At 52.4% G+C, this 115,343-nt stretch carries 100 protein-coding genes and 1 riboswitch (1 of these 101 only partly in view); of the genes, 76 read left to right on the top strand and 24 right to left on the bottom strand.

Annotation, left to right across the window (positions count from 1 at the left end; translation table 11 throughout):
* The 7 genes in view from DPRO_RS17575 to DPRO_RS20775 are tightly spaced (at most 17 nt apart) and all read left to right on the top strand, a layout consistent with a single transcriptional unit that may run on beyond the window.
* On the top strand, positions 1 to 215 hold the end of the coding sequence (locus tag DPRO_RS17575) for a phage protein (protein ID WP_097013242.1). 241 nt of this gene lie to the left of the window's left edge; 215 of the gene's 456 nt are visible here — the last part of the coding sequence; its start codon lies beyond the left edge, outside the window; it ends in the stop codon at positions 213 to 215.
* Positions 216 to 225: 10 nt separating this feature from the next.
* Positions 226 to 429: a TraR/DksA C4-type zinc finger protein gene (locus DPRO_RS17570; protein WP_097013241.1), complete on the top strand. Its 204-nt coding sequence runs from the start codon at positions 226 to 228 to the stop codon at positions 427 to 429.
* A complete protein-coding gene (locus DPRO_RS17565) occupies positions 426 to 839 on the top strand; it encodes a DUF5675 family protein (protein ID WP_197706485.1) in 414 nt (137 codons plus the stop codon). The genes DPRO_RS17570 and DPRO_RS17565 overlap by 4 nt, the downstream gene beginning before the upstream one ends.
* On the top strand, positions 839 to 1,339 hold the full coding sequence (locus DPRO_RS17560; protein ID WP_097013240.1) for a hypothetical protein: 501 nt from the start codon (positions 839 to 841) through the stop codon (positions 1,337 to 1,339). Before DPRO_RS17565 ends, DPRO_RS17560 begins: the two co-directional genes overlap by 1 nt.
* 5 nt (positions 1,340 to 1,344) lie before the next feature.
* Positions 1,345 to 1,554 carry a hypothetical protein gene (locus tag DPRO_RS17555; protein WP_322788595.1) on the top strand — a complete coding sequence of 70 codons (210 nt, stop codon included), beginning with the start codon at positions 1,345 to 1,347 and terminating at the stop codon, positions 1,552 to 1,554.
* Between the two features lie 17 nt (positions 1,555 to 1,571).
* Positions 1,572 to 1,868 carry a putative phage tail assembly chaperone gene (locus tag DPRO_RS17550; RefSeq protein ID WP_097013238.1) on the top strand — a complete coding sequence of 99 codons (297 nt, stop codon included), beginning with the start codon at positions 1,572 to 1,574 and terminating at the stop codon, positions 1,866 to 1,868.
* Positions 1,865 to 2,014: a DUF6890 family protein gene (locus tag DPRO_RS20775; RefSeq protein WP_407681415.1), complete on the top strand. Its 150-nt coding sequence runs from the start codon at positions 1,865 to 1,867 to the stop codon at positions 2,012 to 2,014. The genes DPRO_RS17550 and DPRO_RS20775 overlap by 4 nt, the downstream gene beginning before the upstream one ends.
* A 56-nt stretch (positions 2,015 to 2,070) precedes the next feature.
* Here DPRO_RS20775 and DPRO_RS17545 read toward each other — a convergent pair whose 3' ends face one another.
* On the bottom strand, positions 2,071 to 2,286 hold the full coding sequence (locus DPRO_RS17545; RefSeq protein ID WP_097013237.1) for a hypothetical protein: 216 nt from the start codon (positions 2,284 to 2,286) through the stop codon (positions 2,071 to 2,073).
* A 200-nt stretch (positions 2,287 to 2,486) separates the two neighbouring features.
* On the opposite strand from DPRO_RS17545, the gene DPRO_RS17540 reads away from it, so the two are divergent.
* The 11 genes from DPRO_RS17540 to DPRO_RS17490 all read left to right on the top strand — a co-directional run bounded on the left by DPRO_RS17540 (position 2,487) and on the right by DPRO_RS17490 (position 12,626).
* Positions 2,487 to 4,247, top strand: coding sequence for a phage tail tape measure protein (locus DPRO_RS17540; RefSeq protein ID WP_097013236.1), 1,761 nt, complete (start codon positions 2,487 to 2,489; stop codon positions 4,245 to 4,247).
* A 3-nt stretch (positions 4,248 to 4,250) separates the two neighbouring features.
* The gene (locus DPRO_RS17535) at positions 4,251 to 4,583 is read left to right on the top strand and encodes a DUF2590 family protein (RefSeq protein WP_097013235.1); all 333 of its coding nucleotides are present in this window, start codon (positions 4,251 to 4,253) and stop codon (positions 4,581 to 4,583) included.
* Positions 4,580 to 5,746, top strand: coding sequence for a baseplate J/gp47 family protein (locus DPRO_RS17530; protein WP_097013234.1), 1,167 nt, complete (start codon positions 4,580 to 4,582; stop codon positions 5,744 to 5,746). Before DPRO_RS17535 ends, DPRO_RS17530 begins: the two co-directional genes overlap by 4 nt.
* A gap of 12 nt (positions 5,747 to 5,758) precedes the next feature.
* The gene (locus tag DPRO_RS17525) at positions 5,759 to 6,361 is read left to right on the top strand and encodes a phage tail protein (RefSeq protein WP_197706484.1); all 603 of its coding nucleotides are present in this window, start codon (positions 5,759 to 5,761) and stop codon (positions 6,359 to 6,361) included.
* A gap of 9 nt (positions 6,362 to 6,370) precedes the next feature.
* Complete coding sequence (locus tag DPRO_RS17520; RefSeq protein WP_097013233.1) at positions 6,371 to 7,789, top strand: phage tail protein; 1,419 nt, start codon at positions 6,371 to 6,373, stop codon at positions 7,787 to 7,789.
* A gap of 3 nt (positions 7,790 to 7,792) precedes the next feature.
* A complete protein-coding gene (locus DPRO_RS20560) occupies positions 7,793 to 8,302 on the top strand; it encodes a tail fiber assembly protein (protein ID WP_232005641.1) in 510 nt (169 codons plus the stop codon).
* A gap of 2 nt (positions 8,303 to 8,304) precedes the next feature.
* A complete protein-coding gene (locus tag DPRO_RS17510; RefSeq protein ID WP_097013232.1) occupies positions 8,305 to 9,210 on the top strand; it encodes a hypothetical protein in 906 nt (301 codons plus the stop codon).
* Positions 9,207 to 9,746, top strand: a complete 540-nt coding sequence (locus tag DPRO_RS17505) for a baseplate complex protein (RefSeq protein ID WP_097013231.1) — start codon at positions 9,207 to 9,209, stop codon at positions 9,744 to 9,746. The genes DPRO_RS17510 and DPRO_RS17505 overlap by 4 nt, the downstream gene beginning before the upstream one ends.
* Positions 9,743 to 10,435, top strand: a complete 693-nt coding sequence (locus DPRO_RS17500; RefSeq protein WP_097013230.1) for a hypothetical protein — start codon at positions 9,743 to 9,745, stop codon at positions 10,433 to 10,435. Before DPRO_RS17505 ends, DPRO_RS17500 begins: the two co-directional genes overlap by 4 nt.
* Positions 10,417 to 11,418: a bacteriophage T4 gp5 trimerisation domain-containing protein gene (locus tag DPRO_RS17495; protein WP_097013229.1), complete on the top strand. Its 1,002-nt coding sequence runs from the start codon at positions 10,417 to 10,419 to the stop codon at positions 11,416 to 11,418. Before DPRO_RS17500 ends, DPRO_RS17495 begins: the two co-directional genes overlap by 19 nt.
* 66 nt (positions 11,419 to 11,484) lie before the next feature.
* Positions 11,485 to 12,626 (top strand): IS3 family transposase gene (locus DPRO_RS17490; protein WP_097010305.1). Its coding sequence is split into 2 segments (ribosomal slippage): positions 11,485 to 11,746 and positions 11,746 to 12,626, totalling 1,143 coding nucleotides; the frame shifts between segments, so codons are not numbered across the junction.
* A 177-nt stretch (positions 12,627 to 12,803) separates the two neighbouring features.
* Here DPRO_RS17490 and DPRO_RS17485 read toward each other — a convergent pair.
* Complete coding sequence (locus DPRO_RS17485; RefSeq protein WP_097013228.1) at positions 12,804 to 14,219, bottom strand: LA2681 family HEPN domain-containing protein; 1,416 nt, start codon at positions 14,217 to 14,219, stop codon at positions 12,804 to 12,806.
* A 945-nt stretch (positions 14,220 to 15,164) separates the two neighbouring features.
* On the opposite strand from DPRO_RS17485, the gene DPRO_RS17480 reads away from it, so the two are divergent.
* On the top strand, positions 15,165 to 19,559 hold the full coding sequence (locus DPRO_RS17480) for a hypothetical protein (RefSeq protein ID WP_097013227.1): 4,395 nt from the start codon (positions 15,165 to 15,167) through the stop codon (positions 19,557 to 19,559).
* Between the two features lie 191 nt (positions 19,560 to 19,750).
* Here DPRO_RS17480 and DPRO_RS20555 read toward each other — a convergent pair whose 3' ends face one another.
* The 3 genes from DPRO_RS20555 to DPRO_RS17465 all read right to left on the bottom strand — a co-directional run bounded on the left by DPRO_RS20555 (position 19,751) and on the right by DPRO_RS17465 (position 20,870).
* Positions 19,751 to 19,939, bottom strand: a complete 189-nt coding sequence (locus tag DPRO_RS20555; protein ID WP_232005640.1) for a hypothetical protein — start codon at positions 19,937 to 19,939, stop codon at positions 19,751 to 19,753.
* 25 nt (positions 19,940 to 19,964) lie between these two features.
* Positions 19,965 to 20,291, bottom strand: coding sequence for a DUF2958 domain-containing protein (locus DPRO_RS17470; protein ID WP_097013226.1), 327 nt, complete (start codon positions 20,289 to 20,291; stop codon positions 19,965 to 19,967).
* Between the two features lie 135 nt (positions 20,292 to 20,426).
* Positions 20,427 to 20,870: a MucR family transcriptional regulator gene (locus DPRO_RS17465; protein WP_097013225.1), complete on the bottom strand. Its 444-nt coding sequence runs from the start codon at positions 20,868 to 20,870 to the stop codon at positions 20,427 to 20,429.
* A 212-nt stretch (positions 20,871 to 21,082) separates the two neighbouring features.
* Here DPRO_RS17465 and DPRO_RS17460 point away from each other — a divergent pair, with 212 nt between their 5' ends.
* Together DPRO_RS17460 and DPRO_RS17455 are read left to right on the top strand one after the other, a co-directional pair.
* Positions 21,083 to 21,871: a hypothetical protein gene (locus DPRO_RS17460; RefSeq protein ID WP_097013224.1), complete on the top strand. Its 789-nt coding sequence runs from the start codon at positions 21,083 to 21,085 to the stop codon at positions 21,869 to 21,871.
* Positions 21,872 to 22,415: 544 nt separating this feature from the next.
* A complete protein-coding gene (locus DPRO_RS17455) occupies positions 22,416 to 23,312 on the top strand; it encodes a hypothetical protein (RefSeq protein WP_097013223.1) in 897 nt (298 codons plus the stop codon).
* A 283-nt stretch (positions 23,313 to 23,595) separates the two neighbouring features.
* Here the strand turns inward: DPRO_RS17455 and DPRO_RS17450 are convergent.
* Positions 23,596 to 24,758 (bottom strand): IS3 family transposase gene (locus DPRO_RS17450; protein ID WP_097010279.1). Its coding sequence is split into 2 segments (ribosomal slippage): positions 23,596 to 24,483 and positions 24,486 to 24,758, totalling 1,161 coding nucleotides; the frame shifts between segments, so codons are not numbered across the junction.
* 39 nt (positions 24,759 to 24,797) lie between these two features.
* On the opposite strand from DPRO_RS17450, the gene DPRO_RS17445 reads away from it, so the two are divergent.
* Together DPRO_RS17445 and DPRO_RS17440 are read left to right on the top strand one after the other, a co-directional pair.
* Complete coding sequence (locus DPRO_RS17445) at positions 24,798 to 25,736, top strand: hypothetical protein (RefSeq protein WP_097013222.1); 939 nt, start codon at positions 24,798 to 24,800, stop codon at positions 25,734 to 25,736.
* A 392-nt stretch (positions 25,737 to 26,128) separates the two neighbouring features.
* Positions 26,129 to 28,771, top strand: a complete 2,643-nt coding sequence (locus tag DPRO_RS17440) for a primase-helicase family protein (RefSeq protein WP_097013221.1) — start codon at positions 26,129 to 26,131, stop codon at positions 28,769 to 28,771.
* Positions 28,772 to 28,831: 60 nt separating this feature from the next.
* On the opposite strand, the gene DPRO_RS17435 is transcribed toward DPRO_RS17440, so the two are convergent.
* Complete coding sequence (locus DPRO_RS17435) at positions 28,832 to 29,641, bottom strand: hypothetical protein (RefSeq protein ID WP_097013220.1); 810 nt, start codon at positions 29,639 to 29,641, stop codon at positions 28,832 to 28,834.
* A 110-nt stretch (positions 29,642 to 29,751) separates the two neighbouring features.
* Positions 29,752 to 30,054 (bottom strand): TM2 domain-containing protein, encoded by a 303-nt coding sequence (locus tag DPRO_RS17430; RefSeq protein ID WP_097013219.1) that lies wholly within the window; start codon positions 30,052 to 30,054, stop codon positions 29,752 to 29,754.
* Positions 30,055 to 30,194: 140 nt separating this feature from the next.
* Here DPRO_RS17430 and DPRO_RS17425 point away from each other — a divergent pair, with 140 nt between their 5' ends.
* The 18 genes from DPRO_RS17425 to DPRO_RS17340 all read left to right on the top strand — a co-directional run bounded on the left by DPRO_RS17425 (position 30,195) and on the right by DPRO_RS17340 (position 51,257).
* The gene (locus DPRO_RS17425) at positions 30,195 to 30,521 is read left to right on the top strand and encodes a helix-turn-helix domain-containing protein (protein WP_097013218.1); all 327 of its coding nucleotides are present in this window, start codon (positions 30,195 to 30,197) and stop codon (positions 30,519 to 30,521) included.
* Positions 30,522 to 30,619: 98 nt separating this feature from the next.
* Complete coding sequence (locus DPRO_RS17420; RefSeq protein ID WP_097013217.1) at positions 30,620 to 31,204, top strand: hypothetical protein; 585 nt, start codon at positions 30,620 to 30,622, stop codon at positions 31,202 to 31,204.
* A 583-nt stretch (positions 31,205 to 31,787) separates the two neighbouring features.
* On the top strand, positions 31,788 to 32,387 hold the full coding sequence (locus DPRO_RS17415; protein WP_097013216.1) for a tyrosine-type recombinase/integrase: 600 nt from the start codon (positions 31,788 to 31,790) through the stop codon (positions 32,385 to 32,387).
* Between the two features lie 146 nt (positions 32,388 to 32,533).
* Positions 32,534 to 32,770, top strand: coding sequence for a MerR family transcriptional regulator (locus DPRO_RS17410; protein WP_097013215.1), 237 nt, complete (start codon positions 32,534 to 32,536; stop codon positions 32,768 to 32,770).
* Position 32,771: 1 nt separating this feature from the next.
* Positions 32,772 to 33,794, top strand: a complete 1,023-nt coding sequence (locus DPRO_RS17405) for a tyrosine-type recombinase/integrase (RefSeq protein WP_097013214.1) — start codon at positions 32,772 to 32,774, stop codon at positions 33,792 to 33,794.
* Positions 33,795 to 33,860: 66 nt separating this feature from the next.
* On the top strand, positions 33,861 to 35,072 hold the full coding sequence (locus DPRO_RS17400; protein WP_097013213.1) for a hypothetical protein: 1,212 nt from the start codon (positions 33,861 to 33,863) through the stop codon (positions 35,070 to 35,072).
* Between the two features lie 327 nt (positions 35,073 to 35,399).
* A complete protein-coding gene (locus DPRO_RS17395) occupies positions 35,400 to 35,627 on the top strand; it encodes a DUF2188 domain-containing protein (protein ID WP_097013212.1) in 228 nt (75 codons plus the stop codon).
* 189 nt (positions 35,628 to 35,816) lie between these two features.
* Entirely contained in the window at positions 35,817 to 36,845 is a 1,029-nt protein-coding gene (locus tag DPRO_RS17390; protein ID WP_097013211.1) for a DUF4917 family protein, read from the top strand.
* A gap of 57 nt (positions 36,846 to 36,902) precedes the next feature.
* Positions 36,903 to 37,487, top strand: coding sequence for a restriction endonuclease subunit S (locus DPRO_RS17385; protein WP_162291193.1), 585 nt, complete (start codon positions 36,903 to 36,905; stop codon positions 37,485 to 37,487).
* Positions 37,487 to 38,998 (top strand): type I restriction-modification system subunit M, encoded by a 1,512-nt coding sequence (locus tag DPRO_RS17380; protein ID WP_097013209.1) that lies wholly within the window; start codon positions 37,487 to 37,489, stop codon positions 38,996 to 38,998. The genes DPRO_RS17385 and DPRO_RS17380 overlap by 1 nt, the downstream gene beginning before the upstream one ends.
* Positions 38,988 to 40,181: a restriction endonuclease subunit S gene (locus tag DPRO_RS20420; protein ID WP_097013208.1), complete on the top strand. Its 1,194-nt coding sequence runs from the start codon at positions 38,988 to 38,990 to the stop codon at positions 40,179 to 40,181. The genes DPRO_RS17380 and DPRO_RS20420 overlap by 11 nt, the downstream gene beginning before the upstream one ends.
* 8 nt (positions 40,182 to 40,189) lie before the next feature.
* On the top strand, positions 40,190 to 41,407 hold the full coding sequence (locus DPRO_RS17370; RefSeq protein WP_097013207.1) for a DUF3800 domain-containing protein: 1,218 nt from the start codon (positions 40,190 to 40,192) through the stop codon (positions 41,405 to 41,407).
* A 9-nt stretch (positions 41,408 to 41,416) separates the two neighbouring features.
* Positions 41,417 to 44,710 (top strand): type I restriction endonuclease subunit R, encoded by a 3,294-nt coding sequence (locus DPRO_RS17365; RefSeq protein WP_097013206.1) that lies wholly within the window; start codon positions 41,417 to 41,419, stop codon positions 44,708 to 44,710.
* 7 nt (positions 44,711 to 44,717) lie between these two features.
* Complete coding sequence (locus DPRO_RS17360; protein WP_232005639.1) at positions 44,718 to 45,440, top strand: M48 family metallopeptidase; 723 nt, start codon at positions 44,718 to 44,720, stop codon at positions 45,438 to 45,440.
* A gap of 156 nt (positions 45,441 to 45,596) precedes the next feature.
* A complete protein-coding gene (locus tag DPRO_RS17355; RefSeq protein ID WP_097013204.1) occupies positions 45,597 to 46,823 on the top strand; it encodes an ATP-binding protein in 1,227 nt (408 codons plus the stop codon).
* A 554-nt stretch (positions 46,824 to 47,377) separates the two neighbouring features.
* Positions 47,378 to 48,205 carry a TnsA endonuclease C-terminal domain-containing protein gene (locus DPRO_RS17350; protein ID WP_097013203.1) on the top strand — a complete coding sequence of 276 codons (828 nt, stop codon included), beginning with the start codon at positions 47,378 to 47,380 and terminating at the stop codon, positions 48,203 to 48,205.
* On the top strand, positions 48,189 to 50,276 hold the full coding sequence (locus tag DPRO_RS17345) for a DDE-type integrase/transposase/recombinase (RefSeq protein WP_097013202.1): 2,088 nt from the start codon (positions 48,189 to 48,191) through the stop codon (positions 50,274 to 50,276). The genes DPRO_RS17350 and DPRO_RS17345 overlap by 17 nt, the downstream gene beginning before the upstream one ends.
* A gap of 48 nt (positions 50,277 to 50,324) precedes the next feature.
* Positions 50,325 to 51,257 (top strand): ATP-binding protein, encoded by a 933-nt coding sequence (locus tag DPRO_RS17340; protein ID WP_232005638.1) that lies wholly within the window; start codon positions 50,325 to 50,327, stop codon positions 51,255 to 51,257.
* 143 nt (positions 51,258 to 51,400) lie between these two features.
* Here the strand turns inward: DPRO_RS17340 and DPRO_RS17335 are convergent.
* The 6 genes from DPRO_RS17335 to DPRO_RS17310 form a co-directional block, all read right to left on the bottom strand.
* Positions 51,401 to 52,521, bottom strand: a protein-coding gene (locus DPRO_RS17335; protein ID WP_097010299.1) for an IS3 family transposase whose coding sequence is annotated in 2 segments (ribosomal slippage) — positions 51,401 to 52,245 and positions 52,245 to 52,521 — 1,122 coding nt in all. Because the reading frame shifts where the segments join, the coding sequence is not laid out codon by codon here.
* A gap of 18 nt (positions 52,522 to 52,539) precedes the next feature.
* A complete protein-coding gene (locus DPRO_RS17330) occupies positions 52,540 to 53,586 on the bottom strand; it encodes a P-loop NTPase family protein (RefSeq protein WP_097013201.1) in 1,047 nt (348 codons plus the stop codon).
* Positions 53,587 to 53,609: 23 nt separating this feature from the next.
* On the bottom strand, positions 53,610 to 54,167 hold the full coding sequence (locus DPRO_RS17325) for an AAA family ATPase (RefSeq protein WP_097013200.1): 558 nt from the start codon (positions 54,165 to 54,167) through the stop codon (positions 53,610 to 53,612).
* A 955-nt stretch (positions 54,168 to 55,122) separates the two neighbouring features.
* Complete coding sequence (locus DPRO_RS17320; RefSeq protein WP_097013199.1) at positions 55,123 to 55,305, bottom strand: PLD nuclease N-terminal domain-containing protein; 183 nt, start codon at positions 55,303 to 55,305, stop codon at positions 55,123 to 55,125.
* Positions 55,306 to 55,666: 361 nt separating this feature from the next.
* A protein-coding gene (locus DPRO_RS17315; protein ID WP_407681385.1) for an IS3 family transposase occupies positions 55,667 to 56,787 on the bottom strand; the annotation gives its coding sequence in 2 pieces (ribosomal slippage) (positions 55,667 to 56,509 and positions 56,512 to 56,787; 1,119 coding nt in all).
* Between the two features lie 615 nt (positions 56,788 to 57,402).
* On the bottom strand, positions 57,403 to 59,520 hold the full coding sequence (locus DPRO_RS17310) for a heavy metal translocating P-type ATPase (RefSeq protein WP_097013198.1): 2,118 nt from the start codon (positions 59,518 to 59,520) through the stop codon (positions 57,403 to 57,405).
* 565 nt (positions 59,521 to 60,085) lie between these two features.
* On the opposite strand from DPRO_RS17310, the gene DPRO_RS17305 reads away from it, so the two are divergent.
* From DPRO_RS17305 to glgP, 4 genes are read left to right on the top strand one after another with little or no spacing between them, the layout of a single operon-like run.
* Positions 60,086 to 62,041 (top strand): amylo-alpha-1,6-glucosidase, encoded by a 1,956-nt coding sequence (locus tag DPRO_RS17305; RefSeq protein ID WP_097013197.1) that lies wholly within the window; start codon positions 60,086 to 60,088, stop codon positions 62,039 to 62,041.
* Between the two features lie 2 nt (positions 62,042 to 62,043).
* Positions 62,044 to 63,330, top strand: coding sequence for a glycosyltransferase family 4 protein (locus DPRO_RS17300; protein WP_097013196.1), 1,287 nt, complete (start codon positions 62,044 to 62,046; stop codon positions 63,328 to 63,330).
* Positions 63,327 to 64,526 (top strand): glycoside hydrolase family 57 protein, encoded by a 1,200-nt coding sequence (locus tag DPRO_RS17295; protein WP_097013195.1) that lies wholly within the window; start codon positions 63,327 to 63,329, stop codon positions 64,524 to 64,526. The genes DPRO_RS17300 and DPRO_RS17295 overlap by 4 nt, the downstream gene beginning before the upstream one ends.
* Positions 64,527 to 64,540: 14 nt before the next feature.
* Positions 64,541 to 68,779, top strand: a complete 4,239-nt coding sequence (glgP, locus tag DPRO_RS17290; protein WP_097013194.1) for an alpha-glucan family phosphorylase — start codon at positions 64,541 to 64,543, stop codon at positions 68,777 to 68,779.
* A gap of 179 nt (positions 68,780 to 68,958) precedes the next feature.
* Here glgP and DPRO_RS17285 read toward each other — a convergent pair whose 3' ends face one another.
* Positions 68,959 to 69,561: a nucleoside deaminase gene (locus DPRO_RS17285; RefSeq protein ID WP_197706483.1), complete on the bottom strand. Its 603-nt coding sequence runs from the start codon at positions 69,559 to 69,561 to the stop codon at positions 68,959 to 68,961.
* 273 nt (positions 69,562 to 69,834) lie between these two features.
* Entirely contained in the window at positions 69,835 to 70,998 is a 1,164-nt protein-coding gene (locus DPRO_RS17280; RefSeq protein ID WP_097013193.1) for a hypothetical protein, read from the bottom strand.
* 154 nt (positions 70,999 to 71,152) lie between these two features.
* A riboswitch (cyclic di-GMP riboswitch) is annotated at positions 71,153 to 71,227 on the bottom strand.
* A 533-nt stretch (positions 71,228 to 71,760) separates the two neighbouring features.
* Between DPRO_RS17280 and DPRO_RS17275 the strand changes: the two genes are divergently transcribed.
* From DPRO_RS17275 to DPRO_RS17240, 8 genes are all read left to right on the top strand, one after another.
* Positions 71,761 to 72,858, top strand: a complete 1,098-nt coding sequence (locus DPRO_RS17275) for a sulfurtransferase (RefSeq protein ID WP_097013192.1) — start codon at positions 71,761 to 71,763, stop codon at positions 72,856 to 72,858.
* Between the two features lie 2 nt (positions 72,859 to 72,860).
* Complete coding sequence (locus tag DPRO_RS17270; protein ID WP_097013191.1) at positions 72,861 to 73,388, top strand: YeeE/YedE thiosulfate transporter family protein; 528 nt, start codon at positions 72,861 to 72,863, stop codon at positions 73,386 to 73,388.
* Positions 73,388 to 73,930 (top strand): YeeE/YedE thiosulfate transporter family protein, encoded by a 543-nt coding sequence (locus tag DPRO_RS17265; protein WP_097013190.1) that lies wholly within the window; start codon positions 73,388 to 73,390, stop codon positions 73,928 to 73,930. The genes DPRO_RS17270 and DPRO_RS17265 overlap by 1 nt, the downstream gene beginning before the upstream one ends.
* Before the next feature lie 4 nt (positions 73,931 to 73,934).
* Positions 73,935 to 74,564, top strand: a complete 630-nt coding sequence (locus DPRO_RS17260) for a hypothetical protein (RefSeq protein WP_097013797.1) — start codon at positions 73,935 to 73,937, stop codon at positions 74,562 to 74,564.
* 157 nt (positions 74,565 to 74,721) lie between these two features.
* A complete protein-coding gene (locus DPRO_RS17255) occupies positions 74,722 to 76,524 on the top strand; it encodes a copper resistance system multicopper oxidase (protein ID WP_097013189.1) in 1,803 nt (600 codons plus the stop codon).
* A gap of 9 nt (positions 76,525 to 76,533) precedes the next feature.
* Complete coding sequence (locus DPRO_RS17250; protein ID WP_097013188.1) at positions 76,534 to 77,247, top strand: copper resistance protein B; 714 nt, start codon at positions 76,534 to 76,536, stop codon at positions 77,245 to 77,247.
* 78 nt (positions 77,248 to 77,325) lie between these two features.
* On the top strand, positions 77,326 to 77,631 hold the full coding sequence (locus DPRO_RS17245; protein WP_157917541.1) for an SHOCT domain-containing protein: 306 nt from the start codon (positions 77,326 to 77,328) through the stop codon (positions 77,629 to 77,631).
* A 55-nt stretch (positions 77,632 to 77,686) separates the two neighbouring features.
* Positions 77,687 to 78,214: a c-type cytochrome gene (locus tag DPRO_RS17240; protein ID WP_097013186.1), complete on the top strand. Its 528-nt coding sequence runs from the start codon at positions 77,687 to 77,689 to the stop codon at positions 78,212 to 78,214.
* Positions 78,215 to 78,331: 117 nt separating this feature from the next.
* On the opposite strand, the gene hpsH is transcribed toward DPRO_RS17240, so the two are convergent.
* From hpsH to DPRO_RS17220, 4 genes are all read right to left on the bottom strand, one after another.
* Positions 78,332 to 79,261 (bottom strand): (2S)-3-sulfopropanediol dehydratase activating enzyme, encoded by a 930-nt coding sequence (hpsH, locus tag DPRO_RS17235; RefSeq protein ID WP_097013185.1) that lies wholly within the window; start codon positions 79,259 to 79,261, stop codon positions 78,332 to 78,334.
* A gap of 94 nt (positions 79,262 to 79,355) precedes the next feature.
* Positions 79,356 to 81,851 carry a (2S)-3-sulfopropanediol dehydratase gene (hpsG, locus tag DPRO_RS17230; protein WP_097013184.1) on the bottom strand — a complete coding sequence of 832 codons (2,496 nt, stop codon included), beginning with the start codon at positions 81,849 to 81,851 and terminating at the stop codon, positions 79,356 to 79,358.
* Positions 81,852 to 82,255: 404 nt separating this feature from the next.
* The gene (locus tag DPRO_RS17225; RefSeq protein WP_097013183.1) at positions 82,256 to 83,701 is read right to left on the bottom strand and encodes a sigma-54 interaction domain-containing protein; all 1,446 of its coding nucleotides are present in this window, start codon (positions 83,699 to 83,701) and stop codon (positions 82,256 to 82,258) included.
* 37 nt (positions 83,702 to 83,738) lie between these two features.
* Complete coding sequence (locus tag DPRO_RS17220; RefSeq protein WP_097013182.1) at positions 83,739 to 84,467, bottom strand: sulfite exporter TauE/SafE family protein; 729 nt, start codon at positions 84,465 to 84,467, stop codon at positions 83,739 to 83,741.
* 147 nt (positions 84,468 to 84,614) lie between these two features.
* On the opposite strand from DPRO_RS17220, the gene DPRO_RS17215 reads away from it, so the two are divergent.
* The 3 genes from DPRO_RS17215 to DPRO_RS17205 all read left to right on the top strand — a co-directional run bounded on the left by DPRO_RS17215 (position 84,615) and on the right by DPRO_RS17205 (position 88,939).
* On the top strand, positions 84,615 to 85,451 hold the full coding sequence (locus DPRO_RS17215) for an amidohydrolase family protein (RefSeq protein WP_097013181.1): 837 nt from the start codon (positions 84,615 to 84,617) through the stop codon (positions 85,449 to 85,451).
* Positions 85,452 to 85,965: 514 nt separating this feature from the next.
* Positions 85,966 to 87,021, top strand: coding sequence for a TRAP transporter substrate-binding protein (locus tag DPRO_RS17210; RefSeq protein WP_232005637.1), 1,056 nt, complete (start codon positions 85,966 to 85,968; stop codon positions 87,019 to 87,021).
* A 34-nt stretch (positions 87,022 to 87,055) separates the two neighbouring features.
* Positions 87,056 to 88,939: a TRAP transporter large permease gene (locus DPRO_RS17205; RefSeq protein ID WP_097013179.1), complete on the top strand. Its 1,884-nt coding sequence runs from the start codon at positions 87,056 to 87,058 to the stop codon at positions 88,937 to 88,939.
* An 80-nt stretch (positions 88,940 to 89,019) separates the two neighbouring features.
* On the opposite strand, the gene DPRO_RS17200 is transcribed toward DPRO_RS17205, so the two are convergent.
* The gene (locus DPRO_RS17200) at positions 89,020 to 89,676 is read right to left on the bottom strand and encodes a nitrite/sulfite reductase domain-containing protein (RefSeq protein ID WP_097013178.1); all 657 of its coding nucleotides are present in this window, start codon (positions 89,674 to 89,676) and stop codon (positions 89,020 to 89,022) included.
* Positions 89,677 to 90,307: 631 nt separating this feature from the next.
* Here DPRO_RS17200 and fdnG point away from each other — a divergent pair.
* The 3 genes from fdnG to DPRO_RS17180 are packed head-to-tail and all read left to right on the top strand — an operon-like array spanning position 90,308 to position 94,548.
* The gene (gene fdnG, locus DPRO_RS17190) at positions 90,308 to 93,355 is read left to right on the top strand and encodes a formate dehydrogenase-N subunit alpha (RefSeq protein WP_097013176.1); all 3,048 of its coding nucleotides are present in this window, start codon (positions 90,308 to 90,310) and stop codon (positions 93,353 to 93,355) included.
* Positions 93,355 to 94,107, top strand: a complete 753-nt coding sequence (locus DPRO_RS17185) for a 4Fe-4S dicluster domain-containing protein (protein WP_097013175.1) — start codon at positions 93,355 to 93,357, stop codon at positions 94,105 to 94,107. Before fdnG ends, DPRO_RS17185 begins: the two co-directional genes overlap by 1 nt.
* Positions 94,108 to 94,131: 24 nt before the next feature.
* Positions 94,132 to 94,548 carry a cytochrome c3 family protein gene (locus DPRO_RS17180; protein ID WP_097013174.1) on the top strand — a complete coding sequence of 139 codons (417 nt, stop codon included), beginning with the start codon at positions 94,132 to 94,134 and terminating at the stop codon, positions 94,546 to 94,548.
* Between the two features lie 507 nt (positions 94,549 to 95,055).
* Here DPRO_RS17180 and DPRO_RS17175 read toward each other — a convergent pair.
* Together DPRO_RS17175 and DPRO_RS17170 are read right to left on the bottom strand one after the other, a co-directional pair.
* Entirely contained in the window at positions 95,056 to 95,901 is an 846-nt protein-coding gene (locus DPRO_RS17175; protein ID WP_232005636.1) for a YitT family protein, read from the bottom strand.
* A 309-nt stretch (positions 95,902 to 96,210) separates the two neighbouring features.
* Positions 96,211 to 97,797, bottom strand: coding sequence for a sigma-54-dependent Fis family transcriptional regulator (locus tag DPRO_RS17170; protein WP_097013172.1), 1,587 nt, complete (start codon positions 97,795 to 97,797; stop codon positions 96,211 to 96,213).
* Positions 97,798 to 98,387: 590 nt separating this feature from the next.
* Between DPRO_RS17170 and DPRO_RS17165 the strand changes: the two genes are divergently transcribed.
* Entirely contained in the window at positions 98,388 to 99,161 is a 774-nt protein-coding gene (locus DPRO_RS17165) for a DUF169 domain-containing protein (RefSeq protein WP_173806813.1), read from the top strand.
* Positions 99,162 to 99,313: 152 nt separating this feature from the next.
* Here DPRO_RS17165 and DPRO_RS17160 read toward each other — a convergent pair whose 3' ends face one another.
* Complete coding sequence (locus tag DPRO_RS17160) at positions 99,314 to 101,161, bottom strand: anaerobic carbon-monoxide dehydrogenase catalytic subunit (protein WP_157917540.1); 1,848 nt, start codon at positions 101,159 to 101,161, stop codon at positions 99,314 to 99,316.
* 438 nt (positions 101,162 to 101,599) lie between these two features.
* Here DPRO_RS17160 and DPRO_RS17155 point away from each other — a divergent pair, with 438 nt between their 5' ends.
* The 16 genes from DPRO_RS17155 (at position 101,600) to DPRO_RS17080 (ending at position 115,272) form a co-directional block, all read left to right on the top strand.
* The gene (locus DPRO_RS17155; RefSeq protein WP_097013170.1) at positions 101,600 to 102,556 is read left to right on the top strand and encodes an ABC transporter substrate-binding protein; all 957 of its coding nucleotides are present in this window, start codon (positions 101,600 to 101,602) and stop codon (positions 102,554 to 102,556) included.
* A gap of 13 nt (positions 102,557 to 102,569) precedes the next feature.
* Positions 102,570 to 103,328: an ABC transporter permease gene (locus tag DPRO_RS17150; protein ID WP_232005635.1), complete on the top strand. Its 759-nt coding sequence runs from the start codon at positions 102,570 to 102,572 to the stop codon at positions 103,326 to 103,328.
* The gene (locus tag DPRO_RS17145; RefSeq protein WP_097013168.1) at positions 103,328 to 104,095 is read left to right on the top strand and encodes an ABC transporter ATP-binding protein; all 768 of its coding nucleotides are present in this window, start codon (positions 103,328 to 103,330) and stop codon (positions 104,093 to 104,095) included. Before DPRO_RS17150 ends, DPRO_RS17145 begins: the two co-directional genes overlap by 1 nt.
* A gap of 206 nt (positions 104,096 to 104,301) precedes the next feature.
* A complete protein-coding gene (locus DPRO_RS17140; protein ID WP_097013167.1) occupies positions 104,302 to 105,699 on the top strand; it encodes a sigma-54 dependent transcriptional regulator in 1,398 nt (465 codons plus the stop codon).
* Between the two features lie 268 nt (positions 105,700 to 105,967).
* Entirely contained in the window at positions 105,968 to 106,237 is a 270-nt protein-coding gene (locus DPRO_RS17135; RefSeq protein ID WP_097013166.1) for a hypothetical protein, read from the top strand.
* A gap of 6 nt (positions 106,238 to 106,243) precedes the next feature.
* Positions 106,244 to 106,621, top strand: a complete 378-nt coding sequence (locus DPRO_RS17130) for a hypothetical protein (RefSeq protein ID WP_097013165.1) — start codon at positions 106,244 to 106,246, stop codon at positions 106,619 to 106,621.
* Between the two features lie 57 nt (positions 106,622 to 106,678).
* Positions 106,679 to 107,242 carry a GNAT family N-acetyltransferase gene (locus DPRO_RS17125; protein WP_097013164.1) on the top strand — a complete coding sequence of 188 codons (564 nt, stop codon included), beginning with the start codon at positions 106,679 to 106,681 and terminating at the stop codon, positions 107,240 to 107,242.
* Between the two features lie 14 nt (positions 107,243 to 107,256).
* Entirely contained in the window at positions 107,257 to 107,529 is a 273-nt protein-coding gene (locus tag DPRO_RS17120) for a hypothetical protein (protein WP_097013163.1), read from the top strand.
* Between the two features lie 135 nt (positions 107,530 to 107,664).
* Positions 107,665 to 108,120 carry an ATP-dependent zinc protease family protein gene (locus DPRO_RS17115; protein ID WP_097013795.1) on the top strand — a complete coding sequence of 152 codons (456 nt, stop codon included), beginning with the start codon at positions 107,665 to 107,667 and terminating at the stop codon, positions 108,118 to 108,120.
* Complete coding sequence (gene rimK, locus DPRO_RS17110; RefSeq protein ID WP_097013162.1) at positions 108,117 to 109,022, top strand: 30S ribosomal protein S6--L-glutamate ligase; 906 nt, start codon at positions 108,117 to 108,119, stop codon at positions 109,020 to 109,022. Before DPRO_RS17115 ends, rimK begins: the two co-directional genes overlap by 4 nt.
* 2 nt (positions 109,023 to 109,024) lie before the next feature.
* Entirely contained in the window at positions 109,025 to 110,104 is a 1,080-nt protein-coding gene (locus DPRO_RS17105; protein WP_097013161.1) for an acyltransferase family protein, read from the top strand.
* Between the two features lie 17 nt (positions 110,105 to 110,121).
* Positions 110,122 to 111,237: a spermidine/putrescine ABC transporter ATP-binding protein PotA gene (gene potA, locus DPRO_RS17100; RefSeq protein WP_162291192.1), complete on the top strand. Its 1,116-nt coding sequence runs from the start codon at positions 110,122 to 110,124 to the stop codon at positions 111,235 to 111,237.
* Positions 111,227 to 112,081 carry a spermidine/putrescine ABC transporter permease PotB gene (potB, locus tag DPRO_RS17095; protein WP_097013159.1) on the top strand — a complete coding sequence of 285 codons (855 nt, stop codon included), beginning with the start codon at positions 111,227 to 111,229 and terminating at the stop codon, positions 112,079 to 112,081. The genes potA and potB overlap by 11 nt, the downstream gene beginning before the upstream one ends.
* Positions 112,078 to 112,842 carry a spermidine/putrescine ABC transporter permease PotC gene (gene potC, locus DPRO_RS17090; RefSeq protein WP_097013158.1) on the top strand — a complete coding sequence of 255 codons (765 nt, stop codon included), beginning with the start codon at positions 112,078 to 112,080 and terminating at the stop codon, positions 112,840 to 112,842. Before potB ends, potC begins: the two co-directional genes overlap by 4 nt.
* Before the next feature lie 2 nt (positions 112,843 to 112,844).
* Positions 112,845 to 113,873 carry an extracellular solute-binding protein gene (locus tag DPRO_RS17085; RefSeq protein ID WP_097013157.1) on the top strand — a complete coding sequence of 343 codons (1,029 nt, stop codon included), beginning with the start codon at positions 112,845 to 112,847 and terminating at the stop codon, positions 113,871 to 113,873.
* A gap of 331 nt (positions 113,874 to 114,204) precedes the next feature.
* Positions 114,205 to 115,272, top strand: a complete 1,068-nt coding sequence (locus DPRO_RS17080) for an IS5 family transposase (protein WP_097010253.1) — start codon at positions 114,205 to 114,207, stop codon at positions 115,270 to 115,272.
* Positions 115,273 to 115,343 lie beyond the last annotated feature (71 nt).

Genomic DNA, 115,343 nt, shown 5'->3' with positions numbered 1-115,343 from the left:
CGTTTGACTGCGTGTTCCACGCCGAGACCAAGCGGGAGAAAAAGAAGGTTGAAGCCTTTGGCTGTGTGTTCAAGATCGAGTCGCTGCTCGATGCCGACAGCAACGGCGGCGACAAGGACATCACCAAGCTGGCCTTTGACGTCACCAGCCCGGATTTCATCCGCATCAACGGTGTCCCCTATCTGTCCGAATCTTCCACCAGGGACCTGATCTAGGAGCAACGGCATGGCTGATTTCTGTGACGATGCAAGCAACCTTGAATGTCTCGCCCGGGAAGCGGCTCTTGCCAATGCCGGACTGAAAAAGACCAACAAGCCCAGCCGGGAGACGTGCGCCGATTGCGGCGACGTCATCCCGGCCCCCCGCAGAGCGGCGATCCCCGGCGTGGAACTCTGCATCACCTGTCAGACCCAACAGGAGGAACAATGATCAATACAGCTGAACTCATCCGTTTGGAAAAATCGCTGGACGGCACCTTTGGCGTCCTGAAACTGGACGGCAAAGTGTTCTGTGTCACCCTGGAACCGGAAGACAAGGACAACGCCCGAAACATTTCCTGCATCCCGGAAGGCGTGTACCGCTGCAAGCGCGTGAACTCGCCCAGGTACGGCAACACCTTTGAGATCACCGGAGTCCCCGACCGGACGCATATCCTGATTCACCCCGGCAATGTCGAAGATGATTCCATGGGCTGTGTCCTGCTGGGCAAGCATTTCGGGTTTCTGCGTCACAAGCGTGCCGTGCTCAACTCCGGCCAGACGTTCAGAACCTTCCTGCTCGGCGTCGCTGACCAGGATGCGTTTGAACTCCGCATCACCGATGCATCGGGAGGTGCCTGATGGGCTTCTTTGCAAAGGTCACCGACTTTTTAACGGGCGGGACGGTCTCGACCATCGTGGACACCGTGAAAGATTATTTTCCCCCGTCCATGAGCGACAAGGAAAAAGCCGAATTGTCGGCAAAGATCCGCGAAGCTGAATACCAACGGGAAAAGGGGCTGCTCGAGCTGGCCGTGGAAGCTGACAAGGAAGTGACCCGACGCGCCGCCGAACTGGAAGGGACGGCCAAGGACCTTAAGACGGTTCCGCTCATCGGTCCGCTGGTCATCTTCCTGCGCGGCTGCATGCGTCCGACCTTCGGCTATTTCACCCTGTTTGTGGACTGGCAGATCTTCTCCAATGCCTGGAAGGTCAAACTCACCCTGGACACCGGCGATTTCACCGCCGAAGGCATCCTGATCATCGCCCTGAATATCCTGGTGCTGGGCTTCCTGTTCGGCGAACGGACCGTCAAGAATCTCATGCCGCTGTTCACCAAGTTCATGGAGGCCCGAAAGTGACCGCTATGGAGCGAATAGACCTGCAGGAGCTGCTCGTGCGGATTGATGAGCGGGTGAAGTCTATTCAGGACGACATACGCGAGATCAATCTCGCCCGAAGCTGTGCGAGTCACACGGAAAAAATAAAGACCCTCGAGCGCCTTGTGTGGGGGTGTCTGACCGTATCGACCGGTCTGGCCGCCCGTCTCGTTTATCTGGCGATCGCAACATCATAACCTTTTGGAGGAGCATCATGAAAAAGACCATCACTTTGGACATCAACGACAAGCCGATCACCTTTCACATCGAACCGGACGATTACAACCGTTTCCTCAATGAAATGCAGCCGAACAACAAGGTTTCCCCGGCGCACAACTTTCTGATGCGGACGGTGGACGAGGGCTGCAAGGAGGAACTGAAAGAACTACTGCTCATCCCCGGCGCACCGCTGACTATCGTGGGCGACCTGGTTGAGGAGTACACCCCAGATCTGCGGATCACCGTGGGAAAGTCGAAGCGGTCGCCGAACAGCTCCGACGCGACCCCATAGGGCAGTTTTACACGTTTCACCGCAAGTGGTTCGGGGAGCGGCCCGTCACCGAACAATCACTGGGCGAAGCGCTGTTTCTCGAGAACGACTATTGGGAACGGATGAAAGTGGCCGTGAATAACGGGATACTGACCGCCCTGAAATAAGAAAGCCCCGGAACGGGGAACCGAACCGGGGCTTGCAGAAGGATTTATGGATGCAGTCAAGAGCTGGACGAATCAGGAACAGACGGATGCAGCGGATACAAGGCCGAGGCGCAATCCTCAAGGTTGCGATACAGCAGCATGAGCGTGGATGCCAGCCCCTCTTCTCCCTCGTGGAGTCTGGACTGTTGCAGCGAGAGTTCGTCCAGCGTGTGGGCTATTTCCCAGAGTCTGGCCGCTGCGGCTTCAGGAGTCATTCTTACGGGGTGGGTCATTGCGTTTCCTCCAAAAAAAGATGCCGGAGTGATCCTAGCCTAACCAGGCTTGGGGACCTCGCGGTTACCCCACACTCCGGCAAATTCCTTGATGGATTGCCTAAAACAAAAACCGACGTTTTTCGCCTGTCGATTAAGGGCGGGTTAGTTAGGAACTCCATCAAGCATGAAAACGGGCGCGTTGTCAATGGAGGCCTGGCGTGAGCAACAAACTGCAGAAGCTGATGTTTTCCATCAATCTCATCGATAGGGTTTCAGCGCCTGTTGCCAAGGTGCAGAAACACCTGTCCGGCATGGCTGCGGCTTCCGAACGAGCGTTTACCCAGGTGGGAACGGGCGCTGCCGGGATAGCCGGTGCCGGGTTGTCGTTCATGGGACTGATCAACCCTGCCGAGCAATTGCGCCAGGCCATGGGCGAGGTGGCAAGTCTCGGCGTTGAAGATTCCACCCTGAAAGGGCTGTCTGACCAGGCGCTGCAGTATTCCATCAAGTATGGCCGCGCTGCGGACGGGTTTGTCCGGTCGGCGTATGACATCCAGTCGGCCATTAGTGGGCTTCAAGGCAATGAACTGGCCGTGTTTACCAACGCAGGCAACGTGCTGGCGACCGCTACCAAGTCGGATGCAGGGACCATCACCAATTACATGGGTACCATGTACGGCATCTTTCAGAAGGAAGCCGACAAGATGGGCAAAGGCGCCTGGGTCGAACAATTGGCCGGTCAAACGGCGACGGCGGTCAAAATGTTCAAGACCACCGGTTCCGAAATGTCAGCGGCATTTACATCTGTTGGGGCCAACGCCACGGCGGTTGGCATCAACGCCGTGGAACAGATGGCCGTGCTTGGCAAGCTGCAGGCCACCATGTCAGGCAGCGAGGCCGGTACGAAATACAAATCATTCCTGGCCGGGGTCGGACAGGCACAGGAGAAGCTCGGTCTGTCTTTTGTCGACAGCCAGGGCCACATGCTGCCCATTCTGGACATTCTGGAGAAAATTCAGGGCAAGTTCGGCAACGCGAAGAAACTGGCCGATTCAGACCTGTTGAAACAAGCGTTCGGGTCCGAGGAAGCCTCGTCCCTGCTGAAACTGCTTATGCAGGACACCAACGGGCTGAAAGCAAGCATGGACTCAATCGGACAGGTCAAGGGCATGGAGGCGGCATCCGAGATGGCGTCACACATGGTCACGCCGCTGCAACGCATCTGGCAGGGGGTGCTCGGCATTACCACGGCCCTTGGGCTGGGATTGAACCCGGCACTGGATCCGCTCATCAACGGGATGGCCAATGCGGCCGCAACCATGACCGCATGGATGGGGAAATATCAAAACATCACGCGATGGATCGGCTACGGCGTACTCGCCGTATTCAGCATGACGGCCGCTCTCGGCACACTCAGTGTCGTCATGGGGCTATCAAAGCTCGGGATGATTGGGCTGGCTCCGGCCATCAGCGCGGCCAGGTGGGCTTTGGCGCTGTTTACCAAGCAGGGACTCATCGCCAAGGGCGTCATGTGGCTGCTGAACACCGCTTTTTGGGCCAACCCCGCTGTCTGGCTGGTTGCCGCCCTTGTTGGCCTGGTGGCTGCGGTTGGCGCCGTCATCTACTGGTGGGACGACCTCAAGGCCGCATTCCTGGATACCAGCTGGGGCAAGGGGATCATGCAGATCATTGACTGGCTGTTGAAAGGGTTCGGGATGCTGTCCGACAATATCGGATGGGTTGTGGACAAGGTCGGCGGTTTCTTCGGCTTCGGCGAAGATGAGACCATTTCTTCTCCCTCGCTGGATTCAGGCAGAAAGATGGACGCTGTCCCCGGTGGGATGACCACCCATATCGCCAATACCGTTGCCAAGAACCGCAGCGACAGCCGGACCATCGGCAAGCAGGAAAACCACTTCCATACCAACATGAGCAACCAGGAGCTTGAAGAGCGCGTGTGGTTGTTGGGAGGGAGGTAGGCAGTGGCTGAAGCAAAGTATTTTGACCTCCTCATTACCGACAACGACCTGACACTGGATGTCGGCGGCATACCGGAACGGTGCCAGGACCGGGACTCAATAGCCCAGGACCTTCAGCACATGATTCGGAAATCTGGATTGCTGGTGGAGCTGGTTGCCAACCGGGACGAAGGCAAGAAGGCCGAGAACCTGGTCAAGCTCACTCTGGAAGTGGACAACGACGAACGCATCGTCCCCGGATCATGCGTGATCACCGAAGTGGAGCTGGGGCGTTTCTTCCTGCAGGCCGACACAGTGGAGTTCGGAAAAATCAATATGACAATGGAGACAACATGAGCCGGGAACTGTTTGAAGGCATGCTGAAGGAAGCGGATATCCCCATTTCCGAAGCTGACATGGAAACGCGCTGGAAGCAGATCAACGAGGCCCAGGGCAGTCTCATCACCAACGATTCCAAGTGGAGCCCGTTCTGGCGGCTCATTCTGGCAATAGTCACCACACCGTGTAAATGGCTGGTCGACCTGCTGGTCATAACGGCCCTGCCCAACCTGTTCATGAAATACGCATCCGGCCAGTGGCTGGACGTGCTGGTGTGGGCTGTGAACATCAAGCGCAAGCCTGAGACCAAGGCCGTTGGCTCCATCCCGTTTACCCGCGAAACGTCAGCCGGGGAAATAACGGTTCCTGCCGGGACTGTCATCGAAAGCCCGAAGCTGGACGGGTATATTTACCGTGTCATCGTTACGGCTGACACGACGATCCCGGACGGAATGCTGGTTGCTTCCGTGCCGGTCGAGGCTGAAAAGCCCGGATCGGCCTACAATCTCGGCCCCGGGTATTATTCGATTCTGCCTGCGCCTATTCCCGGCATTGTGGCAGTCAGCAACACAGCTGACTGGCTGGAGACGCCTGGAGCGGATGAGGAAAAAGACGAGGAGCTGCGCCTGCGTGGCCGCAACCAGTTCAGCGCCGTGGGCCAGTATCACCATGACGCCGCATACAAGGCTGTCATATCGGAATATGCCGGGATTCGGACCGACTATCTCTTCTTTGAACACAACGCCCCGCGTGGTCCAGGGACAGCGAATTGTTTCATCATGCAGGAAACGGGAGCGCCGCCCCAGGAATGGGTTGACGACATCAATCAGCACATTCGGGACAAGGGCAACCATGGTCACGGCGACGACATGGTTTGCTATCCCATGCCGGAAACGCCGCACGACCTGACTGTCACGGTGTTCCCCAAGCCCAACCTCTCGGAAGACAGGATAGCGGCGCTGAAAAAAGATGTGGAAGACAGGGTCCGCTGCGCTTTCCGCGAAAACACCATTTTTACCATGACCAAAACCATGCCGCACAGCCGTTTTTCCTTGTCGCAACTGGACAAGGACCTGCATGCCATGCCGGACCTGTTGTCTGTTGAATTCAACCGGACGACGGACATCGTATCAACCATGGACCTGCCGGTACTCGGCACCCTGCTTGTACAGCTCGGATAACAAGGAGACCTGATGAAGGACATTCGAGCATTCCAATTACCCTTTTGGATGTCAGGCGCGGAGCTGACCAAATTATCCAAAGCTGCCGCCATCTGGTTCGACCAGATTATGGAGTGGGCGTCCTGGCCTGCCCAGCAGATGGATCCCGAGACCTGTGTCGAGCCGGTCCTGAACCTGATTGCCTGGCAGCGCGATATCGACCGTTTCAACGGCGAACCGCTGGAACTGTTCCGCAAGCGCGTCAAGTACGCATACGTCAACGCCAGGGATGCTGGATCGGTTGAAGGATTCAAGCGAATATTTCAACGACTGGGGGTTGGCTACATCGAGATAGAGGAACGCATGCCTGGCCGCGATTGGGATGTGCTGGCTATTCTCCTCTCCGACTCTCAACTGGCAGACAACCAGGATCTGCTGCAGGTCCTCATCCAGCACTACGGCAGGACGTGCCGCCGGTACGAGTGGACCATCATTACCCCGTTGCCCACCTCCATCCGTGTGGAGACTTTTGACAACGACTACCAGACCATTAATGCAACAGTGCCTCCCCTGGGTGTTGGCCCTTGTTTGCATGAGATCAACAACGATCAAGCGGTTGTATTCGCTAAACTATAAGGAGCCTTCATGAGCAGTGCCATTACCAACGCGGGCGAGGCCCTTCTCGCCCTGCACCAGAATCTGGAAACGCCTCTGGTCATCGACAAGTTCATTGTCGCCAATGTACCGGGGCTGGACCCAACGGTGCCTGTGGACCGTACCGAGGGAAAGCCCGGTGCCGAGTACGTTGTCCATGAGTACACCATCCCCGCCGAGAACAAGGGGTATATAAACCCTAACCAGGTCGTCTATTCCATGTTGTTGGGTTCCGACATCGGCGATTTCGATTTCAACTGGATCGGGCTGTATTCCTCTGCCGACGACGCTGTCATCGCCATCACCTACTGCCCCACGCTGAACAAGAAAAAGACGGCACACCCTGTCATGGGCAACGCCATCACCCGCAATTTTATGCTGGAATACTCCGGTGTTCAGGATGTGACCAACATCACGGTGGAAGCAGCCACATGGCAGATCGACTTCACTGCACGGCTCAAGGGCATAGACGAGCGCGAACGGCTGTCCAACCGCGACATCTACGGCCCTGCCTGTTTCTTCGGCGACGGCTATCTGGTCATTGATGACGCCGGAGCCTTCAAGCTCCAGCCGGGGCTGGCCTATGTGGAGGGCATCCGCATCAAGTTGGATGCCGCACAGGAGATTACCCCGCCTGCCCTGCCTGCCGAGGTATTCCTGGATGTAGCCCTGCAGTCCCAAGGTTCCGATCGCGTGGCCGTGGCCTCTGTGGTGTACGCCGATCCCGGCGATTACATGGACGGGACAAACGGCAACCACTTCGGCCAGAAGATTGCCGCGATCGCCGCAGACCGCACGGCGACAGACCTTCGGCCCATGGGGGGGGAACCCGCGAGGCAGGACCATGCCCATCCAGAAAAATCGGATGTGGGACATACCCATACACAGGAAGAAATCGCAGGTCTGGTCATGGCTGAAATCGGTGAGTTGCGGTTGATGCCATTTCGTGCAGAGCATCTGCCTCCCGGGTGGTATGTGGGAAATGGCGATCAGTATGCCGATGACAGTGCACAGGGGGGAGCGTTGCTGAGTCTGTCTGCAGAATATCGGGCAGATTGGGGCATCTCTTTGGCGGGAGGATTAATCAATGTCCCAAATCTGTTTGATGTAGACGGCAATGGATATTTTTTGCGTCCCGTAGACGGTGTTGCTAGGCAGATTGGGAGTATTCAGGGGGATGCTATTCGAGAGATAAAAGGCAGTATTACAACGAACTTTTCAGACCTTCTCTTCAATTCCTCGTCAGGTGCGTTAAGTGTTGAACCTTTGGGAACCGGTGGTAACGGACTAGCAACTGGCAACGGCCATGATTCGACTGTCAACTTCAAGGCTTCTGACGCAGTTCCAACGGCCAGTGAGAACCGACCTATTAACATCGGCCTGACTCCGGCCATCTACCTTGGGGTATAATTTATGCTAATAAACTACTATTTCGATGACAACGGCTACTTTATTCGTAAGGGCTTTGCTAATCCCGGCAGCCAGCCGCCCCGGGATGCAACCCGGCAGTGTATACCAGATTGCCCAGCTGGTTACATACCCAAAAGGGTAAACGGGGCATGGACACTTGAAGAGACCAACCATGGGAAACAGGCATGGAAGACAGATACAGCCATGCCTGTGACAATCAAACAACATGGACAAATCCCCGCAGGGCTGACCTTGTTAGCTCCTCCGGAGTATCCTGTCTGGAACCCTGCTACGAATGAGTGGGACATTGACCTGATCGCAAAGGAGCAAGACATACGTGCAAAACGCGACTCACTACTCAAAGATACTGACTGGACCCAATTGGCCGACTGCCCGTTGAGTTCCGAGGATATTGTTGTCTGGCAGGATTACCGGCAGGCGCTTCGGGATATTCCGCAGCAGGCCGGATTCCCGGCATCCATAATCTGGCCTGAACCGCCAGCAGCTTGGTAGATATGACCTGGAACCCCATCACGCTGGCCCCGCCGCCATCCCTGCAGGCAGTCCATGACGAATTGCAGGGATGCCGGGGGGCTGCTCCTAATGAGCTGGACGCAAGCCAGAACCGTCTGGCTGCGGTTAATGGGGCGATACCCATTGCATCCAATCCGGTGGCCGCTGCCGCTGCCGGTGTGGAGGCACTGCGAATCGCCACGATTGGGCTGCTGCAGGCCGGGGGGCATTTCCTGTGCCTGCACCCGTACATTCACCCCCTGGGAGACCGGCGCGGCGAATATGCCTACCTGACCCCGCAACAGACGGTAACAGGGATGGCCGACAAGCTGGCCGACCCCCAGGACGTATTGTCTAAAAATAGTCTAGAAAGCGTCTTTCTCCTGTTGCGAGGCGTCGACCATGACCATTTTGCCGCTGTTCTGGATGCGTTTTGCACGCTCTTTCCCGTAACGGAATTGATGCTGGCAAAGCGTCGGGCCAAGTGGTTGGCGACGTTGGAAAAGGACAAGCTGATCCGTGCGGTCGGCCCTGTGCATCCTTCATGGCATAGCCATGAGACGCGACGGCACCCTCGAACTGTACAGCTGGATCAGGAGATGGGCGGTTTGCTGGGGATGGCCGAGGGATATGAGCAGGAAAACACGCGCCCTGAAGCGGAACTGAACGCGCTCATCGAGAAAAAGCGCACCCATCTGCAGGAGCTGGACGCGGCATGGACTTTAGTGACCGACGCGCTGCGCGGTGATTCCGGCGTGGGGCTGGCTTTGAACGGCAACATGGGCAGCATCCGCAGACAACTGAAAGAGAACACACCGCCGGTGGAAGGCTATAAACTGAGCGCGTTGTGCTGCTGGATCGGCAGCATCGATGACGTTGCATTCATTCGGGAGATGGTAAGCCTATGAGTTTGTTGCGATTGGACAATTACAACATGCCCGGCCATGAATTGAAAATCGGGGCGAGCATGGACATCCGCACGACGGATGCGTCCGGGGATACGAGCGGTACCGATGAAGTCGAAAATGGATTCAAGCCCAAGAAAATCACGGTGTCGCTTGTTATCAAGGCGATCGATGCCAGCGACCTGACAGAGCTGACCCGCGTGGCTGAAGCAAAAACAAATGGCGAACGAAAAATTTATACTATCGTCAACAAGACTGCCAATGCCATGGGCATTCGACAGGTCCGGTTTGCCGAGAATTTCAGTGTCAGGGAAAAAGACGGGCTGCGAGCCTGGGATATTTCCTTCACCCTCAAAGAATACCAATCCAATCCTGAACGTGTTGAGCAACGTGAACCGAAGCCGGAGCCGGTTGCCCAGGTCAGCGAGGGAACATCAACTGTTACGGATACCGCAGCGCTCAAAAAAGCAGAACAGGAAATCCAAGAAATGGGCTTGGTTGAACATGCTCTCTACTATCTGGATAAGGTGCTGGCATGAAGTTACGCAAGACCCTGTACGTCAATAATCAGCCTGTTCAACTCGACAAGGCGGAGGTCCGGCTGTCGCTCCGCTCACCGGGACGGGCAATCTTTCAGGTACAGAGCGAAACCGTGCTGTCCGGGCATGTACGGTTTGAGATTGGGTACACCGCCCAGGAGCGGGACCTGGTGTATTTCACCGGGCTGATTCGGACCAGTGAGACGGTGAATGCCAAGCAGCAACGATTGCGGTGCCGTGAGCTGACATCGGTTCTGTATGCACCGATGCCGGTGGCGCTTCGGCACCCGACGCTGCTCGAGGTGGTGCAGTGGTACACCAAACGGACCGGGCTGCGCTTTGTTGTGCCGGATCGGGAGTATGCCCATCGGATCGTCCCGGCCTTTTATGCACTCGGAGACGGATTTCATGGGCTTAACTCAATAGGCGCGGTGTTCGGCATCGAGGACTATATCTGGCAACAGCAGGGGGACGGCCAGGTCTTTGTCGGATCGTGGAAGGATTCGCGGTGGGCGACCAGGCCAGCTGCTCTTTCCGAAGGGTTATTCGACAAGGTGACGGCCACCGGCGGCAGGCAATCCGTGATTCTGCCCCAGCTGCGCCCCGGCGTGGTTCTGAACGGCAAATATGTCGCAAGTACACAAATTGAGGAACAGAAGATGGTGACGACATGCTCCGACAGACTGTAAAGCAGATCATTCTCAAGCTCTTTCCGGAATTGTCGGCGGGGCTGCACCTCCCCCGTTTTGCGCGGGTACTGAATGTTCATGATGCTCCGGCTGATGGCGGGACATCCGAGCGTTTCCGGCCACGGTATGCCGTTGATCTGGAAGTCCTGACACCGGACGGAGAACGCGACGAGGATTTCCCCGTTTATGAGGCCGTGCAGCTGCCGGTTCCGGTTGGCTGTGGGCAGGAGGCCGGGCTGTACGGTTTCCCGGAGCCGGGAGTTATTGTCGAGATCGGTTTCGCCTATGGGCGGCCAGATCATCCGCTGGTACGGCACATCTATCCGCAAGGCATGAGCCTGCCCGAGATATCCATGGGACAACAGCGCTGGCAGCAGTCGGCGGCGGTTTTCCAGACTGTGGACAAGGACGGTAACTGGAGACGCGAAACGGACATGGCCATAATCGACAAATCGCTCAAGCGGGAGGTCGAGGCCGTGGAAAACAGGGAAGACTTTTCGCGTGAACAGCGCAAGATCCGAGAGAACAGCATCGAGGAGATCGGCGGCGTCAAGACGCTCGAGGCCCTGGGAGCGCTCCGGCTTCGGTCTGGTGGATCCGCTGGGTTAATATCCGTGGATAATATCAATCTGACGACCGGGCGGGACATGAACGTCATCATCGCCCAGGACCGGAAGGAAGTCGTCGGCAGGCATCACGCCTCAACGGTCAAAGGCAACCGGGATGAGATCGTTGTCGGGAGCAAGGCCGAAGACATAGGCGGCGATCACACGGAATCTGTCGGGGGCAAGCGGACCACGGATATCGGTGGTGATGCAACCGCAACCATCGGTGGAAAATCAACAGAGAAGGTGACGGGGAACAAGACCATCGAGGCGCCCTTCATCAACCTGCAGGCGACCACCATTCGCATGGGCCAGAGCGGTACCGGAATAAGTCTGTTGCCCACCATCACTGCATTCATGGAGGAGGTACGCTTGTAAAGTCCCCGTAAAGTAGGTCCATTGCCAAGTAGAGACTTCTGGCCCAAAATGGGACAGGAGTTTTGCATGCGTAAATCGAAGTTCAGCGAGTACCAGATCGTCAAGATCCTGAAGGCAGTGGAAGGCGGACGAACTGTCGTCGATGTCTGCCGCGAGCACGGCGTGAGCAGCGCCACGTACTACAAGTGGAAGTCAAAGTATGGCGGCATGGAGGCATCCGATATCCAACGGATGAAGGATCTCGAAACGGAGAACCGTAAGCTCAAGCAGATGTTCGCCGACCTCAGCCTGGAAAACATGGCGCTCAAGGATGTGATCGAAAAAAAACTCTGAGGCCAGTTCAACGCAAGGAATTTGTCATGCACATGGTCAACGCGTTTGAGTTGAGCTTGCGCAAGGCATGCGCGGCCATGGGCATCAGTAGGAGCTACTACGCCTACAAGCCGCATCCGCGGGACGACAGCGATGTCATCGCAGCCTTGACTGAACTGGCCGAGAAAAAGCCTACATGGGGCTTCAGTAAGCTTTTCAACGTCCTTCGACAGCAGGACAAGCCCTGGAACCACAAGAAGGTCTGGAGGGTTTACTGCCTCTTGAAAATGAACCTGAAGCGCAAGGCCAAGAAGCGGCTTCCGCAAGCCTCTCGGACGGCAGTGGCCCAACCGCTTGCGCCAAACTATTGCTGGTCGATAGATTTCATGCGGGACACGCTTTACAGCGGTCGCGTCTTCAGGACTTTCAACGCTGTAGATGATTACAACCGTGAGGCCTTGGCCGTGGAGATCGATACCAATATGCCAGCAGGACGAGTGGTAAGGGTGCTGGATCGGGTAGCCGAAGAGCGTGGCGGCTATCCCGAGAGGTTGCGAATGGACAATGGTCCAGAGTTCTCGGGGACTGTCATGGCGGCCTGGGCCGAATCGCATGGCGTGAATCTGGAGTTCATTCAGCCTGGCAAACCCACCCAGAACTCATACATCGAGCGGTTCAACCGAACCTACAGAGAAGAAGTGCTTGATTTGTACGTGTTCAACAGCCTGAGCGAAGTTCGGGCCATTACGGAGGACTTTATCCGTGAGTACAACGAGGAACGTCCTCATGAATCCCTGGGGAATATGTCGCCGATAAATTTTGCTGCCCAAAGGGCAGGGGGTACCCCCTACCCTCTGGGCAACCCCCCGAAAACTGCCGGGAGTCTCTACCGTTAACTGGCCCTATGAAAGGGGACTTTACACGCTGCGCCCTGCACGACCTGGCCGTCCATACGCATCCGGCTTTGAACACTACGCCGAACAACCAAGGCGAGGTTGACGCGCACTCCACCGAAGTGGAGGTATTGAAGGGGAAGCTGGATAGTATTAGTGGTTAGGAGGAATTGACGTCATTTATACATAAGGAACGGGATTTGGGAGGTAATACCCAGATTTTTCTACTTGCTCTTCCTGCGACTTAACAAAAAAGGTTAGGTAGAAAAGTGCAGATCTAGCTGTAGACAAAGATAAAAAGGTAAAATCAATGAGTTCTTCTCTCGTCACAGTCCTTGCGTAATCTGAAGAAGAATCCCAGGGGGAGCTGCCACCTTCGCAAACTCTGACATAATTATGCTCAAGGTCATTACGGAATGAATACAGTTCTGAAAGAAAACCAGTGTCATATTTTTCATCTGTACCAAATTCAGAACTCAACCAAAATAAAGCCTCTAACGCAGGATGGGCCTGCTGATTCTTCATGATCTTTTTTATCTCACGAGGTCTAAAATAGACCTTTTTTTTCTCCCCAGAAACGTAAAAAACTAAAAGAGTCAACAGTTTATCGCAAACACTATAGGCCAATCTGCAAGCAACTTTAAGCTTCTCAATATCACCACCATAAGAAGGTTCATCTCCAGTATTTGTGAAAAACAGCCAATTCTCTTCATAGCCAGGATGATGACCAAACAAGCCATCATAACATAAGAATCTCGCAAAGCAGTACTCTCTTTTTATAGAAGAGAAGGAAGCGGCCAAATAAGGACCTTCATTTAATTCTACCATATATGATGGGAATTGTAGGATATCTCGATCTGCAATCCAAAGGTCAGAAATTATATTAAGGGGATTTAAAAAAAGTCTATTCTCAAGACACCATTCCCGATAACTCATTTCATCGGGAGAATAGGATGGTTTTTCAGATAGGGCCTCTATCCTTTTAGTATCTTTAAAAAAAAAGGTAAGCTTTTCGTTATATTTAACGTTTTCTTCTGCACTGATATATCTCAACACTCCAGGATGCTGAATTTCTTTTCTCTCATCATACATCCGATTGAATAAATCTAACCGTCTCATTGCAAACTGTTCAGCGTGCCCATCGTCATCTAGCATTGGCTCAATTTGATCTAATAAGAAAATCTGCCTGCATAGGCCAACATATTTGCTTTCATTATTTTCAAAACTATATCCATCTAATAACTCGAGAGATTCTACATATCTGCACATAGAGAAATATGAATTAGACAGATTAACTTGGCAAAGTTCGTGTAAAACATCTTCTTTTTCACGGGAGAGATTAAAGGATTTACGTCTATGCTCTAGTGCCTTCATCAAGTTCACTGGCCGTGGGCCATTCATCAAATGAGTTCTTTCATTTGATAAATCAGACTTAGCATTAAACAAATTTCCTAAATAGTAGCTCAATTGAGCCTTCGCCAGACTCCCTTTATTAGATTCAGCTAATAGCTGTATTTCTTCGATGCATAGATCAATTTTTTCCTGAGAACGAGACTCTATAGCCGCATCACATCTTTCTGATAAATCGCACATCATCAACCTACTTTTTAGGATTCAACTTACCTATCACCACTGACCATCTTTATAGATATATCTTTTGAGTACAAGCCAGAGCAGGCATTTAGCTAAGGATTCAAAACCCTCCCCTCAAAAAAACACTCCTCCGCTCCCGCCTTCGCGCTTTTTCGTCCCTTTTTTGTGCAAGTTTGAGGGTACGCAAATTATCTTCGAGAATGTGGCGGCTGTAGGATGTTAAGCCTATTACTCTTTTTGCGCTCTTTGCAATAGGCTGCAGCTCTGTGCCAGTTTTACAGGACCTTGACCTACTGACTGAAAATCAGTTCGTTGCAATGCCCAGGCGGGTTTCCCAGCTTTTTCAAAACTTTTCAATTTCAGAAACAGGGGGGAAAGCCATCCTGCAGGACGGCTATTTGATTGGCGTTTTACCCTATGAGCCGTGGTCATTTAGAGGCTTTCAGAGGGGTAAAATTGGCATTGCACAAAATCGACCTTTACCGACTCCCGAGGTCCCTATCGGGTCCCTGCCGCCCGAAAACCCTTTATTTAAGCCATCTGCCGACCTATTCGTAATCAGTAGGTCGTCGGTTCAACTCCGATTTCTGGCTCCAACGAAATCAAGCACTTATGGGCAACCATAAGTGCTTTTTTTGTGCCTTGGTATACAGGCTGGTATACAATTGAGTGCAAGGGGATGTCCTGGGGTGGCAGGGGCGTATACCCTTGGGTAGGAGATTGCAGTTTTCGACCTCTTCCACTCTTCTCATTTACTCTGAATCATACCATCTAGCATGAACACCCAACACGTTATTGCCTGCACATTCAACTATGATCATCAAAACGCCAAACGAAGAACAACATAATCCTATACACAGAAAAGGGCATCTCGTCGCATTAGCCCATTTACTTGTTATATAAAATAATCTATTGGAAATGTGTCTAATATTGGAACAGGAGACACAAATGGCCCCAACACCAGACACGCCCAGCGAACTCACCGGCATTATTAACGCTTTCCAAAAGGAAAGAAATATAGCTCTCAATATTCGAGAGTTTTTTTGGGAAGGTAAATCTGGAGCCTATGTTGGACTCGTAGATTGCGACGGAGACCGCAACGGATTGTATGTCCTTAAAGTCGACAACATCCCCCATGGCTATGAAGGAGAAGAGGCATTACATCGGCAAGCCCAAGATGAGGGAGCCTTTGGTGGCAACATTCCTGAGTTAGTTGAAACATATGAATTTGAAGACCAGTATCTGCTGCTTATGCAGCTTGCTGGAAGATCTCGCATTCAATGGCGTCCACTTGTAACTTCCATGACGCTATTCAAATCGGCATACATTAAACTCGGGGACATTCTTTGGTCTGACTCATCGGTATCACACCATGCCCTTGCAGATTATCCAAAACTCCTAAAACAAGCTCTCGATTATCGCCTAGAGGCTACTAAAGGACGGATCAGAAGTAACATGGAAGAGCAATTTGGCCTTTCTATTGTTGATTCAAACCAATTCATACATTGCGATGAAGTCTTGCCCAACCCATATACATATGCGCTAAGTTCAGAAAATGAGACTCCCATGATTCGCCCTCTTATGGGGCCGACCCACGGGGATTGTCATGCATCTAACATATTTGTCCGTGCAGGACAGGGAGCTGATGTCCTTGGCATTTACCTCATAGATTTGGCTTTTTACAAACCCTCTGCCTTATTCTTTTTTGACCATGCTTATTTTGAACTAGCAACGTTGCTCAATGAATTGAATGGACTTGGTGAGGTCCGTTGGTTCCAGCTTACGAAGCAGTTGGCCTCTTGTGGTGAGATTGATTTTAACGGACTGGCTCCTGATGAAAGGGGCTGGGCTGATGCAGTCATTGGAGGAAGACTTCCCTCTATCTCTATTGTTGAAAAGACGTTTCCAGATCGCACAGATGACATTTGGCTACAATTTCTCATTGCTCAAGTTGCTGCCGGACTGAGTTTTGTCAACAAGCCATTATGTAAAGACGGAACATCAAATGGCATTTCGCCGTCCCAATATCGACAGGCTTTCGTGTGGGCATCAATTTTTCTCAATGAAGCCCTCAAAGTGACCGATACTGTTGTCTGCGCATCAGACAATGGCATGGTTCCGCTCCTAGAGAAGCAAGAAGAGACAAAATGTGATAAAATCCCCTCCTTGGGGCTGGACAACTTTGTTTGCGAGTCAATTTCAGATGGACTTTGGGATGATATAGGCGGGTTTGATCCGAAAGGATTGAACATTTTAATTCTCTCTCCTAGCGCAAGAGAATTACCTTTAGTAGAAATTGAACAATTACTAGCATTGGAATGGGCTGTTATCTTGGATTTCGCGACCACCCCGATTCCAGATTACAATAAATGGAGCAAGAGACCTTTTAGGCAAGCATGGCCCGGGAATATCCCTCAAGAGACAAAGATCTTGTCGAAAGGGGCATTGTGGATATTTGCTAATGGAAGAATAGATTTATCAGACGCCCCTCCAGCAGAAAGCGTGGCCGAATGGCGTCGAAATTACATTCGAGATCTTAATTCTTTTTTCGAGTCGGTCGCACAGCAAATTGCTCCCTCAAATGTTCGAGTTTTGGTGTGCGGTGATGAGTCATCGACGACATTTACACGATTTGTAACCGAAAGCATTGATACCTATTTCCACACTTCACTTGCGCCAGTGCTCATAAACGGCGTCCAAAGTGACAATCTACCGGATTCAGTTGACTGTGTCCCCATTAAGCTAGACGACTTTTTTTGTAGAATAGAAGCCTATGGAGACCCTGAAACCTTAGCTGCAAACAAGCAGCCATTACTCCCGTGCAGAATTGACAGATCAGTTAAATTACATCCCCTTAAGAAAGGACTCTTCGATAGGGCTCAAAAGGATCTTACATTTGTTCATAGACGGCTTTGTGATGAGTTCCCCTCCGGGCGTGAATTTGGAGTAGATTTCAGACGAGGCTTGCCTATCGAGTGGGCCGAACTGGCCCAGCAGATAGATATTGAAAGAGAATTGACCCCAAGAATAACGAAACAAATTCAAGCGGCTCTATCCGAATCGAGCAACCGAACGATCAACCTCCTCCATGAGCCAAGTGCTGGTGGTTCGACATTAAGTCGCCGGATAGCATGGGAATTAATGGAAGAGAACCCCGTCGTTTTTATAGATCAGATAACAGAAGATACTGCTGGATACCTGAGAGAGATATTCCAATTCACGAGTCTGCCATTATTAGTTGTAATTGAGGCATCAATTGTTAAAGAAAGTTCGCGTGAATCTTTACTGCAACAGCTGTGGGAGGACAACACTAGGGCGGTATTTCTTTGGGTTGCCCGTACGTATGAGGAGCAAGCTAAGTCGAAAGATGTCTTGACTTGTTTATTATCTAAAACGGAAACACAAGATTTCTTGGAAGCATACTTAGAACAAGTAAGTGAGACATCCAGGATTAAGAACATTCGGGAGCTTGCTAGGCGTTCTGAGCTTGTTGACCAGAGGACTCCATTCTTCTTTGGTCTCAATGCATTTGAGGAAGAATATTATGGTCTTGAGCAGTTGGTAGCTTCTACTATCAACAATCTGTCTCTCAGCGGCAAAGACCTTTTGGCTGACTTATGCCTTGCTAGCGCCTTTTCCAGCGAGGGCCTCCCATTACAAGAATTCAAACTTCTATGCGAAAAGGATAACGAGGGAGAATACCCCTTTAGTGACAATTCCCCCTTTGCAATTGAGTATGATACTGGGATTAGGGTTTCTCACCGACTGATTGCACTTAAAACGCTGAAAGCTCTAGCGCGAAACAAAGATACTTGGAAAGCAGACATCGTTGGATGGGCATTGCATTTATTAAAAAGTATTGAACACTTACACAGCAAGGACTCCGAACGGGTTAAAAAATTTATTGAAACGCTCTTCCTTACAAGAGACACAGCTATTGTGCTGGAGGCTGACACCGATTATCAAGCTGGCCGATTTGCGTCCAAACGCTTTTCCCCACTCATCTTACATATTGGAAATTCAGAACAATCAAGGAGCCTGTTGAAAGAACTGACTCGAATTTGGCCTTTCGAGAACCATTATGCAGTCCACTACGCAAGACATTTGCTTTATGAAAGCCCGAAAGAAATCGAAGCGGCGATAACAGTGGCAGAGAGAGCAGAGAATAGCGAAGAAGGCGAATTTGACGATGTTGTCATTCACACTGTGGGCATGTGCTATCGGGGACAAATCGAGGCCCATTTCGAAGAGGCTAAAGAGCTTGGCACCCCCTATGAGGATATCGCCAGTACAGTCAGACAAGACTTTGAAATATCTAAGGAAAAATTTGTAAAAGCAACAGAGTTAAACCCTCGAAGTGAATACGGACATGTCGCCACCATCCAATCGGTCAGTATCCTTGTTAATAGAATCAAAACTCTGACGAAAAAGGATACTCTTGAATCACTTCTTGCCTCCCCCGACCTCCGGTGGCTTGCTGATGCAATGCAAATTGCCGAAGAGAGCATTGCTGTATTGCGTAGCTGGCAACGCCACAAATCTTCGACTCGCGTGGATAGAACTATCGCAGAATGGGACTTGGTTTATGGAAATGTTGACGCAGTCATAGGTCAATTAAGGGTTCTGGTGAATCGAGGCGGTGACAATGAACTACGTAGAGCTCTGTGTTCTGCCATGTTGCGAAAGCGAAAGCGGCAATGGGAGAGATTGCCACAAGCGGATTTGCGAAGCATCGTCAATATGATGGATCAAAACATCCATATGAAGGGAGTGCGTGATTCTGACATTCGGTCATGGCTTTTCGCATATCGCCATCTTGAAACATTCGATATCCAGGTTGCAGTCCAAAGATTGTTAGACTGGCGTAGCTTACGCCCCAAGGAAGTATTACCGGTTTTCTATTTGTCTGTGATGAACTTCTTACGCTGGCTCTCCAACAAAAATATAGGCTATGCAGATGAAATCAACAAATGGCTAGACCATTGCCGGCAAAACCGACAACTGGGTCAAAAGAAGCAATGGGGACATGAGTGGCTGGTTAAGGGGAAAAACGGCCCTCGCGCTATGCACTTTTCTGAACTAACTTTCGACCCAAGTAAGGTTATCAGGGGGAATGAACCAGGAAGGGATAAGAAGTTAAAAACCTTTCATCGTGTTTCAGGGGTGTTGGTGAAATATTCAGGGCCCCAAAACGCAACTGTTGACCTTGGAAATAGAATTCTCGCCCCTATCGTCCCTCTACAAACCATAGTGAAAGACGATCTTGGCAAACGAGTCTCCCTGATCGTAGCCTTCACCTATGACGGGTTAAGGGGATGGGATCCTATGCTTGATGAAGAATAGCTCAATATTTAGAATTATTCAGAGCATTGGCCTGTATTGGCCCAAACAAGGAAAAGATCGTCCCCAATCATCAACACACGAATAGAGCTAGTTCGGCAATATACTTATACGCTTCGCATCTCCCTGAGTACATCCACAAACCGCCTGACCTTGCTCCGGCACAGGACCATCATCCCAGGCACGGCCATCAGCTAGGAGAGGCGGAAGTATCCCCACTCTGCGTTCTGATAGTCGCCACCTAGAACGGCGTAGCCGAAGTACAGCCCCTTTCCGTCTGTCTCTGCCGCCATCCAGTGCGAGTCAGTCCCAAGGACGAAGAAGTGCAGCCATATCTCCTTGTCCTCGAACGGGACGCCCTCTGTCACGCATAGCCTGGGCATCTCAGACTCGTGCTTTTTCCATCCCTCAGCCATGCTGCGCCTCCCCGTGCCGCTCCCGCATGATCTCTCCAAACTCGCGCACCCGCCACCCGTCCTCGACGCTGACCACGAACGGCCCCACCCTGAGCTCGGTCAGCTCCGCCAGCGAGAAGTATCCCCACTCCGAGTTCATCATGTCGCCGTTCAAGACCGCGTAGCCGAAGAACGTGTCCTTGCCGTCAAACTCGGCGGCGTACCAGTGGGAGTCACCGAGAAAAAAGTGCGCCCAGATCAGCTTCTCGTCGGCTGGCGTGTCCTCGGTCTCGTACAGCCTGGGCATCCTCGGCACCAAGCCTTTGCTCTTGCTCGTCATGTAGTGCTCCTTCCGCGCCGCCAGGGCGCGGCTGCTTCGCAAGTTGTTGGATCATGCCGAGCAAGGAGCAAACGCGCCCCTGCTCGGCCCTTAGGAAACGAAAAGGCCCGACGCGATCGCGTCGGGCCTTCCTGCTTAGGCATCTTTGGAAGCATCCTTGGCTTTCCCCTTGGCTGGCTTCTCCTTGTCCTCGGGCTTCTTTCCCGTCCGCGTCCAGAGCTTCATCTCCTTCATGCGCTCGGACCGCGCCTTGGCCGTCTCCCGGCACGAGAGCGGAGCCCGTTTCTTGTATCCCCACTTGGAGCGGTACTCGTCCGGCGTCAGCCCGTGCGACTCAAGGTGCTTCTTCGAAAGGGTCTTGAAGGTCCGACCGCACTCCAGGCACACGATCGACTTGTTCCTGATCGCCCGCTTGGGGTCACAAGGCGGCTCCTGCCTGGGCGGCTCAATATCACCTTGGGCGATCTTCTGAAGCCTGTCGCTTAGGCTCTTGACCATCTCGCAGGCCTCGTCGGCAGTCATCGGCCTGACCCCGGCCTGCGCCTCCACGATCTTGAGAGCGTTCTCCATGTGACTCATACTCATCTCCTTATTTTAGCTTGAGATTCAAGGAGACGTCATTATCTCCCCTTTTAGGTTTCGTACACCCCGAAACAAATCACTTTGTGACCGCAAAACCCTCATTTAGAAGGAAGATCAATTGATTTAACCACCGAAGCCTTATTGCGAATCGACAACGGATGATGATACCAACAGTTTTAAATAGAATGCATTAGCCTTTTGAACACAGCATGCCAAGAATCCCCAAAATCACACTCGCCGAATGGAATTACGTCTATGAGGGAAGAAAAGACGAACAATTTGACGAAAGGACTCGCCCCAAAATAGCAGCAAGGCGAGCCCTAATCGCGAAATCTCGCGCTGAACGATATCTCCAACAAGGCGATATTGCTCTAAGGCAGGCATGGGAAAAAGGAAGCTCTATCGCATTAGCTGCAACCCTTGCCCCCTTCAACAAACGCATCAAAAGGTGCGCTGTCACAAGTATTGTCGAAACCATTGAGCTATGCGCCTTTTTGATTGACCAAGCCGCAGCCAAGCAAATAGTTGATTTGGCCGAAAATCAGCAGAAAGAAGCTATAAAAATCTTTGAACAAAAAGCTAAAAAAAAGCTCGTTAACGACATATATTCCCACAACGCGAAATTGGCAGCGGCTCAAATGGCTAAGACACGAACATACGAGCATGCAAAGCAGGCCTTCACTAACAAGGTTTCTAAGCTCAGGACCGACATCAGTCCTCACTACCTGAGTTATACTCACAAACATATCCTTGAAGTCTTACGCTCGACACAACTTCCTTTTTCAGAACAAAAGTTTGTCGAGCTAAGTAAGACCTGTGATCTCGGCAAAAAAAACTTTCATTGCCTCACCCCAAACGAGAGAGCAAACACCCGGAGAAGGATTGCCAGGTGGATAGACCTGATTCCACCCGGGGAACTAGCGTGTGAAATAGCTGTCTCAATTTCGTTCTTGTGCGAAAAACGCATGCTTCGAAAAATTCGTTTCGACAAGAAGTAAGCACGCGGTCTACAAGCCTACCATAAGCAGTCCCACCTCTATTCCTTGGAATTAGCCCTTACGATCTGTCAACTCATCGCCAGGTACTGTCACCCATTTGATATAGCTATCTGCCACAGCTGCCATAAGCGTCTTCGAGCCACCAGTCGCCACCGCATCTACTCACCTTGAATTACTGACAGAATAGATCAAATAACTGAGATGACAGAGCCTAATCCCTAGCTGAAACTCTTCTTTATTCATGTCCAAGACACTTCACTTTGACATCTGATATAGAAAAACAAATGGCAGATTCGGTACACACGACCCTCACCAATCATTCTTGCCCCTTCCTTATATATGAACCGTCAACACTCATTACAACAGGCCAACCTGCTGTTATTAATCTTTTTTCTGAATTATATACAAAAAAACTCATTTTTTTTTCTCAAGTGCAGATCAGAGCAGGAGCGTAATTGATACAATTTAGGGGCGTCTCTCACCGGGAAAGACGATTTCTTTTAAACAGCGCGAAAGCGCAAGCGAGTTCCAAGGAGGAACCAAAATGTCCGAATTTGAAAACGAAATGCTGTGGACGATTGAAATGCTTACTTCTGACAACGAATCTTATGAAATCGCATCCAGAGACATCTACAGGAAGTTGGACATCCCCAGCCCTGTGATGGACCTCATGTTCTTTGGCCGAAAAGCAGGAGGTGCCGTTGATGCTCTCTCCGACGGTGGCTTTGAATCCATTGAGGAGACATGTCCAACCCTCTCTCAGTTTGCAGCAAGCCTGACCCTCCGCAAGAAATTCCACGACAAAGTTTACGCTCTGATGCGCGAAATCACTGCTCGAACCATCAGCGCACTCGACACGGAGGAGTTAGCTGACCTCTGGGAGGGTGATGCCTCTTACCGGGAGGCCATCGAGACGATTGCCTTTGTTCCGGGGCGGAGCTTTTGCACATCGCTTTTCGTTGATGCAGCTCTTTGCTCCATGGTCAACGCCCTTGAGAACTTCGAGGTGATTTCGCTGGAGGCTGTCAAGTTCGCCTTGAAACACATAGATGAAGTGGCATGCTCCAAATTCGACAATAACTATGTCGTGAACATGATCATGATGAGGAGAGAGGCCATCAACATCATTGAAGCTGGTGAGACGTTTGCCGATGGGTGGAAGGAAAAAGCGATTGAAGCCCTCTTCAGCATCGACTTCGAGTCTGAGGTGCACCTGACGGATGAAAACGAACTGATGACTGAAGAGCTGGTGACGGACATATTGGACGATGCTGATCCGCGCAACATAGCCATCACCGTTGCATGGCTGTCTGCCATTTACCTCTACACCGAGTATGGCGATCGGATCGTAGATTTCTTCGATATCGACATCAACGACGTCGAAGCAGAAGACCACCAGGAGATCGCTGATGACGAAACCCCTGATGGTCTGGCTGCGTAAACGCTAACACGGAGGGATCATATCGAAGCCAGGGGACAGCTGGTACCTGCCCCCTGGCAAATGAAACTACAACATGATGTACGCAGATTACTCTATACAGCAGAAACAAGTGATTGTGAATACAAGCCCCCTAACAGAATTAAGCCGCGATTACAGCGGAATAAGGAATACACAATGACCAAGAAATCCAAGAAAAACTCCAAGCGCTTGAAAGCCAAAGCAAGAAGTGGCCTCGGTTCTTCGGACCACTGAGCGACGATTTTAAGGTGGACACGTTTACGAGCTACGCCGCTCTTTCGTTCCAGGCCAGAGGGGGTACCCCCTCTGGCCTGGAACGGTTCTGATATATCTCCATCGGCTTCTTGCCGTCAAAAGCAAAATGCGGACGTCGATTGTTGTAGAAATCGAACCACCAAGCCAAGGCTTGCCGCAGTTCGCTTCCGGTTCCCATCTCACGCAGGTAAGCACATTCATATTTCAACGAACGCCACAGACGCTCGATCATCACATTATCCATCCATCGGCCTCGACCGTCCATGGAGATACGAATTCCAGCCTCTCTGAGCGTCCGTGTGAACTCGTAGCTGGTGAACTGTGATCCCTGGTCGGTGTTGAAGATTTCCGGCACCCCATAACGATTCAGGGCTTCTTCCAAGGCAGACACGCAGAAATCAGCATCCATCGTGTTTGAGAGCCTCCACGACAGGACGGCCCGACTGTGCCAGTCCATGACCGCCACAAGGTATAAGAAGCCGCGTGTCATGGGGATATACGTGATGTCGGCACACCAAACCTGATTGGGCTTCGTAATCGCCTTGTGCCGCAGCAAATACGGATACGTCTTATGTTGCGGATGCGGATGGCTTGTCTTTGGCTTTTGGTAAATCGCCATCAGGCCCATTTTACGCATCAGACGTCGTACCCGTTCACGACCGACCCTTTGCCCTTCGTCTCGTAGGGTATTACGCATCTGTCTGGAACCGAAAAACGGCAGCTCCATAAACAACTCATCGATTCGGCGCATAAGGGCCAGGTTGGCCGGAGATTCGCCGATCGGTTCGTAGTAGTACGTCGATCGGTACAGCTTGAGAATTCGGCATTGCCGCCGGATACTGAGCTCGGGGTGAGTCTTGTCGACCACCTCTCGCCTTCGCTCACAGCTCAAATTTTGGCGAAGGCTTGTTGCAAAAAATCCTTCTCCACCGTGAGCTGGCCAATCTTGGCGTGAAGCTCCTTGATCTGGGCCCCGTTATCCTGACGGCCGACGGCCTTGCCTGAAAAGGACGCCACGATCCCTTCCTTGGCCTGCTTCTTCCACTGGGAAACCTGATTGGGGTGTACGCCGTACTTGCTGGCGAGTTCCGACAGGGTGTGTTCCCCGGACAGGGCATCCAGGGCGACTCGGGCTTTGAATTCCGCGCTGAAACGTTTTCTCGTCTTGGACATGAATTGCCTCCTTCGGGCAGTTTATGTCCACCTTATCGAGTGGTCCAGTTTTCCGAGGCCACTTCTGCAAAACGAACCGCAGCCAAAAATCTTGCCCGTAACAAGAAACGTGACGCCCAGAGGAAAAGCGACATTGAGCAGGCATTGCGCCGACAGCAGCAGTCCGCAGCCCTTTTGACTGACATAGAACGAGAACTGAACGACTCTGGTCGATTCTACATAGAGCTTGACAGGATCAACAGAGAGGGATTAGCGCAGACGCCTTTCGCTCTGGCTGCAGCAGAGGCAGCCGATCTCATCCCCCATGACGAGTTGAGAGCGTATCAGAAAGCATGGGAAAAAGGGGACGTCATCGCACTGGCGGCCACCGTTGCTGCCAATAGCCCTGACTTGCTCACGTACACAAAAGAAGCGATCCGCTATGTAACCGAGCCGATTGCGCACCTGATTGGGCTTACAGCCACAGACAGGCACTGGAAAGGTTCTGAAGAAGAACTCTATGCATTTATCGCCGAGATGCTCAAACCCACCACAGACCAGATTGTGAGTGACATTTTGATCAGGGGAGCCAGAGCCGCCATGCAGGCTTGGATCGGCACAGAAGAAGATTCTTTTAATGGAATTCTCAACATCACCACCCAGTACATACTCGATAGGGTGCAAACTCAGGCTGCCCGTAACAGAGGCTACTACGAACAGCTCGCTTTGGATAACGCTCTCAGCGTTCTTAAAAACGCAGATCACATCTCCACAAAGTGGAGAGCCGGAGTGAGAATCCTCTTGTCATTCTTCGATGAGACATACTTTGAAAGCAGCATCGTTCGCGACGATTTCGTTTCTGACATAGTTACCATGGTCCAGGAAAAAGCTATACCCTTCCCTACGCGAGAGTTCACGGCTTTCATTGCCTGGGATGGAGCTATCGATGCTTTTGAACGCATGGACTCGGAAGGCAATCTGTTCGGCAGAGCCGCCTAACCAATAAGCCCCCGAGCAGGCACCTCCGCTATCTCGGTCCCACTGAGAGGCGCACAACCGTGTCCCCTCTTGTATACAGCGCCGCCCCGAAGAGGAAGCAGAGCCTCTTCGGGGCCCGCACAACGCAAACGCCCCCCCAACCACAAACATGGGCAATACGTCATCCACACCATCAAGCCATCCGACACAGACAACAACGCGACAAGAGCACATCAAAAGACTATAAAAAATAAAAAAAACAATAGGATAAACACTTCTAACACATGTAACACTTATAATATTCAAATTGTTCCAAACACGCCCCCTGACGCCTTGGTCTTCTCAAGACCAAGGCTAAAATCCACCAGTTACATGTGTTCTTGAATCACCGCAGCCATCCAGGAGAATATACCATGCACACCAACGCTCCCTACACAAAAGATGAAGCCCTCGTCGTCCTCGTGTGCGAGGACGTCGAGGGACTTGAGGCCGTGAACAGCTTGCCTAGCAGCTACGCCGAATACGCGACCGGCACCAACCTCCCGATCACGTACTTCATGATATCCGACACGGACAATCCTACCAAGAAGACCTGGAAGAAGCCCCTCACAGAAGCCGAGCGCACCGAATGGGCACACGGCGTGCTTAGTCACGGCACTTCCGTGCTCAACAGCCTATCGCTTCCTCCGATCCTAAAGCTCCTGCCTAAAGGGGTCGCTAAAATGCATGCCGATGGCCGCCCTCGCGCTGGCGCGTCCAGGCCGGTTCTCAGGGATGTGCCTGTGGCATCCATCCCGCTCAGCGAATTGACTCGCAAGCTGGAAGGCGTCGGCACGACCGAAGAAGAACAGCGCAAATCCATCGTGGAAACGGCCAAGGATATCTCCCCGGCCTTCAAGGAAAACATCGAGAACGAGGAATCGGCATCGGGAGAGGAGGCTCCGTGGGAGACTCCCCTGTGGAAGAAGGTCGTCGAAGCCGTCCCGGTCTCTGAGGTCTACTCGACCTACAATGAACACATATACCCCTCGGAGACCGAACGCTTCAAATGCCTTCTCGGCCACGACAGCATCGACGGCAAGGACGTCATCTGCAAGGATGATCGCCACTGGGAGTGCCTCACCTGCGGGGCAAGCGGCAACTCGTTCCAGCTCTTCCACAAACGCAAGGGGGCTCGGGACAAGGACGGGAAGAGCCTGTGGGTTAATAATAGCAGGGAGTTCTCTAAGCTGGCGGGCCGAGAGCTTTCCGAAAAGTGGTGCAAGTTCATCAAGGAGCACGAGCAGACACGCAACAGTCAGCGATCTGAGGACAAAGAGAATGCGATCATGCGCGGGCAGACAAGGCTTCACGAAATGAACGAAACGTTCTTCGTCGCGCCGTATAACGGCAAGACCTATATCATAGAAGAAATCACTGACCTGCATGGCAATTGTGAACTCGTCCCGCATGCCGCACAACACTTCAGGACACTTTATGACAACGAAAAAATCGCTTACCTCAACTCTAAAGGGGAGCTCAAATCCACAAGCCTCGGCAAATACTGGTTATACTGGGAAGGAAGGAGGTCATACGAATCGGTGGTTTTCTACCCCGATGAGCTTCCCGAGAATCATCATAGAAAGCTCTACAACCTCTGGCGAGGGTTCGAGGTAGAGCCGCGTGAGGGCGACTTCTCGAAGACCGAGTATCACCTCAAGCATGTGTGGTGCAACGGCAACGAAGAGCATTACAACTACCTGCTTATGTGGTTCGCTCACCTCCTGCAATACCCCACGGAGAAACCCGGAGTAGCCCTCGTCATAAAAGGAGACAAAGGAACAGGCAAGAGCACTATCCTGGAAGGCATATTCGAACACATCCTGGGCAGAGCATATGCGACAGTCGACCTCGGCGAGCAAGCCACGGGCAAGTTCAACCACCATCTACGTGGCAAGCTCTTGCTGGTTCTGGAAGAGGCCATCTGGGCTGGCTCCAAGAGCGACGAAGGTCGGGTCAAAAACATGATCACCGGCCCGCGAGCCAGGTATGAGCCCAAGGGCGTAGACTCCTTCGAAGAGCAGTCGTACATGCGCCTGGTGTTCATCAGCAACGAGAAGCGAGCCGTGCCAGCTTCCCTTGGGGAGCGCAGGTACTTCGCACTCAAGGTGACCAGCACGAAGCAGTGCGACATCAGCTACTTCAAGGAGCTTCGCCACGAGTTCGACCACGGTGGCCGTGAAGCCTTCATGCACCACCTGATGAACCTCCCCGTGGACAAGGATGCCATACGGCTGCCTCCCCGTGCCCCGGCTCTGTGGGATGACATATATGAAGGACTGCCCCTGGTCGAGAAATGGCTTTACGACGGCCTCAACACCAGCGCAGAAGAAATTGACGATCCAGAGCGGGAGTTTTTGTGGAGAGGGGGTCACGTCCCAACGCGCTTGTTCTACCAAGACTTCGAAAAATACAAAGCTGAACGAGAAAGGATGAGAGGATATACGGGTTTCAACGGCATCACGAGCGTAAAGAAGATGACCCAGTTCCTGAAGTCCTTCTTCGGAGAATCTCACTACACGACTCACAAAAGGCAACGCTGTTACTTTATAGCCAGTCTTGAATGGGCTCGGGAGATATTCGAATCTCATGTCGAAAGATGCGAGGTGCCCTGGGACGACTTCCAACCTATTTCAGACAATGACGAGGATATTGAACATGCAGGTCACCTTAGAGGCAGTGAAGTTGTTGCTGACGACGTCTTCCCTGAAGGGAGTAAGCACAAGAACCTGAAAGAAATACTGGCCAGTAACATAGCCAGATTTAAGCGAGAAAAATCCAGCGGGGAGAAATGCTACATCAGCTTTGACGATCCCTTCTTCGAAGAAGAGATGCGGCCCGCTCCTGACGAAAGCCACGACCCTTTCTTCGAGGAAGAAAGGCGACCTGCTCCTGTCGAAGAAATCCCCGCCTTCTTCGAGGACGAGTTAAGCCCAGAGAAGAACCAACACTTCAGCATCAACAGCAACGACTCATTCTTCCAGGACGAGATCGCAGCAGCGCAAGCCGACGACTAACAACAGAAAAGGCGTCCAGGTCACTACCTGGACGCCTTTTCTCTTTTCGCCAACCATCAACTAGCCTTCTTGCACGTACCCTTCATTGATGACAGATCTTATGATATTGAGCCAACCGACCCCATCCATGTGCAGCCAACGGTCATCTTTATAGCTTTTGGCAATAAGCACGTATTTGAACATCACTATCGCCCTGGCCCTCACGGCAGATTCCCCGTTTTGCTTTCGCATCTCATTGATCATGTACTGGCTACTGACCGCCATGAGAGGCACCTCCAGCGCCATATCTTCAGCGACATTCACCATCTTGACGGTGACGTAATGCATGTCGCCGACCTTTGTCGGAGTCTTCTCTTTTACACGATCGTACTCGACCTTGATGGAGAAGCCGCGCTCGTGGAAATACTTGCAGAAGCCCAGGAACGAGCGAATCGGTGCCCGAAGGGCTGGATCCCAATAGTTATCGGTGAAAACCGTCTCAACGATCTTCGTCTCATCGTCTGCAAGTCCCTCCGGCAGCTTAAGCCAGTCATACTCGGCAAGCTTTGACGATGTTGGAGGCTGCGCAGCCTCCGGCTCGACCTCGGCCAGAGCAACGTTGTCGATGCAGAAACCCCAGTGAGGATGATCTACAGCGTCACCCTTGACGCTACCCGTCTTATCCCAGTGGTCGTCAAGGTACGCTCTAAGCCCGTCGCCCAGGACAGAGTCAGGCCCACACCCAACGATGTGCCACTTCCCGTCGATCTCGATCTGTTGAAAGTTGTCGCCGCCCTTGAACTCAGAAGAGATCAGGCCTGTGAACGTCTCCGCAGCAGCGACTCCGCTCACTATTACTACCATTACCAACGCCATCACTAATTTCCACATTGGTTTATGCCTCCTATGGTATAGACCGGCGCCGTGCGCCCGCCTTTGTCGCATGGGAAAGGCCGAGGGCAACACCCTCGGCCTAACGTCATCAGCCATCACATCAAAAGCTACCACTCACGAAGCGGCGCGCCTGCGTTGTCCTTGAAGCTTCCCGTCCATATTTTGATGGAGTCCAGGAACCAGCCGATACCGAAGAGGCCACAGGTCAGCGCGTAGGCGATGCCCATGCCTATCCTGCCCACATAAAAGTGATGGACGCCGAACATGCCACCAACCGCGCACAGAACAAGAGCTGTCTTCCGACTCTTCTCGGAGGCCACAGTCATGTATCGACTGCCGCCTGCGCTCACATTAACGTTGATGTTCTGCTGTCCCTGCCCTGCTGCTTGCTCCGTAGTGTCTTGCGTCATGTCGAGTTCTCCTTGTCTTCTGTTCGAAAGTTGCAACTATCAAGCTCAAACACCGATATATCCACCCTATCTAGAAAAGTAAATATATATCAGGTCCACATTCAAGTAAGCCGGATATATCCATAGTTTGGAGGCAAACTATGAATGACATCCTTCTCAAGCTCGGAAAACGCATTCGAGAGTTTCGAAAAGAAAACGGCCTGTCGCAGAGCCAGCTCGCAGAAATGGCTGGCCTTAACGACAAGTACCTAGGCGAAGTCGAAAGGGGCTCCAACAACATCTCGATCAAGAACCTGGGCCAGATTGCGGCAGCTTTGCAGGTCGAGACCTTCGAGTTGCTCGGCGGCGCCCACGAATACGAAATTGAACGCAAAGAGCTCGTCCAGAAGCTCCACAAAATCATCGAATCAGCGTCTGATAAGGACCTCTGCGCCATCTACGGCTTTGCTTCTGACACAGTGAACTGAACATCCTTTCTGTCCACATAAATAGAACTAGAGAGATTTGCGGACAGCCCGCAAGCCCAGCTCTGGCTCTATAACTATATGTAATACAGGAGGATGCTATGTTAGAAAGCATCAATTTTCAGGAACTCTTTGCCGATCTCGGCCTCGAATCGACCATCAAGGGCGGCAACCTCGTCTGCCCGTTCTGCGGCAAGCACGCGTTCAGGGAGTACCACGACAACGGCGTAGCACGGTGCCACGCCTGCGAGTGGGCAGGCAACGCCATCAACCTCGTTAAAGAAGTCGAAGGCGTAGATAGCGTTAAGGCCGCCGAAGCATACGCCAACCTCATCCACATTGAGGACAACGAACGACATTCCTTGTACAAAGCTACTCGCAGACTTGCAGACGACCTGGATTTTCTTGCCCAGGCCCGAGCATACTTCGCCTTCTACAAGTCGGCCCGAATGGGCGCACCATACTACCAGCAGCAGTCTGGCTACAGCCGATCCCACTTCACGAAGGTTCTCAACGGACAGCCCGACAAGGTTTCAGCGAAATCGTGGAAAGAGATCGTGGCGTTCTTAAGGAGAACGATCAACGTCGGCCAGCTCAGAAAGGACATGATGATGGGCTCGCAGTATTGGAGGGAGTGCATCAAAGACGAAGCATTGCTGAGGGAAAGCGTGGACAAATTCAGGTAGCCAGCTTCTGATAACAACAATCGAGAAAGGGCGTTTGTGGGCATGACCTGCGAACGCCCTTCTTGCGTTATGGACGGCAAAATCCATGAGTGGAACACAGCTTGGGTCACACTTGATGAGCATGGGCTTGCTTGATCGAATTTCCGTTCAGCAAACTTAACAAATTACAAATTGGAATTCATTGAACGAAGCATTGTGCGCTACGCGCATGACCACACTCACCGGAAGAGGTGGGCAACGCCCACCCAACCGATGAGCGATGCTCATTGCTGCATTTCTTGAAAAAAATTCACCCAGGCTGAATCGCTCCCGCCGCTTCACCTTCTGCTTGCTACTATTTATCGGAACACTGTGTCCGCAGGGGTGCTTTTCCGCACTTTTCCCCAAAAAAGTTTCGAATTTCCGCATCTTTCTTCTCGATCTCACGTTCACGATAACAGCTCGACAATGTTAAGTTTTTGGCAAAAGTTAACATTCTCCGAAAAGCGACTGTGATTTTGAAGACTTATCGACTCCTCAAAATCGCCCATCATGAGAATGTTAAAAATGCACTAAAATTCAAGCACATACTTAACATTACGAAATGAGCCCTAGAAACGACAATCATCCCCCCAAGGGAAGTTCCATCACCGTCGAGCCCATCCGCTCCCTGGAAGCGATCTCTGCCATCAAGGACATGCTCCACGGCAAGCCGCGTGACCTGTTGCTCTTCGTGATCGCGACCAACAACGGCATCCGATGCGGAGACCTTCTGCGGCTCAAGGTTGGCGACCTGCGCGGCAAGAACGTCGACGACACCATCGCCGTAAAGGAGTCCAAGACGGGCAAGACCAACGTGCTCGCCGTCAACGATTCAGTCTACTCTGCACTGACGCGGTTCCTCGCGTCAGGCTCGTTCTGCGACGACGCATACTTGTTCCGATCCCAGAAAGGAGACAACAAGCCGCTCACGATCCAGTCCGTCAACCGCATGGTGAAGACTTGGTGTCGTGAAGCTGACCTCGACGGCAACTACGGAGCCCACACCCTGCGCAAGACGTTCGGCTACGTGCAGCGCGTCCACTTTGGTGTCGGATTCGAGGTGCTGTGCAAGCGCTTCAATCACGCCTCGCCAGCCGTCACCATGCGTTATCTCGGAATCAGCGACACGGAAGTAGTTAGCATCCTGAAAAATTCCATTTGATTTGATTCGTCGAGTTTACTTCGGCCCCTGGAGTTTGAGAAATTAATGAAGTCGAGGGGGTCAGTCCCGGAAATTTTAAAAATTTTGAACTTGAAAGAGTTGTTCCCTCATACGAATCAACTACTTCCAATAGGAGGATACCAGCAATGAGCAGGCCCATCACCGTCGAAAGGCACTTCTTCAACCAACGCGAGGCAGCCGAGTACTGCGGCTACAGCACCTCCAAGTTCAGGCAGTTCGCAAAGGATTACGACATCCCGAAGTGCGGCCCCAACCAGGATCGGTACCGCAAAGTGGACCTGGACAGCTTCATGGCCTGTCCCTGCGACTTCTACAACCCCCTGCGCGTTCGCAAGTCTGGGTTCGTCCCAGTGGAGGTGTAGCATGTCAGTCGGAGTCACCAAAGACGGACGCTGGTACGCTCAGTACCGTGTCGCCCACCGCAAGAGCCCAAAGAAAGAGTACTTCGGCAAAGGGACCGAGGCCAAGAAGGCTGCCCACGAACGTAACGCCGAAGTCAACCTGATGAAGAAACGCGGCGAGGAAATCAGAGCGGACCACATCTATCTGGACGAGCTCGGCCAGGTCTATCTCGACCACGAGAAGGCCCGTGGCCGCGAACGGAAGTTCCTCAAGGAAGTGGCGAACAGGCTGAACAGCTCATATCTGCCTGCCCTGAACCACGCGCCGATCCACAAGCTCAAGGCCGATGACTTCAACGTGCTGGCACTTGAGTACGCGGATCTTTCGCCCAACTCGTTCAACCGCTACATCACCTACCTCAACGTCATATTCAACTTCGGCGTCGAGTTCGAGTACATCGAGAAAAATCCGATGGCTGCATGGCGAAAGCGCGTGCTGAAGCGCGAGAATCACCGAGAGCTGAACGTCGACGCGGAAGACATCAAGGCCATCCTCGACCACTCGCCGCTGCATGTCTACAAAGCGATCAAGCTGATCCTGAACACTGGCTGCCGTCCCGGCAAGACAGAACTGCTCAAGATCAAGTACAGCGACGTGGACTTCCACAACAAGCGCGTCAGGATTCGCGGCTCCAAGACGGCCAGGAGCGACAGATACGTCCCCCTGCGCGACGAGTTCCTTGAGGAGATCAAGGGCTGGCAGGCCACGGCAGAGTGCGACCACATCGTCGAGTACAAGGGCAAGCCCGTCCAGAGCTACATCAAGGCGTTCAGGACCGCCGTGAAGAACTCCGGCATCGGCAAGAAGGTTGTCCCTTACCAGCTCCGTCACTTCTTCGCCTCCAGCCTTATCGCCAACAAGGCCGACATCAAGGCTGTCGCCTCCCTCATGGGCCACTCCGGCCCGGCGATGCTGTTCAAGGTGTACTACCACCTGATCGGCGACGGCGAGAAAGAAGCCATCGAAAAGCTGTCTGACATTTAAGCCAACCAACAGCTTGGGTGCTGTTTTGTTGCCCCAAGCTCCATCCTTCCAATCCAGGACATGACCATGAAAAAATTTCTTTCCATCGCGGAAGGCAAGCTCGTCAACGACGGAATGCAGCCGACCGCCAAGGCCAAGCTCGACCTTCTGACGGACTCCGAGGACGCCCTGCCCACGTTCCCGTTCATACTCGAAAGCCTCGGCCTTCACGCCTGCCTGGATGCAATGGACGCTGTGCCTTACCAGCACGAAGGTTTCATAGAGAAGACACTCCGTCTGCTCGCCATAGACGCCGCATACCGCGTCATGCCCCTCTGGGAGAACGCTGAAGTCAGCCAGGACGGCCTCAAGGACCTCCTGCGACTGGCACACCTTTACGCGCACGGTGAAGTTGAGCACGAGGAGTACCAGGAACGCATGTGGGAGGTCGCCCAGCCGATCATGCGCGAGGACAAATCTCATTCCAGCTTAACCGCTGCTCAGGACGCACGGGACTGCGCCCTGCTCTCCGCATCACACAGCCTCATCCCGGCCCTGAACAGAGCCATAGAGGCCGTGCAGAGCCACCACGGAGACATCGCAAGGGGCTGCGCGTACAGCTACAAAACCGACCAGGAACACGCCCTGCGCTACGCCTGGAAGCACGGAGGCCCGATATCGTTCGGCGCAACGTTCGCCGTCACGTCAAAGCACGTCCTGGCAGCAGTCGAGGCCGAAGTCTGGCACGTCGCCCACACCATCGCTGACGAATTGCTTGGGTTCGTCGGGTACGAGAACGTCGAGATCACGGAAAAGGAGATGAGGAGCTTCCTCCTGGAAGCCCTGGCTTCAGCGAGCGATGAGATAGCGCATGAAGTGCTGCACAAGGGCGCACGGCTCGTGATCGACGCGGTCATGCCTGCCGGATCGTTCGAAGAAGCGAGAGATTTAGCGCGAGACGCCGCTCTGGGAGTGTTCAGGGACGCCTGCTCCGATCCCGACATGTACGAGCAACTGGCGATCGGCAGGACGGCAATCGCAGCAGCCTGTCACGACTTCGAGGACCACGAAGCGTTCGCCATTTGCCACGCTCTGCACTACCTCCACGAGGGGAGCTTTTACAAGTTTCACCCGATCAACGGTAAAGCAGACAAGATAGCCAAGGACGTCGCCCTAGATGCCAGGAAGAAGCTTAGCTTGGAGCAGATGGCGTATGCTGGCGCAAGCAGCTACGCTGGCAACGTCGAAACAGGTATCCAGGCAGAAGTCCTGGAGCGACTTTTGTCAACCTACGCGTAGCGCACTATATTCGGATAGTTACCAGCCTTCTTCTGGCTTCACCCTCAGTGGAGCCATAAGCACACCGCCATGCCTGTGGGCAAATAGCCCATGACACGAACGCCAATCCGCCCACCCCACTTAATACCCGTCGCAATATTGGTCCGCCCCATTCAGCAACGGCATTAAGACATGTCGCGAAGCTTGCAATCATTTTTTTGCACAATTTGCCATTACGCATCTTGACCCAAGATGCATAATGCATTATTACTCATTTCTATTGACAGCGCAAAGGCTTCGCGCGCTAGTCAACAATACCAAAAAACAGCGAAGCAGAGGAAGGTCTTTATGACCCGAGACACACACCGCGCAATGCGGCACCCCGACGGGGGATGGCAGGTGAAGAGGGACGGCGACAGTAAGGCATCTCGTCGAACTGAAACCCAGGCTGAAGCGATTTCTGTCGGACGCGAAATCAGCCGAAACCAGGGAACCGAATTCCAGATTCACGGGAAAAACGGTCGAATCAGGCAGTCTGACAGCCATGGAAACGACCCTTACCCGCCTAAGGGCTAGGGGTAGAACGATGACAGTTGAAGGTCGCAAAAAAAGGCCGAGTGCGCCAACATTCAGCCCTTCATAGACCAGCTTGCCAGAACATGGTCCATCGCAAGCTCATAGTGGTCTTGATCTCTGAGGTAATCTTTACCTAAAAAGTCCACATTGTTCAAGATGGTCCATAGGTACTTATTTTTAGGAGAATTTATGGATTTGATTGATTTTGAAGCAGCACTTGCTATCGCAAAAGGAACTAAGGGCAAAACCCACCTCTTGTTGGGTAACGGTTTTAGTATCGCTCTGAAGCCTGACATTTTCACGTATAACTCGCTTTTTTCTAAAGCAAACTTCTCGGCACACCCTGAAGTGCAAAAGGTTTTTGAGCGGCTGGACACCACGGACTTTGAGCAAGTCGTATATACGCTGGAACAGGCTGCCCAGATTCTTACGTGCTATCTCCCGAGCCAGGAGCAAACCAAAGAGCAAATGAAGGCGGACGCCCTTCGTTTGAAGGAAATTCTTGTTGAGACAATTGCGGGCAACCACCCGCCTCGACCTTATTCCATCACTGAAGATCAGTACGCTTCATGCACGCGATTTCTGAAGCCCTTCCTGGACAGTGGGAGTATTTACACTCTCAACTATGACATTCTGTTGTATTGGACCTTGATGAATGCCAAGGATCAAAATCTGATCAACTTCGATGATGGATTCAGAAGCGACCCGGCAGACGAAGACGCTGAATACGTTGTATGGGATAACGGTAATGCCCACGGGCAAAACGTTCATTACTTGCACGGCGCACTCCACCTCTTTGATGCCGGACACCAGCTGCGTAAGTACACTTGGAACAGGACCGACATCCCCCTTGTGGAGCAATCCCGAAAAGCTATCAGCGATGGTGCATTCCCGCTGTTCGTCTCTGAAGGCTCAACCGAAAAGAAAATGACCAAAATTTCTCATAGCGGTTATTTGCATAAAGCCCTGCGGAGCTTTTCGTCTATCGGCGGTTCTTTGTTTATCCACGGCTTGTCGCTGGCTCCTAATGACGAGCATATCTTGCAACGCATTGAGCGAGGCAAGGTGCAGCAGGTTTTCGTCGGCATCCATGGTGATCCCAACGCGGACCACAACCAAAGAATCATCGCTCGGGCAAATCGGCTTTCAAGCAACCGGGCCTATGGTTCCCTGAAGGTTCATTACTACAGTTCCAGTTCAGCTAGTGTCTGGGGCTAACAGTAGTCACATAGTAGAAATGGGGGAGGTTCTCTCCCCCTTCTTTGAATGAGGATAATGATGGAAAAGACTTTAATTGATTGTGTCCAAATCAATCCTGGCTACCCATATCGTGGGAAGATCAAGGAGCAGCCTGACGGCGAAGTTCAGGTGGTGCAGATAAAGGACATCAACGAGCGCAACCAGGTCAATTGGACGGACATTAGCCGGTCAATGTTGACGGGGAAAAAAGCACCAAACCTTATTGAGAGTGATGACATCCTTTTTTTAGCACGTGGCAATAAAAACGTTGCCATATCCATGGAAGGAATCGCTGAGGATGTTGTGTGCTCACCAGTTTTTTTCCAGCTTAAGATACGAGACAAGACCAAGCTCATCCCCAAATTCTTAATGTGGCAACTAAATCAGGAACAAACAAAGCGATATATCGCTGAGCATTGTGGTGGTACAGTCCAGCGCAACGTCACCAAAAAAGCCTTGGAAGGGCTAGTAATCACCATACCTTCAATGGAAAAGCAGGCCCAGGTCGTTCGCCTTGTAGAGTGCTATGAAAAAGAGCTTGAAACCTACAACAAGCTCATATCCAATCGAACCCAAATGATGACAGCTGTATCTAACAACATATTTTCTGGAGAAAAATAATGACAAACAAAGTCAGCCAAAAAGAAGTCAATGACGCTGTATGGGATGCTTGTGACACCTTCCGAGGTGTGGTCGATGCAAGCGCGTACAAGGATTACGTCCTGACCATGCTGTTCCTCAAGTACATCAGTGATGTCTGGCGGGATCATTATGACAAATACAAAGCGGATTTCGGCGACAGCCCAGAACTCATCGAGGAAATGATGAAGAACGAGCGGTTCCTGCTGCCCAAGGAATCCAGCTTCTACTACCTCTTTGATAGGCGTTTCGAGCCGGGCAATGGCGAGCGTATCGATAAGGCTCTGCATGGGATTGAAGAAGCGAATATGGGCAAGCTAAACGATGTGTTCCAGGACATCAGCTTTAACTCCACCAAGCTCGGCGACGACAAGCAGAAGAACGACATCCTGCGGCACATGCTGGAGGACTTCAACAAGCCTGAACTGAACCTCCGCCCCTCACGCATCGGCAATCTGGACATCATCGGCAACGCATACGAATTCCTTATTAAGCATTTTGCTGCAACGTCTGGGAAAAAGGCTGGCGAGTTCTATACGCCGCCGGAAGTGTCGCAGCTTATCGCTCAGTTGGTCACGCCCCAGGAGGGTGATGAAATATGCGATCCGGCTTGTGGTTCCGGGTCTTTGCTCATGAAATGCGGACGGCAAGTCAAAGAGCATTTCGACTCCAAGAAGTACGCGCTGTTCGGGCAGGAAGCCATCGGTTCTACTTGGGCGTTGGCAAAGATGAATATGTTCCTGCACGGCGAGGACAACCACAAGATCGAATGGGGTGACACCCTCCGCAATCCGCTTCTGCTGGATGGGGACGATCAGCTCAAGCATTTCGACATCGTTGTGGCGAACCCGCCTTTCTCGCTGGCGAAGTGGGGTCATGAGTCTGCTGACAGTGATCGATTCGGTCGATTCCGGCGTGGCATACCGCCCAAGACCAAGGGCGATTATGCGTTCATCCTCCACATGATTGAGACGTTGAAACCGGGCAGTGGGCGCATGGGTGTGGTTGTTCCTCACGGCGTACTCTTCCGCGCTGCTGCTGAGGGAAAAATCCGCAAACAACTGATCGAAGAGAACCTCCTGGATATGGTGATCGGGCTGCCAGCAAAGCTTTTTTATGGGACAGGTATTCCTGCCGCAATCCTCGTATTCCGCAAGGATAAAAAGGACACAAATATATTGTTTATTGATGCGTCCCAAGAATATCAAGAAGGAACCAACCAGAATATTTTACGCTCCGAAGACATTGAAAAAATACTGGCAACAGGAAAGACACGTGAGAGCCTAGATAAGTACTCTTATTTGGCGAGTTATGATGAAATTGTGGAGAATGATTTCAACCTTAATCTTCCTCGCTACGTGGATACTTTCGAGGAGGAAGAGGAGATTGATCTTAACGCAGTGCTTGCGGAACGGAATGTGCTGAAAGCCGATTTGGAGAAGCTGGAAGCTCAGATGGCGGGCCACCTCAAGGAGCTTGGCTATGACGCCTAATGGGTGGGCTCTCCTAAAAGTTGAGGATTTGCTGGAACAAGTGCGAACTCCAGTTCAGGTAGAGTCGGATCAGCTCTATAGAGAAATTGGCATCCGCTCCCATGGAAAAGGAATATTTCACAAAGAACCTGTCAGAGGTAAAACCTTAGGCAACAAAAGAGTATTCGAAGTAATCCCAGGATGTTTCACCTTAAATATTGTATTTGCTTGGGAGCAGGCTGTAGCTAAGACATCTAATGCTGAAGAGGGGTTCATAGCTTCGCACAGATTCCCACAATATCAAGCAAAGGAAGATGTCGCTTGTGTGGATTATCTGCATCGCTATTTTCTCTCACCTAAGGGAAAGTATTTGCTAGGCATTGCCTCTCCTGGAGGAGCCGGGAGAAACAAAACGCTAGGACAAAAAGAGTTTGGACGTGTTGTTATTCCAACTCCCCCCCTCTCTGAGCAAAAGAAGATCGCCCGCATCCTGTCCACCTGGGACAAGGCGATTGAGACGGTGGACAAGCTGATCGAGAACAGCCAGCAGCAGAAAAAGGCGCTCATGCAGCAACTGCTGACGGGCAAGAAGCGTCTGCCGGGGTTCAGTGGGGAGTGGAAGGAGGTGCGGCTGGGCAAAGTTGCACAGATTAACCCGAAGAAATCTGCAAAGCCATCAGACGGACTTGTTTCCTTCATCCCAATGGACGCAGTATCAGAGAGTGCGCAAATAATCTCCCTTGCCACCCGAAATTATGATGATGTTTCTAAGGGGTTCTCTGCATTCGCCGAGGATGATGTCTTAGTAGCTAAAATTACACCTTGCTTTGAGAACGGCAAAGGTGCTCAGGCTACGGGACTCGTTAACGGTGTTGGGTTTGGTACGACGGAATTTCACGTCATCCGGGGCAAGCAAGCACTTCATCCACGATTTATCTATTACATCACAAAAAGTTACGAGTTCAGATTTCGTGGTGAAGCAAACATGCAAGGGTCCGCAGGACAACGCCGAGTTCCTACAGACTTTATCAAAGCATATCAGATAGATTTGCCACCACTTGAAGAACAAAAAGCAATTTGTACCGTGCTCGACGCTAACACCTCTATGCTCCAAGCACTACATGATCAAAAAGCCTTTGCTACCCATGAAAAGCAAGCTCTGATGCAGCAACTCCTCACCGGCAAACGGCGAGTGGAGGTCTAGTACACCCCATGAGCACTCCCACCAAGTATATCGCCTATGTTGACGAAACAGGTACCAACGTCCTCGACACCTCCACGAACGGGGAGTCGAATCTGTTTATCTGCACTGCCGTTCTGGTCAAAGAAAGTGACAACGAGAAGCTTTCCAACGTGCTGCTAGACATGTCCAAAAGGCTTTGTGGTGGTGCGGAGATCAAAAGTAGTAGGATCGGCAAAAACCACGATAGACGCTTAAGGTTTCTCCAGGAAGTAAAAGACCTGGATTTCAGCTACTATGCTCTTATCATCAACAAGGACCTCATCTTCCGCGAATCAGGACTGCAACACAAGAAGAGCTACTATAAGTACATCAACAGGATGCTCTACGAACGAGTATCTAGCGAATTTAGTAGCCTCCATGTCATCGCTGACACCATTGGCGGACAAGACTATATGGCAAGCTACGAGGGGTATCTGAAAGGCAAAATGCTAAACCTGATGTCGAGCTTCACCCATGACTTTGGGGATAGTGCGGAAACGCCACTGCTTCAGCTCGCAGACCTCATCACAGGAACACTGGGATATTGCTTCATCGACACCAAGAAAGGATCACATTCGGAACAATTCAGAAAGATTCTTCGGCCCAAGGAATTGCACATTGAGGCTTGGCCTATAAGACGCAGGGAAAGGGGTGAGTCTGGCATCTGTGGACAGGACGATGCGCTACTGGACTCGGTGAGAAATCGCGCCATTGATTTTGTCGAAGACAACAAAACCGCTGGAGACGAGTTTTGCAGGATGCAAAGTGCAGTTGTGCAGAAGCTACTTTTTCATCAGTTTTTCGACTGTGACAGTAAAGACTCTTTGTCCGCGTCACAGTTAAGGAGTCATCTGGAGAACCTGGGTTTTGACAAACCTAAAGAGCCCACATTTCGCTCTAAAATTATCGGCAAAATCCGTGATGCTGGAATAGTCTTATCAGGGAAAAGTAAAGGTTATAGGCTGGCTTCTTCCGAGCAGGACATACACGCTTACCTTGAACACAATCGCAGCATTATAGAGCCTATGCTGGGTCGATTAAGAAGTGCTCAATCTGTCATTAAAGCTGATGTTGGCACTGATGTGGACATTCTGGATTCTCACGAATTCCAAATCCTAAAATCATTAGTTGAGTGCTACTCCGATACATTTCTTGAACTATCCACTGAGAAAGTCACTCCAGAGGAAGAGCCCTCCTCTTCAACATAGGATCAAACAATGCACCAGACACCCGAAACCAGAGAAGAATACAGCGCAAAGATACCAGCCCTCCAAATTCTCACCAACCTTGGCTGGACATACGTTTCCCCAACCGAATGCATGAGCAAGCGCGGGTCAAACCGAGAAGTGTTGCTTAAGGATGAACTGGTAAGGTTCCTCCAGGCCCGTCAATTTGATTGGAACGGAGAACGGCACCACCTATCCCCTAACGCCATCGAGCAAATCATCCGGGAACTGTCTTCGCCGGGACTGAATGAAGGACTACTCACCGCTAACGAACGCATTTACGACAAGCTGACACTTGGGATCACTGTAAAAGAATTCATCAACGGTAAGGCGGTGCAACCGACCATCCCGATCATCGATTGGAACAATCCAGAGAACAACCTGTTCACCGTGACAGAAGAAATGGAAGTCATCTCATCCGGCGGTACCCATAAACGCATCCCCGACCTTGTGTGTTTCGTGAATGGTATTCCGCTGGTGGTCATTGAGGCAAAGCGGCCCGAATCCGGCAACCCGAATAAGTCCATGCTGGACGAAGGTGTAAGTCAGTCCATCCGCAACCAGAAGAAGGACGAGATACCGCAGCTCTTCTGCTACGCACAGCTTTTGCTGGCTATCAGCAACACCGAAGGACGCTACGGGACGACCATGACCCCGAAGAAGTTCTGGGCCACATGGCGTGAAGAGGAACTGGATGACGCTGTATTCCATGAAGTAAAAAACACACCTCTGTCGGACGTAGCCAAGGACGCTATCTTCACTGACCGCCCCGCCAAGATGAGGATTTATTTTGAATCACTCTGGTCACAGGATGTGCTGCCTACAGATCAGGATAGGTTGCTCATCAGTCTGTTGAAGAAAGACCGACTGCTTGAGATGATCAAATACTTCATCATCTTTGATAAGCGTGTCGGCAAAATCGTGGCCCGGTATCAACAAGCATTTGGTATCAAGTCCATGCTGGAGCGGGTGAAGGAACTGGATGACAAGGGAGGTCGTGAAGGCGGTGTTATCTGGCACACTACCGGATCCGGCAAATCGTTTACCATGGTCTTTCTGAGTAAAGCTCTTCTCCTAGAACCCGAACTCCGAGACTGCCGGGTGATTATCGTAACAGACCGGGTGGACCTTGAGAAACAGCTTTCCAAAACCTTCCTTTCCGGCGGTGCATATGGTTCAGCCGTTGCAGCCAAGAAGGAAGGAGCTAAAGCAAAGGTTCGTTCGGGCCGAGACCTTGCCAAGCGTATAGGCAAAGGCACTGATCGGATCATCTTCACCATTATCGACAAGTTCAGCACCGCTTCCAAGCTGTCTGAGTGCTACAACCCAAGCGACAAAATCATCGTCTTGATTGACGAGGGCCACCGCAGCACTGGCGGCGAGACATTCGAACGGATGCGCACGGTTCTTCCTAATGCCTCATATATCGCATTCACAGGCACACCGCTTCTGAAGGGAGACAAAACGGAGAACAAGTTTGGCCGCATAATCCACTCGTACACGATGCAACGAGCAGTTGAAGATGGGACCGTTACCCCACTGCTCTATGAAGAACGCCGCCCCGAACTGGATGTAAACGAATCAGCCATCGACAATTGGTTCGAAAAGATCACCGCCCGACTCACTGACGAGCAGCGAACGGACCTCAAAAAGAAGTTCGCCAACAAGGGTGCTGTGTATGGCTCTGAGAATCGTATCGAACTCATTGCCTGGGATATTGCGACCCATTTTGCAGACAACATAAAAGCACTCGGTATGGGCCTGAAAGGTCAGTTGGCTACAGACTCAAAACTCTCAGCGATCCGTTTCAAGAAGTATCTGGACGAAACAGGACTCGTATCCAGCGCGGTGATAATATCACCGCCAGACACACGGGAAGGCCATTCAGATGTCAACGAATCAAATCTGCCGGAAATCCAGCAGTGGTTCAAAGACACCGTGGGCAATGCTGCCAATGCCGAGCAATACGAACGAGAGACTATCGAGGCATTTGGTACAGACGAAGGTGTCGATATCCTGATCGTGGTGGACAAGCTACTCACAGGATTTGATGAACCGAAAAACACTGTCCTCTACATCGACAAGCCACTGAAGGAGCATAATCTGCTTCAGGCTATCGCCCGTGTGAACCGCCTCCATGAAGCCAAGGACTTCGGACTTCTCATCGACTACCGGGGCATCCTCAAAGAACTGGATACCACGCTGAAGCAATATCAGGACTTGCAGGAACGCACCCAAGGCGGGTTTGACGTGGACGACATCGACGGACTCTACCAGCAGGTCGGGACCGAGTATAAAAAGTTGCCCATGCTCAACGAACGTCTTTGGGGCATTTTTAAGGATGTGCAAAACAAGCAGGACCTGGAGCAATACCGACAGGTACTTATCCCTCAGTTCATCGAGGAAGAAGATGGAGTCACCACAGACACCCGCCAAAAAGTTCGTGAGGACTTCTACCAAGCTCTCACAGAGTATGGGCTATGCTTGAAGGTGGCCCTAGCCTCCCGCTCCTTTTACGAAGATGGCAGCTTCAGTGAAAAGGATATTTCACGATACAAAGCAGACCTTCGTTTCTTCACCAACTTGAGAAAGATCGTCAGGCAGGATGCTCAGGAAACCGTTGACTACAGCGCATACGAAGAACAGATTCGCCGCCTCGTGGATAAGCACGTTGTAGGCGATTCCATCCAGGAGTCCGAAGGAGTCATTCTCGTTGATGATATGAGCAAAGACGATGACCCAAAGAACTGGACCAAGGAAAAAACCCGCAACGAAACAGACATCATCCGCACACGGGTCAAAAAGACCATTGAACAAGAGCTTGGGGATGATCCGTATGCCCAAAAGGTGTTCTCTGAGCTGCTGCGTGAAGCAATTGCACAGGCCGAGAAGATGTTTGACCATCCCAACAAGCAGTTCGAACTTTTTGAAGAGTTTGAAGCACAAGTAAAGAGACGTTCGGGCCTGGGTATCCCCAAAGAACTCGATGAAAGCGAAACAGCGAAAGCATATTATGGCACCTTCCGGCTTATCCTTGGTGAAGACCATTTCCAAACCATTGAACTGGAAGAAGAACAAAAACTCATCGAGGAAGCCATCACTATCGATTCAATTGTCGGTAATGCTGTGGCAGAGCATTCGCTGAATCCGCAATCAATGGAGTCCTCCATCAAGGCCGGAATCTTGCCAAGCCTGTTCAAGCTCATCGGGTTGGATAAAGCGAAAGATGTCATTGAACACATCATCCAAATAACGCGAGTCCGTTTGTCCAATGGGAACAGATAGAAAGCTCATGCAATCCATATCATACGGTGACGATCGTATCCGTTATCAAGTCTGCCATGTACCGGACAGGGAGACTAAGGTAGCTATCCATGTCCATCCTGACGGATCGGTTCAGGTGGATGCTCCGATGGGAGCCGAACTTGTTGAGATCAAAAAAGCTGTCCAGAAACGTGCTCGGTGGGTGATGGGACACATTAAACAGGCCCATGATCTGCGCGAGCATGTCCTCCCTCGTGAGTACGTCAGCGGAGAAAGCTATTACTATCAAGGCCGCAGATACCAGCTCAAGGTGTTGTCTACGGAAGGAGTAAAAGGATCAGTCAAACTCCACCGAGGTAAAATCATGGTAGAAGCGGAAGATGTCAGCCCTGCCCACGTTCGCAAGCTGTTATGGGATTGGTATCGAACAAGGGCCAAGGACTATTTCGCACGGCGACTGATAGACATCACTTCTAGAGTCTTTTGGTTGGCAGAGACACCCGAATGGCGACTGCTGACGATGAAAAAGCAATGGGGCAGCTGCTCTCCCAAGGGGGTACTATCAATCAACCCTCATCTCGTTAAAGCTCCAAGGGAGTGCATCGAATACGTACTGCTCCATGAGCTGTGTCATCTACAGGAGCACAACCACAGTCCAAGATTTTACCGCCTCCTAGCCGAGTTGATACCGGAATGGAAATCAGTGAAAGCCAAGCTGGACGGAATGTCTGAACTGCTACTTAATGAGTAGTACGAAAACCAGGGCACATAGATGGATCACCGAGCAGCGTTTTTAATATGGACAGCCCCAGAGTGTACAAACTTAGTCACACCCCATAGAATGAGTTCGGAATTTGACATTAAAATTTAGGTTGAAATTTTACCATTTAGTGGTAAATATTTTACCATGATTAGACGAAATATCACCCAAGAACTCCTTGAGGCACTGGCCGACTCACCCGTTCTCTTCCTGCGCGGAGCGCGGCAGGTAGGCAAGAGCACTCTGGTCAAGGACCTGCTCGCCGACACGTTCGAAGCCAAATACGTCACCTTGGACAACGCCACGGCTCTAGCATTGGCTGGCGGCGATCCTACGGCATTCATCACAGGTCAACCAAGGCCTCTGATCATCGACGAAGTTCAGCGAGTGCCAGAATTACTGCTGGCGATCAAAGAGGCTGTCGATGCCGATCGCAAGGCGGGACAATTCCTGCTGACCGGCTCTGCCAACCTCCTGACACTCCCTCTTGTGAGCGACTCCCTTGCTGGACGAATGGAAATACAGACTTTGTGGCCGCTCTCTCAGGCCGAGATTCATGAGCGAAAGACTGATTTCGTGCAAGCTCTGTTCGACAAAGACTTCGCGCAGCAAGGTGCCGCCGAAGAATACGACCTGCCAGCCCTCTTGATAGCAGGAGGATACCCGGAAGCCATGGCGCGTAAAACGCATAAACGAAGAAGCGCGTGGTTCGATTCTTACCTGACAACCATCGTTGAGCGAGACATCCGCGATATCGCCCGTGTCCAAGAGACAGCCACCATGCTCAGATTGGTACGCCTGCTCGCAACGCGCACATCAAGCCAACTCAACCAGTCCGAGGTATCCAGGACGCTACAAGTGCCGAATGCAACGCTGGGCCGATACATGGACCTTCTTGAGAAGGTCTTTCTCATCCACTTCTTGCCAGCTTGGGCTCCCAACCTCGGCAAACGTCTCGTCAAGTCCCCTAAGCTTTATATGGTGGACTGCGGACTTGCGGCCTACCTCATGGGAGCAGACGCTGATAGGCTGGCAAACACGCCGGAACTCGCAGGCCAACTCCTTGAAACCTTCGTGGTCAACGAAATACTCAAGCACCTGACGTGGAGTAATGTTTCAGCCACCCCTTATCACTTCCGCACTCATGCAGGCCTTGAGGTAGACCTCATTCTGGAAAAGCCGTCCGGCGAGATCGCATGCGTGGAAATCAAGCACTCCGCACAAGTCGCACCGAAGCACTTCCGTGGGCTGAAAGCGTTGAAGGAAGACATTGGGGACAAATTCCAATCGGGCGTGGTGCTGTATGGCGGTACGGAGGTCGTTCCATTTGGTGAGGATATGTTTGCGGTCCCTATCAGCGCACTATGGGGATAGGCGCATAAAGGACGACGTACTGATCAACAATCAGCAAGTCCTCCTTCTAACCGCCTAGAAACACGCAAATTCTGGACAAACCATCAAGCATAGCAAATCAGAAAATCAAAAGTAAACGCCCAAAAACCATGTATTTTTCCTTGGTATACCGAGTGTATACCAGGATACGCCTTTTTGCCCCGGTATACAAAAACTTGCAAAATAAGTTCAATTATTTCAACACTTATTTTCCAGACATTTTCTTCGTAATCAGTAGGTCGTCGGTTCAATTCCGATTTCTGGCTCCACGGATAGTCAAACCCCACAAAGACTTATGTCATTGTGGGGCTTTTCTTTGTTTGGTTGGATTGACAACTGTACGCAAAGTGTACGCACTCACGTTCCTTATATTTTCTCCCCTGCTGTTAATTCTAGTTTCGTTCCAGAATTCGAAATGTGGGAGAGTAATAAAGTTGAGAACTGAAGAATAGAGTTGAGAACTAAGTAATAAAGTTGAGAACTGAGGCCGCTTCTGGTATTCCTGAAAATGGAAACAACCAGGAGCGGCTTTATTCATGGCTAAGAAGAAGTACTCCCATTCGGAGACAACGTTTCAGCGGTGGATCAAAGAAGGACGTGGTTCCGGCAGGGAACGCGACTACAGGCCATGGCTGACAGTGAGAGATGTTTCTTCCAGGGGACGCTCTCATCGAATCTTCGGACACAAATCCCAAAGAATCCATCACCTGCTCTCAGATCTAGAGCTTGCTGTCTTTTTCATACTTGAATGGCAGCAAGCGACTCTTGATGTTCGAGAGCAATTTCCATTGCAGCGAGATTTAACGCTTGAAATTGCTGGGCAATGCGGAATACCCCACCCGTCGGTGAGAGGTGTCGATCAGTACATGACCTCGGACCTCTTGGTAGATACTTCTGACTCCACCCTTCCCCGATTCGCATTGCAGGTTAAACGGTATGAAGACCTTGATAAACCCCGGACGATTGAAAAGCTCGAACTGGAACGTCGCTATTGGGAGACAAAGGAAGTCCCATGGTTTCTGATTACCGAGAAGGATATCCCTTCAACAGTATCTCAAAACATTGATTGGCTTTATTCCTCCCAAAGCGATGCCATTCAGGAAATCGACATGGCGCATCGTATCAAGATGTACAACCACCACTTTTCCGAACAACCTCAAGAAACGATCATAGACATCGCCAAATCGCTCGATGTTGCCTATGCCCTTCCTGCCGGACAGTCCTTATTAGAAATTCGGCACCTGCTTGCCCATCGCATTTACGCCTTCGACCTACACACACCTTTCCGCAAACTGACCCCAGCCGACTTTGTGACGATAGATGCGAATGACATTGAGGAGGTCCTTCATGTTCAAAATCAATGAGGTCCTCCAATACGAGGGCAAGTTGCTCAGGGTGTTGTCACTGGACGACGAGCAAGTAGTATGGATTGATGTTCAGGGTTCGAAGGCACTGCCGGTGGTTGTGTTTTTCCGTGATCTACAAAGAGCCATGGATGATGAAGCACTCGTCCGAGCAAAAGATCCATATGAAGCGCTCGCCTTTGCTGCCCCAGAAAAAGGAAGCATAGCGCAAGTCAAACGGGACAAGAACTACGAACTTGTTCGTGCGATAGTCAGTGCCCCACTCTTTTATGATCCCAAAGTTCGAGGAACAAAGATCAATGACTTGGTAACGTCTCGTGGAGTGTCTAAATCCAATCTCTACAAGTTGCTTCGCCGCTATTGGCAACGAGGACAAACTCCCAACGCCTTATTGCCGCACTACAAGAATTCAGGGGGCAAAGGGAAAAAGCGCAAAACGAACGGCAAGAAACTTGGCCGTCCTCGAACTGTCAGCCCTGGAATCGGAGCACTCATTGATGAAGAGACGGAACGCCTCTTCAGGATAGCGATCGACAAGCATTTCCTGACCGACAAAGGCAACGATTTACCATACGTTTATAGGCGATTCGTCACGCTTTTCAAAAACTACTTCCCGGACGCAGAAGACTCTGAGCTCCCCACGAAGTGGCAATTGCAGCACTTCTACAATCGAGAATACAGTCTTACGAAAAAGATCAAAAAACGGACACGTCGAATTAAATACGACAAGGACGTCAGGCAGCTTTCCTCGACTGCGACTGCACACGCCCTTGGGCCGGGCTCTCGCTATGAGATAGACGCAACCATAGCTGATATCTATGTACTTTCCGACAGCGAACGGCGCGACATTGTAGGTCGCCCTGTCATCTATTTCGTCAAAGACGTATTCAGCCGCATGATAGCAGGCTTCTATGTCGGCCTTGAAAATGCTTCGTATGTTGCCGCTATCCAAGCACTCACCATGGCCATGACAGACAAAGTGCAGCTCTGCTCTGAGTATGGCGTTGATATCCGGGAAGAGGATTGGCCAACAGTCGGTTTACCGAATGCAATTCTGGCCGACAGAGGAGAACTGCTGGGGCACCAAATTGAATCCTTAGAAAGCAGTTTCTCCGTTCGGGTCGAGAACACTCCTCCCTACCGAGGGGACGCCAAAGGCATTGTCGAGCGTAGCTTCAGGACTGTCCAGGCTGACTTTAAGAAATATGCACCCGGGGCAGTCGAAGAAACCACTATCAAAAAAAGAGGTGGGCGTGATTATCGCCTTGATGCCAAGTTCACCATTCGGGAATTCAAAGAAATCATCCTTCGTTCAATCTTGATGCACAATCGATTCGATGTACTGGAAAAGTATGATCGCGAAATAGACATGCCCGACGATTTGGAAATGACCCCGCTTTCCATTTGGAATTGGGGGATCCAACACCGGACGGGCAGGTTGAGAGTCGCTTCCGAAGAAGCAATCCGTATCAGCTTGCTCCCAAGGGCTAAAGCGTCCATTTCTGATTTGGGAATATCGGTTTTCGGCGTCTACTACACATGCGCCGAGATTGTCGAAAGCGGCCTGCTCCATCGTTCACAGAAAACGAGAAGACCTGTTGGATTGGAGGCAGCATATGATCCTGCCTCTGCCGATATCATTTATCTTTTCCCTTCAAAGGGAACGAGTGAATATTGGACGTGCAATCTCACACCTCGCTCCAGGGAATTCGCCGGGGCCTCATTCTGGGATGTTTGGCGAAGGAAGAAAAAGCAAAAGAGAAAAAATGCCGAGAGCCGGCAGCGCCAGACTGAGGAGAAAAGGCAATTTGAAGAATATCTCAATGAAAAAATCATTGAGGTGGACAGCCTGGCACCCAAAACTCACCATAGAAGCGATGCAGAGCGTGTTCGGGGTATCCGTTCCAATAGGGAGAATGAAAAGAAGAGAGAGCGGCAGCAGCGGAGCCAAAAAGATAAACCAAGAGAGCCTGCCACAAACGCGAAGACCATTCCTTTCAAAGGTAATGTGGTCGAGGATTATGAATACCCAGATCTGATTGATGAACTCTTCGACAGTGAGGATAGCTAGATGGCTCTTCCCCAAAACATGGTACGGGCTGTATACCGGGAATCCCCTGTGCCGCAACACCAGGGCAATCCCCTTATCGAAGCCCTACCGCCCTTGATGGACACAAGGCAAGTCCGAGAAGGCCTGGCTGGTAATGTCCACTTCGATCCTCAGTCGATATATGCTGGCGGCCGCGAACGAGCGCATATCATTTCCTCGCTGCTTGATGATTTCTTTCAACCGCTTTCCGCTCATGTCCAGTTGGAAGAAAAAATCTCAATTATGATCAGGAGAGGGTATGTGGGAAGGAACTTGGCTGATGGTTCCCTGAACACTCATTTGCAGAATGGTTATGAGCGAGTGATGAAAGGCGATCTGGAGGTGAACCGATTCGCACATGCCCAATCAACGGCCTCCAGCCTTTCCCTGATTGGTTGTTCCGGCAGTGGCAAAAGCACGACTATCACACGGATATTCGCAACCTACCCTCAGGTCATTTACCATGAAGATTACAACTTTACTCAGATAACCTACCTTAAAATTGATTGCCCCCATGACGGTACATTGAAGAATTTGTGCATACAATTTTTCAGGGCATTAGACCGTATTCTCCATACTGATTATGAAACGAAAATCGCCGGCAAGCGACTCGGCATTGAGCAACTTCTGGCAATGATGAGCCAGGTGGCTAATGCGCATGCCGTTGGTGTGCTGGTCATCGATGAGATACAGCACCTTGACCGAAGACGAGCAGGTGGCGTCGACAAAATGCTGAACTTTTTCGTCACGCTAGTAAACACCATTGGATTGCCCGTCATCTTCGTCGGAACGCCCAAGGCCAGGCCCATCTTTGAAAAAGACTTACGCTCAGCTAGGCGAGGAGCGGGTTTTGGCTCATTGATTTGGGAGCCGATGAAGTCTCCTGAGTTCAATAAAAAGGCGAGCCGGGAGTGGATCGCATTTACCAACGAGAGAAGTGGCCTCGGTTCTTCGGACCACTGATCGGCCATTTTAAGGTGGAGTCCTGCGTCCGAGTTTGTGCCTCCGTGGAGGCGGTTCGCCGCAGCCGTTGTGGAGCGTAGCCCGTCCCCGCAGGGGCGGCCCGAAGGGCCGAGGGCGGAGCGGAGCAACGGCTGCGAGCCAAGTCAATGAACATTCAGGTTGCCTCTGTATACGGCAGCGGGAGTTCTTTTGTCCAACGACGAATGTCCGCGCTCTTCGTTGTAATACCGAAAATAGCGCGTAAGCCCATGGTATAGCTCGATTCCATCAGAATACGCCTTGGGGTAAACATCCTCGTATTTCACCGTCCACCACAACCGCTCGATAAATACGTTGTCGATTGCACGGCCTTTGCCGTCCATGCTGATTGCAATGCCCTTGCTCTGCAAAACGCCGGTAAATTCACGGCTCGTGAATTGCGCTCCCTGGTCCGTATTGAACATCTCTGGCGTGGAGATGCGCAATGCCTTGCTCAGTGCGTCCACGCAAAACGAACTGTCCATGGAATTTGACAGTTCCCAAGCCAATACGAATCGGCTCCACCAGTCAATCACTGCCACCAGATACAGAAAGCCGCGCTGCATGGGGATGTAGGTGATGTCAGCACTCCAGACTTGATTCTTTCGCTCAATGGCAACTCCTTTCAGCAGATAAGGAAACACGGGATGCTCCGGGTTGGGGACACTCGTATGCGGCCCTGGAGTAATCGCTTGCAAGCCCATCAGCTGCATCAGTCGCTCAACTCGCTTGTGGTTGATCTGATGGCCTTGTGTCTTCAGCCAATCCGTCATGCGCGGCGAGCCGTAATCCGGCTGACGCAGATACTGCTCGTCGATGAGACGCATCAAGGCCAAGTTCTCATCGGACTCGGCTGCAGGTTTGTAGTAAAACCCCGAGCGGGAAATGCCTGCCAACTTGCATTGCCGCCGGATGGAATACTCCCGATCCGGTTTGATCCACTGGCGGCGTACCTCAAGCGGCAGGCTTACAACTTTTTTTCAAGCCACTTGATATCCATCTTGAGCCGACCGATCTCCTCGAACAAAGGTGCGGTGACCTCCTCCTGGCTCTTGGCTTTCTTGCCACCGGAAAAGATTCCTTCGGCATTTTCAAGGAGCTGCCTTTTCCAGGTGGATATCTGGTTGGGATGCACTTTGTACTCCGCAGCCAACTGCGCCAACGTTTTCACGCCACGGATAGCTTCCAGCGCGACCTTGGCCTTGAACTTATCCGAATGCTTCCGTCTTTTGTTGCTCTTTGTCATACGTCCTTCCTTATCGGTTTAAGGACGCAGATTCCACTTTAACCGGTGGTCCGAATTTCGGGGGAAAGCGCAGATGCCTCTTAAGAAACTTGCGAAAGTACGACTGGCTTCCCCGCTAGCTAGCAACAAACTCTCAACTTGATCTAAGAACAAGATCAAATTGTTTCTTTTCATATAGTCAATAATGAACTCGCATTGTAGATCAACTCTATCAGAACTGCTTTTTAGGATGCTGTCCCCGCCAGGCAAAGCCTTTAGTAAGTAAGGCAAGAAAGAATCTTCAAAAGTGTCATCGATCTGGAATGAGTACCAAACGACAACGTCCTGGGCGCTCCCCCAGCATCCGCGTTCACGCATTTGAGAATAAAACTCAACCAAGACAGATGATTTTCCAAAGCCCCCCCAGCCATGGACGATTATCGTATTGACTGAACCACTCGACCATGCCTTTTGCATTTGCCCTATTACGTCATCCCGCCCCACAAACGTCTCCAAACGTGTAGGCGCATAGAAATCCTTAATAACTGGCCCTGTAGCAACACGCTCTTCATCAACAGCTATCCGCTCACTGCGGGCTGGAGATAGAGCGACATGGATGAGTTTCTGTATCTCTTGAAGACTGGAACCAATATCGTCTAATTTTTCTGCCTGTTCATCACGATACCGATTTAGTAAATTCGAAAACCTTCTATCGAGTCTATAATTACCATCTTTTGCCCTCAGAAGAAGCCTCACGAGCGAGTCCAAAAAAAACTCGACAACATCTCTAGCACACTGATAACTTTGATTTTTATCTTCTAGATAAAAGTCCGCATTCGCTAAGAATAATAATGCCAACTTCTCAGTATCTAACTTAACATTCTCATTACAACACAACCGTAATTGCGATAAGACCTCATCACTTTCAAGCCAGTTTAGAAAACCATTTCTCTGTAATTCAACCCTGTCTTTGAAGTGAACGATTGTTTCATCTACAGCTTTGTTTATTAAGTACTTATCGTTTCCACGCCTTATAGCATCATAGACAAACGAGGAGGCAATGTTAATTAAGAATGCTTCTACCATTTACTTTAAACCATTATTTAAGTTCAATCAGAGGCTCTAATTTCTTCCAATATAGCTGCTTTTCGATTCTCTATAGTATCGACAGAAATCCTTTTAACGGCATAACCCAATGCTCGATAATCTTTTTCCAGCCACCTATCCAGCTTTTCAACCTCCATCCGGCTCTCTATACGACAACTATCTGAGACATAAGGCAACCTATCTAATATAAAAACCTTCTTATAACCATACCTAGAACACCTTCTTACCAAATCATTTGGATTTTCACCTATCAATCGATTATAAGTAATGCAGTCAACTAACGACCGATCAAAAAAAATGGGCTGATGGCAGGGGGCTTGTTCCTCAATGTCTTCTCGCGCACTAATTATTATTTCTTGCATCATGTGTTTATGCTTTGAACTGACAGGACCTTCTGGCTGAATTGAATTCAGCACTCCTCTCCCTACTTCCTCTCGAATTTCGTAATTAGTACTTTTTAAATGATTAATTATAGTCGTTTTGCCAGAGCATGGCGCCCCAGTGATCACGTACCATTCTGTTTCGATCCTCTTCAGTTCTGGTGGGATTCTCAAGCGCATAGATTATCTTTCTGAACTATATTTTAATCAACTTCAGGGAAGTCAAATAGAATCAACTGTCAAACTGTTATTTGAGACTCTCTACAACTTTTTTATCCAAATATCCAACAGCGTTCACAATTGCTAAAGTGGCTCCGATTGTTCTGCCAGCTAGGCGATAAAATTAAGGCGAGCCTTCAAACGAGCAAGACAGATTAGACAATTGGACTATCGACTATCACCCTTCCCGAAATTAAAGGCATAACCTAGGAGAGCTTTGGACGAGTGCCGGGCACTCGAACCAGCCGACACACTGATTATTAATCAGTGTGTCGTTCACCCCAAAAACTGTACGCAAAGTGTACGCAAAAGTGCGTACACTTTCGGTAGTTTTGGGTAGTTTTCGCCAGTTTCTGGAATATACCGCCCCAACCAATTCTCAGTAAAGTCAATAATATCTGCGAAATACAGAGTTCACACTACAAGCACCCATGCTACTTCGTAATCAGTAGGTCGTCGGTTCAACTCCGATTTCTGGCTCCAGCGAAATCAAGCGCTTACGATAAGTCGTAAGCGCTTTTTTGTGCCTTGGTATACGGGCTGGTATACATTTGAGTGCAGGAAGATATGCGTAGGGTGTCAGTGATTTATGACCTGAACTGTGTTTAGGTTTATCTCGTTTCTTCTTGCATTTTGCAATATGGGAAACTTTGGTATCTCCCACTCATTGAACTCGGACTTGCCGGTTAGGACGATTAAGCCGAAATACAGCCCCTTCCGTTGAACTTTGCCGCCATCCAGTGAGAATCCGAGACGAATCGTAAAACATGCAGCTGACCTTCCCTTTTCGCAAGGTCTTTGCACCTCTGGCAGAGAGGTATGGGCAAGGGTGTTTCAAAAAGCAAGAAAGGCCCGGATAACCGAGCCTTTCTTGAAGGGTGAACTAGGAATGAGTTCCTTCCAACTCGCAAATACGTCACCTTTTGGGTCCAAGAAAAAACCAAAGCAGGAAGCCGATAATAGGGAAAAGAAGAACGAGTACGATCCAAAGCACTTTTTTCCCCGTGCCTGCGCCACTTTGGAAAATTTTAACTATAGCCCATACGTCTAACACCAAAACAAGTAATCCTAAGATTCCACCATACTCTGAGCCAAACATATTTTCCTCCGCTTTGTAGATTGAAAAGTATAGCCACCTAAAGATAACCGTTACTATTGTTTTTGTATGTAAAACAGTCAATCAAATTATTGATGCTGTTTGATTTTATTGAATACTTACCCTTGAAAGCTGCCCTCACAAGTGAATGAGCACTCCCCACTTACTCAGCGCCTTCGGAATATGAACTGTGCGCCTCCCCCCATCCTTTGGACCACTGATCGGTCTTTTTAAGGTGGAGCCCGGCGTCCGAGTTTGTGCCTCCGAGGAGGCGGGTCGCCATAGCCGTTGTGGAGCGTAGCCCGTCCCCGTAGGGGCGGCCCGAAGGGCCGAGGGCGGAGCGGAGCAACGGCTACGAGCCAAGTCAATGAACATTCAAGTTGCCCCTGTATACGTCAGCGGGAGTTCTTTTGTCCAACGACGAATGACCGCGCTCCTCGTTGTAGTACCGAAAATAGCGCGTAAGCCCATGGTATAGCTCGATCCCATCACAGTACGCCCTGGGGTAAATATCCTCATATTTCACCGTCCACCACAGCCGCTCAATGAAGACGTTGTCGATTGCGCGACCTTTGCCGTCCATGCTGATTGCAATTCCCTTGCTCTGCAGAACTCCGGTAAATTCACGACTCGTGAACTGCGCTCCCTGGTCCGTGTTGAACACCTCCGGCGTAGAGATGCGCAAAGCCTTGTTGAGCGCATCCACGCAGAAAGAACTATCCATCGAGTTCGATAGCTCCCAAGCCAGCACGAAGCGGCTCCACCAGTCTATCACTGCCACCAGGTACAGAAAGCCGCGCTGCATGGGGATGTAGGTGATATCAGCGCTCCAGACTTGATTTTTTCGTTCAATGGCAACTCCTTTCAGCAGATAAGGAAACACGGGATGCTCCGGGTTGGGGACACTCGTATGCGGCCCTGGAGTAATGGCCTGCAAGCCCATCATCTGCATCAGTCGCTCAACCCGCTTGTGGTTGACCTGATGCCCTTGTGTCCTCAGCCAATCTGTCATGCGCGGCGAGCCGTAATCAGGCTGACGCAGGTACTGCTCGTCGATCAGACGCATCAGGGCCAAATTTTCATCGGATTCGGCTACAGGCTTGTAGTAAAATCCCGAACGGGAAATGCCTGCCAACTTGCATTGCCGCCGGATGGAATACTCCCGATCTGGTTTGATCCACTGGCGGCGCACCTCAAGCGGCAGGCTTACAACTTTTTTTCAAGCCACTTGATGTCCATCTTGAGCCGACCGATCTCCTCAAATAACGGTGCGGTTATCTCCTCCTGGCTTTTGGCTTTCTTGCCACTGGAAAAGATGTCATCGACATTCTCAAGGAGCTGCCGCTTCCACGTGGAAATCTGATTGGGGTGCACTTTGTACTCCGCAGCCAGTTGCGCAAGCGTCTTCACGCCACGAATCGCCTCAAGTGCGACCTTGGCCTTAAACTTGTCCGAATGTTTCCGTCTTTTGCTGCTCTTTGTCATGCGTCCTTCCTTATCGGTTTAAGGACGCTGACTCCACCTTAACCGGTGGTCCGAATTTCGGGGGAAAGCGCACTGGGTTCAACATTCCCTTACCCCCTACAGAATAAGGTTGGCAGCTATCGAATGAGAAAAGTCCTCATTCTGCTCATATCACGAGAACAATTTTATTCTTATCAACCCTAATATATTGCATTTTTTCGACGACAAGATTGATAACATCCCACTTTTTCGGAACAGGGACGCAGGCGACCACCCACAGCAGAAGAGTTCCCCCTAGTATATGAACTGTATGTCAAGATGTGCTTTTCGTGTACCTCAACAGAAGTATCTATGGAGTAATTTGGCTCTGCGCTTTCCCTTTGCATTTTGAAACACCAGCAAAGGTGAGACCTTCGTTCTTTAACCAACCAGGAAGGCCGAAGGACGAAGGACAAAGGGCACAATTGGTAGAAGCAACTTGGACAAGCTTACAGTCAAATTTGCGCTTGAGCACGATTCGTGGCGTGAAGACGCTGGTGTAGCGAGCTAACGGATTCCCATCGACCAGCAGATCATGAAAAAGCCCACTTTGCTACCATGGCAAAGTGGGCTTTCAGTTATTCAGATCCTAATTTATTAGCCTCTGAGAATCCTTGCAGAGTTCGCCAAGGCCAGCAGTGCCGTGCCAACATCCGCAAACACGGCTTCCCACATTGTGGCCAGGCCGAAAGCACCAAAGGAGATAAAGATACCTTTGACAACAAACGCCAGGATTATGTTCTGCCAGACGATACGGCGAGTTTGCTTGGCGATGGAAATGGCTTCAGCAACCTTGAGCGGCGAATCCACCATAAGCACGACATCGGCAGTTTCAACAGCTGCATCACTCCCCAGAGCACCCATGGCGATACCGACATCTGCTCTGGCAATGACCGGGGCATCGTTAATGCCATCCCCGACAAAAGCGACTTTCCCGGACTGTTCGCTTCCGCGGGTCAGCTTATCAAACAAATCGACCTTATCTTCCGGCAGCAGCCCTGCATGGAATCCATCGAGGCCCAAAGATTTCGAGACAGCCGTCGCCACTTTTTCATTGTCACCTGTCAGCATGACGACTTCATTCACGCCCAGATTTTTCAGCGCGCTGACAGCCTGACGAGCATCGGTACGAATACTGTCTCCAATGACAATATAACCGGCATACTTTCCATCAATGGCTATATGGGCAATTGTCCCGTCATAGTCTTCATTCTCAAACTCAATGCCGTACTTTTTCATCAAGGCGTTGTTGCCGACCAGAACAGTGTGGCCGTCATATGTGACGTCAACTCCCATGCCGGAACGAACCGTGTGTTCGGAAATGAGGGATTCAGCCACCGGTTTTCCCTGAGCAGTGTAGATATCAACTATCGAGGTAGCGATCGGATGCGTGGAGTGAAATTCGGCTGCGGCAGCGAATTCAAGCAGTCGTTCCTTGGAGACCCCTTCGTTCGGGACGATGTCGTTTACCTTGAAGACACCTTCCGTCAGTGTACCGGTCTTATCGAACGCAACGGAAGTCACTGACGCCAGCACATCAAGATAGTTCGCCCCCTTGACGAGAATACCCTGCATTGAAGAGCGCCCTATGCCACCGAAGTACCCCAAGGGGATACTGACAACCAACGCACAAGGACAGGATATAACCAAAAGGACCAGGGCTCTGTACACCCAGTCATTGAGGCTACCGCCAAAGAAAAGTGGCGGGATGAAAGCAATCCCGGCAGCCGCGACCACGACAGCGGGAGTGTAGTAACGCGAAAACCGAGTGATGAACTTTTCAACCTTGGCCTTATTGGCGGTGGCGTTCTCCACCAAATCCATGACCTTGGCAATGGAAGACTCTTCAAAGGGGCGAGTCACCCTGATTGTCAGAGCACCGGTTTTGCATATCTGACCGGCCAAGACAGCGTCACCATCCTCTACAGACACCGGAACGGATTCGCCTGTCAGAGCAGATGTATCAATTTGCGATGAACCACTGGTGACTTCTCCATCAAGAGGAATCTTGTCCCCGGGCTTGACCACAACAAGCTGGCCTACCTGAACCATTTCAGGAGCGGTCTCTTTCAAACCATCGAGTTCCAGTAAAAACGCCTTGTCCGGCTTCGAGGCCAGCAACGAACGAATGGATCGGCGCGACCTGTTGACTGCAAACCCCTGCAACAATTCCCCGATCTTGAAAAAGATCATGATACCTACAGCTTCGGGGTAGGCATGGATGGCAATAGCGCCAATGGTAGCAATGGTCATCAGGACATTTTCATCAAAAAACACCCCTTTCCGTATGGTCTTGAGCGCACCCAGCAGCACATTCCAGCCAGCAATAAAGTACGCGACCAATACGAAAGGCAGTTCCCAACCCTCGAAACGAGTCTGATGAAATACATCTTCATAGACGAGGGTGAAAACAAACATGGCTCCGGCAATGGCGAGAAGAATCAAATCATGCGGAAAATTCCTTTCCTCTTCTGCCGCCTGACTAGAGGCCGAAAGCGTTGCATAATCAATAATGTCGACATCAGGCTCGATGCTTTTCACTTTAGCCTCAATATCGGCCACATCTTTAGCCGTAATGAGGAGAGTCATGGTAGCAAAATCGACAACAGCTTTGTCTACTGACTCTATTTCATTCAATTTTGCCTCAAGCTTAGCAGCACATGCAGCACAGTCCAGATTCTTCAAACCATATTTCTTTGGTCTACTATTTGTCATGCTCTACCTGTTATCTCATTCAAAAGGATATGTAATATCGCGGGTGACACACCCGGTTACCGCCAACACATGAACAAGTAGTCATTCGTCATATGTTTGTCAATATCAGCAGAAGAATTAAGACTGGCTGGGTAAAAGGTAGATTCTGAAAACGCCATAGCCCCACATAACCTGTTGCCATGACGGAGGAAGTATTCATCTTTAGGAGTATAACTGAGAAAGGCTGCGATTGTTGAAGGCAAAGCTTAATTCTTACGACTGATCAATCTACAAACCGCCGGTTCGAGTTAGGCTGTTGGGACCAGTGAGATCAATTTTATAAACCAATGTTTTATAGAATCATTACTCGGTGAACCATGTACCAGTTCACCGATCACGCCACATCCAGAACCTCACTTTTCCACTCTCATGTCTACCGACCTGCCCGCATGATTCTGTTCTCTAATTTATAACATCCGCGAGGCACTTTTTACTTGCAAAAGGTATTTTTTTGCCTTCTATAGCAATCATAGGGAAATCCCTTTTCTAACACATTTATACTGATTTTTTATAATCGGGGTGAATCATGATTCGTGTCCCCAGGGATGAGTGCGTTAACACCGAAACGGCTACTCGCAAGGAATGGCTCGATACCAACGGCATTGGGGGCTATGCCTCCAGCACGTCCATCAACTGCCACACCCGAAAGTATCACGGGCTTCTCGTTGCCGCGCTCAAGGAGCCTCGCGGCAAGTTCGTCCTGTTGTCCAAAGTGGCAACATCTCTTGTTCACAACGACCTGGAATTTCACCTCTCCACCAACAAATACCCTGGGGTCTATCATCCGACCGGGCACCAGTTCGTAGAAGAATTCGAGCAGGGATTGTACCCTTCCATCACCTACAGAATCGGTGACGCCCTCATCAGGAAATCCATGATGATGGTGTACGGCAAGAACACCACGCTGCTTTGCTACGAACTGCTTGAAGGCAAAGTAAAGCCGACTCTGCGCATAAGGCCCATGCTCGCTTACCGGGACATCCACTCACTGACCCGTGAGAACATGTTCCTGCGCCCCAAATCCTATCCTGAAAAAAACGGGCGTAAAATCCAGCCATATGAGGGCATGCCGAGCCTGTACATGGGTACCAACCGAACTTCCGAATTTCACCCTGGCCCCAAGTGGTCGTTGAACGTCGAGTACATTCTCGAAAGGGATCGCGGTTTCGACTACCAGGAAGACCTGTTCTGCCCTGGCATGTTCGAGTTGCCACTCCAAAAGGGAAAGCCGGTCATCTTTGCCGCCTCAACTGAACCACTCGGCAATCTGGAAAGGACGCGAAAGAAGGAATTGGAACGTCGCGAAGCTGCTTTCGACGCCTGCAAGGACCGAAGCAATTCCGGCAAGTGGCTTAAATATTTTTCGGACCAGTTCCTGATCCGCAACGCATCTGACTTTGCCTCCGTAGTGGCCGGATACCATTGGTTTGGCGAATGGGGGCGGGACACCATGATCGCCCTGCCCGGACTGACTTTCCATGCAGGCCGGAGGGAGTTCGGCGAGGAAGTGCTGGCAGCATACGCAAAGCTGGAACGCAACGGCCTGCTCCCCAACTACCTTGATCAACGGTCAGAACACTTGGCGTACAACTCTATCGATGCCTCACTATGGTTTTTCTGGGCGGTTCAGGAGTACCTGAAGACAAAAGGCAGCAAGCAGTTTGTCATGGACAATATCTACCCGGCCCTCCGCAGCGTCGTATCCGCACACCTTGAAGGGAAGGTGCCTCTATGCGGCATCGGAGAAGACGGCCTGCTCTACGCGGGCAATGAGAACACACAACTCACCTGGATGGATGCGCAGGCGTATGGCGGGCCGGTCACTCCACGACATGGAGCAGCGGTTGAGATCAACGCCCTCTGGTATAATGCCCTCCGCTTCTTCCTCGAACTGGCGCCAGAGGACGACGAACTGATCGAAAGGGCCAACAGTGCAGCAGACAATCTGGCCGCTAACTTCATCGATAGATTCTGGAACCATGCCGACAACTGCCTGAGCGATGTCGTCAACGAACATGGGCAGGACCACTGCATCAGGCCCAATCAGATTTTCGCGGTCTCTCTGCCATACACAATGCTGAATACCCGGCAGATGCGAGCTGTCATCAGCACCGCCCAGTCGCACTTGCTGACCCCATACGGGTTGCGAACGCTTTCGCCAAGAAATCCACTCTACACTCCCTTCTACCGGGGAGATTCCGACGAACGCGACTCCGCCTACCATCAGGGTATGGTCTGGCCGTGGCTGGCCGGACACTTCGGCGAGGCGTTGATAAGACAGGCCGAGGACAAGAGTGGGACCAAGGCGTTCCTTCGTAAATACTTCAAGCCGATCCTGCGCTCATTCCCTGACAACTTCGGTATCGGATCACTACCGGAACTCTACACTGGAAATCCACCACATCTGCCAAAGGGAACCATTGCCCAGGCATGGAGCGTGGCCGAGGCCATCCGCCTCAACAAAATCCTGGGAGGCAGATAAGTATGCGCGTACTTATGTTCGGGTGGGAGTTCCCGCCCTATATATCAGGCGGCCTTGGTACAGCCTGTTACGGTCTGACCAAGGGCTTGGCGCAACATGGCACAGATGTACTTTTCGTCCTGCCCAGGCTGGATACCAATGAAGAAGGCGGACACTTGGACCTCATTGGGGCCAACCGTGTCCGGGCCAGTGTCGGCATCAGGGAAATTCTGGATCTGCAGGAACATGTTTCCGTACTGGAAGTACTGTCACCGCTGCGTCCCTACCTCACAGAAAAGGCGTATCTGTCACTCGTCAAACGCGAGGAACTGATCACTGCAGAAGATATTATCGGGCAGTTGGACAGCGACTTCTCAGGCGGCTACGGCGAGAACCTCATGGCTGAAATCGTCCGTTACAGTCTGGTTGCGGGTCATTTGGCCAAGCATGAACAATTTGACGTCATCCATGCCCATGACTGGATGACTGCCCCAGCTGGTATCGAAGCCAAGCGCGTGTCCGGCAAACCGCTTGTCGTGCACGCTCATGCCCTTGAGTTTGACCGTAGCGGCGAACACGTCAACCAGCAGGTGTACGATCTGGAACGAGCCGGATTCGAGGCTGCCGACCGCATTATCGCGGTCAGTCACTTCACTAGGGACACCATAATCAAGCGCTATTCCATCAACCCGGACAAGATCACGGTAGTCCACAATGCCGTTTCCAAGGAACGTCGTTTGCGAGCCATGCGCATCGAAAAACCATTCCCGGAAAAACTGGTGCTATTTCTTGGACGCATCACCTTCCAGAAAGGGCCTGACTATTTTGTTGAAGCCGCCGCCAAAGTGCTGGCCCAAAATCCGAACATCCGGTTCGCCATGGCAGGATCGGGCGACATGTTCCCCAGAATGGTTGAACGAATGGCAGAATTGAGACTGGCGGACAGGTTCCACTTTCTCGGTTTCGTGCGCGGCATGGATGTGGAACGCATCTACGCCATGAGCGATCTCTATGTCATGCCCAGCGTCACAGAGCCGTTCGGTATCACGCCACTCGAAGCAATGGTCTACGATGTCCCCTCCATCGTTTCAAAACAATCCGGTGTGGCCGAGATAATGGAAAACGCCGTCAAAATCGATTTTTGGGACGTGGACCGACTCGCCTTCGAGATTCTCGACATTCTTGAAAACGAAGACAGGGCAGCCCTTCTGAAACTCAGTGGCCGCAGGACCCTCAAAAGAGTCCAGTGGGAACATGCCGCCGAAAAGGTGATCCATGTTTACGATCAGCTTGTAGGGGGTGCCGTATGATATCCGTCTGCTTCTATTTCCAGGTCCACCAGCCCATGCGGTTGAACAAGGAATATTCCTTCTTCGACATTGGCAGGAACCACCACTACCGCGACGAAGCGGCCAATCGGGAGATCCTGCTTAAAGTGGCACATAAATGCTACTTGCCAGCCAACCGGATGATGCTCGACCTGATCAACGAATTTCAGGGGAAATTCCGCATCTCGTACGCCATTACCGGCGTTGCCATGGAGCAGTTCCAGGAGTTTTGTCCAGAGGTCCTCGACTCCTTCCGCGAACTGGCCGATACAGGCTGCGTGGAGTTCATCGGCGAGACCCACTACCATTCGCTGGCCTTCCTTTTTTCCAAAAAGGAATTCAAACGGCAAGTGAAGATGCACGGCAGGATTCTGGAGGAATTTTTCGGTTCAAAACCGACGACATTCAGAAACACCGAACTCATCTACAACAACGACCTCGCCCTAGAGGTTGAAAAGATGGGCTACAAGGCCATCCTGGCCGAAGGTGCGGATCAGGTGCTGGGCTGGCGCTCTCCCAACTACGTATACCAGCCTGCCGGGTGCTCCAAGCTCAAGGCGCTGCTCAAGAACTATCGTCTTTCTGACGATGTGGCCTTTCGCTTCTCTGATCGAAACTGGGATGAATGGCCGGTAAGCACGGATAAGTTTGCCAATTGGGTACATGCCATTGCGGGCAACGGCGAGGTGGTCAATCTGTTTATGGATTATGAGACCATCGGCGAACATCAATGGGAAGACACCGGCATTTTCCATTTCTTCCGCAGCCTGCCCCGCTCGATTCTCTCGCATAACGACTTCATCTTTCAGACCCCTGCCGAAGCCGCAACTCGCCTCGACCCCCTGGCCCAACTCGACGTCCCGTACTTCACCTCCTGGGCTGATCTGGAACGAGATGTGACGGCGTGGCTCGGCAACCACATGCAGGATCAAGCGATTGAACTGGCGTACGCTCTTGAAGACAAGGTTCTGGCAACCGAGGACGACGACATGATCGCAACGTGGCGGGAGATGCTCACTAGTGACCACTTCTATTACATGTGTACCAAGTGGTTTTCCGATGGCGACGTGCACAAATATTTCAACCCGTACGACACGCCGCACCAAGCATTCATTGTCTACATGAATGCTCTCAATGATCTGGCCCTTCGGCTGAGAGAATCTCAAACGGCGTCCTAAACAGGAGAATGCAAATGGATACCAGTTGGCTTTTTGAAGTGTCATGGGAAGTCTGCAACATGGTGGGCGGCATCCACACCGTCATCGGCACCAAGTCGGCCCAGGCCATGAAAACCTTCGAGGGCCGATACGTGGCTGTAGGGCCGTTGCTGGACCGAAACCCCGGCTTTGAGCCGTGTGATCCTCCTGACGAAATCATTCCGACTCTGGAACGGCTCAAGGAAAGAGGCATCCCCACCAAAGTGGGCCGCTGGGATGTTCCCGGCAAGCCTTGGGCCTGGCTTATTGGGTTTCAAAACGCCATCCCAGCCCATGACAAACTGCTCTTCCAGTTATGGAACGACTATGGCGTGGATTCCATGTCCGGTGGCTGGGACTACATGGAACCGGTCCTGTTCAGCACGGCTGCAGCAATGTCCATTAAGGAAATGCATGACGACATCGAAGAGATGGCCGGAGTCTTTGCCCATTTCCATGAATGGATGAGCGGAGCCGGTGTCCTCTACCTCAAGAAACATGCCCCGGGTGTCGCCACGGTCATGACCACCCACGCGACCATGCTTGGTCGAGCCATGTCCGGTTCCGGCGTGGACATATATGAGCGGCTGGATGAAATCGAACCATCCCAGGAAGCCAAGAAATTCAGCGTCACGGCAAAGCATTCCATGGAATCGGTCTCTGCCCGCGAGGCTGACTGCTTCACCACTGTCTCCAACATCACCCGACGCGAAGCCGCCTATCTTCTCGGAACCAACCCGGATGTGGTCACGATCAACGGCTTCAACCTCGAAGGTTTTGCCGAACCCGCAATCGTAGCCAAGACACGCACAACATCCCGCAAGGCGCTCATCGACCTCGCGTCCCGTTTTCTGGAACGCGATCTCGATCCAAGTAAAACGCTGCTGGTTGCGACCAGTGGACGATACGAATTCCACAACAAAGGCATTGACCTGTTGCTCGACAGTCTCGCGGAAGTGGACAACCGCCTTGCCAACTCGGAGAGCGATATCACCGTTGTCTCTTTTCTGCTCGTTTCTTGCGGCTACGCAGGATTCAGCGACGAGGCTCGCAGGCGGATGACAGAAGACCAGTCCCTCCAGAAGTTTTCCGGCATCTCTACCCATCAGCTCTTCAATGCGGAGCAGGACCCCATCGTGAACCGGTGCCGTGAAAAACGCCTGGACAATACTCCGAACAAACGATGCTGCGTCATTTTCATTCCGGTCTACCTCGATGGCAACGACGGTATTCTGAACCTCGAATACTACGAAGCACTGGCCGGCATGGACCTGACCGTGTTCCCGTCCTTTTACGAGCCGTGGGGCTATACTCCGATGGAAAGCGCGGCCTTTGCCGTGCCCACCGTCACCGCCGATCGCGCCGGATTCGGGCAGTGGGTTATGGAAAAATATCCGAAAGGTCACCCAGGCGTGCAGGTGATCAACCGTCTTAAGGACAACTACGACACGGCCCGTACCAAGCTGACAGACTTCCTGCATGATTTTACCAACTGGACCAAAGACGAGCGAGCACACCGCAGTGCCGAGGCCAGAAACATTGCAGAGGAAGCGACCTGGGAGCACTTCTACAATCGCTACATCGAAGCATATGCCTACGCAGCGGGTATCCGAACCGAGCGCATTTCAGGCGTTCAGCGTTTGGCGACCGTGACCGGCAAGGAAGTCAGGTTCTCCGGCGTCAACACCACACAACCCCGACTCAGGTCATTCACGGTCGTAACGGAACTCCCCCAGGCCCTGGCACGGCTCCGTGAACTGGCCAACAACCTCTGGTGGGTCTGGCATCGCGATGCCCAGGAACTTTTCGAATGGATGGACGCGGACAAATGGCGTGAGTGCGGCCACAACCCGGTCCTCTTCCTGGACACCATGAACCGCGACCGTCTGAACCATCTCTCGGGCGATATCGAATTCATGGGTCGCTTCACCAATATCATGGAGCGATTTACCGCCTATATGGAGGAAAGGGACAAGGCCGACATCAGCGGCATCACCTGGAAGAATCCCATTTCCTATTTCTCCATGGAATTCGGCCTGCACGAGTCGATCCCCATATACTCGGGCGGACTCGGGTTGCTGTCAGGTGACCACATCAAGTCGGCCAGCGATCTGAACCTGCCTTTTGTCGGCATTTCACTGCTCTATAAGCAGGGGTTCTTCCACCAGAGGATCAACGGCAACGGGGAGCAGGTGGTAGAGTACAAGGAAAATGATTTCGCAACCATGCCCATCACTCCCCTGCACAATGGGGAAACCGAGAAAGTCCTCATCGCTGTGGACTTGCCGGGAAGGACTGTCTACGCCCAGATATGGGAAGTTCATGTTGGCAGGGCGAAACTCTACCTGCTGGACACCGATCTCGTTGAGAATTCCCGTTCGGACCGGGATATAACATCGCGCCTGTACGACCCTTCGTCCACAGGACGCATTGAACAGGAGATCATCCTTGGTGTGGGCGGCATACGATTGCTGCAGGCACTGAAAATCGAGCCATCGATCTACCATCTTAACGAAGGGCATTCCGCCTTTCTGCTCTTTGAACGGATTCGCCAACTCATGCTTATCGACGGCGTAGACCTCGCAACCGCCAAGGAAATAGTGCGAGGTTCCACGGTATTCACCATGCACACACCGGTTCCGGCAGGCAATGAACGTTTTGAAAGGTCGTTGGTTGAAAACTACTTCCGGGGATACGCTGAAGAAATGGGCGTGCCTTGGGATAGTTTATGGAATCTCGGCCATATCTATGCCGAAGAGGCGGACCACTTGAACATGACTGTGCTCGCCCTCCAGCTTTCCAGCATCCGCAATGGTGTCAGCAAACTCCATGGTGACGTTTCCCGACGGATGTGGATGGACCTGTGGCGGGGTTTCCTGCTCGGTGAAATACCAGTCGGGCACGTTACCAACGGTGTACACATCACTTCATGGCTCGATGAACGGTTGCGGCATGATCTGGAAGAAAGCTGCAGTGTTGACGTCCATCAGACATTGGTAACCGGCAGCGATTGGAACTGCCTGGATTCCATTGATGATCGCCGCCTGTGGGACAGCCATGTCGCCTTGAAGCATCGCCTTTATGACGAAGTTCGCCGGTCAATCTCCCATCAATGGAAACGTGAAGGCGAGCCGCCCAACAGGTTGAACGCATTTCTGAAATCACTCAACCCCGACCACCTGACCCTCTGCTTCGCCCGGCGGTGCACCGCATATAAGCGCCCCACCCTGATCTTCCATGATCTGCAACGGATCAAGGAGATTCTCTGCCACAACGACAAGCCGGTGAACATCATCTTCGCTGGTAAATCCCACCCGGCCGACACAATCGGGGCTAGTTACATCAACCTCATATGCCGACTTGCCAAGCAGGACGATTTCCTGGGCAAGGTCATATTCCTGGAAAGCTACGACATTCGACTGGCCCGACTACTTGTTTCCGGCGCCGATGTCTGGCTCAACAACCCGACCAGACTCATGGAAGCCAGCGGGACCAGCGGCATGAAGGCTGCAGTCAACGGCGTACCCAACTGCTCCATACTCGACGGCTGGTGGGACGAGGCTTTTGACGGCCAAAACGGTTGGGCCGTCGGAAGCGGTCTGGTGTACGAAAATCAGGTCAATCAGGATATCGTTGACGCCGAAAACCTGTATGCAACCCTGGAAACCGAAGTCGTTCCTGAGTTCTACGATCGAGATGCAGACGGAATACCCCATGCCTGGATCAGGCGGATGAAGGAGTCGATGAAGACAGGATTCAGGCAGTACGGGACACACCGTATGGTCAACGACTACATCGACGACATGTACTTACCCGCCATGGAGCATTCCGAACACCGCAACAGGAACAACTTCGCCCTTTCCAAGGAAATCGGCGAATGGCGCAAGCGCATTCCTGGCCGCTTCTCGACAGTCACCATCAACGAGGTTCAGGTGGACGGCATCCACGGCGATGTCTTCAAGCTCGGCAACAAGCTGACGGTCGCGGCCAAGGTGGACAAAGGACAGCTCATGGATGAGGAAATCCTCGCCGAACTGGTCGCTGCCACACCAGACGAGCAAACCATCGTTGACTGCATTCCAATGAAACTGAAGCACTCCGAAGGCAACATACTGGAGTTTCATGCAGAGTACGCACCCGACACATCAGGCCCGATTCGATACGGTGTTCGGGTCATCCCGATTCACAGCGGATTGGTCAGCAAGTGCGAAACCCGGCTCATCAAATGGAGTTGATGTAGTATCACGAGCAGTACGCAATCTGTAGATATCACCTGAAGAAGATCACTTTTGATCGTTCTTTCGGGCGATAACAAACAAATTACGAACCAACAAAAAGGCGCTTATGAGAATCATAAGCGCCTTAATCATGGTTGAAGCACAAGCTGGAATCGTGTCGGACTTTGTGCTGTTGATCAGTTGCCCTGGCGTGCGTTGTAAACCGTATTCTGCGACGCTGCGAACTCGCGGTACGCTTCGAGGGCTTTGTCGCGCAGTACATCCTCGGTCAGGGAAATACCGCGACGATTCAGCTCCTCACGCCAGTCCGGGCTGACAGGCCCCTCATCAAAGCCGGTGATTTCTTCCAACTCCGGACCGTCACCCGCAATGACCAGTGAACGCACTCCGGACCAGAGCACGGCGCCAAAACACATTGCGCACGGCCGCCAGTTGACCACCAGTTCGTGGTCCGGCATCCCGTCTGCACCGAGATCGTAATTGTTGAGCATCTTCTGGGCCAAAGACAATGCCATGATCTCGGCATGGGCCGACGAGCAGTTGTGTGGCATGACCCGATTCACGCCAATGACCACGAGCCGCCCGGATTCGCGCTCAAACACCCCGGCTGCAAAAGGACCGCCGGTGTTGCGCAGGAAGTTCTGACGCGAAAATTCAATCACCGCGGCCATACGTTCCTCCGGGGTGGGCAGGAACTCCGGCAACTCGTCGAGGGCGGAAACGGCCCACTCGGGCATCTCAAGGGTAAAGGACAACTCTGTTCGAGAATCTATGCTCATTAATGAACTCCAGAAATGAATTTTGAAATGAGAGAAAGGGCTATCTCCACGCACACGAAAAAGCAAGAAAGAGTCGTGAAATATTATAGCCGCCCGAAGAAGCCATTTCCGGGTAGTTCCATCACTTTTATCTGGCGCGAAAAGTACAACACGGGGAATCAAGGCGTAAGGAAGAAAGGCATCCAGCCCAATTATAGAGGAACGTCGATCGATTACCACATTCCACGGCGCAAAAGAAAAGGCCCGGAGGAACCGGGCCTTTACATGGTGAGTTTATTCTGGCTTGAAATAGCGGATCGTTTCCATTCGTTGTATGACATCCGCGATCTGCTCTTCGGTCAATGGCCATTTATCTGTATTCATGTCTTTACTGGGTGCACGCCACGCCGCATAAACCTTGGCAAATGATTGATCGACCTGACTAATGTAGAGCAATCCGCTTTCGGTGTTATTCCCCTTTTTCACCAGCGAATCTTTCAGATCGCTACAGAAAAAGCTGACAATGACTTTATCATTATCAGAGCTCACCACTTTGAGCTCTGCCTGAGCATCGCACCCAAGAGCCAAGAAGTTCATGGATTCTTCTACAAATCGGTTCATATCATATTCGGGCAGGTGGAAACCGTACACTCCATACAGTTTGCTCCAACTCTCAAACTCCTGTGAAACAGGTATCTGATCGAAGGCAAATGTGTTCGCAGTCTGATTTCGGTCACTTTTAATAAACTGGAGATCATTAACACTCTTTACCCAAGGGGCAACCGGATATGTCAAAACACCCTGGTAGAGTTGGATCGTTTGTTTCAGTTTCACGACCTCGACAGCCTTTTCAGGTGCTGCAGAAGGCTGCACGGAAGAAGCTTTTACGCGCTGGTTAATCAAGCCATAATCGAGTTCGCCCAGGAAATCCTGAATCACTTTCTCCATGGCTTTACTTCCGGCATAGCCATTGCTCATTTTCCAATCGGCTCTTTCTGCAGTCGCTGTTGCTGAGGACTGGGTGCGTTGGATGAGACTACCGGCGTTATCAAAAATATCCGTATCCATCGAAATGGAGAAGGTATCGGGAGGCCAGAAAGGGAATGTTGGCTCAGACTCTGTCTGGAGTCTTGGCACGACGATTACCTGAGCTCCATTTGCCATGGCATCATCTTTATTCTCATAATACCCGATGCTGTCACATGTCTCATTCAAGGCGTAACCAAGCCCAAAGTGCAAATCGGCGTAAGGTGTATATTTGTATGAATCACTGATACTCCCTTCAACGACTTCCTTGCTTAAATTTGACTCGGAGATGCAGATACCGCAGGCACCATCAATCTGGGCTGCTCCTTGCGTGTAGCCAAAATCCAATGGCTTGGTACTAATAGTCCTTGCACGGCAGCCTGCCGAAAAAAGAATGAATACACTCAAAAGAACCAACAGAATTTTTTTCATATTACCCTCGATTTAAAACACACCCTCATATGAACCACCCCAAAACCCCACAATAGTACACACATGCAGCCAGTCTACTTGTGCGACACGGCTGCAAGCCATTAAAGCTGTTTCAGGATTATTTTAAGGGTAGCAGAGCATTAACGACACTCCCCCCGGCAGCCCGGCTGTCTCAATGAGACCCGTGGCTTTCCGTCACCACCTCACGATGGCTTTGGCTTTAATAGACATTGTTTGAAAGCGGGCACTCTACCGGCAACCGCAATCGACAAAACAAATATCGACTAACAAATTACATTCATTGATACAATATCGATCAGATAAACAGGGGATGAGAATAGGTAGCTGAAATCGTCATCGTAACTCTCTGTTTGTTTTCAGCAAACCATCAGCCCTTCGCAGCGTCAATCTGTGGTTCTTGTCAGTATCGAGAATAAAATACTGGCGAATAAGCCACAGCCAACACACGATGCCTACCGTATTAGATCGCTATCGCAGCCATAGCCGGTCCCTCAATATGAATAATGCCGAATGGATCTGACATTTTTAGACACCCCCCTTGAAAAGAGACAACCGTTTCCGTACGGTAGAAGGTCTCTATACAAAATAGAGTGTCTTTTATCTCGTACAATGAAAGGGGAGTTATTCCCCTTCAAAGCACCATGAGACACACCGCATTCACCACAAGACTAATGACAAAGAAGAATGTGATAGTTTCAAGCGCAAGTCTTGAATAAGTTGGTTATAAAAGGAGGTTCACCTATGTCTTCAAACATGATCAAACGGCTCGTTATTGCCGGTTTGCTTATCCTGGCCGGTATCTGGAGCGTCAGTTCCGCTCCGGCCGAGGGAGGATTTGCAAACAGCAATTTGCTGGCCACTCCCCAGTGGGTATCCCAGAACATGACAAACGAAGATGTGATCATCGTTGATGTCCGGGAAGATAAATATGTAGATAACAACGTCATTCCCGGTGCTATCCACATGCCCTGGCGACTCTTCCGAAAAAACGACCTGCTCTACGGACTGGGCGGTGTTTTCGTGGGGTTGGACGAAGCACAACGAATATTGGGAGATCACGGCATTTCCCGCTCCGACACCGTGGTGTTGTATGATTCGGTGCAGCGCGATGGCGGCGCCACCAGTTCCTATGTGTTTTGGGTCCTCGACCTTCTCGGCCACAAGGATGTCCGCATTCTGGAACGCGGCGTTGATGGTTGGCAGGATGCCGGATTCACTGTGGACTCCACTCCGGCCAAGCGTGAGGCGCTACTGTATCAGGCACCTCTGAGCGAAGTGAAAGTCCGTAAGCGCATCAGCGGATCAGACATCTACCAGCGACTTGGCGACCCATACTATCAGATTCTGGATGTTCGTTCGGAGCAGGAATATCTCGGTGAAAAGCCCAACACCGGCCTGGACGGAACGGTCCTGAAGCTGGGCCATATCCCCACGGCGTTCAATATTGACTACACCCTCAACTGGGCATCACCGGAAACAAAAGCCATCAAATCGTATAACGAGCTTGCCAACCTGTACGCAGGCTTGGACCCGTCCCGCGGTACAGTGGTCTATTGCCACTCCGGTCGTCGTGGATCATTCGGGTACTTCATTCTACGACTGATGGGTTTTGAAGATGTCATGCTCTACGAGAACTCCTGGTTCGAGTGGGGGGCACCCGACAATTTCTACCCAGTGGAAACCAAGGCGAACACGCCTACTAGAAGCTACGGCCTACCCTCTGCCAATGCCGGGAGCAACAAGACACGGATGACCCAACCTGCAAGCAGCGCATCGAGCAATTCAACGGGCAGCAAGGCTTCCGGTTCCAATGACGGCTACATCTCTTGTGGAGGTTAACCATGCAACCCACTAATACCGATCCCAAACGATGGCCGGTGGTTCCGGCCGCCGCGGCTCTGGCTGGCATCATTGTTTTCATCTTTGCCAGCTTTGGCCCACCAGCTTCATCAAGTGGTTTTGTAACGACCCTCAAGGGGCTGTTTCTGGAAATAGCGCCACAATATGCTGCCGAGAATCCCCATTACGCAGCCCTTCCCGGCCCGGGTTCATGGCTCATGGGGTTTGTGCTCGGCATGGCTGCCGGTGGTTTTATTGCTGCCGTGACGGGTGGTCGCCAAATCAGAAACGTTCCGCAAATCTGGATACGCCGATTCGGGCCAAGCCCGATCAAACGATACGCGGCAACATTCATCGGCGGCTTCCTGATTCTGTTCGGCGCACGACTGGCCGGAGGCTGTACTTTGGGACTCTTCATATCAGGCAGTACCCAGTTGGCAATCAGCGGTCTGCTCTTCGGCGCAGTGATCTTTGCGACAGCGATGCTCGCTGCCCGAATGGTCTACGGCAAACAAGGCGGGAAAAAGTAATGACGGAAATAGTAATTGGCATTCTCTCCGGAACAGTATTCGGTTTCGTGATTCAGCGGGTCGGGGCCACTGATCCCGAGGAGATGGCTCTGGGCCATCTCATGCAGGATTCACGCATCCCCCGATTCATGCTCATGGCGGTCATCTTCGCAGCCATTGGCCTTTTTGCCCTGCAAGCGGTCGGCGTTGGACGCACGACCATCCTCCCCCTGACCATTGGCGGCATTCTGGTCGGTGGCACCCTGTTCGGTCTGGGCTGGGGATTGGCTGGATATTGCCCCGGCACATGCTGGGCCGCTGTTGGTGAAGGCCGCATGGATGCGGTTTTCGCGCTTATCGGTGGCATGGCCGGAACCGCGGCCTTCGCCCATCTGCATGCCTGGATCATTCCGGCCGTGTACGCTCCGACCAACATGGGGCAAATAACCATGGGCGACCTCTTCGGCGGCCAGTTGACCGGCCTTATCGTGGAAGTCGCCTTTCTAACTGTTGCAATTTGGCTGATAGGAAGGCTCTGGCGCCATGGTCCTGAAACACAGTAAACGTATGCATAATCGAGCACCCACCAGACTCGTCGCAGTCTGCCTGTTATTGACACTTATGGCCTGCACCGATGGCGGTTCATCATCTGAATCGCCATCGGTTGAACTGGATGTGCCACGCGGATACCAATCGACTGTTCGCATTGAAATCGGTGGGCAAGTGGCCTCATTCGGTCCCTTTGTCGGGTACTACTTTCGCCCTGAATCAACGGATGATCTGAGCCGACTCGACTTTGTCTGCTTCAACGAGCGCGGCTTCTACTCATCCGATATGCCGGTTAACGCTCAGCTGTTCAAAGGACAGGCTGTACTGGCCCGACTCCCGGGGACACGATCGGACCAACCGGCACCCATGGGCCGCATCACGCCGGTGGTCTTTGACAAAGCCCCGGCGTCCTGGCTTGCCACCCGCCCGGAACCGCAGGATTCATATCTTCATTTCCATTCACTGCACGATGGCCGCGGAGCCAGGATGGACGGATACTGGATAGCCCACGAAGCCCTCGCATCCTTCACCTACGACATGGGCGGGCGCGTCGGGCAAGACAGCGTATTGTATCATGAAGTCGAAGCAGGGACCGATATTCGATTTGCACCACTGATCGAGTTCGACCAAGGACCGGACGGGAAGTAACAACTCATCCGGTCCTTGCACTCGGATTCATTGTTTCTATTCGTTTTACCCAACTCATTGCCGGAATCAATCGACACAGCTATCCGAGTAGTATATGGTGGAACTATTAATTTAGAACCAGTTATAATCATTCAAGATAAACACCATGAGGAGCACAATGTCGCGAGGATTCTTCTCACGTCGTCAATTCGTCAAAGGACTCGCTGTTGGCGGCACCATGCTCGGCATGGGCATATCGCCCACAGCGCTGTTGGCATCGACCAGTTCGACAACGCAAAGCCCGGTCCTGAGAGGCAACAAGTTCGACCTTTCCATCGCCCCCATGCGCGTCAACTTCACCGGCACCGAACGGACAGCAACGGGTATCAATGGCTCGATTCCCGGCCCCATTCTCCGCTGGAAAGAGGGTGAAACAGTCACGCTCAACGTGAAAAACATGCTGGCCGAAGACAGCTCCATCCACTGGCACGGCATCATCCTGCCCGAGAACATGGACGGCGTTCCGGGCATCAGTTTCGACGGTATCAAGCCGGGAGAGACCTACAAGTACCAGTTCAAGCTCAATCAGAGCGGCACCTACTGGTACCACAGCCACTCGGGTTTTCAGGAACAGACCGGCATGTACGGTGCCATCATCGTCGACCCCATCGAGCCCGACCCATTCAGCTATGACCGGGATTATGTCCTCGTGCTTTCCGACTGGTCGGACGAAGACCCGGACAACATTTACGCCAAGCTCAAGAAGTTGAGCCACTACTACAACTTCAACGAGCGAACAGCAGGCGACCTCTTTGAGGAGATTCAGGAAAAAGGACTTGCCCGCACCTGGAACGACAGAGCCATGTGGAATCAGATGCGGATGACCGATCGCGACCTGTCTGATGTCACCGGCTATACCTACACCTTCCTGATGAATGGCCAGACACCTGCCCAAGGCTGGAAGGGCCTCTTCAAGCGAGGGGAAAAAGTCAGACTGCGGGTCATCAACGGCTCTGCCATGACGTTCTTTGATTTCCGCATTCCCGGCCTGAAAATGACGGTGGTCGCTGCCGACGGCCAGAACATCGAGCCGGTATCGGTCGATGAATTCCGCATCGGCGTTGCCGAGACCTATGATGTCATTGTCGAACCCAAGGACGACACCGCCTACTGCGTGTTCGCCCAGGCCATTGATCGCTCCGGGTATGCGAGAGGCACACTCACGCCGGACGCTTCCCTTGAAGCAGATATTCCTGAAATGGACCCGCTCCCCATCCTCGGCCACCGGGACATGGGCATGGCAATGGACATGGAAGGCATGGATCATGGAAGCGGCGGTCACACCATGGGCAACATGGAGTCAGAACCAACCATGGACCACTCCCAGCATCAGATGCCGGACCAGATGCCGGACCAGATGGACGACATGGCAATGCTTGGCCGGGCCGGATTCGGCAGTCAGGAGCCGATCGTTCACGCACCGACCGAGTTTGGTCCCCATGTGGACATGCGGGCCGAAGCACCGCAAATGCGACTTGACGATCCCGGAGTCGGACTCAGGGATAACGGCCGCCGGGTGTTGACCTACGCCGACCTGCGCAACCTGTACCATACGCCCGACATGCGCGAGCCGGAACGGGAAATCCAGCTCCACCTGACAGGCAATATGTCCCGCTACATGTGGTCCATCAATGGCGTGAAGTATGCCGATGCAGAGCCTATTCAGCTCAAGTATAATGAACGAGTGCGCATCACATTCGTCAACGACACCATGATGAACCACCCCATGCACCTGCACGGCATGTGGTCCGACCTCGAAACAGGCGACCCGCACGCCATCCCGCGGAAGCACACGGTCATCGTCCAGCCCGGCTCGAAGCTGAGCTATCTGGTCACCGCTGATGCCATGGGCAGTTGGGCTTTTCATTGCCATCTGCTCTACCACATGCTCGGCATGTTCCGAAAAGTCACTGTCAGCTAGGAGAATCACATGAATAGATACATTATACTCATCCTGGCATTTCTGAGCCTTCCCATGGTGTCGTTTGCCGAAGAAATGGAAGATGACCCACTGCTCTTTTCACTGATGGTGGACAAGCTCGAAATGCGCACCGCAGACGACAGCAATCCCGTTGAATGGGACGCCTCATTCTGGGTCGGCAAGGACATCAACAAACTCATGTTCAAGACCGAAGGGGAATACCACGACCAGAAACTGGAAGAGGTCGAATACCAGGCCCTCTACAACCGGGCTATCTCAGCTTTCTGGGACCTGCACGTCGGTGGGCGCAAGGACACCTATCAGGAGCCGGGCAAGCCGGATCGCAACTGGTTCGCCATAGGGTTTGAAGGAGTCGCACCGTACAACATTGAAATCGACACCGCGCTGTTCCTTGGAGAAGAAGGGAGAAGCTCGCTTCGCTTCAAGGCGGAGTACGAAATTCTGTTCACCCAGCGGCTCGTTCTGGTGCCGGAAGTGGAAATGGACTTCTACGGTACGGACGACTCGGAAACCCAGACCGGTTCAGGCTTGTCCGAAACCGAACTGGGGATGCGCCTCAAGTACGAGATAAAGAGGGAATTCGCCCCGTATATCGGCGTGAATTGGAGCAGGCTCTGGGGACAAACCGCCGACTACGCCAAGGATGAAGGAGAAGACTTCGACAATATTCGATTCGTGACAGGAGTCAGTTTCTGGTTCTAGAGCCACTCTAACGGCCTGACGGATGTCCTTCTTCCCTCCCCGACGAACATGGGGAAAACGAAAAACATTGGAGTTATTATGAAGAAGATGAAAGTCGCGCTGTCCGGATTAGCCCTGACAATGGTATCCTTGCTGGCTGCATGCGGCCAGCAGATGGGACCGAGGCAACAGCATGGATACATGATGAACATGCCATTTGGCGGATTGATCATGATCATGGTTCTGGTTGCGATTGTCGTTTTCATTGTCTTGATTCTCAAGGGAGTCCTCAAAGGAGACCCGAGCAGTCAATCGCCGGAGGATATCATCAAAAGGCTATATGCCAGCGGGGAAATCAACAAGGAAGAATACGATCAACTCAAAAAGGACTTGAGCGACGAATAGCGCCCTCTAGTCATTTCAACCTTGGAGCATCAAAACCGATCAAGGAGGCAACAGCATGAAACCAATTGGCAAATGTATTCTCGTCATTGCCCTCAGTACGCTCTTTGCCCTTCCGATTCCCATGACGGCCTATTCCAGTGAAGGTCACTCTCATGAAGAACCCCAGACAGACATGGACGGATTCTTCAAAGGGGCTTCGCTGGAAAATGGTTCCAGAATCTACTTTGTGGGCCGCACCATTTCAGGCAAGCCGGTCGAGAGAACCGGCGGCCCGCACTGGCTGTACATGCACGGCGGCGGGTGTGCCAATTGTCATGGCGACAACGGTCAGGGCGGAATCGTTCCAATGATGTGCGCCAAGAGTTCACCGCCCATTACCATGAAAGCATTAACCAGCGGCACCCACAAACACAACGGCACCGAAGAGCACCACACACCTTACACGATCGAAACCATCAGGCAGGCTCTTGAGAAATCCGTCAACCCTGACCTCAAGCCATTCAGCCCGTGCATGCCGCAGTGGTTCCTTTCCGATACGGATTTTCGCGACCTCCTCTACAAGCTGAAGGAACTCGACAAGTAGCAATGCCTACCTCGTGTGGTACTTTGAAAAGCTAACAACACAACTCCATGCAAGCAGGAAGCGCCCGACATCACTGCCGGGCGCTTCGTATACCTTGGGAGGAGGTATGGGGTTGAACTAGCTATTATAGGTATCGACCAGACGTTTGAGGCCGTCAAAGACCTCTGGATCGAGCTTGAGGTCGGCAGGCAGCGGGTATTCGCGGCCCGTGCTCTCATATTTGGGCTGGCCCATCCGGTGATATTCGAGAATCTCGTATTCCACCTTGTCTCCGGGCAGCTCTTCAAGAAATTTGATGATGGCAGTGACGTCAGCTTCGGTATCGTTGAAACCGGGAATGATGGGCGTGCGTACGCGAATGTTCAGCGTCGGGAACTCCTCGCGAATCCGCTTGAGGTTCTCCAGAATCCGATCATTGGGCTGGGCAGTGAATTCCTTGTGCTTGTCGCTGTCCATGGACTTGATGTCATACATCAGCGTGTTGATGTATGGCAGCGCTTCGCGAAACTCTTCATACTTGGCCGCTCCGCACGTTTCCACTGCGGTATCCAGATGACGGAGCCGCGCTTCACGCAGCAGTGCTGTTGCGAATTCGGGCTGCTGAAACGGCTCGCCGCCCGACAGGGTCAACCCGCCGCCAGACCTGGCGTAGAACATTTCATCCTCTTCCACACGCTTCAGCGCGTCATCGACCGTGATTTCATCGCCGTACACAATCAACGCACCGGCTGGACACGCATCAGCACAGTGCAGACCGCTTGAGCAGACATCACGGTTGATATCGATTTTCCCGTCTTCCCCCTGCGTGATGGCCCCCGCAGTGCAGACTTCGGTACAGCGAATACATTTTTCCAGTCCGAGGCATTTGTTGCGGTTGTATGCGAGCTCCGGCTTGAGCAACTGGGATTCAGGATTGCTGCACCACTTGCAGCGCAGAGGACACCCCTTGAGAAAGACGATGGTACGGATACCGGGGCCGTCATGAACGGAGTACTTCTGAATGGAAAAGACGATGCCGGTCGTTTTCTTATCGATAAGGGAGCTCATTGGATTTCCTTTGCGCGGTTGTATCAGATGAGGTGGCAGGGGCGGGTTCTCCGCCGCCCCTGCCGGTTTATGTGGGTAAGGAGGTCGTATATGTTTAGATAGCTTCGTGAGCGGTACGACGGATCAGGTCGTCCTGCAGATCCTTGGACAGGTCGCAGAAGTAGGCGGAATAACCGGCGATACGGACGATCAGGTTACGGTACTTCTCAGGATTCTCCTGTGCGGCCTTCAGGGTTTCGGCATTGATGACGTTGAACTGAATGTGCCAGAGGCGCAGGTCGCAGAAGGTGCGGATGAAGTCGGACAACTTCTTGGTGCCTTCGGGGCCCTCGACGCACTTGGGAGTGAACTTGATGTTCACGAGGCGAGCAGCGCGCTCACGGTAGTTGAAGTTCTTGGTCGTGTAGTTGGACAGCATGACAGCGGTCGGACCGTTCTTGTCTGCGCCATGGGACGCGGAGGAACCGTCGGACAGAGGTGTCCAGGCCATGCGACCATTCGGGGTTGCGGAGACAACCTTGCCGAAAGGTACGTGAGAGGTGAAGGGAACGTAGCGGACATCGAGATGCACGCCCAGCTCCTGCTGGTACTTGTTGGCGAAATCAACGCAGATGCGATCGAGTTCCTTGGCAATGGAGTCCGCGTACGGATCATTGTTGCCGTAGCAGGGAACGTTCTGCAGCATGGCGCGGACATCTTCCTTGCCCTCGAAGTTGTTGCGGCAGGCTTCGATCACTTCGGCCATGGTCAGCTTCTTCTCTTCAAAGACCAGCTTCTTGATGGCGGACAGGGAGTCAACGATGGTGCCGATACCCATGAACTCGAAGTAACCGAGGTCGATGCCTTCGGGAACATCAGGCTGGTGAAGATCAACAGCGTGCTTCATGCACAGGTCGTGCATGGCGGAACCGAACGGAGTCGCAAAGTGCTTCTTGCGGTTGTTGATGACGTGGTACTGCTGAGTGAAGGCGGTCTTCAGGAAGTGAACCTGCTGCGCCTTGTACGCATCAAAGAACTCGTCCCAGGTCTTGAAGGAGGTCGGATCACCGGTTTCGATGGACAGCAACTGATCGCCGTACTTCTGCATGCGGCCGTTGTACATGGCCATTTCCAGAGCTGCGGCAAAGTTGATGTAGGCGTTACCGGAGGTGTATGTGTCGCGGTTGGGCATACGAATCTCGGCACAACCGGAAACAGCGTAATCGTAGATTTCCTCGAACTTGGCGCCCTTGGACAAGTGCAGCGGAATGACTTCCTCGTCGTTGATCAGCTTCGGGAAACCAGAGCCTTCCTTGATGGTCTCAGCGACTTCAGCGAGGAAGCGTTCGGGTGAACGAGCGTGGATACGAGCAGCCAGATCAGGATAGTGATGCGGGAACTCGCGCTTGGAACGCAGGAAGAGGTAGGTCAGTTCGTTGGTGGCATCAAGGCCGTCCTTGGTCTGACCACCGACGGTGACAGCTTCCCAGTGAGCGTATCCTTCGTTGAAGGCGCCGCCTTGAGGGGAGATGTAGAGGTCGATGAACTGAGCCATGCCGACGTACATGCACTCGATCAGCTCGATGGCTTCGTCATCGGTCAGGATACCGGCTTCAATGTCCTGTGCATAGTAGGGGTAGAAGTACTGGTCCATGCGACCGTTGGAGATGATGGTACCGGTCTTCTGCTCGATGCGGGAAAACATCTGGGTGATCCACTGAGACTGTACAGCCTCGCGGAAGTTGCGTGCCGGATGTTCGGGTACGCGGCGGCAGTTGGCGGCCATGGCTTCTAGTTCGGCCTTGCGGGTCGGGTCGGATTCTTCTGCTGCCAGCTTTTCGGCCAGATCGGCGTGACGGTTGGCCCACAGGATGACGGCGTTGCACACGCGGACGATGGCTTCGTAGAACGGCTTCTTCTCGGCGTTGTCGGTGGGAGACATCGGATCAAGGCTGTCCAGCATTTCCTGGGCCTCATCACGAATGCCGCCAAAACCGCGCTTCAGGATCTTTTCGTAGTCATGCACCCACTGGAGGGAGGAACGGAAAGAGGAAGTCTCGTTGACGATGAAGCGGGACTGGAGTCCTTCGGGATCATCGTAAGTCAGCTTGTGAATCTCTTCGGGCAGAGCGATGTTCAGTGCTTCGTGGTAGGTCTTGCCCTTCCAGTAAGGAGCGATCTCTTCCACGACGATGCGGGCGTCTTCTTCGGTGATGGAGAACGGGGAGCCTTCACGCTTGGGCAGTTCTTCAACAGCCATATCGAGGAAGTCACCATCCAGTTCGGGGTACAGGATGCCGTAGCGACCCTGGTAACCGGCGCGACCGGCGAGCAGCTGATCGTCATCGATGTAGACGGTGATGTTGGCGGCCACATGCTCCATGGCCTTTGCCCAGCGAAGAATCAAAGGCTCGCCTTCGGTCTCCTGCATGGACTGGGTGAAATACAGGGCACGTTCAACGTCAATCTGCGGCTTGAGGTTCTCGATACGATCAAGAATCTTGAAGACGCGGGCGTGCGTTTCACGGAACTTGTCTTCCTTGCCTTCGATACGGTCCTGCAGACGCTGTTCGTGGGGGGTCATGGTTTCGCAGCAATGTACGTTCAACATTGATCCTACTCCTTACATGTGTGTTCTATGTGGGCGCTTTCACGACGAGGAAAGCTCTTTTGCAACCCTTCGCCAACCGGCGATGACTCCTTAATGGCAAACGGTGTGCCAAAGACTGCAAAACCAGGAAAAATCACACAAACACTTGAAATAGTGTACTATTATTGATTTTAGTGAATTTCATCGAAATTGGGAGAAAAAAACACTTCCCAAAGGGGATGATGCAGAAATGCAGCGCTGATCAGAGGAACACAATAAAGAGCGTAAATTCGGCAGGATACAAAAACGGTGCAAATTTGCATCGTGATGCAAACCTGCACCGCGGTTATGCTGACCATACCAGAAAAAGCCGCCCTGCTGCATGCAAGACGGCTTCTTTTTTGAAATCCATTCATCTGAGATAATTACTTATCCATGTCTTCACTTGAAATTCCGGCTTTTTTCAATTTGCGAAAGATGGTGGTCCTGTTCACGTTGAGTTTTTCGGCAGCCTTGGTGGTAGAACCGTACCGCTCAATCGCGTGCAGCAGGTATTTGGCCTCCACTTCAGCCATGATCGTTTTCAGATCCTTGCCTTCCACATCGTCGAAGTCGAGGCCAATCTGCCCCGGTTCGCATTGCATATCCGACGAATCCAGCATGCGCATTGGCAGGTGCCGCAGTTCAACGCGATCATCGTGGGAAGTGACGGCCAGGCTGTGCATGAAATTTTCCATCTCACGAATATTGCCGTCCCACCGGTAGTTCAGCATTGCCTCTTCCACCTTGGCCGACAGCTTCAGGTTTCGTTTGTATTTCGTATTGAACTGCTGGCGGAAGAAATGGAGCATGGCATGGACATCCTCTCCCCGTTCACGGAGGGGCGGGATGTTGATGACCGCCACATGGAGCCGATAAAACAGATCACTGCGGAATGTGCCCTGACGGACCTCCTCTTCCAGATCCCGATTGGTGGCGGCGATGATACGGACATCGATCTTGCGCGCCTTGGTAGCGCCAACGCGTTGAATCTCGCTATTCTGCAACACACGCAGAAGCTTGCTCTGCATGGAAAGCGGCAGTTCCCCTATTTCATCAAGGAACAACGTACCTTTGTCCGCCATCTCGAACATGCCGGGTTTGCCGCAGGAATCGGCACCGGAAAAGGCTCCGGGCGCGTAACCGAACAGTTCCGATTCGATGAGATTCTCCGGAATGGACGTGCAATCCACCTTGAACAGCGGATGCCCTTTTCGGTCGCTTTTTTCATGAACTTCACGAGCCAGCACATCCTTGCCCACACCGGTTTCGCCCAGAAGCAACACAGTGGCGTCGGTCTTGGCCACGCGTTCTATCTGGCTGTACAGCTCGACCATGACCGGACTGGTGGACCGGTACAGGCTCTCGTTGTTCTGCTGAATTTCATGCTTGTATTTGTTGATCAACTGCTTCTGGGCAACAACCTGCTCTTTGAGCTGCGATATGAGCGCGATATCCCGAACAAAGGTGACGACCATCTCCACATCTTCATCATAATCGAAGATAGGATGCGCCATGAGCACGACCTTGCGCCCCTTGTTGGTCATCTGGACAGCCGTGGCCGACTTTTTCGTTGCCACCACCTTGGAATTGAGCGCCAGATCAAAGACCCCGCTCTCCACCAGTTCCTTGACGTTCTTGCCGACGATATCCTCGGCCTTCAGGCCGGTCAGATTCTCGTACATCTCGTTGACCGTGATGGTGTCCCCATTACTATCAGTAATGTACAGCCCATCGCGCATGGTATCGAAGACCTGACAAAGGTAGCTGGAAATCAGGTATTTGTTTTTGGGGGCAATGCGTCTTGCCCGTTTCGAGTTCTCATATTCCATGCTGTATCCTTTATTTCCTCAAACAATGAAGCAGTCATCATAAACACGAGTAGATGACAGAAAGCCCGGCAGTCATGATCACCATGAGAATAATCCGGCGATACACTGCCTGAGCCACAAATCGTGATGCAAAAATTCCTATACCGCCACCGGCAAGCACAGCCGGAACACCTATGGCGGAGTACCGAAGCGTTTCCATTGTAACGGCACCGGAAACGACCTGCCCGATCAATATAGTGATGCCCGACAGGACAAAGCAAGCCCCGAGTAATCCCTTGGCCTTTTTTTGCTCCCAACCACCGGCGGTCACATACACCGCCAGGGGTGGACCATTGAAGCTGAACAGCGCACCGAGCAGCGTGGAAAAGAAGCCTGCCACCGCTCCCCAGAAAGAATGCTTTTGCATCTGCCCGGCGTGGTCCGATTGAAAAAAGGAATACATCCCATACAGCACGAGGAACACGCCCATGGTCAACTTGAGTGCGCCTTCCGGCACGGTCTCCATGATTACCAGTCCTGCCACTACACCAACCACGCCGCCAATCACCACGGATCGCAGCGCTGACCACGGGATATTGTGCCTGTACGCCCAGGCCATTTGGACATTCAGCATGACGATGATCGGCATGGCGCTGACAACAGCCGTTTCCATGGGAAGGACAATGGTGAGGATCGGCATGGCAACCATGGCAGCACCGAAACCGGCGAGGTTGTTGATTGCCCCGGCTACGAACCAGGCGAGACTGAAAATGATGAGATCGAGCATTCAAACACCTTAGCAAATTGCCTGCCATTACATAACAAAAAACACCACTCTCTTTCCTTGTTCGGCGCACCTGTTCAAAGGCGTGGTATGGACCTTGCTTAGTGAGGGCCGCGTATCGACGCACTCAAACCAACAAGGAGTCATTCAATGAAGGTTATCGACTTTCGATTCAGGCCCAATACCCCCGAAGTAATCAACGGTATCGCCAATAGCGCCATGTTCAAGGATTTGTGTGAAGCCATTGAATTTCACAAGCAGAAACCCGAGCCGTTCGAGACAATTCTCGAAGGACTTGAAAAGCACAATGTGGTCAAGGCTGTGATCACAGGCCGTGATTGTGAAACCACCTATGCTTCCATGGCCAACGGTAACGGTGCTGTCCTGGATTTCTGCACCAAAGCGCCCGAGACCTATGTCGGATTCTGGGGAATCGACCCGCACAAAGGCATGGATGCCATCCGCGATCTGCAGCAGGCCGTGACCGAAAACGAGACCATCAACGGTGCAGCCGTTGATCCGTATCTCGCCAAGATTTACCCCAATGATGCCAAGTACTACCCGGTCTATGCCAAGTGCTGTGAGCTGGATATTCCCATCATCTTCACCACCGGCACAGCCAGCTTTGTCCCCGGTGCTATCATCGATCATGTGGCACCGCGTTACATTGATTTCGTAGCCCGCGATTTCCCTGAGCTCAAAATCATCATGAGCCATGGCGGTTACCCCTGGGTCAACGAAGCGATTATCGTGGCCCAGCGCAACAAGAACGTATTCATCGAATTCTCCGAGTACGAACTGTGGCCCATGGGTTCGACCTATGTCGAAGCGGCCAATACCATCATCGGCGACAAGGTCATGTTCGCCAGCGCCCACCCGTTCATCGACTACCGCGAACAGCTCGAAAAGTACGCAGCCCTGCCCTTTGAGGACGATGTCCGCGAAAAGGTCATGTACGGCAACGCCGCCAAGCTTCTCGGCCTGTAGCAGGCCTACAGTCCACCGGCCTACAATCATTGCCCATCCCCAGCGCCCTGCCCGATTAGTCGGTCAGGGCGTTTTTCTTACCCTCGCAAAGACCATGAAGCTGGACAGCCATCAAAAGCGGAATGGGATCACACTTTTCTGATCATTTATGAATTTTTTCACAGACAATTCCCCCAACAGGCGATGCAACTTCGCAACGCGTTGCAGTTCTGCATCGCCAAAATTGATATGCCATTACGGCATGTTGGGTGAATGGATGCAAAAAAGCATCCTGACAACTGCATGTTTGCAACACAGAGCATAGCTTGATAAGCAATCCCTTCAGCAGCAATCACTTCTCCTCAAAACGGGCGACAAGATCACTTTACATACTGGTATTACTGATCTTTTACACGACAGCTCTCCACACTCCACCATTGCTGACTGTTTTAGTCAGGTTTATTTTTCCTGATTGCATAAAAAAAACCAACTGGCACATCATTTGCTGAAAACATACAAGGCTATGGTTTTTTCAATGTTTTTTCAGCAACTTATCCTTTCTGGGGGAATGGTGTTTACAAGTAAAATTATCAAACAGGCGTTCTTTCTCGTCTTACTCCTGCTACTTGTCGCAGGATGCAAGCTGGGAGCACAGAACGATGACGGCATCATCAAAATCCGTCTGGCGCACCCCATGGCTCCGGGCAACAACGTCACGCTCGGCTATGAAAAATTTGCAGAACTGGTGAACGAGAAATCCAACGGCACCATCAAGGTCGAGGTGTACGGCAGCAGCATGCTGGGCAGCGACCGCGTAGCCATGGAATCCGTTCAGCGCGGTTCCCTTGAGATGGCCTCTAGTTCCTCACCCAACATGGCCAACTTCTCACCCTATTTCATGATCTTCGATCTGCCCTACATCACGGACATCAAGCATCAGAAAAAGATTTACGATGCGTTGGACAATGGTTCCCTGGGTGAATTCTTTGACCGTCTTGGCGAAGAGATCAACCTCAGACCGATCATGTTCAGCGAATACGGATACCGGAACTTCGTGACCACCGGACAGCCCATCTCCACAGCCGACACCCTCAAGAAGCTCAAGGTCCGCGTCACCGCCTCCCCGGTCGAGATCGAGGTCGCCAAAGCGCTCAGCATGAGCCCAACCCCCATTGCATGGGGCGAGACCTACACCGCCATGCAGCAGGGCACGGTCGATGGCGAAGGCAACACCTTCTCCCTTCTCTCGGACTCCAAGCACGACGAAGTCATCCGTTATGCGGTTGATTCACGCCATAACTATTCAATGCACATCCTTATGGTCAATAAGGACTACTGGCACGATCTTCCTGACAACGCCAAGAAGATCATCAATGAATCCGCTGAAGAGGCATTGACCTACCAGCGATCCATCACCGCTTCTCTTGAAAGGAAGGCGGAGCAGAAGTTCATCGACCAGGGCATCAAGGTCCACAAGCTCACCCCTGATGAGCTGGCCGAGTACAAGGCCAGGACCCGCCCTGTCTGGGATCTGTTTGCTGACAGAATCCCCTCCGAACTTTTCACCATGATTCAGGAAATCCAGCAGTAGTCTGACTTCTCAAACGACATAAGGAATAGTACCCATGGAACAAGTAATACCACCGACCCATGTGGCCGAAGACACCCCGAAAACGGGCATCATAGCCTGGATCGATGAAAATATTGAAAAGCCCTTCCTCTTTATCGGGCTGCTCTCCATCATCCTGATCATCACCTTCCAGACCTTTTACCGCTACGTCATCACGCAATTTACCGACGGCGCCGGCTCCGCAGTCTGGACCGAAGAACTGGCCCGGTTCATCTTCATATGGATATCGTACCTCGCCGCCTCAATCGCCATTAAACGCCGCGAGAATATCCGCGTCGACTTCGTCTATGACCGGCTCCCCGAACACTGGAAGCCCACGTTCTGGATCGTCAATGATCTCTGCTATCTGGTCCTCGGCCTTGTGGTTCTTTTCATGGGAACCGATCTGGTTAGTTTCCAGATTCAATTCCCGCAGATCGCTCCGGCCCTCCAGATTCCCTATTATCTCCCGTACATGATCCTGCCCATCGGGTTCGGTCTCATGAGCATTCGTTTGATTCAGGATATCTGGAAAGAGGTGCAGACCGCCGGTATCAAGAGCTTTGCCATCGCCACAGCCATCACTGCAGCGATCTTCACTCCTGTTCTTCTTGGGATCGACATCGCCTCAACCACCATCCTGTTCGGCTACTTCGCTCTCTTCCTGATCATCGGCGTGCCCATCGGCATCAGCCTCGGCCTTGCCTCTCTGGTAACGCTTGTCGGGTCGGGAACGCTGCCTGTTGATTATATCGCTCAGGTATCCTTCACCTCTATCGACTCCTTCCCGATCATGGCGATCCCGTTCTTCATTGCCGCGGGTATCTTCATGGGATCGGGCGGTCTGTCCACCCGTCTGCTGAATCTGGCCGACGAACTGCTCGGCCCCCTGCCCGGCGGCATGGCCCTGGCAACCATCGCAACCTGCATGTTCTTCGCGGCCATTTCCGGCTCAGGCCCGGCGACCGTTGCAGCGATCGGTTCCCTGACCATTCCGGCCATGATCGAGCGCGGCTACGACAAGTTCTTTGCCTGCGCCATTGTCGCTGCTGCCGGTGCCATCGGCGTTATGATTCCGCCCTCCAACCCGTTCGTCATCTACGGTGTCGCTTCACAAAGCTCCATCGGCAAGCTGTTCATCGCCGGTATCATTCCGGGCATGATCACCGGTCTTGTCCTGATGGCTTTCAGCTACTGGTACTCCAAGAAAAAAGGATGGATGGGTGAAGCAAAGGAACGTTCTGTCGCTTCCATCTCCAAGGCCCTCTGGGATGCCAAGCTCGCGCTGATGGTCCCGGTCATCGTCCTCGGCGGTATCTACGGTGGTCTCATGACTCCCACCGAAGCTGCTGCCGTGGCTGCTTTCTACGGACTGATCGTCGGCCTCTTCGTCTACAAAGGGCTGAACATGAGCAACATTGTCGACTCCTTCATGGAAGTCTGCACCACCTCAGCCATCGTCATCATCCTTATGGCCATGGCCACAGTGTTCGGCTACGTCATGACCGTCGAGCAGGTTCCGGCCAAAATCGCCTCCTTCATCCTTGGCGTGACCGAGAGCAAGATCGTCATCCTGCTGCTCATCAACGTCCTGCTGCTCATCATCGGTACGTTCATGGAGGCCCTTGCCGCCATTGTCATTCTCGTGCCGATCCTGCTGCCCATCGTGACCAAGGTCGGCGTGGATCCTGTCCACTTCGGTATCATCATGGTCGTCAACCTTGCTATCGGCTTTGCCACGCCTCCTGTCGGCGTCAACCTGTTCGTGGCATCAAGTGTCGCCAAGGTGAAGCTTGAGCATGTCTCCAAGCAGATCCTGCCGATCCTCGCACTGATGATCATGGTCCTGCTGGCAGTTACCTACATCCCGGAAATCTCGTTGATGTTCATCGGCGATTAATTCCATCCCCCCTGCAAACAAAAGCCCCCGGACAGAGACTGTCCGGGGGCTTTTCATTTTCAACGCGTTCGTATTCGGATTTAGGTCAACGCATCCAGAACGGCTTCACTGCCAAGACGACGGACCATCATGCCAAGTCGCTCGCCCTTCTTTCCGTTCTCCTTGTAGTACGCCAGCCCCTTCTCAATGAGGTCCAGCGCTTCGTCTGCGCTCGCGCCCTTTGCAAGGGTCAGTCCCGGTGCAGCGCGATGCCGTGCAGAACCGCCGTAGAGCACGGTCCATCCCTTGGCTCCGCCAACCAGGCCGAGGTCACGCACGAAGCTCAATCCGCAGGCCATGGCACAGCCGGAAACACCGCTCTTGACCTTGAAAGGATACGGGGCGTTGCTCTTGAGCACGGCCAGCAAACGGTCCGTAATCTCGCGAGTCTCCTGCTTGCCGTACTTGCAAAGGGCTCCGCCTGCGCAAACAGAGATGCCGGGAGGACACTTTTCAACCTGATTGCCCAGTGATTCCAGCACGGAGTCAATCTTGTCGGCTGGCACGCCTTCCAGGTTGAGGCGCTGTCCTGTGGTCACGCGAAGATCGGTCAGGCCAAATGTATCCATGACCTCCTGCACAGTCTGCATGGCAGCGCGGTTGAACAAGCCCTGATGCAGACACAACCGCACGGCGTAGGTGCCGTCTTTCCGTTTTACCGGCATCACATTCATAACTTCGGATTCCATATTTTCCATCAATGATACTCCTGTATATGATTTACAATCTTCGGTGGCATTAGCAAATTCAATGCCTTTTTATGTGCTGACGCCTTTCTCGTTTCAGCGGATGCGGCAATACCACATCGATCCAAAAGACGCACTTGAATCATGACCCACCAAAATCTGCAGCTACTATTCAGCTCCACCTGATGGGTGGATAATCATCACTGGAGGATCAGCCTTGTAACCTTTCGCTTGCCCACGAAATAACACCGCTATCTCGCCAAATTAGGCATAATAAAATGTAGTGTAGAACCATGAGTAACATCATTTCTTTTGCCACGATCATGCTTACCCTCTATTCCATGGAGCCTTTGTGCATGAAGTACAAAAAGTAATGGAAATGGAGGTGCGTATGGCACTCAATGGACAACCTTTTACAGCGCGGAGCACGGCCAATCTTCCTTTTGGAGGGCTGGGGGTGTCTCTTGAGGCGTGTGAAGAGTATGCCAAAGCGCTGGAGGTTCAAGTCATCACTTGGACTCCAGTTTCTTTTTGCGATGGCAGAACCCTTCATGAGCCCCCTGTGGCGCTCTCTGGTTACAGGCTCCTTACAGTGCTCGGCTGTGAGATTCGTGGACGATAATTACTAATCAAGGATTTAGGAATGAGATTGAATCGTCGTGACTTTGTAAAGCTGTCTTCTGCAACAGCGCTTGGCGTGGCCTTCACCGGCCTCGGCATGGGTTGCAAGAAAACAGCGGTCACAAAAATTGCTCAGATGAAACCTGACTGGAGTAAGGAAACTACTTCAGTTTGCGCATACTGCTCGGTTGGTTGCGGACTGGTAGTCACTACCTCCCTCCAGACCAAACGAGCCATCAACGTGGAAGGCAACCCCGATCACCCCATCAATGAAGGTTCTCTCTGTGCCAAGGGCGCAAGCTCCATCCAGATGACCGAGAACAACCTGCGCAACGGCAAATGCCTGTACCGCGCACCCTACTCCGGTGAATGGGAAGAAAAAAGCTGGGACTGGTGTAAAAAACGCATCGCCAAGCTCGCTAAAAAATCCCGCGATAAAGCTTTCGTAGAAAAGAACGACAAAGGCCAGGTCGTTAACCGTAACATGGGTGTAGCCTCCCTCGGCTCTGCTGCGCTCGACAATGAAGAATGTTACGCAATGCATGCATTTATGCGTGCCCAGGGTATCGTATACCTCGAACATCAGGCCCGTATCTGACACAGTGCAACTGTTGCGGCTCTGGGAGAGTCGTTCGGACGCGGTGCGATGACCAATCACTGGAACGATTTGCAGAACAGTGATTGTATTTTGATAATGGGCAGTAATGCTGCCGAAAACCACCCCATTTCCTTCAAATGGGCTTTGAAAGCGCAGGCCAAGGGCGGAAAGATCATTCACGTTGATCCGCGGTACACCCGTACTTCCGCACGTTCCGACAAGCACATTGCGCTTCGTTCTGGTTCCGATATCGCCGTTCTCGGTGGTATGATCAAATATATTATTGATAATGAGCGCTACTTCCTCGAATACATGCGTGATTACACCAACGCCTCTTTCATCGTTGGTGAGGATTACGAATTCAAGGATGGCCTCTTCTCCGGTTTTGATTCGAAAACCGCTTCCTACGACAAGTCGAAGTGGGCATTTGAGTATGACGAAAACGGCATACCCAAAAAGGATGAAACCCTGAAGGACCCCCGTTGTGTTTTCCAGATCGTGAAAAAACACTTCGAGCGCTACTCTCTGGATAAAGTATCCAACATGTCGGGTATTTCTCACGAAGACCTGACTTACCTCTACGACACGTACACTGCCACAGGCACCGCCAAGAAAGCCGGTACCATCATGTACGCCATGGGTTGGACCCAGCACTCCGTTGGTGTGCAGAACATCCGCGCCATGGCCATGATCCAGCTCATGCTGGGTAACATCGGTATTGCCGGTGGTGGCGTCAACGCCCTGCGCGGCGAGTGTAACGTTCAGGGCTCCACTGACTACGCCCTGCTGTACCACATCCTCCCCGGTTACATCGCAACCCCTCTTGCCGGACTGGACACCCTTGACCAGTACAACCAGAAGTTTGCGCCGGTAACCAAGGATCCGATGAGTGCCAACTGGTGGCAGAACTATCCCAAGTATTCCGCCAGCCTGCTCAAGGCCATGTACTCTGACGACGATCCCCAGGATGCCTACAAGTACCTTCCGAAACTGGAAAACCACAAGGCAAGCGAATACTCCTGGATTCCGCTCATCGACCGCATGTACAAAGGCGGCTTCACCGGTGCGTGGATCTGGGGCATGAACCCGGCCTGTTCCAGCTCTGACTCTGAAAAGACCCGTAAGGCTCTTGGCGAGCTCGACTGGATGGTCAACGTCAACGTCTTCGACTGTGAGACTTCGAGCTTCTGGAAAGGTCCCGGCATGGACCCGAGCAAAGTGAAAACCGAGACCTTCTTCATTCCGTGCGCAACCGCAATCGAAAAAGACGGCTCCGTTTCCAACTCCGGTCGCTGGATGCAGTGGCGTTATGCCGGTCCCGAACCAAAAGACGGCGTGCTCACCGATGGTCACATGTTCCACGAACTGTGGGAAGAGATGACCCACCTTTACAAAAAGGAAGGCGGCGCCTACCCCGATCCGATCACCCGTTTGAGCTTCGAGAACATGTGTGAAGACAATGGTCATGGACACATGGAGTTCAGCGCCGAGAAGACCGCAAGGCTCTGTAACGGCTGGTTCACCAAGGACACTGTCGTCAAAGGAAAGCAGTTCAAGAAGGGACAGCAGGTCCCGAGCTTCGCCTACCTTCAGGACGATGGTTCCACACTCTCCGGTAACTGGCTCTATTGTAACTCGGTGAGCGATACCGAGAACAAGTCCCAGCGTCACAACTCAAGCCAGACTCCGCTGCAGGAGAAGATCGGTCTGTTCCCGAAATGGACCTGGTGCTGGCCTGTCAACCGCCGCATCCTCTACAACAGAGCTTCCGTTGATATGCAGGGCAAGCCCTGGGATCCGGAACGCACTGTCATCAAGTGGAACGGCGAGAAGTGGGAAGGCGACGTTCCCGATGGTGGCTGGGCTCCCGGCACCAAGCATCCGTTCATCATGCGCAAACACGGCTTCGGTCAGCTTTATGGCCCTGGTCGCGCTGATGGTCCGCTGCCTGAGTACTATGAGCCGCTCGAGTGCCCCATCAAGGAACACCCGTTCTCCAAAACGCTTCACAACCCGACAGCGGTTCAGGTGAAAGACGAAGAAAAAGCCGTCTGTGATCCGCGCTACCCGTTCGTCGGCACGACATACCGTGTCACCGAACACTGGCAGACCGGTTCCATGACCCGCTGGTGCAGCTGGCTGGTGGAAACCGAGCCGCAGATGTTTGTCGAGATCAGCCCGCAACTTGCAGAGCTTCGCGGCATTGAGAACGGTGAGAAAGTCACTGTCGAAAGTGTCCGTGGTTCCCTGTGGGCCATCGCAATGGTCACCGAACGTATTCAGCCGTACAAGATCAACGGCAACGACGTTCACATGGTCGGTATGCCCTGGCACTACGGCTGGGTTATGCCTGTGGACGGTGGCGATTCCGCAAACATTGTAACACCCAACGTTGGTGACCCGAACACCGGTATTCCCGAATACAAGGCGTTCATGGTCAACGTACGCAAGTGGAAGGAAGGGGATAAATAATGAGTGGTAAAAGCTTCTTTGTTGATTTGTCCCTTTGTACCGCCTGCCGCGGTTGTCAGGTAGCCTGTAAGCAGTGGAAAAACCTCCCTGCCGAAAAGACACGCAATGTCGGCTCCCACCAGAACCCGCAGGACCTGTCCTTCCAGACAATCCGCCTTGTCCGCTTCCATGAAGCGCACGATGCCAATGGCAAGCTCCAGTGGAACTTCTTCCCGGAGCAGTGCCGCCACTGCATCGAACCGCCCTGCAAGTACATCGGTAACATGTACAGCGACCAGGGTGTCGAGCAGGACGCACAGACAGGCGCTGTTGTCATGACCAGCCGCACGACAGCCATCGGTGACACCGTCACCAGTGAAGAGTTGTGCCCGTACAACGTACCCCGCATGGACGAGAAAACCGGCCAGTGGTCCAAGTGCGACATGTGCCTGGATCGCGTGCAGTCCGGTCGTCTTCCCGCCTGTGTTCAGAGCTGCCCCTCCGGCACCATGAACTTCGGCAATCGTGAAGACATGATCGCCCTTGCTGAGAAGCGTCTGAAGGAAGTGCAGAAGACCAACCCTGATGCGTACCTGGCAGACCCCGAGTCCGTTCGTGTCATCTACCTGTGCACCGCACAGCCTGAAGACTACAACGGCAATCTGCTCGCATCGGTGGACGGAAGCAAGATGGTAAGAACCGCACAGGGCAAGAGCGGCGTCAACCGACGCAACCTGCTCGCCGGTCGGTTCGGCTCCAAGGCGAAAGCGTAAACTTACATACTCTAAGGAAATATAATGAAAAAAATATTCATCCTGTCTTTGCTGTGTGTTTGTTTTACCGCAGTATTGGCCTTTGCTCAAAACGAACTGGTCGCATCGATCGATGCCCCGGAAGACGATCTTGAGATCAACTATATCGCAGGAAAAAGTGATCGTAACCTCGGAGTCATTTTCAATCACTCCAGTCACGAATACATTGACTGCTTCACCTGTCACCACAAAAACGAAGTGGCCGACGAACCCGAGTCCTGTTCCAACTGTCACACCGATGTGAACCCGGACGCTCAGGGCAAGTTGTCCTACTTCCGTGCGATGCATGTGAAAGGCGCTGAACAAACCTCCTGTCTCTCCTGTCACCTCGAAGAATTCGAAGGCGACAAGGACCTGACCGGTTGCGCCACCTCCTCCTGTCACCCCACCGGGTTGTACTAGGGAAGAAAGGACCGATGCCGATGATTGTCAAAACAGCTGATCCGCAGGCTTCCGATCTCTTCGTGAGGGCGTGGTCTGCCACCAGCAGGCCCGATACGGATTCGGCCAGGTCAAACACATGATCCAATAGTGCTCAAGCACACAAACACCCGGGGCGGGCACCTCCCCCGCTCCGGGTTTATCCTACCCGCTTCACAATCTGCTCCGAATGTTCGCTGAAACATGGCAGGAATCACCGAGGCACCACGCTCTCGATGCTTGTTGGGATTCGCCTTGTTCAACAACAGGCAACCAGCGAGGATTCCGAACAGATTGATAGAACACCTCCGTATGCCGTCGCACCGGACCTCGCGACACATGGCATCGGAGTTTCAAAGCCCCTCGCAGCGTGCTATCTGCGAGGGGCTTCTTCTTTGAAGGTATTGCGTTACCCATATGTTGGGGTTGGTGGGTGTACCAGTTGCATTCCGAGGAAAACAGCAGGTTCATACCCTGACAGGATGGAACCTATTTGGGCGGCGTGTACCCACCCCAGGTCTGCTGACAGATTCCCACCACAAGAAAGGCTTTTGGGTCGAGCGTATAAATGATCTGTTTCGCATCATAGATTCGCGAGCGCAGAAGCGAACAGTAGAGCATGGTCTTTTCCGTTCCCGAGAACCCGCCTTCCACATTCCAGGTGGTCACGCCGGTTCGCAGTTCGTTCATCATGGCGTACTTGATGGCTTCCGGCGAGGTGGTCACTATCATCAGGCTGCGACGCTGGCTCGATCCCTCCAGAACAAAATCCGATGCCATGCCCGAAAGCAACAGGGCCAGGAACGCCAGCAGTGCGTTCTCCCAACTGAACACGAATCCGGCCAGTACAATGATCAGCAGGTCCGTGAACAGACACGACTGCGACATGGGGAAGCCTGTTTTATTATAGATAATACGCGCCGGGATGGATGTACCGCCGATAGTTCCACCATATCGGTAGAGAATACCGATTCCCACACCGTACAGCAGACCGGCGAAAATGGTTGCGAGCAACGTGTTTTCCGTAATGGGGAAATCCCCCAGCACCACCGGCATATTGTAGGTGAAGAATTCCGTGGCGATGGAAAAGAAAATGACGGCGAGCGCCGAGGAAAAGACGAACGACCATCGACCAAGGGTATAAAAGCCCAAAATGAAGAGCGGGATATTAGCCAGAAGGTAAAACAGACCCGGCGGAAATTGGGTGTAGAAATTCACGATGACGCCAAGACCTGATATACCGCCAGCCGCCAGATTGTAGGGCAACTGAAACAGCACATAGGCAAACGCAGAGAGCCCTGCCCCCAACGCGATCATGATCTGTTGTGTCCCCACTCTCAATACGGTTTGCCAGAGTGGCATTTCCAACTTTCTTCTTACTTTTTCTCCTAACCTCATGCCGTTCAATCCTTTTCTGTTCCAGAAAGCAATGCAGCTTCAAAGAAGCACCACATGCCGGTGTTCCATTTTCACTTCGACAAACGAACCACCGCAGCCTTCACACCCATGATGGAATTTGTCCACCCCTCAGGAGGGAATTTTCACAAATCAATGGAGAATGGCTAAGGAAAGACAAGACTGTTGATGCAGTCCAGGAGACTTAGAGAGAAATCAACGGCGCAACCAGAGAAAAAAAGACGCAGCCTACCGTTTTTTTCGGATGTTCAGCTTGCTGATACGGGTCGACAAGGTGGTCGGCTTGATTCCAAGGAGGTTGGCGGCACCATCCGGCCCGTAGATTTTGCCATTGCAGCGTTCCAGTGCCTTCTCGATATTGCGCACCTGCAACCGGATCATTTCCTCTTCGGTCAAAACCGAATCGGAATCCACGCAATCAAGAGAGGCTGGAGATGGCGTAACCTCATCACCCAAGTCGTTGAGCAAATCCACGTGACGCGCTCCGGCAATGGATGAAATGGCGAAGCGCTCAACCACATTCTGCAATTCACGCACATTGCCCGGCCAGTCATAGCCATGCAACTGCTGCAACTGCTCAGGACGGAATTTCAATGCGGGACGATGCATGGCTTGCAGGGACCGCTTGAGAAAGTGCTCGGCAAGGGGCGCAATATCTTCGCGTCTGGCCCGAAGCGGTGGAACCGTGATCGGAAACACATTCAAGCGGAAGTAGAGGTCTTCACGGAATCGACCGGCCTCCACTTCCTTTTGCAGATCCCGATTAGTGGCGGCAATGATGCGTACATCCACCTTGCGAACCTTTTCCTCACCGATGCGCTCATACTCTCCTTCCTGAAGGACGCGAAGGAGTTGCGCCTGGAGTTCCAAGGGGATTTCACCCACTTCATCAAGAAAGAGCGTCCCTTTATTGGCTGTCCCGAACTTGCCTACCCTGTTGGCGTGGGCACCGGTGAACGCCCCTTTGACGTGCCCGAAAAATTCGCTGGCAAACAGCTCTTTGGGGACCGAGGCGCAGTTGACCTTGACCAGCGCATTGTCACTGCGGTTGCTGCGCTGATGCAGTTCACGGGCCACGACTTCCTTACCGGTTCCCGACTCGCCCTGAACAAGGACGTTGGCATCGGTGGGTGCCACCAGATCGATCTGCTGAATGATTCGCTGCAAGGCAAGGCTGCGACCGATGAACCCGCCGTAAGAACTGGCCTGAACCAGCTCCTCGCGAAGGTAGGTATTTTCGGCTTCCAGCTGTTTTTTGAGATCCTCGATCTGCTCGAAAGCCCGGGCATTGACCAGTGCGGTGGCCGTATGATTAGCGATGATGTTCAGGATATCCAGGGCAGGCTTTTCAATACGGGTCTTGGTGAAGACGGCCAGCACGCCAAGGATTTCGCCGTGGAACTGGATGGGCTGCCCGGCAAAACCATTGATCCCTTCCTTTCTGGCCCACTCGGGATGAGCAATCCATTTGGAATCGTCAGGAATGGACTCCACCACAACAGGCAGTCCCGTGGCCGCAATATGTCCCACCTTGCGCACGCCCATGGGAAAGCGCTGAAAGGTGCCGTCTATTCGACCCCAGTCGGCTGAGTCGTGCACCGGACTTCCTGCGCTGGCCACCAGATGCAGGCAAAGTTCCCTGCTGGGACACTCCTCGGCCATGAGACATGACGAGCAGATATCCCCTTCCTTGATGAGCCATATCCGGGCAAGGGAGACTTCTTCAAAGCTGGAAAGACGGTCAACGATGAGGCGAAAGAGGGAAGAGGTCGAGCGCTGTTCACCCATCTCCAAAAGCAGTGATTGGATTTCCATATTGCTAAAATGAAATGTGCGCTCGGCCGACATGTCGTGAGAGTAAACGAAACGTTTTACTATCACAACACCAATGACGGCAGCCGCGGCTCCGGTTGAGTGAAAAGGTACTGTTAATCGCACACATCGAGTAAACAAAGGCAATCGCCGTGCCAGCCATTGAAACTTGTTAATCAACTGATTTTAAAGGCTAATAATATATTCCATCAACGTATCAACACCGGAATTTCGTGCTGCAACGGAAAACAGTCATACTCACAACGGCATTTCGTTAAAAACAGTTAGACAAACCCTCTTACAACTGCGTATCAAGCCATCCCAACCACAGGAACACAGTCGGGCCAGCATTTTGCCAACCAATAAAAACACATCATTCAAGACAGTTAAGACAAATCTACCGTTGACCTTGTTGTTTTATGCGCTGCATAAGCACCCAAGGCATGCACTTTGCTCAATGCCTACCACTCATAGTGAGTATTCCATTCCAAAGGTTCACTCCCGCAGGTCGGCTGAGCTTGCTTTCACGCCATCAATCACCTTGGGCTCACCGATTCGTACTGCGGGAGTGAACAAGCCAAGGAGACAACACGTTGAACTATAAAGAAATGCAAGACGTACTGATGAAGGAGCTTCGGCTTTACCACTACCCGGTAGCCGTCAAGTTTTTCTACAATGAAGAAGAACTGGCCTCCTTCCAGGAAGATGCCCCGGAAATCCACACACCGCTCAAGCCCATGACCTTCTGTCAGTGGGAACTGGGTGCGCGCATGCAGGGCCAGATCGTCTACTCGGACATCAAAGGACTGGGGTGTGCCAACGCCAAGTACAGCTTTGGCTGGAAAGGGCAGGACGATGCCGAGATCAAGGGACACGCAAAGTACGTTCAGGACCTTGATCAGGCCGAACGGTTCGTCAAATCCAAGCACCAGCTTTGGGAAGGCTTGCTCGGCATAGCAGTGGCTCCGCTGGGTTCCATCGACGGCCTGTTCCAGCCGGACACCATCCATTTCTACTGTGACAACATGCAGGCGTATCACCTGGCCGTCGACTACATGGCCGCCACCGACACCCACCCGTTGCGTCCGAATATCACGATGAATTCATCGGCATGCGGCGGTAACGTCTTCACCTTCATCGAGCAGGAATTCAACATGCTTCCGGCCTGCTCCGGCAGCTACAACGCGGGCAAGACCGAACGCGGCGAGATCAACGTCATCATCCCGGGCAGCAAGTTCAAAGCGACCTTCCAGCGACTCATGGACCGCATCGAAGCTGCCAGCAGCTCCATCACCCGCCCCGGCGACGGCTTCCCCGGCGCAGATATCTGCAAAAACTGTCCGCTGATCATCTTCAAGAAACAATAGCGAACCAGTTGCCCTAAGCCGCAGCCACTTGCTTTAAACACATCACCCTTCTTATAAAACCAGCCCCTCATCCCCTGTCACACAACAAGAGGCGGCCCGCGAGATTCGCGGGCCGCCTTCTTTTTTATTAACGCGGTATGGCTTAACGAATACTATCTCCAGCAACGATCAGACCGCACCTGCGCAAAGTCGGCAATGATCATCTCAGCCACTGCTTGGGGATCAGAGTCCCATTTCATGCTTGAACCAACCAGCTCCCGAGCGCCTTCGCAGACAAACTGTCGAACCGCTTCGGAGCCTGATATCGGATCCGAAGCGCAATGATAGGAATCAAAACCCGACATGCGATACGCAAGAGGCACCACCACTCCCTTGTCACCAGACCACTCCGGCGAAAGGTACGCAAAAGGCAGGTCCTTCATTGCATTACCGGCATATTTGGCGATCTCTCTGAAGACATGCAGGGCGTTGGCATTATCGACACATTCACCGAAATGCCACACCGGAGGCAGCTCGCCCTTGAGAAACATCTGCAACTTGTCACCACACCGGTCGAGCGCCTTTTTACTGCAACGCCCGGACTTCACCAACGGCATTGCCGCGCATCCACTGGCAAAGACAAGGATATCATTTTCCAGGAGCAAATCAACGGCATTCAGCAACGTTTTTTCATCGGCACCCGAGGTATTCGTACACCCTGCAAGGATGACAACACCTTTGATTTGCCCGTTGATAAGGGCCGAAGCAACGCGTTCCAGACAGCCGTAATGGGCATCAAGAGCATCCAGGCTGATCCCGAGAGTTGCGACGACTTCGTTCAGCTCTTCATCACGCCTGACATCCCGTCGACCGGCAAAGCTCTCGATAGCTCGCGAAACAATCATCCCTGCCAGATCATCCATCTCAACGGAAGTATCATTGCCCCCGAAATGCTCGGCGCCTGCCATACCCTCTTTCTCGCCAACGGTAGCGACGACCGTCTTGTGACAATCGGCAACGTTCATGATTCCGGGGAGCACCAACCGGCTATCGGCCAACCACAAATCAAGCGCACCTGTGGACAACGCCACTTCTGAACCGCTGACATTGCAAAGAGGTATCAGCCCGCAATTTTCGTTTTCCAACGACAAGTCGGAGGGGCAAACTCCATACAAGCGAATCCCTGTCGCTCCAACCTGCTCCGCTGACTTGCGGAATTCCTCGGAACGGGCAGCCTGCACGAGACAATCGAGTAATTCCGGGGATACGTCATGAATCGCGATATTCACCGCTCCCCCATCAAGCGCACTCAGATTGGCTTTGGCAACTATCTTTTTCGGCTTGTCGTAAAGGGCGTCCCGAGCAATGGAACCGCCCATCAGAGCATCAACGGAAAAGGCAATACCGAGTCGCATGAGCCGATCCACCGTCATGCGCCACTCATCCTGCGTACCGACCGTGGGCTGGTGCAGGGCTTCAAAAACCTCGTGTGGCAACCCCACTGGGAGCAGGTCCCGGTTGAACCATGTCAATCGACGCTCGGGCGACGCGGCGGCATCGATCACCTTGTGGGGAGTCGACACAACGCGGTTCATGTCCTCGAAAAGGGTATCGGCGACTTGTCCGGCAAGAGTCTCCAGACTTTGCTCCTTAATAGGAAAGCCGAATTCGGTAGCCATGGCGCTGACTGGTTTCGAGCCAGCAACAGGCAGGCTGATTTCGTTATCAGCAGCTTGTTTCAGCGCCAGCATGGATCGCCCGACACGAGCGCCGTGGTCTGCCGCATCCATGGCCGCAGCACGAAGGATATTTCGGGCTACCACGAGATCGGCATTGGCCCCACAGGTCCCACGTGTTTTTTCATCAGTAATAGTACAAGGCCCGAGCGAACAGACTTCGCAGTGGATTTCCTTTTGACCGAAAACAGAGGATGCCCTCGGCCCGGCATCGGGGTTCTGCTGTACTCCACCCGCAGCAGGGTCACAGGTTCCACAGGTTGGTGCATATGTTTCTCTTTTCATGCTGAGTATCCTTCTGGTTATGATCATTGACCGGCTACACGGAGAGCGCTTCCGCCTCCCTGTTTGCCTCGGCAAAGGCATCAGAATGGCAAGAGATATGCCAAAAACAAATAAACGATAAGTCACTGTATTAAATACATAAAACAAAAAGCATCAAGCAAAGCACAACGAGATACCGTTACAGCAACTCATTCCCGATGAACAAGTAACGACTTTCCGTTACACAGACACCTGACCCGCTCTCGAAGGCCGGACGACCTCCAAGCGCCGCCCTCTCTGCCTATAGAGGCTTTCAGATCCTGTTAAAAACATTGATTTTAGCCTGAAACCGTCTTATTTACCCCATTCCGTTCAACACATTGCAGTGATGGCAAAAGTATGGTGCAAGCACTGCTTGCGCCGCTTTTTAATTGTACTTTTACTGATTGAGAGAGAGACATGAAACGTATTTTACTGAGCCTCTGCGCGGTTCTGCTGTTTGCATCCAACGCCATTGCCGGAACGCCGGTCAAAGTGGCCCATGCAACATGGGTCGGCTATGGTCCGCTGTATATTGCCAAGGACCTCGGCTACTTCGATGAAGAAGGTCTTGATGTGGACATCATGATCATCGAGGATGAATCCCAGTACGCCGCGGCTCTGGCCTCCGGCAACATCGACGGCCTCGGCAACGTGCTTGACCGCGAGGTCATCCACTACGCCAAGGGTACCGACGAAGTCGTCATCTTCGGCATGGACGAGTCCTCCGGCGGCGACGGCGTTGTTTCCTCCGCCGAGATCAAGACCGTTGCCGACCTCAAGGGCAAGACCGTCGGGCTGGACAAATCCTCCACTTCCTACTTCTTTTTCCTGTCCATCCTGAACAAGTACGGCGTGGAAGAATCTGACATCAACATCATGGAAATGGGTGCTTCCGATGCCGGTGCCGCTTTTGTAGCCGGTCGCATCGACGCTGCCGTGACCTGGGAACCGTGGCTGACCAACGCCGGCCAGCGCGACGGTGGTCACGTCCTCATCTCTTCCAAGGAAATGCCCAAGACCATTGTTGACGTCTTCGTGCTCAACGCCGACTACGTGAAGGCACACCCCGAAGTTCCGGCCAAGATGACCAAATGCTGGAACAAGGCCATCGCCTGGTACGAGCAGAACCCGGACAAGGGCAACGCCATCATGGCAAAAGCCATGCACCTCAAGACACAGGAAATGGCTGACATGGCCGCTGGCGTCACCTTCATTGGCGCTGAGGAAAACAAGGTTTTCTTCGACAAGACCAAGGAAAACAACATCTACGAAGTGGCTGATCGCGCCATCACCTTCTGGAAGTCCAAGGGTATCATCACCAAGGATGTTGACCTCGACGCCCTGATCACCCCTGAATACGTGAACGCCAAGTAACATGAAGCAGCCTATGCTGATATTCCGGACCGGGACGAGGCTTGCAATCGCGTCCCTGTCCGCTGTTTTTGCCGTCTGGTCCATGGCCGCCTACTCGGGCATGGTCAAACCGCTGTTCCTCCCCGCACCACACAAGGTGTTCCTTGCCTTTGGCGAAATGTATAATGAGGGCATCCTCTTTTCGTATACATGGGACAGCATCTACCGCGTCATGGTCGGCTGGTCGCTGGCCGCCATCGTCGGGGTCCCGCTCGGGATGCTCATCGCCACATCAAAACGTGCGGCTTCCATCCTTTCGCCGCTCATGGAGTTTGCCCGTTACCTGCCTGTGGTTGCGCTTGTACCGCTGACCCTGCTCTATCTCGGGATTGGCGACAGCCAGAAATTCGCCATCATCTTTCTCGGCACCTTTTTTCAGTTGGTGCTGATGGTCTCGGACAGCGTTTCAGCCGTTCCCGGCGACCTGAGCCGTGCCGCCGCCACCCTTGGCGCGTCACGGATGCAGACATACCGCCTTGTCCTTTTCCCCGGCGCACTACCGGGCATCATGGATGACCTGCGCATCACCGTGGGGTGGGCCTGGACCTATCTCGTGGTGGCCGAACTGGTGGCTGCCAACTCGGGGCTTGGTTTCATGATCCTGCGTGCCCAGCGTTTTCTGGCCATTGACCGTATTTTCGCGGGCCTGATCATCATCGGTTTACTGGGCCTGCTCACGGATTATCTGTTCAAGGTGCTCGCACGCATCATCACTCCCTGGAGTGAAAAGTAATGAGCATGCTCGCCATCAACGAACTGGGAAAGACGTTCGATTCCAACAAGGGACCGGTCATCGCCCTGGAAGACATTAATCTTGAGGTCAATCGCGGTGAACTGGCCGTCATAGTCGGCCCCAGCGGGTGCGGCAAATCCACCCTGCTCAATATCGTGGCCGGACTGGAGCAGAAGACCACCGGCGTCGCAGCCCTCGAAGGCAATGACATCGACACCCCGGGAGCGGATCGCGGCATGGTCTTCCAGTCCTACACGCTCTTCCCCTGGCTGACGGTTCGCAAGAATGTCGAATTCGGCCTGCGCCTCAAGGGGGTACCTGCTGCCGAGCGGGCGGAAATAGCCCGCAAGTATATCGGCCTTGTCGGGCTGGAAGATTTTGAGAACGCCCTGCCCAAGGAGCTTTCCGGCGGCATGAAGCAGCGCGTGGCCATTGCCCGCGTCCTGGCTAACAGCCCGGTCATGCTGCTGATGGATGAGCCTTTCGGCGCACTGGATGCACAGACACGGATTCTGCTGCAGGAACTGCTGCTTGATGTGTGGAGAAAAGAGAAGACCACCATTCTCTTCATCACCCACGACATCGATGAAGCGATTCTGCTGGCAGACAATGTCTACATCATGTCCAGCCGCCCCGGGCGCATCAAGGCGAAGATCCCCATCACCATCCCCCGCCCCAGAGACCACAAGGCCACCGTCACGCCGGAATTCTCTGCGGTCAAATCACAGATCATGGACCTGCTCTGGGAAGAGATTCAGCAAAGCTGATAACCGGGCTGCCACAACTAGCCTGCCCCATTCCTGGTCAATCATAGTACCAATCAAGCCCCTGTGAACCTTTGTTCGCAGGGGCTTTGTCATACCCGCAGCCATCGACTTCCCCCTCTTCACAAACCGCGCACTTCCGGCTGGCAGCTTTTTTTATTGTCCCTTTGCAAACTTGGTTTTACAAGGACAGGAGGAGTCACGACATAATGAGAAAAATGCTTGTCATCACCCGCGACGGAAATCACTCCAAGCGCATCGGCGATCTGCTCGACCGAAATGAGGAAATTTCGGCCCGAACCACCTTTGAATCATCCATCCCGGAAAATGACCGGGAAGTGGACACGCTGTTTGTCGATGTCGAGTCGCTACTGAGCAACAATACGCCCGTAAACATGGCGCTTAAAGAGATGTGGTCACACTTCCCTTCCGCCGCCATTATCGTGATGGCCGACGAAGAACACACCACGGACGCCGTGGACGCGGTCAATGCCGGGGCATTCGGCTATCTCACTCACCCCATTCAAAAAGAAGAACTCGACCTTATCGTCGACAGGGTGCGCAAGTCGAACGTGCTCCACTCGGAACTGAACTACCTCCGTGATCAGTTTTGGGATGAGGATTCATTGAAATATGTCGACACCCGCAGCAAGGCCATGCACGACGCCTTTGCCAAGATACGGCAGGTGGCAAGCACGCGCACGACCGTTCTGCTGACAGGAGAAACCGGGACAGGCAAAAGCCTTATCGCCAAACTCATCCACGCCCACAGCAACCGCAGGAACAAGCCATTCATCAGCGTTCATTGTGGCGCAATTCCCGACACGCTGGTGGAGAGCGAACTCTTTGGTCATGAAAAAGGATCATTCACCGGCGCTATTCGTCGCAAGCTGGGCAAATTCGAACTGGCCCACGGCGGAACCATCTTTCTGGACGAAATCGGCACGGTCAGCCAGTCAGTTCAGGTCAAGCTGCTCAACATCATTCAGGAGCGCATCCTTCAGCGCGTCGGCGGCGAGAACGATATCCCCGTTGATGTACGCATCATCGCGGCGACCAATGAAGACATGGGACAGCTTTGTGAGGAAGGAAAGTTCCGGCGTGATTTGTTTTATCGACTCAATGTCTTCCCAATTCGCATCCCGGCGCTCAGGGAACGACAGGAAGACCTGCCGCGACTCTCCGAAGAATTCATCCGTCAATTCAATGGGCAATTGAATACGGAGATCAAAGGGATACACCCGCACGTCCTGAATATTTTTAAGGGATACGACTGGCCGGGCAACGTTCGGGAACTGGAAAACGTCATCGAACGAGCCTGCATTCTGGAAACAGGCGAGGTTCTTCAGCCCGACAGTTTCCCGCCCGACCTTATCGACACACAGGGCGAAGTGGTGACCGCACCGGTCAAAACCGACCTGCCACTTAAGGAAGCACGCCAGATCACCATCGACAAGTTTGAAAAGCAGTACCTCTCCAGTCTGCTGGATCAGTGCCAGGGCATCATCAAGAATGCTGCACAAAAAGCGGGAATAACCACCCGTCAGCTCAATAAATTGATGAACCGACATCAACTACACCGTAGCGACTTCATAAACAAGAACTGAAAGTTCCCTTTTTTGACACACAAAGAACTGAAAGTTCCTAGCTACACGCAACACCCTGAAAATATTGTATATAAAACAGGTAAGTCTTCAGATTACGACTGTATCCAACCCTTCAAACACGCTAACACCCCCACTCAACCTCATGAATAGGAACTTTAAGTTCCTATTCGTTTTATGCCTGCTGCAAAATACTCTATACATTTCAACATGATGCACATTTGGCACACTCCATGCTCATGGGCTTGCGACTACATCAGTCGAGAAGCACATGAAACACACACAGCATAAAGATACACACAAGCAGACCATTCGCGGAATGGTTGTGCCTGCACAGTGGGATGACCGGTTTGAAGTGACCGGCATTCTCGTTGCCTGCCACGACGAAAGAGAAATCAAGGTTGAGAACCTGGAGAGTTTTCCGAACCTGAAGGACATGTCTCAAAGAGAGGCTCTCTTTACAGGTGTCATCAGCAAATCAGACAACTCGGAATCCATCCTCCTGGAAAGCTATACTCCAATCAATGACGGAGAGGAGTAGAACGATATGAAAACCCTGAGAACTTTCGCGTGCATAGCAGTGCTCCTGACAACATGTGTACTGCCTGTCCACGCCGGGGAGCCGGAAGGGAGACCTGTGTCCATCAGGGGGCTGGTGGTCAGCTCCGGACACAATCTGATCATCAATGATGGAGCTCAGGACTATGTGCTCCTTGGCGTGGACAACTACCAATTGGAAGGAAAGATCTGCGAGGCTATCGGTACGCTGCACGTATCCGATGACGAACTGATCATTGATGTTGAGACCATACGAATTGTGGCGAGTGAATATCCCGAAGAAGACCTTGTCGGCGAAAAGAAGCAGTTTGACGTGCTCGCTTTCCGCCCGGGGCAGAACAATACGATCACAAGGGCAAGTGTTTGACCGCCTCTATGAAGTGGACACGCTAACCAGTCACCCCTCTTACACGAGAAAACCATAATGGACATCACCATTAAAGAAGAACCCCGGTTCAACGAAATCATCGAAGTCAGCATTCATTCAGGCATCACGCCGGATGATGTCGACACCCTGCTGGACATGGCGGCATCAAGCGGCCTGTTCGCATCCGATCTCATGATGTCGACTGAAGACATGGCATGGGACAGTGCGTACAGCGACGGCAATGAACCCCACATTTTTCTCAAGGCCACGTACAGCACAACCGGGGAAAATAGGACAGCGGGATTCATCTGTTTCGGTCCCATTGATCGCTGGGACGGATATTATGAATTATACGGAATCGCCGTAGACCCCGCCTGCCAACGCTTGGGCATCGGTTCAGCTCTCCTCTCGGAGATGATCCGTCAGATAACAGTGGCAGGTGGCAAAGGAATTTTTCTTGAAACCGGCGGAGGGCGTTCCTTCGAGAATGCCCGGCTTTTTTACGAGGCCAATGGTTTCACCCAGGAAACCCGTTTCCACAAACAGTTTATCCCAAGTGCCGGAGATGTCGTTTACCGCTTCGATATCGACACCGACGGCAAAGAAGAACAACAACAGTAACGACCGGAGCAACGATGCCCATTGATATCTATGAAGACACTGTTTACGGACAGATCCTTCCCTCGGAGTGGGACAATGAAAGGGTCTCCTCTCTCATCCTTCTTGTTGATGGGGATGAGGAATTCATCATTGAAAAAAATGACCAGGCCGATACACTGGTCAATCATATTGACCGATGGATCACGGCAGAGGGCGTCATCACCGAAACGAATAAATCGATACGGATCAAGGTCCGCAACTTCAAACTGGAAGATGACATTGATTACGAGGAAGACGATGACTGGTAGGCCGGGCTTGTCCCTGATGCCGACAGCATCGCCTCAAACTGAAAACCGGTCTTACGGCAGCGACGCTACCGTGACGGGTCGCGCTTCAAATACTTCATAGGATTTTGTTCAATGAAAGCTCACAAGCAACCGAAAATGATCATCGGGTGGCGGGAATGGGTCTCGCTGCCCGATTTTGCTGTTCCGGGGATCAAAGTGAAGATCGACACCGGCGCCGCAACCTCCGCCATCCATGCGTTCAACATCGAACCATTTAATCGGGATGGGGAGCGTTTTGTCCGCTTCGATATTCACCCGATCCAGCAACGGGACGACATCTCCTACCACTGCGAAGCACCCCTCATTGACAGGCGAAAGGTGAAAAACTCCGGAGGGCATACCCAGAAGCGTTTTGTGATTCAGACCGCACTGGAGATCGGCGGACGAAAATGGATGATGGATTTGACACTGACAAACCGTGACCAGATGAAATTTCGCATGTTGCTTGGTCGATCGGCCATGAAGGGACGACTGATTGTCGACCCGCAACTTTCCTATCAGGCAGGCAAATACAGTTCAGCAACCTTTTACCCACCCCTTTTAGTAAAATGAAAATAGCAATTCTCTCTCGAAAACGTTCCCTGTACTCCACCAACGCACTGGTAGAAGCAGGCAAAGCCGCCGGACACGATATGCAGGTTATCAACCCGCTTCGCTGCTACATGAATATCGCGTCCCACCACCCGACCATCCATTACAAAGGGGAAGATTTGTCGGATGTTGATGCCGTGATCCCGCGAATCGGCGCATCCATTACTTTTTACGGAACCGCTGTTGTCCGTCAGTTTGAAATGATGGGAACGTACTGCCTCAACGAATCGGTTGCCATCACCCGCTCCCGTGACAAGTTGCGCTCCCTGCAACTGCTGTCCCGCAAGGGGATCGGCCTGCCCGTGACCGGCTTTGCCAACTCCACCAAGTTCACCGACGACCTCATCGAGATGGTCGGTGGCGCACCGCTCGTGGTCAAGCTGCTGGAAGGAACCCAGGGTATTGGCGTGGTGCTGGCTGAGAACAATCAGGCTGCCAAAAGTGTCATCGAGGCGTTCCAGGGCGTGAAGGCGAACATTCTGGTTCAGGAATACATCAAGGATGCAAAGGGCCGCGACATTCGCTGCCTCGTCATCGGCGGCAAGGTGGTCGCTTCCATGCAGCGTCAGGCGGCTCCGGGCGAATTTCGCTCCAACCTCCACCGTGGTGGCAGCGCGTCCACCATCAAGATCACTCCCGAAGAGCGATCCACTGCCGTGCGCGCTGCAAAGATCATGGGCCTGAATGTCTGTGGCGTCGACCTGCTCAGAACCAACCACGGTCCGGTGGTCATGGAGGTCAACTCCTCACCCGGTCTGGAAGGCATCGAAACCGTCACCGGCAAAAGCCTTTCGGGCAAGATCATCGATTTTATCGAGAAAAACGCCAAACCCGGTAAAACCGGAACTCGGGGCAAAGGATAGCCATGGGCATCATCCGACTTCTGCTCGCTATCGCCGTCTTCAACTCGCACTTCCCCTTTCTGGAAGTGCCGGTTGTTGACGGACATGAAGCGGTTCTGGCGTTCTTCGCCATTTCGGGCTTTTACATAGCGCTGATACTGGACACTACTTACAGCTCGTCAAGAGAGTTTTACTGGGGGCGCTTTCTGTCGCTGTACCCCATGTACCTCATTGGCTTGTCCATCAGTGTTGCCCTGCTGACAGTCGGAGATATTCACCCGATGACCGGTCTCGATAAAATGCAGTCGCTCCTGTCCGATCCTTTGGCCTTTGCCATCATGCTCTGGACTTCCGCCTGCGTATTCGGCCAGGAGCTGCTCTTCAGCCTGGCTCAATCAGCGGACGGCGGATTGCATTTTGTCGAGGCAAGCCGTCACGGCATCTGGAAACATGCCCCGCTCATTCAGGCATGGTCCCTGTCGCTTGAGATCGTCTTCTATGCGCTGGCCCCACTGCTGGTTCGACTCAAAACCTCCACCCTGTGCGGGGTTGTCGCCATCAGCCTTCTGGCCAAAATAGCCGTGATGTCGGGTCCTCTTGCGGATGTCGTCTTCTTCAAACGCTTTTTCCCAACGGAATTCTGGCTGTTCGGGTGCGGTATTCTGGCATACCGGTACTACCGGATCCTGCCTAAGCAGTCACAGGCCATCGACTACTTCTGTTTCATTATGCTTGTAGGTGTCATCCTTATTGTCGGAGATGTGGACGACCCGTATCTGCCGTTCGCACTCCCTGCGGTTACACTGGTGGCTCTTCCATTTGTGTTCCGAACCTTCAGTGTGACTCGATTTGATAGGGACATAGGAAAAATAAGCTACCCCTTTTACCTTCTGCATTTCAGTGCTATCGCCATTTTCGAGGAGTACTGGGAGGAGCCGATAGGCTGGCATATACTGGTTGCAACACTGATTGCCGCCATTCTCGCCCACACGGCTATCAATCCAGGCACGGAATTCCTCAAGCAGCGTTTACGTGCGGCAAAGCGTCTGCCGCTCGGGGCAGAAGCGGCTCCTCACCCGGGCCTTTCCTCCAATAACAATTAATAGAGCAATATTTCATAATGGAAAACGTAATAGAATTATCCAACATCAGTAAGTCGTTTGACGGCGACATCGCCGTTGAGGACATTTCATTATCCATAGCCGATGGAGAGTTCCTGACGTTGCTGGGGCCGTCCGGCTGTGGCAAAACGACTATTCTCCGACTCATTGGCGGATTCGAGCAGTGCGACAGCGGCACCATTCGCATCGACGGTAAAGAAATGGTCGGCCTTGATCCTGAATCTCGTCCGGTAAACACCGTTTTCCAGAGCTACGCCCTGTTCCCGCACATGAACGTATATGACAATGTCGCCTTTGGCCTGCGTATTGCGGGCATGGCTGAATCAGCCATTGCCAAAGAAGTTCCTGCCGCCCTTGCTCTTGTCCGTCTTGAAAAGATGGTCAACCGCATGCCGTCCGAACTTTCTGGTGGTATGCAGCAGCGTGTGGCCATTGCTCGCGCCATCGTCAACAAGCCGCGAGTTCTTCTGCTCGACGAGCCGCTTTCCGCGCTGGATCACCGCCTGCGCAAAGAAATGCAAAAAGAGCTCAAAGAGTTGCAGCGCACCCTTGGGATCACCTTTGTCCTCGTCACTCACGACCAGGAAGAGGCGTTCACCATGTCGGATCGCGTTGTCGTGATGAACGAGGGAGTCATCGAACAGATCGGCAGCCCCAAGGATATCTACGAGAATCCGGTCAATCTCTACGTGGCCCGCTTCGTGGGAGAGATCAATGTTCTCAATGGAACCATTACCGAAGTGAAGGACACGACCTACGAGGCTGAAGTGGCCGGAGTCCCTGTTGTCGTCAAATCCAACCGTGATTTTTCCGAGGGCGACAGGATTCATGTCCTTTTGCGTCCGGAGGATTTCCGGGTCGAAGTCATGCGCGAAGTGGAAGACGACCCCGAACTGGCGGAGAAGTTTGCCAAGGCAATGCTCAAAGGCACTGTGGAGCGGACCTTCTACAAGGGTGCGACCTACGATGTGGACATAACCCTCGATGATGGCAAACAGATCATCGTTTCCGAGTTTTTCGACGAAGATGCCGAGAACCTCTACTTCCACGCTGGCGACCGCGTGGCTGTGGGATGGTTTGAGGGGTGGGAAGTGGTGTTGCCCCATGAAAGATAATCGTCTTTTCAAACGTTTTGTCATCGGCGGAGTCATCTGCTGGATGATCGTCTTCGGTGCCGTGCCTACCCTGATGCTCACTGGCGTCAGCTTTCTGCAACGTCATCCGGACGATCTCATCGCACCGATCTTCACCCTTGAAAGTTATCAGCGTCTGTTGGAACCGGCACTGGGCTTCATGGTGCTCGAATCCCTGTTCATGGCTGCGGCTGCTACGGCGCTGTGCCTCCTGATCGGGTATCCGTTCGCTTACATTGTGGCTCGATCCGAAAAACGGCGTGCGCGGCTCATGCTCCTGCTGGTCATGATTCCCTTCTGGACCAACACCCTTATTCGCACCTACGCCATGGTCGCGGTCCTCAAGGCAGACGGTATTTTGAGCAAAACCCTGATGTTCCTGGGTATCATCGATATGCCGCTCAAGATCATGTATACCGAGACCGCCATCTTCATCGGCTATATCTACACGCTGCTGCCGTTCATGATCCTGCCGCTCTATGCCGCGCTGGAAAAACTCGACAATCGACTGATCGAAGCATCGCGTGATCTGGGAGCCAGCAGATGGGCTACCTTCAGGAAGATAACCATCCCGCTGACCACACCGGGCATTCTCTCGGGGTGCATGCTGGTATTCCTGCCCGCGCTGGGCATGTTCTACATACCGGACATCCTTGGTGGAGCACGGACCATGCTGCTGGGTAACTACATCCGCGACCAGTTCCTTACCGCACGCGACCTCCCCATGGGTGCAGCGGCTTCCATCGCCATGACTGTGATCATGGGAGTATTGCTCGCTCTGTACTTTCAGAGTGTTCGCCGCTCCGGCAGGAGGGCCAAGATATGATGAAATACATTAAAACAGCTTATGCCGGACTGGTGTACCTTTTCCTGTACCTTCCGCTGGGAGTGATGGCGTTGTATTCATTCAACGCTTCCAAGTACTCGCTGTCATGGCAGGGATTCACCCTGAAATGGTATGGCAAGCTGCTGGAGAACACCACGCTGATCGATGCGGCCCTTCGGTCAATGACCATTGCGGTGGTCTCGGCCACGGTTGCCTGCATCATCGGCACGCTGGCGGCATTCATGCTGCACCAGTACCGGTTCAAGGGCAGGCGAGCCATGTTCAGCAGCGTCTTCGTCATGATGATGTCCCCGGATATCGTCATTGCCATCTCTTTGCTGGTGCTTTTCCTGAGTGCGGGGCTGACCCTTGGATTCTGGACACTGCTCATGGGACACATAACCTTGTGCGTCCCGTTCGTGACTGCGACCGTCTACTCACGGTTTCGGGGTTTTGACCGATCCGTGGTTGAAGCGGCCCGCGACTTGGGAGCCAGTGAATACCAGCTCTTCCGACGCGTCGTCATCCCCATGGCAATGCCTGGCCTGGCAGCCGGTTGGCTGTTGAGCTTCACCTTATCGCTTGATGACGTAATCATCAGCTTTTTCACCACTGGGCCGACCTATGAAGTTCTGCCGCTTAGAATCTACTCCATGGTCCGTCTGGGCATTAAACCCGATGTCAACGCGCTCAGCGTTATCATGATCGCTATAACCGTAGTCGCCGTCCTTTTATCGCGGCGACTGCTCAAGGAGAAATAACAATGAAAAAAACACTACTGGCTCTGCTTTTCGTCATGTTGCTGGCCACCCCTTCCATTGCCGGAAGCGGTGAACTCTACCTGTACATCTGGTCCGAATACATCCCGGACGAGGTGGTTCAGAATTTTACTCGGGAAACAGGCATCAAGGTTCACCTGTCGAACTACGACAGCAACGAAGCCATGTACGCCAAGATCAAACTGGCCGGGGACGGATACGACATCATCGTCCCTTCCTCGGACTATGTCGGACTCATGCGCCGTCAGGACATGTTGCTGCCGCTGGACAAGTCCAAGCTGTCCAACTTCGGCAATCTGGCACCAAAATTCGTGAATCAGTCCTTTGACCCGGACAACACGTATTCCCTGCCGTACATGTGGGGTTCCACCGCCATCGCGGTCAACACCGGCATGCTCGGCACGGGGGCCGTCAACTCCATTGATGACCTGTGGAAACCCGAAATGGACGGCAGGCTCCTGCTGCCCAACGACCCGCGGGACGTCTTTGCCCTTGCCCTGAAGTCCCTTGGTTATTCGCTCAACGAGACAGATCCGGCTCGTCTTGAAGAGGCGTACCAGAAGCTCAAGTCGCTGATTCCCATGGTTCGCGTCTTTGATTCGGATTCTCCCAAACAGGCGCTGCTCTCCGGCGAGGTGCTTGTTGGCGTTGTCTGGAACGGCGAAGCATACATCGCCAACCAGGAAAACCCGGAGATCACCTATATCTACCCGGAAAAAGGATTCAGCCTCTGGATGGATTCCCTGTGCATCCCCAAGGGAGCAAAAAACATCGAGGAAGCACATGCTTTCCTGAACTACCTGATGCGCCCGGACGTTGCCGCATTGATCAGCACCGAGATGGGCTACTCAACCCCCAACGCCAAGGCACTGGACTTCCTGCCTGAAGAGGTGCGTAACAACCCCATCGTCTATCCTTCGGAAGAAGTTGCTGCCCGGGGCGAGTTTCAGGATTACATTGGCGAGGCCATGAAAATCTATGACGCTTACTGGGTAAAGCTGAAGACCGATTAGTCCACACCCATATTCCACCCATTCGGGTCGGCAGCCAATCACCATGTTGGCTGCCGGCCTTTTTATTTTCAGGAGCCTTTTCCACATATTGAAGGGCCCTCCCCAAAAGCAACGAACGCTCTGTGATTACCGACAATTTTAGTATGGAATTTATTTACTTATCGACTTTGGGAAAATGGGATTGAAATTTTGTCTTTATTTTCAGTGGTAAAGCATCATTATAATTTAATGATAGTATTTCCCCTGACCAAGCAAACAGATTGATCCAATACACTTCGAGACCTCTGCACGGCAAATCCCACACTTTTACTCTTTAACTATTTGATTTATTATGCTATTATTTCTCCATCCAAAGGAGGAAGGCATGGCTATTCGGCAGAAAGGACCTCGGTTGGGTGATTACTTCCTGGGGCACCGCAGAACCAAGACCACATTTCTGGATGAGATCAACGAACTCATCGACTGGCAGCCCATCAACGCCTTTCTGTGCAAGAAGATCAGGCGCAAGGCCAACGCCGTGGGCAATCCCGCCTATCCGCCTCTGGCGATGTTCAAGATTCTGCTCTTGCAGCGTTGGTACAACCTGAGTGATCCGGGCGTGGAGCAGGCGCTGCTCGACCGGCTCTCCTTTGTCAGATTTACCGGTTTTTCCATCGAGGACGACGTGCCGGACGAGACCACCATATGCCGTTTCCGTAACGGTTTGATCCGCCTGAAGGTGCTGGACTCCTTGCTCGACATGCTTAACCGCCAGCTTGAAGGACAAGGGCTTCTTGTCCGTGAGGGAGCCGTGGTGGACGCCTCGGTAGTCGAGTCGCAGCGGCGGCCGCGCAAGGTTATCGACGTGATGCCTGAGGACCGTTCCGAGGACGCCGAAGAACAGGATGGGCCGGTGGACTGCCGGGTCAGCTATTCGGATGACGAGGAGGCGGCCTGGCTCCGCAAGAGAAATCGGGCCTATTACGGCTACAAGCTCCATGCCGCGACGGACAGTCGAGACGGGTTTCTGCTCTGTGGTCACATCACTCCCGCGAACCATTCGGACACGGGCGAATTCGAGCGGCTCGTGAATGGCGTCGGCCTTGATCCCGGCGCACGGGTTTATGCGGACAAGGGCTATTGCAGCGGGAAGAACCGGGACATTCTGTTTGATCGCGATTTGGAGGACGGAACCATGGACAAGACGCCTCGTGGCGGCAGGCTGACAGACTTCGAAAAGACCCGCAACCGTGACATCAGCAGCATTCGGCAAATAGTCGAGCGGGCCTTCGGCACACTCAAACGTGGCTACGCATTCTTTCGGTCCCGATACGTGGGTCGTGAGAAGGTGGAGGGAGAGTTCCACATCCTCGCCATGGCGTTCAATTTGAAAAAAGCTGTTCGACTGGCGCGAGCCTGAAGGGAGAGGTGCGTCCAAAATCCGGCATTTCGGCCAGAAATGGCAGGAAAAGGCCGGGAATGAGCCCAAGC

This window comes from Pseudodesulfovibrio profundus, from assembly GCF_900217235.1.
Lineage (GTDB): Bacteria > Desulfobacterota > Desulfovibrionia > Desulfovibrionales > Desulfovibrionaceae > Pseudodesulfovibrio > Pseudodesulfovibrio profundus.
This window is presented reverse-complemented; position numbering and strand designations above follow the sequence as displayed.

What these genes read in the sequence shown, in the direction of transcription:
- DPRO_RS17270 (WP_097013191.1), top strand. Translation starts at nt 72,861, where the DNA reads ATGCAACCCACTAATACCGATCCCAAACGATGGCCGGTGGTTCCGGCC.
- DPRO_RS17225 (WP_097013183.1), bottom strand. Translation starts at nt 83,701, where the DNA reads ATGGAATATGAGAACTCGAAACGGGCAAGACGCATTGCCCCCAAAAAC.
- DPRO_RS17485 (WP_097013228.1), bottom strand. Translation starts at nt 14,219, where the DNA reads ATGATGTGCGATTTATCAGAAAGATGTGATGCGGCTATAGAGTCTCGT.
- DPRO_RS17530 (WP_097013234.1), top strand. Translation starts at nt 4,580, where the DNA reads ATGAGCCGGGAACTGTTTGAAGGCATGCTGAAGGAAGCGGATATCCCC.
- DPRO_RS17455 (WP_097013223.1), top strand. Translation starts at nt 22,416, where the DNA reads ATGTCCGAATTTGAAAACGAAATGCTGTGGACGATTGAAATGCTTACT.
- DPRO_RS17180 (WP_097013174.1), top strand. Translation starts at nt 94,132, where the DNA reads ATGAAAAAAATATTCATCCTGTCTTTGCTGTGTGTTTGTTTTACCGCA.
- DPRO_RS17255 (WP_097013189.1), top strand. Translation starts at nt 74,722, where the DNA reads ATGTCGCGAGGATTCTTCTCACGTCGTCAATTCGTCAAAGGACTCGCT.
- DPRO_RS17370 (WP_097013207.1), top strand. Translation starts at nt 40,190, where the DNA reads ATGAGCACTCCCACCAAGTATATCGCCTATGTTGACGAAACAGGTACC.
- DPRO_RS17395 (WP_097013212.1), top strand. Translation starts at nt 35,400, where the DNA reads ATGACCCGAGACACACACCGCGCAATGCGGCACCCCGACGGGGGATGG.
- DPRO_RS17480 (WP_097013227.1), top strand. Translation starts at nt 15,165, where the DNA reads ATGGCCCCAACACCAGACACGCCCAGCGAACTCACCGGCATTATTAAC.
- DPRO_RS17265 (WP_097013190.1), top strand. Translation starts at nt 73,388, where the DNA reads ATGACGGAAATAGTAATTGGCATTCTCTCCGGAACAGTATTCGGTTTC.
- DPRO_RS17155 (WP_097013170.1), top strand. Translation starts at nt 101,600, where the DNA reads ATGAAACGTATTTTACTGAGCCTCTGCGCGGTTCTGCTGTTTGCATCC.
- DPRO_RS17305 (WP_097013197.1), top strand. Translation starts at nt 60,086, where the DNA reads ATGATTCGTGTCCCCAGGGATGAGTGCGTTAACACCGAAACGGCTACT.
- rimK (WP_097013162.1), top strand. Translation starts at nt 108,117, where the DNA reads ATGAAAATAGCAATTCTCTCTCGAAAACGTTCCCTGTACTCCACCAAC.
- potC (WP_097013158.1), top strand. Translation starts at nt 112,078, where the DNA reads ATGATGAAATACATTAAAACAGCTTATGCCGGACTGGTGTACCTTTTC.
- DPRO_RS17285 (WP_197706483.1), bottom strand. Translation starts at nt 69,561, where the DNA reads ATGAGCATAGATTCTCGAACAGAGTTGTCCTTTACCCTTGAGATGCCC.
- DPRO_RS17280 (WP_097013193.1), bottom strand. Translation starts at nt 70,998, where the DNA reads ATGAAAAAAATTCTGTTGGTTCTTTTGAGTGTATTCATTCTTTTTTCG.
- potA (WP_162291192.1), top strand. Translation starts at nt 110,122, where the DNA reads ATGGAAAACGTAATAGAATTATCCAACATCAGTAAGTCGTTTGACGGC.
- DPRO_RS17550 (WP_097013238.1), top strand. Translation starts at nt 1,572, where the DNA reads ATGAAAAAGACCATCACTTTGGACATCAACGACAAGCCGATCACCTTT.
- DPRO_RS17150 (WP_232005635.1), top strand. Translation starts at nt 102,570, where the DNA reads ATGCTGATATTCCGGACCGGGACGAGGCTTGCAATCGCGTCCCTGTCC.
- hpsG (WP_097013184.1), bottom strand. Translation starts at nt 81,851, where the DNA reads ATGTTGAACGTACATTGCTGCGAAACCATGACCCCCCACGAACAGCGT.
- DPRO_RS17250 (WP_097013188.1), top strand. Translation starts at nt 76,534, where the DNA reads ATGAATAGATACATTATACTCATCCTGGCATTTCTGAGCCTTCCCATG.
- DPRO_RS17500 (WP_097013230.1), top strand. Translation starts at nt 9,743, where the DNA reads ATGAAGTTACGCAAGACCCTGTACGTCAATAATCAGCCTGTTCAACTC.
- DPRO_RS17440 (WP_097013221.1), top strand. Translation starts at nt 26,129, where the DNA reads ATGCACACCAACGCTCCCTACACAAAAGATGAAGCCCTCGTCGTCCTC.
- DPRO_RS20555 (WP_232005640.1), bottom strand. Translation starts at nt 19,939, where the DNA reads ATGCCCAGGCTATGCGTGACAGAGGGCGTCCCGTTCGAGGACAAGGAG.
- DPRO_RS17125 (WP_097013164.1), top strand. Translation starts at nt 106,679, where the DNA reads ATGGACATCACCATTAAAGAAGAACCCCGGTTCAACGAAATCATCGAA.
- DPRO_RS17200 (WP_097013178.1), bottom strand. Translation starts at nt 89,676, where the DNA reads ATGGAAAATATGGAATCCGAAGTTATGAATGTGATGCCGGTAAAACGG.
- DPRO_RS17115 (WP_097013795.1), top strand. Translation starts at nt 107,665, where the DNA reads ATGATCATCGGGTGGCGGGAATGGGTCTCGCTGCCCGATTTTGCTGTT.
- DPRO_RS17560 (WP_097013240.1), top strand. Translation starts at nt 839, where the DNA reads ATGGGCTTCTTTGCAAAGGTCACCGACTTTTTAACGGGCGGGACGGTC.
- DPRO_RS17410 (WP_097013215.1), top strand. Translation starts at nt 32,534, where the DNA reads ATGAGCAGGCCCATCACCGTCGAAAGGCACTTCTTCAACCAACGCGAG.
- DPRO_RS17350 (WP_097013203.1), top strand. Translation starts at nt 47,378, where the DNA reads ATGGCTAAGAAGAAGTACTCCCATTCGGAGACAACGTTTCAGCGGTGG.
- DPRO_RS17260 (WP_097013797.1), top strand. Translation starts at nt 73,935, where the DNA reads ATGCATAATCGAGCACCCACCAGACTCGTCGCAGTCTGCCTGTTATTG.
- DPRO_RS17470 (WP_097013226.1), bottom strand. Translation starts at nt 20,291, where the DNA reads ATGACGAGCAAGAGCAAAGGCTTGGTGCCGAGGATGCCCAGGCTGTAC.
- DPRO_RS17145 (WP_097013168.1), top strand. Translation starts at nt 103,328, where the DNA reads ATGAGCATGCTCGCCATCAACGAACTGGGAAAGACGTTCGATTCCAAC.
- DPRO_RS17405 (WP_097013214.1), top strand. Translation starts at nt 32,772, where the DNA reads ATGTCAGTCGGAGTCACCAAAGACGGACGCTGGTACGCTCAGTACCGT.
- DPRO_RS17570 (WP_097013241.1), top strand. Translation starts at nt 226, where the DNA reads ATGGCTGATTTCTGTGACGATGCAAGCAACCTTGAATGTCTCGCCCGG.
- DPRO_RS17545 (WP_097013237.1), bottom strand. Translation starts at nt 2,286, where the DNA reads ATGACCCACCCCGTAAGAATGACTCCTGAAGCCGCAGCGGCCAGACTC.
- DPRO_RS17210 (WP_232005637.1), top strand. Translation starts at nt 85,966, where the DNA reads ATGTTTTTTCAGCAACTTATCCTTTCTGGGGGAATGGTGTTTACAAGT.
- DPRO_RS17085 (WP_097013157.1), top strand. Translation starts at nt 112,845, where the DNA reads ATGAAAAAAACACTACTGGCTCTGCTTTTCGTCATGTTGCTGGCCACC.
- glgP (WP_097013194.1), top strand. Translation starts at nt 64,541, where the DNA reads ATGGATACCAGTTGGCTTTTTGAAGTGTCATGGGAAGTCTGCAACATG.
- DPRO_RS17555 (WP_322788595.1), top strand. Translation starts at nt 1,345, where the DNA reads ATGGAGCGAATAGACCTGCAGGAGCTGCTCGTGCGGATTGATGAGCGG.
- DPRO_RS17080 (WP_097010253.1), top strand. Translation starts at nt 114,205, where the DNA reads ATGCTATTATTTCTCCATCCAAAGGAGGAAGGCATGGCTATTCGGCAG.
- DPRO_RS17385 (WP_162291193.1), top strand. Translation starts at nt 36,903, where the DNA reads ATGATGGAAAAGACTTTAATTGATTGTGTCCAAATCAATCCTGGCTAC.
- DPRO_RS17460 (WP_097013224.1), top strand. Translation starts at nt 21,083, where the DNA reads ATGCCAAGAATCCCCAAAATCACACTCGCCGAATGGAATTACGTCTAT.
- DPRO_RS17240 (WP_097013186.1), top strand. Translation starts at nt 77,687, where the DNA reads ATGAAACCAATTGGCAAATGTATTCTCGTCATTGCCCTCAGTACGCTC.
- DPRO_RS17300 (WP_097013196.1), top strand. Translation starts at nt 62,044, where the DNA reads ATGCGCGTACTTATGTTCGGGTGGGAGTTCCCGCCCTATATATCAGGC.
- potB (WP_097013159.1), top strand. Translation starts at nt 111,227, where the DNA reads ATGAAAGATAATCGTCTTTTCAAACGTTTTGTCATCGGCGGAGTCATC.
- DPRO_RS17120 (WP_097013163.1), top strand. Translation starts at nt 107,257, where the DNA reads ATGCCCATTGATATCTATGAAGACACTGTTTACGGACAGATCCTTCCC.
- DPRO_RS17105 (WP_097013161.1), top strand. Translation starts at nt 109,025, where the DNA reads ATGGGCATCATCCGACTTCTGCTCGCTATCGCCGTCTTCAACTCGCAC.
- DPRO_RS17205 (WP_097013179.1), top strand. Translation starts at nt 87,056, where the DNA reads ATGGAACAAGTAATACCACCGACCCATGTGGCCGAAGACACCCCGAAA.
- DPRO_RS17415 (WP_097013216.1), top strand. Translation starts at nt 31,788, where the DNA reads ATGAGCCCTAGAAACGACAATCATCCCCCCAAGGGAAGTTCCATCACC.
- DPRO_RS17525 (WP_197706484.1), top strand. Translation starts at nt 5,759, where the DNA reads ATGAAGGACATTCGAGCATTCCAATTACCCTTTTGGATGTCAGGCGCG.
- DPRO_RS17130 (WP_097013165.1), top strand. Translation starts at nt 106,244, where the DNA reads ATGAAAACCCTGAGAACTTTCGCGTGCATAGCAGTGCTCCTGACAACA.
- DPRO_RS17565 (WP_197706485.1), top strand. Translation starts at nt 426, where the DNA reads ATGATCAATACAGCTGAACTCATCCGTTTGGAAAAATCGCTGGACGGC.
- DPRO_RS17380 (WP_097013209.1), top strand. Translation starts at nt 37,487, where the DNA reads ATGACAAACAAAGTCAGCCAAAAAGAAGTCAATGACGCTGTATGGGAT.
- DPRO_RS17245 (WP_157917541.1), top strand. Translation starts at nt 77,326, where the DNA reads ATGAAGAAGATGAAAGTCGCGCTGTCCGGATTAGCCCTGACAATGGTA.
- DPRO_RS17520 (WP_097013233.1), top strand. Translation starts at nt 6,371, where the DNA reads ATGAGCAGTGCCATTACCAACGCGGGCGAGGCCCTTCTCGCCCTGCAC.
- DPRO_RS17330 (WP_097013201.1), bottom strand. Translation starts at nt 53,586, where the DNA reads ATGGTAGAAGCATTCTTAATTAACATTGCCTCCTCGTTTGTCTATGAT.
- DPRO_RS17215 (WP_097013181.1), top strand. Translation starts at nt 84,615, where the DNA reads ATGAAGGTTATCGACTTTCGATTCAGGCCCAATACCCCCGAAGTAATC.
- DPRO_RS17310 (WP_097013198.1), bottom strand. Translation starts at nt 59,520, where the DNA reads ATGACAAATAGTAGACCAAAGAAATATGGTTTGAAGAATCTGGACTGT.
- DPRO_RS17135 (WP_097013166.1), top strand. Translation starts at nt 105,968, where the DNA reads ATGAAACACACACAGCATAAAGATACACACAAGCAGACCATTCGCGGA.
- DPRO_RS17510 (WP_097013232.1), top strand. Translation starts at nt 8,305, where the DNA reads ATGACCTGGAACCCCATCACGCTGGCCCCGCCGCCATCCCTGCAGGCA.
- DPRO_RS17170 (WP_097013172.1), bottom strand. Translation starts at nt 97,797, where the DNA reads ATGGAAATCCAATCACTGCTTTTGGAGATGGGTGAACAGCGCTCGACC.
- DPRO_RS17275 (WP_097013192.1), top strand. Translation starts at nt 71,761, where the DNA reads ATGTCTTCAAACATGATCAAACGGCTCGTTATTGCCGGTTTGCTTATC.
- DPRO_RS17465 (WP_097013225.1), bottom strand. Translation starts at nt 20,870, where the DNA reads ATGAGTCACATGGAGAACGCTCTCAAGATCGTGGAGGCGCAGGCCGGG.
- DPRO_RS17220 (WP_097013182.1), bottom strand. Translation starts at nt 84,467, where the DNA reads ATGCTCGATCTCATCATTTTCAGTCTCGCCTGGTTCGTAGCCGGGGCA.
- DPRO_RS17495 (WP_097013229.1), top strand. Translation starts at nt 10,417, where the DNA reads ATGCTCCGACAGACTGTAAAGCAGATCATTCTCAAGCTCTTTCCGGAA.
- DPRO_RS17345 (WP_097013202.1), top strand. Translation starts at nt 48,189, where the DNA reads ATGTTCAAAATCAATGAGGTCCTCCAATACGAGGGCAAGTTGCTCAGG.
- DPRO_RS17505 (WP_097013231.1), top strand. Translation starts at nt 9,207, where the DNA reads ATGAGTTTGTTGCGATTGGACAATTACAACATGCCCGGCCATGAATTG.
- DPRO_RS17400 (WP_097013213.1), top strand. Translation starts at nt 33,861, where the DNA reads ATGAAAAAATTTCTTTCCATCGCGGAAGGCAAGCTCGTCAACGACGGA.
- DPRO_RS17420 (WP_097013217.1), top strand. Translation starts at nt 30,620, where the DNA reads ATGTTAGAAAGCATCAATTTTCAGGAACTCTTTGCCGATCTCGGCCTC.
- DPRO_RS20420 (WP_097013208.1), top strand. Translation starts at nt 38,988, where the DNA reads ATGACGCCTAATGGGTGGGCTCTCCTAAAAGTTGAGGATTTGCTGGAA.
- DPRO_RS17140 (WP_097013167.1), top strand. Translation starts at nt 104,302, where the DNA reads ATGAGAAAAATGCTTGTCATCACCCGCGACGGAAATCACTCCAAGCGC.
- DPRO_RS17160 (WP_157917540.1), bottom strand. Translation starts at nt 101,161, where the DNA reads ATGAAAAGAGAAACATATGCACCAACCTGTGGAACCTGTGACCCTGCT.
- DPRO_RS17325 (WP_097013200.1), bottom strand. Translation starts at nt 54,167, where the DNA reads ATGCGCTTGAGAATCCCACCAGAACTGAAGAGGATCGAAACAGAATGG.
- DPRO_RS17390 (WP_097013211.1), top strand. Translation starts at nt 35,817, where the DNA reads ATGGATTTGATTGATTTTGAAGCAGCACTTGCTATCGCAAAAGGAACT.
- DPRO_RS17185 (WP_097013175.1), top strand. Translation starts at nt 93,355, where the DNA reads ATGAGTGGTAAAAGCTTCTTTGTTGATTTGTCCCTTTGTACCGCCTGC.
- DPRO_RS20560 (WP_232005641.1), top strand. Translation starts at nt 7,793, where the DNA reads ATGCTAATAAACTACTATTTCGATGACAACGGCTACTTTATTCGTAAG.
- DPRO_RS17365 (WP_097013206.1), top strand. Translation starts at nt 41,417, where the DNA reads ATGCACCAGACACCCGAAACCAGAGAAGAATACAGCGCAAAGATACCA.
- DPRO_RS17430 (WP_097013219.1), bottom strand. Translation starts at nt 30,054, where the DNA reads ATGACGCAAGACACTACGGAGCAAGCAGCAGGGCAGGGACAGCAGAAC.
- DPRO_RS17435 (WP_097013220.1), bottom strand. Translation starts at nt 29,641, where the DNA reads ATGTGGAAATTAGTGATGGCGTTGGTAATGGTAGTAATAGTGAGCGGA.
- DPRO_RS17425 (WP_097013218.1), top strand. Translation starts at nt 30,195, where the DNA reads ATGAATGACATCCTTCTCAAGCTCGGAAAACGCATTCGAGAGTTTCGA.
- DPRO_RS17295 (WP_097013195.1), top strand. Translation starts at nt 63,327, where the DNA reads ATGATATCCGTCTGCTTCTATTTCCAGGTCCACCAGCCCATGCGGTTG.
- DPRO_RS17360 (WP_232005639.1), top strand. Translation starts at nt 44,718, where the DNA reads ATGCAATCCATATCATACGGTGACGATCGTATCCGTTATCAAGTCTGC.
- DPRO_RS17320 (WP_097013199.1), bottom strand. Translation starts at nt 55,305, where the DNA reads ATGTTTGGCTCAGAGTATGGTGGAATCTTAGGATTACTTGTTTTGGTG.
- DPRO_RS17355 (WP_097013204.1), top strand. Translation starts at nt 45,597, where the DNA reads ATGATTAGACGAAATATCACCCAAGAACTCCTTGAGGCACTGGCCGAC.
- hpsH (WP_097013185.1), bottom strand. Translation starts at nt 79,261, where the DNA reads ATGAGCTCCCTTATCGATAAGAAAACGACCGGCATCGTCTTTTCCATT.